Raw genomic sequence first — 115343 nt, forward strand, 5'->3', positions numbered from 1 at the left:
TATCCGCCGGCCTCCGTCCCCGGCAGACACCTTGAATCAGACCGAGACCCCGAGGCGAATCCCCTGCGATTCAATCAGGTCGGGTTCCGCTCTAGCCCGCGTCGGTCCGCTTAGGAATGCCATACATATAAATTTCATACGCTTAAGATTTTTACAGAACGCCTCGGAACCCCATATATCGATGTTCGAGTCTTCTCAACCGCACCATCAGGCAGGACTTTCCCGAGACGAGACGCCGGGATGGCGGAGCGCCGCCGCGCCGCCCCCCCCCGCCTCTCGCTCCCCCCCTCACCGACAATCCGGCGACAATCCGGCCCGGCGCAGGGCCTGAGCCCGCAGCCCGGCTGCGGCGCGCCTCTCCTGTGGCGAAGCCTCGGAGGGCGCGACGGCGGTCTCCATGTCCCGCAGCGCCGCCCGGACCCGCGCGGGCTCCGCATCGCGGCCAAGCCGGGGGAGGCGGGCGGATCCGCGCCTCAGAACCTGGTGCGGAGGAAAATCGCCTCGGGCAGGTTGCGGATCACGCTCATCAGCAGCGCCCATTTCCAGTGCATGACCTTCGCCCGGCGCTTGCGCAGGGCCCGGACGATCAGTTCGGCCTGGGCCTCGGCGGTCAGCGTCAGGGGGGCGGGGAGGTCCATGCCCTCGGTCATCGCCGTGGCCACGAAGCCGGGCTTCACCGTCATCACCAGCAGGTCGGTCCCCGCGAACCGCTGGCGCAGGCCCGAAAGCATCGTGGCGAAGCCGCCCTTGGCCGCGCCGTACCAGTAATTGCGCGCCCGCCCCCGGTCGCCGGCGACCGAGGCGATGCCGATCACCGCCGTCGGCCCCGGCAACGCCGCGAGCCGGACCGCTGCCGCCTCCAGCGCCACGGCGGGGCCGGTGAAATTGGCCGTCACGATCTCCGCGATCCGGGCCGGGTCCTCCTGCGTCGCCTCCTGATCGCCCAGCAGACCCACCGCCGAAAGCACCACGCCCGGCGTCTCGGGCAGCGCGTCCAGCCAGGCGGCATGGCCCGCCAGATCCGCCGCGTCCCATGCCAGCGCCCGCGCCTCGACCCGGTGGCGGGCGGCGATGTCGGCCGCGTCCCGCTCCAGCGCCGCCACGTCGCGGCCGGCGAGCAGGATCGGGCGCCCCTCCGCCGCCAGCAGATGCGCCACGGCGCGGCCCATGTCGGACCGGGCGCCGAGAATCAGCGCGGGCCGGGTCTCGGCGGGGGTTCGGGGGGACGCGGGGGAAGCGGAGGCGCGCGAAGCGGACGCGGGGGAAGTCAAAGACCTAGTCTCCTGGCAAGCTCGGTGAGAAAGGCGGGGTCGCGGGCCTCCGCCCCCCGGAAGGCGGCGGCGCGGGGATCGAGCGCATCATGCTCCGCCCGCGTCAGCGTCGCGTCCTTGGCGAGGTAGAGGCGCCCGCCATGGGCCGCGGTCAGCGCGCGCAGCCGGGCGACCAGCCGCAGGGCGCGGTCGGTGGCGGGGAAGTCCAGCGCCAGCGTCCAGCCGCGGCGGGGAAAGGCCAGCGAGGTCGGCGCCCCCTGCCCGTCTCCCAACAGCTTCAGGACCGCGAGGAACGAGCCCTGCCCGGAGGCCGAGACCGTCTCCAGCATCGCGCGCAGCCCCGCCTCGGCGGTCTCGGGCGGCAGCACGCACTGGAACTGCACGAAACCGCGCCGCCCGTAGATGCGGTTCCAGCCCAGCACCGCGTCGAGCGGGTGGAAACAGGCGCTCCACGGGGTCAGCGCCCCCCCCCGCGCTCCCCCCCGAGCCCCCCCGCGCGCCGCAGCCCGCAGCCCGGCCCGCCAGTAAAGCGCGTTGAACGCCCGCACCGTCAGCGCGTTCAGCGCGAAGCCGGGGATCAGATCCGGCGGCGGGCCGATGCGCTTGGCGGCCCGGCCCAGCGCCCAGCGGTCGGCGGCCTCGCGCGCGCCCAGTTCCGCCAGGGCCGCGTCCTCGGCCCGGTAGACCAGCGCCCGACCGAGCTTCGCCCCCCGCGCCAGGCAATCGATCCAGGCGGAGGTATGGGTCCAGCCCGACGCGGCCTCGATCGCGGCCATGGCCGCGGCCAGATCGGGCGCCGGGATCGCCTCCTGCCGCAGCCAGCCGGTCTCGACCCGGCGCAGGCGCAGGGCGGCGCGCAGGATCAGGCCGGTGAGCCCCATGCCGCCGCAGGTCTCCGCAAAGCCCGGATCGCCGGGGGCGAGCCTCCGGACCCCGCCGTCGCGCCCCATCACCTCCACCCAGTCGAGATGCGCGGACAACGAGCCGCCGCCGGGCGCGTGATGGTTCTTGCCGTGGACATCGGCGGCGATCATCCCGCCCAGCGTCACGAAGCGCGTGCCCGGGACCACCGGCGGGAACAGCCCGCGGGGGAGCAGCGCGGTCTCCATGTCCGCGAGGCTCACGCCCGCCTCGGCGACGATGCGGGGCGCGGTCTCGTCGATCTCCACGAAACGGTTCAGCCCCGCGGTGGACAGCGCCAGCGCCGGGCCCTCGGCGGGCGGCAGCCCCGCGTCGCCATAGGCCCGCCCGAGCCCCCGCGGCGCCAGCCCCGCGCCCTGCCCCCGCACCAGCGCCGCCGCCTCCGCGGCGTCGCGGGGGGCGCGCAGGTGGCCGCGGACGCTCGGGAACCGCCCCCAGCCGGTCAGCGGCGCGGGCGCGGGCAGGTCGCCGCGCAGAGGCGGCGCGGGGCCGAGCTCGGGCGCGGACCGGGCCGCCCCATCCCCGACCGTCTCGCCGCCTCCCGCGCGGCTCATCGGCTCGTGCCCGTCGCGTCGGAGGGGGTGAAGACGAAGCGGCGGTCCAGCCGGTATTTCACCACATAGCCCACCACCAGGCCCAGCGCCGCGCCGGTTTCGCGCGCCAGGCTGGTGCCCCAGATCGACCAGGCCAGCGCCTCGGCCCCCCAGAACAGCGTCGTGGTCAGCAACCCGATCAGCGTGTAGAGCCCGAACCGCCGCGCATGGGCGGCGGCGCCGGTGCTGCGGTCATGGAAGATCCAGCGCTTGTCGAGCAGGTATTTCAGCACCAGCCCCGCCCCGGTCCCGCAGGCGATGGCGATGCTCAGCGCCAGCGGGCCGCTCAGCTCCGCCCGCCAGCCGCCGCCGGCGCGCACAACCGCCAGCACGTCGTGAAGGAACCAGTCCAGCATGTCCGGGGCCCAGCCGAAGGCCACCGGCTCCCCCCGGCCCAGCGCCGCCAGCGCCAGGCGCTGAACGCCGAGGTTGCACAGCATGGCCAGCAACGCGAAGCCCGCGTAGCGCACCGCGATCTCGCGCCCCGTCAGCCGGCGCGGCGCCCGCAATCCGCCGGGCGCGTAATCCGGCATCGGGCGCGCGGCGCCGGGGCGCTCGTCGACTTCCCGCGCTCTCATCAGCGCCCCCCCGGGCTTCGTCATCCGCTCAGTACCACTTGGCGACCATGGCGCAGGCCAGCATCCCCGCGCCGCATATCCAGGACAGCGGATCCCGGATGGCGAACAGCACCGGGTCGTCGTTCATCTGCCCGCGATGCGCGATCATCACCATGCGCGAGGACCAGTAGAGCAGGATCGGCGGCGCCCCCCACAGCAGCAGCGGCGACATGTAGAGCCGCTGCACCGTGGGCGAATAGATGTAGAGCGCCAGCACCAGCACCGCCGTATAGCCCGCCGCGATCGCCATCATGGTGACCACCGGCAGATCGTCGGCGCGGTAGGCGCGGCCCGAGGTCTCGGACTTGCCCTCGGCGGCCAGGTCCACCAGCTCGGTCTGCCGCTTCATCGCGGCCAGCGACAGGAACAGGAAGACCGACAGCGCCAGCATCCAGGGCGACACCTCGAGCTGCAGCGCCATCGACCCCGCGATGACCCGCAGGGTGTAGAGCCCCGCGAGCATGCAGATGTCGATCACCAGCTCCCGCTTCAGCGCCATGGAATAGAGCAGCGTCGCCCCGAAATAGACCGAGAGCACGCCGAACAGCAGGTCCGACACCGCCCAGGCCAGACCGAAGCCCCCGCAGAACAGAACCGCGCCCATCAACAGCCCGTGCAACGCCGGCACCGCGCCGGAGGCGAAGGGCCGGAAGCGCTTGCGCGGATGGGCCCGGTCGGCGTCGAGGTCGAGCAGGTCGTTCACGCAATAGACCGAGGACGACACCAGCGAGAACGCCGCGAAGGCCAGCATCGCGGTCAGCCAGGCCCCGGCGCCGGACTGATGGCTGGCCAGCAGCGGCAGGAACACCAGCGTGTTCTTCATCCACTGATGCGGGCGCATGGCGCGGATATAGGGCCGGATCCGGCCCAGCCCCTGCGAGGCGGGGTCGAGATGCAGCGCCTCGGGCGCGGTTTCGGGCCGGGTCAGCGCCTCGGCCTGGCGGATCAGCCCGGGCGAGGCGCCGGCGGTGATCACCCGGCGGGCGGAGGCCCAGACCGGCAGATCGCGCGGGGCGTCGCCCACATAGTCGAATCCATGCCGTCCGAACCGCGCGATCAGCATGTCTGCCTTGGCGTGGCCGCCCAGGTTGACCGTGCCGTCGGAGCCCTCGACCGCGTCGAACAGGCCCAGATGCGCGGCCACCGCGTCCGCGACCCGCTGGTCGGAGGCGGTGGCGAGCATCACGAAGCGGCCGGCGGCGCGGGCCTCCCGGATCAGGTCGAGCACCGACTCGCGATAGGGCAGGCCGGCGGCGTCGATGGTCACCCGGTCGGTGATGCGGGCCTTGAGCGGCGACTTGCCCAGCCGCGCGGCCCGCGCCAGTTCGGGCGCGGCGGCGGCGAGCGGGCCGAAGCCCAGCGCGATCAGCCCCAGGGCGCTTTCATGCAGCGTGTCGACGGGCACCAGCGTGCCGTCGAGGTCGATGACCAGCGCGACGCCCCTGTGCGACCCGGCGTCCGGCTCGGGGGCGTGGTTGGAGTCGGGGTCCGGGTTGGGTTCGGGGCGAGGCGCATCGGCGGCCCTCGGCGCGCCGCCCATCGCGCCGGACGGCGCTCCATCGCCGACGTTGTCCTCGGCGGTGGAGGACCGCGCCTCGCCGCCGACCGGGACGGCGGGCTCCGCGTCATCGGCGCGCAAACGATCTGAAACGGACATCGCGGACCCTTCGAAAACGCGACGCTTCCGTCCGCGGTTCGCAGGGCCGCGAGGTTCGAGGCCGCGACCTCCGGGCGGGCGCTTCAGGGACGATTAACATTTCTAGCTGGAGCTTTACAGCCCTTGGATGCCTCTGCCCGCCGCCCCCGAACCCCGAACCCCGAACCCCGAACCGCGCGCGCGGGACGCATGGAGGTTCGCCTCGAGATCAATCCGCCGCCCGGCGTTGCGCGCCGGTCCGATCCGGCGTCCGGCGTAGCGTGCCGGCCCGATCCAGCGCCCGGCATTGCGCGCCAGCCCGATCCGGCGCCTGACGTCGCGTGCCAGCTCGATCCAGCGCCCGGCATTGCGCGACAGCCCGATCCGGCGCCTGGCGTCGCGTGCCGGCTCGATCCAGCGCCCGGCATTGCGCGCCGCGCCGATCCGACGCCCGGCCTTGTCGTCCCCGCACGGGCACCGCCCCCGCCGCCCCCGCGCCGCCGGTGCCAGACCGGGCGCCGCTTCCGCCGCCCGCTCAGTCGGCGTCGTCAGCCTCCCGCTCCGACCGGGAGAGGCGCGCGCGGTACAGGCGCGAATGGCTCGGCGTGACCGTCGCGATCAGCTTCGCCAGATGCTCGAACGCCCCGCGCATCGCGGCCAGCGCCGCCGCTTCCGCCGCCCCGCCGACGGAGGACGGGTCGAGCGCGAGCGCCCCGAGACGCTCGGCCTCCGTCTCCAGCGCCCGCGCGGCCTCGCTGATTTCGCTGAAGCCGAAGGCGCCCGCGCTGCCCGTGAGGGTGTGCGCGATGGAGGCCACGTCGCCCGCCAGCGCCCCGCTTTCGGTCCCCGCCGCCGCCGCGCCGCCTTCGTTCGTCGCCGCCGCCGCGCCGCCTTCGTCCGTCGTCGCATCCGCGGCGGGTCCGAGCACCCCGCGGTCGAGCAGGTCACGCAGATGCTCCGACTGGCGGATGAGCGAGCGGCAATGCTGCTCGACCAGCGCCAGCACCCGTTCCGCCGCGTCCTCCCCGGCCGGAGGCGCGGCGCAGGTCCGGTCCCAGATGGCGCGCAGCTTGTCGGGAAGCGTGAGCGGATCGAAGGGCTTGGGGATCACGTCCACCGCCCCCATGGAGATGTAGCGCGACACCTCCCGCCCCTGCACCTTGGCGGTCACGAAGATCACCGGGGTGCGCGCCAGCCGGGCGTCCTTGCGCAGCCCGGCCAGGGTCTGCGGCCCGTCGAGCCCGGGCATCATCACGTCCAGCAGGATCAGGTCCGGGTTGAAATCCCCCGTCCGGTCCAGCGCCTCCTGTCCGGAGGCGCACATGTCCGTCTCGAACCCGCCGACCTGGGTCAGCAGCAGGTTGGCGATCGCGCGAATATCCGGCTCGTCCTCGACATAGGTGATCCTCTGAAGGGCTCGGGCCATTGGGTGCTCCGTCCGAAAGCAAACGCGCGCATACGCATCGGGCCGCCCCCCTATGCGAGACATCCGGCCGTCCGAAGCCGCCTGACGCGAAGGCGGCCTTTCCCGCGCCTTCCGTTCATAGCGGAACAATGATTGCCTAATCCTTTACGGCCCGCAGGCGTCCGGCGCGTCGGACCCTCCGGCTCAGATCAGCCCGTCATAGGCGCCCGGCGGGATCTCGATGGCGATGACGGTGGGGACCGGCGCTTCCAGCGCCTCGGCATAGGCGGCGGAAAGCGCCTCCGGCCCCGTCGCCACGGCCCCGCGCAGCCCCATCGCGCGCGCGACCGCGGCGTAGTCCGTGCGCCCGAAAGCCACCCCCGCCGGAGCCAGCCCGTCGCGCCGCTGCTTGAGCGCGATCAGCTCCAGCGAGCCGTCGACCAGCACCGCCACCACCGCCGGCCGGCCGAGATCGCGCAGCGTCGCCAGCTCTCCCAGGGTCATGTCCAGACAGCCGTCGCCGATCACGCAGAGCGGCGGCGGCCCGCCCTCCGCCGCCAGCGCCGTCCCCGCCGCCAGCGGCAGCGCGCAGCCCATGGTGCACAGGCCCGAGGATTGCAGCAGCGCGCCGGGTGCGTCGCAGGTCCACACCTGGCTGAGCAGGATCCGATGGGCGCCCGAATCCACCGTCGTCACCGTGCCTGCGGGCTTCATCCGGTCGAGCAGCCGCAGCGCCGCGCCCGGCCCCCAGCCCTCGCCGGGACGGGCCCCGAAGGCCTCGGCCAGGGCGGCGCGGGCGGCGGCGGGCTCGCCCCCCGGCCAGCTCTCGGCGGGCGCCTGCCCCTCGGTCAGCGCGGCCAGCCCCGGGCCCACCCCGCAGGTCCAGGACAGGGCGGCCGCGTGCAGGAACTGGCGGTCGGGGGCGGCGGCGAATTCCAGCGCGACGGAAGCGTCCCAGGGCGCCCGCCAGCCGGCCCGCATCTCGATCGGGTCGTAGCCCGCGCAGATCACCAGGTCCGCCTGCGCCAGCAGCGGCAGCACGATGGCGTCCGAACGCGGCGACAACCCGTGTCCGCCGAGGCTCAGCGGATCGTCCTCGGGCAGCGCGCCCTTGGCCTTGTAGGTGGTCAGCACCGGGATCGCATGGGCGCGGGCGACGGCGCGCAGGGTCTCTACCGCGTCCGGTTCGGTCAGCAGGTCGAGCCCGGCGAGGATCACCGGGCGGCGCGCCGCGGCGAACATGGCGCGGGCGCGGTCCAGATCCGGCCCCGGCGCGGGGGCGGCCGGACGCTGCGCGGGGCGCAGGGGGGCGGCGGGCGGCGTCTCCGGCGCCGTCGCCACGGGGATCGGCAGGTCGATATGCACCGGCCCCGGACGGGGGTCGAGCGCCAGCCGGATGGCCTTGTCGATCATCGGTCCGCAGGCGCCGGCGCGGGCCTCGAAACTGGCCTTCGCCAGGGGGCGGAGCACGGCCTGGTGGTCCATCACCTGGTGGGAATAGGTCAGGGCCTCGGCCTCCGGGATGCGGCCGGAGATGACGATAAGCGGAACCCGGTCCTGCTGGGCGTTGGCGGTGACGTTGACCGCGTTGGCGAGCCCCGGCCCCACCGTCGCCACCAGCACGCCCGGCGCGCCGGTGGCGTGCCAGGCGGCCTCGGCCATGAAGCCGGCGGCGTTCTCGTGGCGGGCGAGGTGAAAGCGGATGCCGTTGCGCTCCAGCGCCGCGATCAGGCCCAGCACCTCGCCGCCCGGCACCCCGAAGGCGTGGCGCACGCCGGCCTCGCGCAGCCGCCGGGCGATGATGTCGGCGGAGGTCGCGGGCGCCGTGTCGGCCCGGGCCGCGGGGGCGGGGGCGGGGAGGGAGGAGGTTGCGGCGGAGGGCGCGTCGGACATGAAGGGCGTCTCGTCTCTGTCGGCGCGGAAGGCCCGCGCGGGCCGCATGGTGCACGTCCGGGCGGGGCGCGTGAATGGGGCTCGCGCAGAGGTGAGCGCGACGGGGCGCGGCGGGACTGGCGCAGCGCGGAGCGCCCCGGGCCGCGGGGGCCGGCGGCGGCGGCGGCGGCGGCGTTCGAACGCTCAAGGCGACGGATCGAAAGCCTCGGCGGTGACGAATAGAGCGGTCGCCTTCGGTCAACCGGCCTGAACACCCTCCCGGATCCGTTCATCCGATCATCCCGTTTCCATAGACGACGCCCGGCGCCCTCTTGGGGTGTCAGGTCAGCATGTCCGGCGCGCGCATTCGCAAAACGTTTCATCTATTAATTGTTAACAAGCGCCCACAAACAATCCCCGCGCACTTGAATTCAGCAAGTTCCGCAGGTCGCCCAGCCGACAGTCTCGTCAGCGCCGTCTTGGCGCTTGCGCGGACTCTCCAACCTTCACAAAGCGCATCAGCCGGAAAACAGCCGGATGCAAGCGGATATAGACAGGACAACACACCCTAATACTCCACAATTACACAAATTCACGATGGTTTAACGACGGCCATAATCGGCCCAATACAGAGAACAATTGCGCGACTCGCTTGATCGACTCACAGACCGAGTGATAATTTTTTAGTGATTACTGATTCTTTTCTGCCGACCGGCCGCGCCGGCTGGAGGGAGATCGTGTGACTCCCGTCTTCCGGCGGGCGGACGCGGACGCCCGACATCAGCCGGAATGCGCCGCGGTCGCAGCGACCGCCAAGGACCATGAGCATGACCATCGACTCCGGAACCATCGACTCCGGCCTCCCCGGCGAATGGCTGCCGCTCGACGACTGGCCGCTGATCTCCATTCATGTGATCCTGACCGCCGAGCAGGAACTGCTCACCTTCGGCACCGACGAGCTCGGCATGCAGGGCGGCGAGCAGCACTACGCGGTCTGGAGCTTCGAGACCGGATCCGGCCAGCTGCTCGAACACACCACGGCCACCGACATCTTCTGCTCCATCGTCACCACGCTGGGCAGCACCGGAGAGCTTCTGATCGTCGGCGGCGACGCCCGCCCGCTGGGCCGTCCCAACAAGGGCATCACCGATGTCACCGCCTTCGACCCCGAGACCCACGAGCTCTACACCCACCCCGCCGGCGAGATGCATTACGCCCGCTTCTACGCCTCGGCGCTGACGCTCCCGACCGGCGACGTCTACATCCTCGGCGGCGCCGACGCGCATTACCTGCGCGCGCCCCATGCCGAGGTCTACAGCGCCGAGGAAGGCGCGACCCTGTTCGAAAATTCCGGGCTGTTCGAAGGTGAGCAGGCCAATAACCGCTGGTGGTATCCCAAGCTTTACATGAACGAGGCCGGCAAGCTGATCGGCTGGTACAACTATCGGCCGGAAGTTTACGACTTCGCCTGGGAGGAGGACCTGCCTGCGAAGGAAATCGGCCTGCTGCCGTTCATCTCCGACAACTCATCGCCCGCCATCCTTTTCGACGTCGACAAGGTCCTGACCATCGACCTCAAGGGCAAGCTCTGGGTCGTCGACATCTCCGGCGACAGCGTCAGCTTCGAGAAGATCGGCGCCCTGTTCGAGCCCATCGAGGGCATGCGCGCCTGGTCGAACTTCGCGGTGCTGCCCAACGGCTCGGTCCTGATCACCGGCGGCAACGACCGACCGAACGAGGATGAGAGCTTCGAGAAGTTCACCTACGACGCCGTGACCTTCGATCCGGACACCGGCGAGCTCACCCGCTCGGACCCCGAGGATCTGCCGCGGCTCTACCATTCCTCGTCGATCCTGCTGCCCGACGGCTCGGTCTACTCGCTCGGCGGCGGCGCGCCGGGGCCCTACACCAACCTCAACGCCCAGCGCTTCAACCCCGAATACCTGTTCGACGACGGCGGCGCCCTGATCGAGGACAAGATCGAGATCCTCGAGGCCCCGACCCATATCAGCGCCGGCGACGTCTTCACCTTTTCCGTGGACCGCCCCCTGGACGTCAGCCGCGTCACCTTCATCAAGCACGGCTCCGCCACCCATTCCATCGACGTGGAGACCCGCTTCGTCGATCTCGACTTCTTCGTGCGCGAGGACGGCTCGATCGTCGCCAAGCTGCCGGACTCGACCAGCCTGCTGACGCCCGGGCCCTACATGCTGTTCGCGCTCGACGCCAACGAGACTCCGTCGGTCGCGGTCTCCATGCGGCTCGACATGGCCGAGGCGTCGGAAGGGGACCTGTTCTCCCACCTGATCCTCGACGATCCGGCGCTCGACGCCCTCTTCGACGCGCCGGAGCTGATCGTGGACGGCCGCGCGGCCGGGGTCATGCCCGCCGAACCCGCGGACCCCGCCGACGACCCCGGGGCGGCCGAAGTCTCCGAGGACGGAACCGCGATCACGCTGACCGGCAACGCCTGGAAATCGGTGGGCATCCGCCAGCACATCACCGCCGACACCCGCCTTCGGCTCGACGTGAAGGCCCCCGATGTGGGCGAATTCTTCGGCCTGGCGCTGGAGAACGACGGCGTCATCGACCGCGGGAACATGCTGGTGCTGGGCGGCGCGCAGAACGTCAACCGCATCGCCGACCGCTTCTCCTACACCGCCGGCGGCGGGGTGCAGAGCTACGACATCGCGCTCGGCGACTATTTCGCGGGCGAGACCTTCTCCAGGCTGGTTCTGATCGCCGACGATGACGACGACGCCTCGTCCGACGTGACCTTCTCCAACATCCGTTTCCTCGACGGCGAGGAGATGCTGCTCAACGGCGCCCCGGTGGAGCTGCGGTCCTTCGACGAAGAACAGGATGCCGGGTCGGCCGTCATCTCCGGGGACGGGACCTCGGTCACCATCACCGGCAACGGCTGGAAGCGGCTGGCGCTGGACGCCCCCATCGGGGAGGACGACTGGCTCAGCTTCGACTTCTCCTCCACCGATGTGGGCGAGATCATCGGCGTCGCCATCGACGGCGACAACGAGATGACGATGGAATCGATCATCTCGCTGGGCGGCTCCTCGGCCAATTCCAGTTTCGTCAACACGCACCGGAACTACAATCCGGGCCGAGGCACGGTGCATTACGACATCCATGTCGGCGCCCTGTCGCCCACCTGGGAGGACGACCTGGTCTTCGTGGTCGATGACGACCGCGACGGCTCGGGCAACGCCACCTTCTCCAACATCACGCTGGAAAGCCGGCAGCTTTTCGATCTGCAGGGCCAGATGACGCCCGTCCTCAGCTACGCGCCGCGCCAGGACGAAGGCGTGGCGGAGCTTGCGGCCGGCGCCACCCGGCTCACGCTGTCGGGCAACGCCTGGAAGTCGATGGCGCTGCCCGGCGCGATCGGCCCCGACACCTGGCTCAGCTTCGACGTGACGTCCGACGATGTGGGCGAGATGCTGGCGGTGGGCTTCGACGACGACGGCGTGCTGAACAACCTGCAGAAGGTCTTCCAGTTGGCCGGCGAGCCGACCATCGACGTCAGCACCGACTTCAACACCTATGTCGAAGGCTCGGGCGCGCGCCATTACGCCATCCGTCTGGGCGACTACGCGCTGGGCGCTCCGGACCGGATCGTGTTCGCGGCGGATGACGACGCCGACGGCTCGGCATCGGCCACCTTCTCCAACATCCGCCTGCTGGAGGGGCCGCCGGTCGAGGTCGACGGCGTGGTCTGCGGCGTCTTCACCCATGCGGGGACCGGAGACCAGGGCGCGGCGACGCCCGGCGACGAAGGCCGCGAGGTCACGCTGACCGGCAACGCCTGGAAACGGATCGAGGTCGACGCCACGATCGGCGCCGACACCGTGCTGGCCTTCGAGATGTCGAGCGACGACCTCGGCGAGCTCACCGCCGTCGGCTTCGACACCGACACGTCGCTGAGCACCGGCAAGCTGTTCCGTCTGGGCGGCTCGGACGGGTCCCTCGTCGGGCTGGCCGGGGAGACGCTCTACACCGGCGACGGCGACATGCAGCGGATCGAGATCGCGGTCGGCGAAGCCTATGCCGGAACCTTCGCCAACCTTGTGCTTGGGGCGGATGACGACGAAGACGGCTCGGGCGCCGCGACGTTCCGCGATATCGAGATCCTCAACCCCGACGACACTCTCACGAGCCATGGCGGGACGCAGGACAGCGCCGGCGCCCGCGCCTTCGCCACCGCCAGCGGCGTCCGGCTCGATGGCAACACCTGGAAGAGCGTGCGCTTCGACGCCTTCGAGGTCGACGCCGACAGCGTGCTGCGGTTCGAGTTCCGCTCGGATGTCGAGGGCGAGATCATGGGCGTCGGGCTCGACAATGACGATGCGCTCAGCCAGTGGCGCTTCTGGCAGATCGCGGGGACCCAGGACTGGGGCCGCGGAACCCATGACGACCAGTATGCGATCGGCGAGGGCTGGGAGTATTTCGAGATCGCCCTGTCCGAGATCTCGGGAACCTTCGACCGCCTGGTGCTGGCCGCCGACGATGATGCGGGGACGGGGGTCGAGGCCTATTTCCGCAATGTGGCGATCGAGGGCGTCGGCGCGGCCAACGACGTGATCGAACTGATCTGACCCGATCCGGGGCGGGGGGGAGCTTTCCCACCCGCCTCAGCCCGGCAGGCCCGGCGCCCGGCGCGGCGCCGACCTGATCGGCTGTTTCGCGCCGCAAGAGGGTTCGGCCTCCGCCGTTTGCGGGTTATGCTCGTCCCCGGCCTCGCGGCCCATGAGCGGCGCCGCGGTCGGCCGAAGACCCATGGGATCGGGCGCGAGGCCTTCGGTCTCGCCCGGTCCGGGACATTCATCCGCGCCGAGGGCCGCGTCGTCCCGCGCCCCGCCTCCGCGCCCCACGGCCCGAAAACGGAGCGCACATGATCGCCGTCATCTTCGAAGTCATCCCCCGCGAGGACCGCCGCGAGGCCTATCTGGACGTCGCCGCCGGCCTGCGCCCGTTGCTGGAGGCCCAGGACGGCTTCGTCTCGGTCGAGCGGTTCGAGAGCCTGACCCATCCCGGCAAGCTGCTGTCCCTGTCCTTCTGGCGCGACGAGGAAGCGGTCGCCGCCTGGCGGGCGGTGGAGAAGCATCGCGGCGCCCAGGACATGGGCCGGCGGGCGATGTTCGCCGACTACCGCCTGCGGGTCGCCGGGGTGATCCGCGACTATGGGATGGAGGCGCGCGACCAGGCTCCCGCCGACAGCCGCGCCGCGCATGACGGCGAACCGGGCTGAACATCGCCGGCCCGCGTCGCCCGGAGCGCCGCACGAAGCGCCGCCCGGGGCCCCGCCCCAAGTGAACGACTGGGCCATTCCCGGAAACAGTCGCCGGTTGACCCTGGGGCAAATTTCGCCTTAGGCTTCCCCTCCATATGCGGAGCTTCGACCCCACCCCGTCGCCTTCTCCGCCCCCGAGGATGGAGTGCAGGACCATGCGCAGGACTTTCGCCGCTCTCGTCGCCGCCGCTCTTCTGGCGATCCCCGCGGCGCGCCCCGCGCAGGCCACGGCGGTCGCGCTCGACACCTGGTACACGTTCAGCTTCGACGGGCCGGCCACGCCCTTCGCCAGCGGCGCCAGCGTCACCCTGGGAACGAATCCCGACGCCCTCGCGGCGCCCGATCCGGCCTGGACCTTCCTGCTCTCGGCGCCCGGCGAACTGTTCGTGCTGGACCTGTTCCAATCGACCGACCAGTTCGAAATCTTCGACATGGCCGCGTCGCAGGGCGTGACCAGCGCGCCCACCTCCGGCGCGGCCTGCGACTCCGACATCACCTGCGCCATCAACGATACGCGCTATTCCCGCGGGACCTTCTCGCTGGCCGCGGGCGCGCACTCGATCACCGGGACGCAGCTGCTCGGCTCCGGCGGCGCGGGCGCGTTCATCGTGCGTGAGCTCACGTCGGAGGTCCCGCTTCCCGGCGCGCTCGGCCTGCAGGGGGCGGTCGTGGCGCTCGGCCTCGGCGTCGCCTGGCGGCGGCGGCGGCGCAACGTCGCCTGAACCGCCCCCAACCGAACCGGACCGGCGACGGCCCCGCGATCCGCACCGCGCCCCGGGGCCGGGCCCGGGGCTGGGCTCGGGGCCGGGCTCGGTTCCGCCCCGCGCCCGCCGTCGCCGACCGACAGCCCCGGTTGACAGTCCGAAGGCGGAGGGAAACTCTCCCGCCCCGAACCGCGCCCCGATCCAGAGGGCGCCGCGAGGCTGGAGGATCGCATGAGCTTCAACGCCCTGATCGTGAACAAGGACGACGCCGGGAAGGTCTCCGCCGCCGTGGAGGCCATCGAGGTCGACCGGCTGCCCGAGGCCGAGGTGCTCGTCGCCGTCGAATATTCCACCGTCAACTACAAGGACGGCATGGTCATCACCTCCGGCGGCGGGCTGGTGAAGACCTGGCCCCATGTCTCGGGGATCGACTTCGCGGGGACGGTGGAAGAGTCCTCCGACCCGCGCTGGAAACCCGGCGACAAGGTCGTGCTGACCGGCTGGCGCGTGGGCGAGATCTGGTGGGGCGGTCATGCCCAGAAAGCCCGCGTGAAGGGCGACTGGCTGGTCCCCCTGCCCGAGGGCCTGACCACCCGGCAGGCGATGATCGTCGGCACGGCGGGCTTCACCTCGATGCTGGCGGTGCAGGCGCTTGAGGATCACGGGCTGAGCCCCGACAAGGGTCCGGTGCTGGTGACCGGGGCCGCGGGGGGCGTGGGCTCGGTCGCGGTGTCGATCCTCGCCGGGCTGGGCTACGAGGTCGCCGGCGTCACCGGACGGCCGGAGACGGAGTCCTACCTGCGCGAGCTCGGCGCCACGACCATCGTGCCCCGCGCCGAGGTGGCCGAAACGGTGAAGCGCCCGCTGGAATCGGAGACCTGGGCCGGGTGCGTGGACGCCGTGGGCGGCGCGATGCTGGGCCGCGTGCTGGGCCAGATCAAGTATGGCGGCTCGGTCGCGGCGGTGGGGCTTGCGGGCGGCGCGGCGCTTCCGGCGACGGTGATCCCGTTCCTGCTGCGCGGCGTGAACCTGCTGGGCATCGACAGCGTCATGCAGCCCTATGACAACCGTCTGCGCGCGTGGAAGCGGGTCGCCTCGGACCTGCCGATGGACCGGCTGGAGGCGATGGCCGTCCCCGCCACCCTCTCGGACCTGCCCCGTCTGGGCGCCGAGATCATGGAGGGCCGGATCCGCGGCCGCGTTGTGGTCGACGTCAACGCCTGACCCCCGTGCGGGGGAGCCGCGCGCCCGCCCGGGCGCCCGGCTTCCCCCGCCCGCCCGCGCGGCGGGGAGAAGGCGGCGCGAGGGTCGCCGTCTCCCACCGCCGCCGTCAGGCACGAACGCCCTGCCCCGGACCCGCACCCGGACACGGACCCGCACCCGGACACGGCCCCGAATTCGGACCTTGGCGCCCTTTGCGCCGACCGTTCCGGAGACCTGCGCCATATGCGGCGCCCAAAGCCCCGGGCGGCCGCGCCGCCATTCCCCGCCCCCGGATCAGCCGCGCTACGCCTCATCCACCAGTCCCGGCGCCTCGCCCTGATCCTTGATCGAGCCGCGCCCATCCCCGCGCGCCGCCCAAACATCGCGCGGCCGAGGCCTCGCCCCCCGCGCAACGCCGCCCCTGCATGACGACGCCCGCGACGCGCCGCGCCCCGCGCGCCACCCGCGCCGGCATCGCCAGGCCGGGCGCCAGCCGCCTCCCCCCGCGCGCAGCGCGCCGCGGGCCCCCGCCCGCGCACGCGGCCGAAGGGCGCGCGGGGAGGCGGCGGCCCCTCCGCCGGCCTACTCGGCCAGTTGCCTGCGGAACGCCTCCAGCGGATCGACCGGGCCCCGCGCCGCCAGCCCGGCGAGCCGCCCGTCCTTCTCCCGGCTCGACCGGCTCGAACCGAACTCGAAGTCGAACGCCGTCCCGATATTGCGCGCGAACATGCCCCCGATCCCCGTCAGGAACCCGACCAGCGTGTTGACCAGCGCGCTGTTCTCCGCCCCCTTGCTCAGCGACAGCAGGAACATCACCAGCGCAATCCCCACCACCGCCGCGAAGGCCGCGGCCAGCATCATGTCCGCCCGCCGCCCCCGCGCCCCCTGCGCGGCCAACGCCACGTCGCGGGCGCGGGCGTCGGCGCGATCGGCCAGCTCCGCCGCGCTGCGCTCCAGCGCCACCTCCGCCAGCCGCGCCTTCAGCGTCGCCATCACCTGCGCATCCGCCCGCGCCGCCGCCAGCGCCGCCTCGGCCCCGCCGGGCGCCCCGGGCTCCACCCCCGTCGCCTCGCGCACCGCCGCGCCCACCGCGGCCCCCAGCGGCCCGCCCGCGTCTTCGCCCGCCAGCCGCGAGACCAGCGCCGGCGCCACCGCCGCCACCAGCGGCAAAAGAGGAAACGCCATGTCGGCCTCCCTTGGGTTCGAGGTTGAGAAATCGGGGCCCGGCCCCGCCTTGCGAGGGCCTAGCCGCCGCCCGCTCCCGGCCGCGCCGGCCCGCCCAGCGCGTAATAGACCGCCTGCGCCGCGCCCATCAGCGCCGGGCCGGCGGCGCCGGTTTCAGGCAGGCGGCATTGCCGTTCGAAGCGCAGTATGGCGGCCCGGGTCCGGGGCCCCATACGCCCGTCGATCGCCCCCGGGCCGGCGCCCAGATGCGTCAGCGCCCGCTGCAAGGCGGCGACCGAGGTCACCCGGAACGCCCCGTCCCCCGCCTCCCCCGCGGCTTCCTCCGCCCAGGCCGCCGCAAGCTTCTCGGCGTAGCGGTTGCGCGCATATCCCGGCCCGTTGTAGCCCCGCGCGAAGGCCGCCCAGTCCCGCGCCCTCAGGCGCCCGTCCAGCCGCGCCCCGCGCACGAACCCCGCGAACGCGTCCAGCTGCGCCGCCTCGTCGTCGCACTGATCGGCGACGAAGCTCTCCACATCCGGCCAGCCGCACAGGCCCGCATTCATTCCCATGATCTGGAACCGCCCCCAGGAGGCCGCGCCCAGCGCCGCCGCCCGGTCCAGCCGCGCCGCCGCCTCCAGCCGGGCGTATTGCGCCTCGCCCCCCGCCCCGTATCCGCCGGGCGAGGCGTCCGAGACCTCCGGCGCCGCCGCATCGAAACGCCCCCCGGTCAGCCGATGGAAGATATGCCGCTCGAACAGGATCGGCGGCCGGCCCGAGGGCAGGAACGGGGCCCCCCGGCTCTCCACCCGCGCCACCGCCTTGATCGCCGCCAGCTCGCAGCCCAGCTCCGCGGCGGCGGCGAGCCACGGGGCCTCGGACCCGATCACCCGGGCCGCGCCGCGAAACCCCTCGGGGGCGCGGCGCGGCCAGGCCTCGGCCGCTCCGCCCGGGGCGGAGGGCGCTCCGTCCGCGCCGCCATCGCCGGGCGCCGCGGCGGCCCCCGCGCGCGACAGGGTCGCGGCGTCGGGGGCGGGCGCAGGCGCGGCGGGGCGCGGAGGAGGCGGTGTCGCGCGCAAGGGCGCGGCGAATTCGGGCATGACGGGCTCTGTCGCTGGAACCGCCGCCGGGGTCCGACGCGCCGCCCATGGCGGATCGCGCCCGCCCCGGTGGGCGAGAGGACGGAGATTGCCCTAACAAGGTTGATTTTTCGTCAATTCGGCCGGAGCGAGGCGAGACATGCCACCAACCGCCGCCGCCCGACCTCGAGGCCCCCCACGAGCCCCGGCCCGCTCGCCCAAGCCGCTCCCGCCGCGCCGCTCCGGGCGCCCGCCGCGCATGCGCGGCGCGGGCGCGACGGGGCTCGACGCCCCGGAGCGGCCGCCCCCCGGAGTGGAGACGCCCGCTCGCCCGCCCCCTACCAGTCGTGCTTCCAGCCCACGCCCACCGCCGAGGCGTCGGCGCCCGTCTCCGCCTCCACGGTGAAGTTCTCGAAGACCTCGACCTCCACCTCGACCGAGGTCGAGCCGCCGTCCACCGGCTGGTTCACGCCCACGAACACGCCGTCCGCCACGTTGCGCCCGGCCTTCACCGCCGTGCTCTCACCGCTCGTGTCCACCGACAGCACGTCCAGCCCCACAGCGGAACGCACCTGGCCCAGCACGCCCTCGCCCCCGCTCAGCAGGGTTGCCACGCCGCCCGCAAGCTGCAGGGCCTCGGCCGCCGTCATGCTCTGGCGCGGGCGCCCGAAGATCACCCGCGGCAGCACCTCGTCCTCGGGCAGCGCCGGGACCGACTCGAAGGCCAGCGACGGGTCCGAGGCGTAGCCCCGCACCGCGATCCGCCCGGTGATGTCGTCGCGCTCATGCTCCAGCGACACGTCGATCAGCGGGTCGATGGTGGTCGACCCGTCGAACCGCACGGCGCCGCGCACCAGGTCGAACTCCCGGCCCAGGAAATCCAGCGTCCCGCGCCGCCGCTCCACCGCCCCCGCGATCGCCGGGGCGAAGGCGCTGCCGGTGATGTCCAGCGACATCTCCCACTCGCTCTGCAACCCGCGCCCGCGCACGAAGATGTTCCCCGGCGCCCGCACCTTGACGTCGAGCTGCGGGCCCCCGGTCGGGGTCTCCTCCACCTCTTCGGGAGGCGCGCCCTTGATCTCCACCTCGCCGAGGCTCGCCAGCGAGGGCGGCGTGGCCGAGACCAGCCGCACCTCGGCCCGGTCCACGGTCACCGTCCCCGCCACCAGCGGCTCGGTCAGCGGGCCCTCGACGCGGATGTCGGTGGTGATCGCGGCCGTCACGTCGTCGCGGCGCACCAGCACCGCCTCGCGCGTGGTCAGCACCGCCTCGATCTCCTTGCCCTTGAGATGGATCTCCGCCTGAACCGGCCCCTTGGCGCCGTCCAGCGCGTCCACCTTCACCACCAGGCCGCCGCCGTTCTCGCGCAGGCTGGAGCTGACCCGCAGGTCGGTCAGGATCGTTCCGACCTCCAGGTTCTGATAGGCGCCGCCGGTCAGTTCCACGCGGCCCGCCGGGCGAGGATTGTCGAAGGTTCCGCCGACCCGCAGGTCAAGGTCCAGCTCCCCGGTCAGCACGTGGTCCGACAGCGGCAGCAGCGGCCAGATCGTCTCGACCTCGCCCTTCCAGGTCACGCCGGCGTCGATCTGCGCGCCCCGCGGCGGGGCGGGAACCAGCCCGGCCGGGCGCAGCGGGATCGCCGCGGTGACGCGCAGCGCGTCGCCGAACCCGCCCGTCACCTGCCCGTCCGCGTTCAGGACGCGGCCGTTCCAGTCAGTGCGCAGCGCGACGTTCAGCGCCTGGTCGGCCTCCTCGGTCACGTCCCGGATCATCAGCCCGGTGGCGTCCACCGTCACATCGGCCCGCGGAGATCCCGCCCGCGTGTCGAAATCCGCCCGCAGCCGCACCGCGCCGGCCGTAACCGGCGCCTCGAACAGCGCCGCGGGGACCGAGACGTCCGGCACGGCCAGCGCCAGCTCCCCCACCAGCCCGCCGCCGCGCAGCGCCACCTTGCCGGTCAGCGCCCCGCCCGGCAGCTCCAGGTTGATGCCGTCGAAGCTCTGCGCCCCGCCGGCCTGGCGCAGGGTCAGGGCGCCGCGCTGCGCGATCCCCTTGTCCCCGGCCTTCGCCTCCAGCCGGCCGAAGCGGAACGTCGCCCCTTCGCCCACCAGCGCGCCGTCGCCGCTGACGCCCACGGTCACGACCTCGCCGGCCTCGGTCTCGCCCCTCGCGTCCAGCGCCAGCTTCAGCGCGTCCAGCCCGCCCTCCGCCGTCAGATCGATGCGCGAGAAGGTGGCGGCGCCCGCGGCGTCCACCCCCTCGATGCGCAGCTTCGCCGTGCCGTTGGGCGCCGCGACCAGGTCCCGGCCCGAAGCCTCCAGCACCGCCGAGCGCACCGTGGCCCCGCCCGCGTCGATCCCCGAAACCTTCGCCGTGGCCGTCGCCGCCGGCGCGCCGGTCAGGTCCGAGGCCTCCACATGCGCCGTCACCTCGCGCACCGTGGCGCCCCCGGCGTCGAGCCCGCTCGCGGCGATATCCGCCACCAGCGTCCCGGCCGCGTCCAGAAGGTCGTCCCCGGTCGCGTCCAGGCGCAGTTCGGCCAGGGTCGTCCCCTCGGCCTCCAGCCCGGTGGCGACGGCCTTGAACACCCCGCCCGGCGCCGCGATCAGGTCATGCAGGTCGGCCTCGAAGGTCACGCCCTCCACCGCCGCCTCGGCCGGTCCGGACACCGCCAGCCCGGTCAGCTCGCCCGAGGCGATCACCCCCGGCGCGCCGGTCAGGTCCGTCGCCGTGCCCGTCACCTCGGCCCGCACCATCGAGGCCCGCGTCTCCGGCGCCGCCGCGGCGTCGCCATCGGCCGCCTCGGCCTCCCCCGCCGGGATCACGTACAGCACCCCGTCCGCCGAGATCGCGAAATCCGCCCCCGGCGCCCCCAGCGCATCGCGCAGGGAGATATTGGCGTCCGCCCGCTCCGCCTGCGCGCCGAACCCGCGGAAGCCGACCAGTTCCGCCACCAGCGCGCCGTTCTGCATCCCCTCCTGCGGGGCCAGCGTCAGCGTGCCCTTCATCGACCCGGCCATCGCCTGCCCGGCCAGCTCCGAGAACCGGCCGAGATCCTCCGCCGTCACCTGAAGATCGCCCTGCGCCAGCGTTGTCGCGAGATCGAGCCGAAGCCCCCCCTGCGCCGTGGCGCCCATCGCCTCCGCGCCCAGATCGCTCAGCACCAGCCGGTCGCCGTCCAGCTCGAAGCCGGTGACGATGGCCGCGGGTCCGTAGGGCGTGCCCTCGGCCCGCAGGCTCAGGTCGCCGCCGATCACCGGGCCGACCGTCACGTCATGGTCGAACTGCACCCGGCCCCAGGCGTCGCCCTGATATTCCAGCCCTTCGGCGGCCAGCTTGCCGGTGATCTTCAGGTCGTCGAACGGCCCCTCGGCACGCCCCTCCGCCTCGATCCGCCCACCGGCGTCCTGCCCGTAGGCGCCAGCCACCGGCTTCAGGTCAGGGGTCGCCAGCCGGTAATCCACCGCGGCGCTTTCCCCCTCCAGGTCCGCGTCGCCGGTCACCGAGACCTCCAGCAGCGGCGAGGCCACGCTCAGCACCTCCAGCGCCGCCTGCTGGTCGGTCAGACCATAGGTCGCCTTCACGTCGATCCGGGTCTCGCCCAGCAGATCGGGCCCCAGCTTGTCGAGCCGCACCTGCTCCGCGAAGCCGGCCGCGTCCAGCGACACCCGCTCCTCCGCCATGGTCACGGTGACGTCGAGATCCGCGCCCCCCAGATCCGCCGGCGCCGTCGCCAGCCCGGCCAGCGTCAGGGCGCCCTTCGCGGTGAAATTCGCCGCGTCGCCCTTCAGCGTGCCGTCGAAGCCGAAACGCTCGAAGTCCACGCCCTCGGCCAGCGCCGCCAGCGGGGCCAGCGCCTCCAGCTTCAGCGCGAAATCCATCGCCGCGGTGTCGCGCACGTAGTCGCCCGACACGTCCATCCCCAGCGAGGGCGAACGGAAATGCCCGGACTCGATGCGGATCACGCCGCCCTCGGTCTCCTGCACCACGAGGTCGAGCTCCGCCCGCTCCCCCAGCGCCACATGCGCGGCCGGGTCCAGCGCCTCGCCCGGAACCAGCGCCAGCTTCAGCGACGCCCCGATCGGCGCCTGCGCGTTGACGGTGGCCGAGCCGGTGACCTCGATCATCCGCTCCGCCTCCGCCGACAGCGTCAGCGCCCAGTCGGTCAGCGGCCCCGAAGCGTCGATCACGAAGCTCGACGCGCTGCCCTCCGGCAAGCCCGCCATCGCCGCGACCAGCCCGCCCGGCGCCTCGCCGGCGTCCAGCTTCAGCGTCAGGCTCTCGTCCGAGAAGTCGCGCACATAGTTCAGGTCGATCTCGCCCACCACGTCGTCGGTGCGCGTCACGTCCAGCGTCAGGCTCTGCTCGTCGCCCTCGTCCACGAAGGAGCCGGTCGCCTCGAAGCTCAGCGACTGCGGCGCCAGCACGCCCGCGGCCACGAAAGCCCGCTCCAGCCGCATCTCCCGGACCCGCGTGGCGATGGGGGATCGCGGCCAGGCGAAGGGATCGAACGTGGCCTGCCCGACCTCGCTGTCCTCGTTCACCGTCACTTCCGGCGGGTTGGGCTTGCGCAGCACCTCCATCCCGACCACGGCCAGCTTCCGGATCTCCAGCTCCCCCCGCAGAATGCGCGAGGCGTTCCAGTTAAGGTCCACCCCCTCGGCCTTGAACCACACGCCGTCGCCATCGGCGATCTGCACGCCGGCCAGCCGGGTCACGCCGTCCTCGGGCTCCTCGATGCCGGTGGCGGTGAGCTCGAACTCCCCCTCCACCGAGATCTGCTTGAGCAGGAACTGCACCAGGCTGTTCTTCAGCCCGAAGATCGAGAACTGCGCATGTCCCGGCCCGGCCCAGAGCGCCACGGCCGCGACCAGGAGCACCGCCGCGACGGAGAACGCCGCGCGGGCGAAAGCGCCGCCCCGGGCGCGGGTGGAAAGCGTCCGCATCAGTAAGCCTGCCCGATGGAGAAGTAGAAGCCGAACGCATCGTCCACGTCCCGCGGGTTCAGCGGGAAGGCGATGTCGGCGCGGATCGGCCCGACCGGCGAATAATAGCGCACGCCGAAGCCGGCCGCGAATTGCGGGTCATCCTCGAAATCCGGATACACCTCGCGCGAGACCGAGCCGCCCTCGGCGAAGATCGCGGTCCCGACCGGCCCCCAGACCATGGCCCGCATCTCCACCCCCGCCTCGATGACCGAACGGCCGCCGACCGGGTCGTTGTCGCTGTCGAGCGGCCCGATGATGTCGCTCTGATAGCCGCGGATGGAACCGCCGCCGCCCGAATAGAACCGCTTGTTGATCGGCACGTCGGAATAGGCCTCCGAGAAGATCGAGCCGACGCGCCCGCGCACGGCCAGCACGTATTTCTTCTCGTCATCGAAGGAGATGTAGCCCGAGGCGAGGGTCTCCGCCTTGAAGAACTGGGAATCGCCGCGATCGCGCATCGCGTAATAGGGCGTGCCGTAGACCGTCGCCCGCACGCCCTCGGTGGGGTTGAGCAGGTCGTCGGTGCCGTCGTATTTCACGAAGGCCGGAACGCCGTAGAGGAACAGGTCGTCGTCGCTGCCGTTCTGGGTCAGCAGCGAATATTCCACCACGCCGCTGGCGCCGACCGTCCAGTAGCGTCCGATCTCGCGCTCAAGGCCCACGCCCAGCAGGGCCGACGTCTCGTCATAGGCGTCGTTCTCTTCGTGCTTGGCCTCGGCGTTGAAGGTCAGGTCCTGGCGCCGGCGCAGGAACTGCGGCTTGCGCAGCTCGGCGGTCACCGACTGGTCCACCAGGCCCAGATTGGCGTCCAGCGTCAGCCGCTCGCCCTCGCCCCACAGGTTGCGATGCTTGAAGCCGCCGCGCACGCTGACGCCGTCGTCGGTGTCGTAGCGCAGGCCCGCGGTGACCGTGCGCCGCTTGGCCTCGGCGGCCTGGATCGTCACCGGAACGGCGGCGGAGCCGCTGGCCGCGGGCGCCTCGCGCGGGACGTCGACCACCACCGAGTCGAACAGTTCGGTCGCCATCAGCTCGCTCTGATATTCGCGCAGCTGCCGACGGTCGACCGCCTCGCCCTTCTTCCAGACCCGGTATTTCTGGACATGCCCGGGCTCCACATGCTCCAGGCCCTCGACCTGGATGGACCCGTATTCGGCGTAGGGGCCGGGGGCGATGCGGGTCTCGACCTCGATGGTCGCGGCCTCCATGTCGGCCACCGCGCGGCGGCCCTCCAGCTTGGCCCAGGGGCGCCCCTGGTTGAGCAGCGCGGTCAGCACGCGGGCCTCGGATTCCAGGATCGTCGCCGCCGCCGCCGGCTGGCCGACGGGGGAGCCGACCTCCCGCGCCGCGGGCAACGTCACCGGCGGGCCGTCGGGCACGTCGACCAGCTGGAAGTCGTGGCGGATCAGCGTGAAGGCCGGGCCGGGATCAATGATCATCCGCGCCAGCGCCCGCTCCCGCGGGGCGTCGTCCACCGGGTCGCCGTCCGCGTTCTCCGCCCCGGCCGCGCCCTCCGCCGTCGCGGTTCCGCCGAATCCGACATCGACGCCGCGGGTCCGGCGCACGCCCTCGCCCTCGGCGCCGATACCCTCGTCGGCCTCGGCGTGTTCGTCCGCAAGCTCGGGCGGCAGTTCGCCCACCTCGACGTCGATCACCGGCTTGTAATAGCCGAAGCTGCGCAACACCTTCTCGGCCGAGCCGATATCCTCCTCCGCCCGCCGCTTGAGAATCGCGCGGCTCGGCGCGCCATTATCCTGGCGACGGTAAAGCAGCAGCGTCTCTTCCAGCAGGCCCTCGGCGGCGTCGTTCGGGGCGCCGACGATTTCGATCTCGTAGGCGATGCCGGTGGCCGGTTCGAGGAACTCGGCCGGCGGAATGTCGCCCGCCCGCTCCTCGCCCGCCCCGCAGGCGGCCAGCGCCATCAGGCCCAGCAGGCTCATCGCTTTCGCCGCGCGGCGCGGAAATCGGAGGCCCGTTTGGCGGGACGCGGGTTCGCTGATCATGGAGACAGACACCATTCGAATTGCGGCGGGGACATGGCGGCGCATGCCGCCGCCGCCCCCGCCCGGGCCGGATCGTTGACGCAAGCTGCGGAGTTGGAGGCCGCTTGGCAAGCCTCCGGACGGGGAGAGGCGCTCAGCGCCCGCGCTGCGGGATGCGGCCGCGCGGGCCGGGCCTGGAACCGTCTCCGCCGCCGGCGCCGGTCCGCGCGCGCGGACCCGATCCGGGCTTGGGCTTCGGCTTGGGCTTGCGCGCGGCGAGCACCTTGTAGACCCGGTCGCCCGCGATCTCCTCGACCTCGCCGAACAGCTCCCCAAGCGTGCGGTCATAGGGCAGCGTGCGGTTGGCGACGACGATCAGCTGACCCGACAGCTTCAGGATTCGCGCGGCGGTGGCCAGGAACGCCTCGCCCAGGCTCACCGCCAGCTCGCGCCCGTCATGGAAGGGCGGGTTGGCGATCACCCAGTCCAGCTTGCCGACCGCCAGCCCCGGCGCCCGCGCATCCGCCCAGCGGAAGCCGGCCCTCGGGTCGGTCAGGTTCAGCCGCGCGCAGGCGAGCGCGGCGTGATCCGCCTCGATCAGCTCCACCGCGGTCACCGTCGGCTGGGCCAGCGCGGCGGCCGAAAGGAACCCCCAGCCCGCGCCCAGATCCGCGCCCGCGCCCTTCAGCTCGGGCAGCGCCGCGGCCAGCATGGCCGAGCCCGGATCCACCCCGTCGCGGGAAAACACCCCGGCGCAGGTATGGAACACCGTCCCGTCCGGGCCTTTCGCGGTCGGGGTCGGAACCGCGGCGACGGCCCAGTCGGCGAAACGGTCCGGCGTGCGGTCCTCGCGCGTCACGGTCAGGATGCGGCCATGCTTCATCGGCCGCGCCTCGACCGCGAGCCCCTCGCGGCGCAACGCCTTCTGCAGGCTCTCGATCCCGTCGGTCTTGGGCCCGGCGGCCAGCACGGTCCCGCCGGGGCGGGTCAGCGCCCAGGCGCGGGCGAAATTGGCCTGGGTTTCGTCCCGGGCGCGGGTCAGGGCGACCGCGGCCATGGGGAAGGGCCCGGCGTCGTCGGGCAGCGCGGGATGCACGACCCGCCCCTCGGCCGCCAGCGCGTCATGCAGGGGCCGCAGCCCCTGCTCGCAGACCAGGGCGTCACGGGCGAAGCGGGAGCCCGGGCGGGCGCGCAGCACCAGCAGCCCCCCGGGCTCGGGGGGGGCGAGCTCGCCGGTCTCGAAGGGGACGGCGAGCAGGTCCATGGGATCGGGTTCAGCCATATGCGTCCCCTAGCGCCCGCCCGCGCGAAATGAAAGCCCGGCGTGAGAGCGGCGGACGAAGCCGGCCCCCGCCCCGCGCGCGAACGGCCTCCGGGCGCCGGGCCGGCGCGGAACCCGGGGCGCCCGGCGGAACCGCCGCACAACGGCGCCGATCAGCCCCTCCGCCGGAAAGCCCCGCGGGCCCGTCCCCGCAAGCCGGGGGGGGAGGGCCGGGCGGGCGGGCGACGCGGCCCGGATCGGGACGCGAGGCCCCCCCGGCCGCGCCCCCCGGTCAAGCGCCGATCAGGCCCCGATCAGACCTCGTACTCGACCAGCAGATCCTTGGCGTCGACCTGAGACCCCGCCCCCGCATGCACCGCCTTGATCACCCCGTCGCGCTCGGCATGCAGGGCGGTCTCCATCTTCATCGCCTCGATGGTCAGCAGCATGTCGCCGGCCTTCACCGCCTTGCCCGCCTCCACCGCGACCGAGGCCACGACCCCCGGCATCGGCGCCGCCACATGCGCCGCATTGGTCACGTCCGCTTTCGGCCGCGCCTGCACATTCGCCGCCGCCTTGCGGTCCCGCGTCACCACCACCCGCGGCTGGCCGTTCAGCTCGAAGAACATCTTCGCCGTGCCGTCCTCCGCGGTCTCGCCCCGGGCCGAGAGCCGGATCTGCAGGGTCTTGCCCGGCTCGATCTCCGCCTCGACCTCGTCGCCCGGCTCCATCCCGTAGAAGAACACCGGCGTCGGCAGCACCCGCACCGGCCCGAACTCCGCATGGCGCTTGGTGTAGTCCACGAACACCTTGGGATACATCAGGTAGCCGCACAGGTCCTCGTCATCCAGCGGAACGCCCCCGACCGCCTCCTGCGCCTCGGCCCGCACCTTGTCGAAATCCGCCGGCGCCACCCGCGCGCCGGGGCGCGTGGTGTCCGGCTCCGCGCCCTTCAGCGCCTTCTTCACGATCCCTTCCGGGAACCCGCCCGGCGGCTGGCCCAGGTCGCCGCGCAGCATCCCGATCACCGACTCGGGAAAGCTCACATCCACCTCCGGATCCTCCACCTGCGCCCGCGTCAGCCCGGCCGAGACCATGGTCAGCGCCATGTCCCCCACCACCTTGGAACTGGGCGTCACCTTCACGATGTCGCCGAACATGCGGTTGACCTCGGCATACATCGCCGCGACCTCGTGCCAGCGCTCCTCCAGCCCCATGGAGCGCGCCTGCGCCTTGAGATTGGTGAACTGCCCGCCCGGCATCTCGTGCAGATAGACCTCCGAGGCGCCGGCCTTCATCTCGCTCTCGAAGCCGGCGTATTGCAGGCGCACCAGCTCCCAGTAATCCGACATCTCGCGGACCCTGGCCGGGTCCAGCCCGGTGTCGCGGTCGGTATGGCGCAGCGCCTCGACGATGGAGCCCAGGCAAGGCTGCGAGGTCAGGCCCGAGAAGCTGTCCATCGCCGCGTCCACCGCATCCACCCCCGCCGCCGCGGCGGCCAGCACCGTGGCGGCCGAGATCCCCGACGTGTCATGCGTGTGGAAGTGGATCGGCAGCCCCGTCTCCTCCTTCAGCGCCTTGATCAGAGGCCCGGCCGCGGCGGGCTTCATCAGCCCCGCCATGTCCTTGAGCCCCAGCACATGCGCGCCCGCGGCCCGAAGCTCCTGCGCCATGCCGACATAGTATTTCAGGTCGTATTTGGCGCGATCCGGGTCGTTGATGTCGCCGGTGTAGCAGATCGTGCCTTCCAGGATCTTCCCCGTCTCCAGCACCGCGTCCATCGAGACGCGCATGTTCTCCACCCAGTTCAGGCTGTCGAACACCCGGAACACGTCCACGCCCGAGGCCGCCGCCTGCCCCACGAACCGCTGCACCACGTTGTCGGGATAGTTGGTGTAGCCGACCCCGTTGGCCCCGCGCAGCAGCATCTGGGTCAGCAGGTTGGGCATCCGCGTCCGCAGGTCCCGCAGCCGCTGCCAGGGGCATTCGTCGAGGAAGCGGTAGGCCACGTCGAAGGTCGCGCCCCCCCAGCACTCGACCGAGAACAGGCCCGCCAGGTTCGCCGCATAGGCCGGCGCCGCCTGCGTCATGTCATGGGTGCGCATCCGCGTGGCCAGCAGGCTCTGATGCCCGTCGCGCATGGTGGTGTCGGTGATCAGCAGGCGCTGCACCGACAGCATCCACTCGGCCACCGCTTCCGGCCCCTTGGCCTCCAGCAGATCGCGCGTGCCCGGGGTGACCGGGGCCGAGGGCTTCGGCGCCACCGGCGGCCGCGCATGGGCCGGCGGGCGTGGCCGCGCGCCCGCCTCCGGATGGCCGTTGATGGTCACGTCGGCGATCCAGTGCAGCAGCTTGGTCGCCCGGTCCTGGCGCGGAGCGAAGTCGAACAGCTCCGGCGTCTCGTCGATGAACTTGGTATGGTAGGTGCTGTCGAGGAAGCTGGGATGCTTCAGCAGGTTCTCCACGAAGGCGATGTTGGTCGCCACGCCGCGGATGCGGAATTCCCGCAACGCCCGGTCCATGCGCGCGATCGCCTCCTCCGGCGTCGGCGCCCAGGCGGTCACCTTCTCCAGCAGGCTGTCATAGTAGCGGGTGATGACCGCGCCCGAATAGGCCGTGCCCCCGTCCAGCCGGATGCCGAAGCCGGTGGCCCCCCGATAGGCGGTGATCCGGCCGTAATCGGGAATGAAATTGTTGGTCGGGTCCTCGGTCGTCACCCGGCATTGCAGGGCGTGGCCGCGAAGCTGGATCGCATGCTGCCCCGGCGCGCCGGTCGCCTCGGCGATGGTCGCGCCCTCGGCGATCCGGATCTGCGCCTTCACGATGTCGATGCCGGTGACTTCCTCCGTGACCGTGTGCTCGACCTGCACCCGCGGATTGACCTCGATGAAGTAGAATTTGCCGTCCGCCATGTCCTGCAGGAACTCGACGGTGCCGGCGCATTCGTAATTGGCGTGGCGGCAGATGCGCAGGCCCAGCTCGCAGACCTCGGCGCGCTGCTCTTCGGACAGATAGGGCGCCGGCGCCCGCTCCACGACCTTCTGGTTGCGGCGCTGGACCGAGCAGTCCCGCTCGAACAGATGCACCACCGACCCGTGCTTGTCCCCGAGGATCTGCACCTCCACATGCCGCGCCTTGAGGATCAGCTTCTCAAGGTAGCCCTCGCCGTTCCCGAAGGCCGCCTCCGCCTCGCGCCGCCCGGCGCGCACCTTCTCGGCCAGCTCGTCGGGGGACATGATCGGCCGCATCCCGCGCCCGCCGCCGCCCCAGCTGGCCTTGAGCATCAGCGGATAGCCGACCTTCTCCGCCATGCGCTCGGTCTCGGCCATGTCCTCGCCCAGCACTTCCGTCGCGGGCACCACCGGCACCCCGGCCTCCACCGCCGCGCGCCGGGCGCTGGCCTTGTCGCCCAGCATCCGCATCGTGGCCGAGGTCGGCCCGATGAAGGCGATCCCGGCCGCGTCGCAGGCGTCCACGAATTCCGGGTTCTCCGACAACAGCCCGTAGCCCGGATGGATCGCGTCGGCGCCCGACAGTTTCGCGACCCGGATCATCTCCTCGATCGACAGATACGCCCCGACCGGCCCCAGCCCCTCGCCGATCCGGTAGGCCTCGTCCGCCTTGAACCGATGCAGGCCGAGCTTGTCCTCCTCCGCGTAGACCGCGACGGTCCGCTTGCCCAGTTCGTTGGCCGCGCGCATCACGCGAATGGCGATTTCCGAGCGGTTGGCGACGAGGATCTTCTCGAATTTCTTCATCTCTGGCGGGCTCCGCGTGGCCGATAGGGGGCGGGACGTCATCGGAACGGGGCGCATGGCCCCGGCCCCGAGCCGACACCGAAACCGCGTCGGGGGCAAGAGCCTTCGCTGCGTCGCAGCGAAGCCCCCGAACGCCGCCATCTCCGGCCCGCGCGGGCCTTTCCCCCAACCCACGCTCGATTTCCGCCGCGCTTCCGCCCTGTTCACCGCTATGGTCCTCCCCACGCGCGGGGCCCGGTCCCGCTGCGACGCACGCAGGCGCCGAAGGGGGACACCGGCATGAAATGGCGAGGCCGCAGGGGCAGCGACAATATCGAGGACCGGCGCGGCCAGTCCTCCCGACCCGTGTTCCGCTCCCGGCTTCCGGGCGGCTTCGGCTCCGGCTCCGGCCGTTCGCGGCGGCCGGGCGGGTTCGGCGGCGCGGGCCGTCGCATCGCCCTGCCCCGCTCGCGCCTCGGCATGATCGTGCTGTTCGCGGTGATGGTCATCGGCGCGCTCTCGCAGGGCGGTCTGCTCGACGACATGGGCGGGGGCATGGGCGGGGGCGGCACGGGCGGCGGCGGGAGCGGCCTCGCCCCCTCCGGCGGGACCGCGACCCTCTCCCAGACCCAGCGCGAGGCCGGCGAATTCGTCTCCGTGGTCCTCGCCGACACCGAGGAGGTCTGGGCCGAGCGTTTCCGCGCCGAGCTCGGCCGCCCCTACGACCCGCCCAGGCTGGTGCTGTTCACCGGCGCCGTCCGCTCGGCCTGCGGCGGGGCGACCTCGGCGGCGGGGCCGTTCTACTGCCCCGCCGACCGCCGCGCCTATCTCGACACCGCGTTTTTCGACGAACTCTCCCAGCGGCTGGGCGCCGAGGGCGATTTCGCCGCCGCCTACGTCATCGCGCATGAGATCGGCCACCATGTGGAGCACGAGCTCGGCGTGCTCGACCGCGCTCGCGCCGCGCAGGCCGAGGCCGCCAGCCCCGACGCCGCCAACGCCGTGCAGGTGCGGGTCGAGCTTCAGGCCGACTGCCTCGCCGGCGTCTGGGCGATGCGCGCGCAGGAACGGTTCGGCAGCCTGGAGCCCGGCGACGTGGACGAGGCCCTGAACGCCGCCGCCCGCATCGGCGACGACGCGCTGCAACGCGAGGCCGGCCAGGTGGTGCGCCCCGAGACGTTCCAGCACGGCACGTCCGCGCAGCGCCGCGCCTGGTTCCAGCGCGGGTTCGAGGGCGGAACCATCGCCTCCTGCGACAGCTTCGCGGACGGGGCGCTCTGAGGCGCGCGGCCGCCCGCCCCCCCGACCGAAGCCGCGCGTCGACCCGCGCGCCCGTCGCCCGGTCGCGCCCGCGCGGCCCGGAACCGACGGCGCCGGGTTGCGCGGGGCGCGCGCCTCACCCAACTCGCCCGATCCCGGCCATGGCCTGGGCGAACGGGTCTGGCCCCCCGAGCCGCCCGGGGGGACGGCGGGCGGGGCGACGATCCGCAAGGATCGAGCGCCCGACCCCGTCCCGCCGGATCCGGGCCCGCCCAACCCGTCCCGCCCGTTCCTTCAGTCCTCGACGATGAAGACGTGCACCGCCACCGGCCCATGCGCCCCAAGCTGGAGCACCTGCCCGATATCGGCCGAGCGCGACGGCCCCGTCACCAGGTTCACCGTGCGCGACATCGGCCCCGCCCGGCGCACCCGCGCCCACATCTCCTCCAGCCCCGGCACAACGTCCGAGGCCTTCAGCACCATGAAATGCGTCTCGCCCAGGAAGGTCAGCGTCACCGGGTTGTCGGGGCCCGAGCGCAACGCCACCGTCCCCGTCTCCGCCACCCCGCACAGGCCGCGGCTCAGCGTCGCCGGCTCCTCCAGCCGCCCGACCCCGCGCGTGGCGTCCAGCTCGGCCCAGTCGAGCCCGGCGAAATCCGGCTCCTCGCCCATGCGGATGGCGCGGGGCAGGTTGCGGGCGCGCAGCTCCTCCACCATCGCGCCGGGCAGATCCGCCATCGCGCCCAGCCGCGTCACCGTCGCGTCCACGCCGCGCAGCTTGGCCTCGAAACGCTCCAGCATCGCCGCGCCCTCGGTGCGCGCGATCTCGGGCACCGGCGCGGTCTGGGCGCCGGCCAGCCGCAGCCTTGCGGCCACCGCCTCGCGCCTTTCCTCGTCGGTCACCCCCGCCTCTTCGCTCAACGACCGGCGCAGCCGCGACAGGATCCGGACCCGACCGCTCATCGCTTCGCCCCCCGCTTGCCATCCGCATCGGGCCTGTAGCGATCCATGAAGGTCCCCCCCTCCGGCGCCGGGAAATCCCGCACATCCGTCCAGGCGCCGGCCAGCGGCAACCGCTTGACCCGCCCGCCGGAGGACAACAGCCGCAGCCCCCAGGCCGCCAGCCGCGCCCCCGCCCGGTACACCCCCGGACGCGCCGCCGCCGAGGCCCAGAACCGCAGCCCCCGCCGCGTCCCCGCCGGCGTCAGCTGCCGCTCGAACTCCCGCTCCCGCCAGTGCCGCATCATCTTGGGCAGCGGGATGCGCATCGGGCACACCTCCTCGCAGCGCCCGCAGAAGGTGGAGGCGTTGGGCAGCTGCCCCCCCTGCTTCAGCCCGATCAGCGAGGGCGTCAGCACCGCCCCCATCGGCCCCGGATAGACCCAGCCGTAAGCGTGCCCGCCCACCGAGCGATAGACCGGGCAATGGTTCATGCAGGCCCCGCAGCGGATGCAGCGCAGCATCTCCTGGAACTCGGTCCCCACCATCGCGGAGCGGCCGTTGTCCAGCAGCACGACATGGTATTCCTCCGGCCCGTCCGGGTCCTCCTCGCGCCGCGGCCCGGCGGAAAAGGTCGTGTAGACCGACATCTCCTGCCCCGTGGCCGAGCGTCCCAGCACCCGCAGCACCGTGGAGGCATCCTCCAGAGTCGGCACCACCTTCTCGATGGAGGCGATGACGATATGCACCTTCGGCAGGCTCTGGCTCAGGTCGCCGTTGCCCTCGTTGGTCACGATCACCGATTGCCCGGTCTCCGCGATCAGCATGTTGGCGCCGGTGATCCCGACCTCCGCCTCGAAATACTTGGCGCGCAGCTCGGCGCGGGCCTCCAGCAGCAGCTTGTCCAGCCCCTCCAGGTCCCGGTCGATGGGCAGATGCGGGTGATGCGTGCGGAACGCCTCGCGCACCTGCGGAACGGTGACATGGATCGCCGGGCCGATGATGTGGCTCGGCGTCTCCTTGCGCAGCTGGATGATGTATTCGCCCAGGTCGGTCTCGACCGGCGCGATCCCCTTCTCCTCCAGGAAATCGTTCAGCCCGATCTCCTCCGAGATCATCGACTTGCCCTTGTTGACGGACGTCGCGTCCACGCTCCGGCAGATGTTCAGGATGATCTCGCGCGCGTCCTCCGCGGTCTCGGCCCAGTGGACCTGCCCGCCATCGGCCTGCACCTTCGACTCGTATGCCTCCAGGTACAGGTCCAGATGCGCCAGCGTGTGGTTCTTCAGGTCCCGCGCCGCGTCGCGCAGCTGGTCGAACTCCGGCAGCGCGCCCGAGGCGTAGGCCCGCTTGGCCATGGAATTGCCCAGCGCCTTGGTCATCTGCTCCTGCAAGCCGCCATCGGCGATGGCGGCGCGGGAATTGGCCTTGAACTGCGGGGTCGTCGGCTGATGGGTCATTTCGAGCCCTCCCCGATCGCGGGTCCGTCGGTCATGCCGGCCAGCACCTCGACCACGTGGCGGGCCTTCACCGGCCTTCCCTCGCGGGTCAGGCGCCCGGCCATGTTCATCAGGCAGCCCAGGTCGCCGGCCAGCAGCAGCTCCGCGCCGCTCTCCTCGGCGTTGCGGGCCTTGTCGGCGACCATGCGCTCCGAGATCTCGGGGTATTTCACGCAGAAGGTGCCGCCGAAGCCGCAGCAGACCTCGGATTCGACCATCTCCGAGACCTCGACCCCCTTCACCCGCCCCAGCAGGGCGCGCGGCTGGTCCTTGATCCCGAGGCTGCGCAGCCCCGAGCAGCTGTCGTGATAGGTCACCTTGCCCACCCCCGCCGGGGCCTCGGCCGCGACCTTCGCGTCGGGCAGCACATCGGCGAGGAAGGCGGTGATCTCGAAGGTCTTGGCGGCCAGCTTCTCGGCCCGCGCCCGCCAGCGGTCGCCGGCCGAGAACATCTCGGGATAATCCTTGATGATCGTCGCGGCGCAGGAGCCCGAGGGCAGCACCACCGCGTCGTAATCCTCGAACGCCTCGATGGTCCGGCGCGCCAGGCGCTTGGCGTTGGCCCGGTCGCCCGAGTTCCACGCCGGCTGCCCGCAGCAGGTCTGTCCCTGCGGAACCCGCACGTCGCAGCCCGCGTCCTCCAGCAGCTTGACCGCGGCGAAGCCGACCGAGGGCCGCATGAGGTCGACCAGGCAGGTCGCCATGAACGCGATTTTCGGCGGTCGCGCCTGTTCGGCCGCCTGGGTTTCGGGCGCCTGGGTCTCTGGGGTCATGTAACCGCCTCCTTGGTTCGCCCCTCCCTGTTACGCGCGCCGGGGTCGCGGCGGCAAGCCGTTCGGGGTTCGGCAGGCCCGGCGGCGGGCCGGGGAGCGGGAGAGGTCGGGGGCATCGTCTCCGATCCGAAGACGATGCGCAAATGTTCCGCCATGCCCGGAAACAAGCGTCGGAAACATGCCCCGGAACCACGTGAAGACATCGGCGGACGCGGCGGGGCCGTCGCCCCCGACCGCTCCCTCCGGCCCCCGCTTCGCGCCGCCCGCCCGTCCGCCGGGCGCCTTCCGCCGCGGCTTGCCGCTGGACGCGGCGGGGGAATTCGGGTAATGGCCCGCCTCTGCGGCAGGGACACCCCTGGAGGCCCGCCGCCTGTGAAACACTTTTAAGGAGATCGACGATGGCCGAGCTTCCGATTCTCGAAGCCACCGCCCGCTCCGGCACGGGCAAAGGGGCTGCCCGCGCCGCGCGTCGCGAGGGGCTTGTTCCCGGCGTTATCTATGGCGGCGGGTCCGACCCGATCGCGATCAACGTCAAGCACAACGAGCTGCTCAAGCGCCTGAAGGCCGGCAAGTTCCGCTCGACCCTCTACAACGTCAAGGTCGACGGCAAGGACTCCCGCGTGATCTGCCGCGCCGTGCAGCGCGACGTGGTCCGGGATCTGCCGACCCATGTCGACTTCCTGCGCCTGACCGAGAAGTCGCGCATCGCGCTCCACATCCCCGTGGAGTTCGAGAACCACGAAGCCGCGCCGGGCCTCAAGAAGGGCGGCGTGCTGACCGTGGTGCGCCCGGAGGTGGAGCTGTCGGTGATCGCCGGCGCGATCCCCGATCACGTGACCGTGGACCTGACCGACCGCACGTTCGGCGACGTCATCCACATCTCGGACGTGACCCTGCCCAAGGGCGTGAAGCCGGTCATCACCGACCGTGACTTCGTGATCGCCAACATCACCGCCCCCTCCGGCCTGATCGCCGAGGAGGCCGCCGAGGCCGAGGAAGCCGAAGCCGCCGAGGAGTGATCCTCGCGCCGGCCGCCCGGCTCCGGGCGCCCGACCGACTGCATCGACGCCCGCCGCGATCCCTCGCGGCGGGCGTTTTCGCGTCTCGTCCGCCTCATCCCGCCGCCCGCGCCCCCCGCGCTTGCTCCCGCCGCGCCCCCCGCGCTTGCTCCCGCCGCGCCCCCGCGTTACCTCCCTTGCACCGACCCGCAACCCGGAGGCTCCGCCCATGCTGCTCTTCGTCGGCCTCGGCAATCCGGGGCGCGAACACGCCAGGCAACGCCACAACATCGGCTTCATGGCGCTCGACCGCATCGCCGACGACCACGGCTTCGGCCCGTGGCGCGACAAGTTCCAGGGCCAGGTCTCCGAGGGCCGGCTGGGCGACGAGAAGGTCATCCTGCTCAAGCCCTCGACCTACATGAACCTCTCGGGCCAGTCGGTCGGCGCCGCCATGCGCTTCCACAAGATCCCGGTGGAGGACCTGACCGTCCTGCATGACGAGCTCGACCTCGCCCCCGGCAAGTGCCGCGCCAAGCGGGGCGGCGGCCATGCCGGCCATAACGGCCTGCGCTCGATCCATCAGCATTGCGGGCCGGACTACGGGCGCGTCCGGCTCGGCATCGGCCATCCCGGACGCAAGGAGCTGGTGTCGGGCTACGTGCTCCACGATTTCTCCAAGTATGACGAGCAATGGCTCGACGACCTGCTGCGCGGCGTGTCGGACGGGGCCCGGGCGCTGGCCGCCAGGGACGATGCGGGCTTCATGAACGCCGTCGCCCTGCGCACCACGCCCCAGCGCCCCAAGCCGCCGCGCAAGCCGGCGCCCGGGAAGCCCCCGGGGCCGCGTCCCGAGGGCCCGAGGGAGACGCGCCTTTCCGCCGACCCGGCTCGCCCGTCTTCCGCCGCGCCGGCGTCGTCGCCCGAACCCGAAGCCGAAGCCGAAACCCTCTCGCCGCTTGAGAAGCTGAAACGCCGCTTCTCCTGACCGTTTCGCAGGCGGGACGCCCCCTCCGTCCCGACGCGAAACCGCTCCGGCATGGCCATTGTTCACATCCCGCGCACAGTGCCCCTGTTTGCCGTTGCGATAGCTTGACGCAGCCCCCCGCGCGTGTCATCGGGGCGCCCCGGATCGAAACTGAGGGGCGCTCCATGGGCTTCAAATGCGGCATCGTCGGCCTGCCGAACGTGGGCAAGTCCACGCTGTTCAACGCCCTGACGCGCACCGCCGCGGCCCAGGCGGCCAACTTCCCGTTCTGCACGATCGAGCCCAATGTGGGCGAGGTCGCGGTCCCCGACGACCGGCTCAACGCCCTGGCGGACATCGCGAAATCGCGGGAGATCATTCCCACCCGGCTGACCTTCGTGGACATCGCCGGCCTGGTGAAGGGCGCCTCCAAGGGCGAGGGTCTCGGCAACCAGTTCCTCGCCAATATCCGTGAGACCGACGCGGTGGCTCATGTGCTGCGTTGTTTCGAGGACGACGACGTCACCCATGTCGAGGGCCGCGTCGACCCGCTCTCCGACGCCGAGATCATCGAGACCGAGCTGATGCTCGCCGACCTCGAGTCGATCGAGCGCCGGCTGGCCAACCTCTCCCGCAAGCTGCGCGGCGGCGACCGCGAGGCCGTGGCCCAGGACCGCCTCCTGCGCCTCGCCAAGGTGGCGCTGGACGACGGCCGCCCCGCCCGCACCGTGGAGATCGACGCCGAGGATGCGAAGACCTGGGAGGGCCTTCAGCTCCTGACCTCCAAACCCGTGCTATATGTCTGCAATGTCGAGGAATCCTCGGCCGCGACCGGCAATTCCCAGTCCGCGAAAGTGGCCGAGATGGCCAAGGCGCAGGGCGCGGTTTCGGTGGTGATCTCCGCCGCGATCGAAGAGGAGATCGCCCAGCTTTCCGACGAGGAGCGCACCGAGTTCCTCGACGATCTGGGGCTGGAGGAGCCGGGCCTCGATCGCCTGATTCGCGCCGGCTACGAGCTGCTAGGCCTGCGCACCTACTTCACCGTCGGCCCCAAGGAGGCTCGCGCCTGGACGATCCCCGCCGGCGCCCTCGCGCCCCAGGCGGCCGGGGTCATTCATGGTGATTTCGAGCGCGGCTTCATCCGCGCCGAGACCATCGCCTACGACGATTACGTGACCTTCAAGGGCGAGAGCGGCGCCAAGGAGTCCGGGAAAATGCGTGTTGAGGGAAAGACTTACAAGGTAGCCGACGGCGACGTCCTGCACTTCCTCTTCAACGCCTGACGATGAGCGGCGCGTGTCCGTCCCGAAGAAGGGCGGGCGCGTCTTAACAGGTCTTACACCTGTCGAGGCGATCCTGACTGCGGGTGAGAAGCAGGGGATCGAAGCATGAGGACATCGAGCGTGGGACCTATGGCATTTGGTCTGGCGACCGGACTGGGCGGAGCCGCGGCCGTGATGACTTTCGGGTGGTCGTTGCTGGCGGCGTTCCTGGCCTACAGCCTGTGCGGGGCTCTGGGCGTGCTGATCTCGGGCATCGCGCAGGCCCGGTCGGCGTCGGCCAGGGACGCCGAGACATCCGCGCCCAGCCAGGCGACGCCGCCCCGTGACATGGCCCGCGACATGGCCCGCGTGGGCTGACCGGTTTGAACGGCTCGGGCTGAACGTCCGGGCGGAGGTCAGCCGGCGGCGGCGCTGCCGGCGTCTTCCGGCGCATCGAGCGTCAGCAGGGCGCCGGCGCGGCGGACATGCCAGCTGCGCGGCGGGGCGAGCCGGGCGCGCAACCGCTCCGCCCGCCAGGCCGGGGGCGCTCCCCGGGTCCAGCAGCCGGTCTCCGCCCCCGTCCCCATCCCCGCCCCGCCTCCGGATCCGGGCCGCGCGGGCGACAGCCGCCAGCGGGTCTCCACCCCTTCAGCGCCGCCCTCGCCGCCGGTCAGCAGCAGGATCAGCGGCGCCGGCGCATCCCGGTCGCCGCCCTGGTCGCGATCGCGCGCGGCCTCCGCCCCCGCCTCCGCCGCCAGGTGCAGCCGCCGCACCGGGGTCAGGCGCGGCGGCGTCGGGGTCTCGGCCACCACCAGCGGCGCGGCGCCCGAGCGCAACGCCTCCTCCGCGCACCACAGCACATCCTCGGGCCGGCGCGGCGCGGCCAGCACCAGTCGCCCCGGGTCGAAGAAATCCGCCAGCCCGTCGGCGTTCAGCCGCCCCGCATCGCCCCGGGGCGTCCGGATCCACAGCACCGGCCCGCCCTCCGCCGCGGCCGCCGCCAGCGCCGCGAAAACCGCCCGCGCCGGACCGCAGACCTCGTGCGTCCGCCCCCGGACCAACGAGATCCCGCCCCCGAGATCCAGCGCGCCGCGCCCTCGATCGCGCGGTCCGCGGCAGGCGTCGCCTTCGCGCGGCCCGCGCAGGTCGGCGCCGATCAGACGGCGAAGATGCGGATCAGACAGGCCCATCGGCGACTCCCCCTTGTTCCCTTTATGTTCTCACCCACCTCCGTCAGGAAATCAACCGCGACCGCCCGACATGAATCGATTCGGGGCACTCATGGCGGGCAGCGGCGCCTCCAACATGAACACGACGCAACGTTATCAATTACTTGCGGAAAATGACCTCACCAAAACGGAGGATTTGCGGCCGCATTCGTTAACCTTATCTTAACAAATGTGAGTAGCGTTCCCACCATCGCTCCGAGGGTGATGGTCGTGCCGGACCCCCAGTCCGGCGAACTGATTTGCGTAGTGTCGGCCTGACCCTCGGAGGCCCAGCGGAAGCACCCCAGCCGCCGGGCGAAGACATCACCCCAGTGAGACCCCGGGACGGGCTCTGCGACAGCAGGGCCCGTCTTGGATTCGGCCGCCGACTTCGACGCCGGGGCCGAGCCTCGCGCCCGGAATCAAGACGCCGGCCGCCCCGAAAATCCAGGCGACGGACGAGCTGGAAGGAAGGGAGGGCGCCGTGGTAGCCGCTGCCGGACTCGAACCGGCATGAGCAAAGCCCGAGGCATTTTGAGTGCCTTGTGTCTACCAATTCCACCAAGCGGCCACGGCCCGCACGCTTTACCCGATCCGTCGCGCGGTGGGAAGCCGGCGCGCCGCCGAACCCGCCCCCTGCGGCGCATACGCCCCGCCCCCCCCGCGCGCGTGGACAGCGCCCCGCCGCCCGGCTAACCCTTCGACCATGGTGCGCAAGCTATACGACTGGGTCCTGCGACAGGCGGAGGCCCCCTACGCTCTCTGGATGCTGGCGGCCGTCAGCTTCGTGGAGAGCTCGGTATTCCCGATCCCCCCCGACGTGCTGATGATCCCGATGATCCTCGCCGCCCCTCACCGGGCCTGGCGGATCGCGGGCGTGTGCACCGCGGCCTCGGTCGCGGGGGGGGCGCTGGGCTACTATATCGGCTACGAGCTGTTCGCCTCCATCGGCCGTCCGGTGCTGGAATTCTACGGCAAGGACCACGCCTTCGAGGAGATCCGCGACGCCTATAACGGCCAGGGCGTGTGGGCGGTGCTGATCGCCGGCGTGACGCCGTTCCCCTACAAGGTCATCACGATCTTCTCAGGCGTCACCCAGTTGAACTTCGCGCTGTTCATGGCGATGTCGGTCATCGCCCGGGGCCTGCGATTCTTCGTCATCGCGGCGCTGCTGAACCGCTACGGGGACGCGGCGCGCGACTTCATCGACCGCCGCCTGGGCCTGGTCGCGACCGTCTCGGTCGCCCTGCTCATCGGAGGCTTCGTCGTCGTGAAATACGCCCTGTGACCGGTCCCGACGCCCGCGGCGAGGCCGAGAGCCCGCCGGTTCCCACCCTTCTGGCCGGGCTCGCCGCCGCCGGATCCGCGGGGATGCTGGCCGGGGCCTTCGCCTTCCAGCATCTCGGCGGGCTCGCGCCCTGCGAGATGTGCCTCTGGCAGCGCTGGCCGCATGCGCTCGGCATCGCGCTGGGCGTGCTGCTGCTGGTCCCGTTCCTGCGCGAGTCGCGGATCCTGCGCCTTCTCGGCCTGGTCTCCATGCTGGTCGGGGCGGGGATCGCGCTGATGCATACCGGGGTCGAGCGCGGCTGGTGGGAAGGCCCCACCGAATGCAGCGGCGGCCCCGGCGGGGATCTCAGCGCCGATCAGCTGCTCGACGCGATCCGCGCGGCCCCCATGGTCCGCTGCGATGAGGTCGCGTGGTCGATGATGGGCCTATCGATGGCGAGCTGGAACGGCATCGCCTCGGTCGCGCTGGCCCTGTTCTGGGCTGCCTCACTGCGTCGGAGCTGAGTCGGAACGCGCGTAGGGCGGGTGCGAACCCGCCTCCCACGCCCTCCGCCAGGGGCCTCTCAGGGTTCCAGCTCGGCGTCCCAGTAGAGATAGTCCATCCAGCTGTCATGCAGGTGATTGGGCGGGAATTTCCGCCCCACATTCTGCAACGCCCCGGCCGTGGGCCGCCCCGGCGCCTTGGCCAGCCGCATCCCCGCCTGGCGCAGCGACCGCGAGCCCTTGCGCAGGTTGCACGGCCCGCAGGCCGCCACGACGTTCTCCCATGTCGTGCGCCCGCCCGCGGCCCGGGGCACCACGTGGTCGAAGGTCAGATCCCCCTTGGCCCCGCAATACTGACAGCGGAACTCGTCGCGCAGGAACAGGTTGAAGCGGGTGAAGGCGGCCAGCCGCGCCGGCTTCACGTATTCGCGCAGCACCACCACCGAGGGCAGCCTGATCTCCAGGCTGGGAGAGCGCGCGACCTCCTCATATTCCGCCACGATGGCGACGCGGTCGAGGAACGCGGCCTTCACCGCCTCCTGCCACGGCCACAGCGACAGCGGAAAGTAGCTGAGCGGCCGGAAATCGGCGTTGAGCACCAACGCCGGATGATCTTTCAGCCGTGCCGGACTTCGCACGAACTGGGTGGTGTAGGGATCGTTCAACAAGCGACAGCTCCCCCGTCCCGGCCTGCATCCGCAGCGAGACGGGACGAACCCGTCCCAGTTGGATGCGTCGACTATATCTGGCGAATACCAGCGCGCAACATTCAAGATGAAGGGGCGCGACTTCGCCTCCCGCGCTGTCTAGCAGCGCGGGGTGACGATTTGACGACGAGATGGGGGAGGATGCGCGCCCGGCCGCGGGGTCGGCCGGGCGGGCGGGCGCTCAGTCCAGCCAGGTCTTGAGCAGCCGCAGCGCCGCCACCAGACCGTCGGGAGAGATCGAGTGCGGCACGCCGGGGCAGCCCAGCGTGGCGGCCTCGATCCCCGCCGCCTCCAGCCCCTGGCGCGCCTCCTCCATGGAGGAGAAGGGCACCACCGGGTCCGCCGTCCCGTGGGCCAGCAGCACCGGGGGACGGGTCCGGATCTCGGCCGGCAGGCGCTCGGGCGCCAGCAGGCGGCCGGAATAGCCGACCACGCAGGCGAGCTGCTTCTCGCGCCGGGGCGCAACGTGCAGCGACATCATCGTGCCCTGCGAAAAGCCCACCAGCGCGATCTTCGAGGCCGGCACGCCCTCCGCCTCGATCCCGTCGATATAGGCGTTGATCAGGTCGATGGAGGCCGCCATGCCCGCGTCGCGCTGGGTCTCGGTCGATCCGTCCATGTGCGGGATCGGGAACCACTGGTAGCCCATCGGGTTCATGGCGCTGCGCTCGGGCGCGTTGGGCGCGCGGAATTCCACGTCGGGCAGGTGATCCTCCAGCGGATCGGACAGCCCGATCAGGTCGTTGCCATCGGCCCCATAGCCGTGCAGCAGCACCACCACCGCCTTGCGATTTCCCGATTTGGCCGGCTTCACCGGTCCCGTCAGCGCCTGCGTCACGTCACGCCCTCCCTGTCCTTGGCCACCCGGTAATAGGCCCAGAGCAACCGCGCCGCCACCCCGCGCCAGGGGGACCAGGCCCGCGCCATCTCGGCGAAGGGCCTGGGCGTGGGGCGGGCGGGAAGCTCGAACAGCAGGCGGGCGGATTCCTGCAGGGCGAGATCGGCGGGCGCGAAGACATCGGCCCGGCCGAGCGAGAACAACAGGTAGACCTCCGCCGTCCAGCGCCCGATGCCGGGGACGGCGACGAGCGCGTCGATGGCCTCCTCGTCCGGCAGGGTCCGCAGGGCGGGATAGTCGAGCGCGGCCTCGGCCAGCGCGCGGGCGTAGCGCATCTTGGGACGCGACAGGCCGCAGGCGCGCAGGGCCTCGTCATCCATGGCGCGCAGGACGGCGGGGTCCGTGGCGCCGGCGGCCTCGACCCGTTTCCAGATGCCCGCGGCGGCGGCGACCGAGATCTGCTGCGAAACGATGGCGTTCAGCAGCGCCCGAAACCCGTCCTCGCGCCGGCGCAGGGGCGGCGGGCCGGAAAGCTCCAGCGCATGGGCGAAACGCGGCTCGCGGGCGGCGAGCCAGGCGCTGCCTTCCGCGATGCAGGCTTCGGTTTCGATGATGCGTCCAACCATGGCGGGCACCTGACCGCGGGCGCCCCCCCGGGTCAAGCGCCGCCTGCGCGCCCCGGTCCGGCGGGCGGCGGGGTGGGCGGGCGGGAGCCGACCGGCGGAGCGGGGCGGGCAGGCGGCGCGCCCCGCTCCGGGGAGCGGGAGCCGCGCGACACCCCTACCGCCACTTGCCCGCGGGCGCCCGCGCGGCGAGGCGCCGGGGTCGCGTGCGGCCACGTCTCCCCGCACCCGTCGCCCGCGCCCGCCTCCTCCGGCCCCTTCCGGCGCCGCATCCTCACCGCCTCCGCCGGCGCCCCGCCCCGCCCGCCCCCGTGACCCGGCGCCGCTTGACCCCGCCCCGCCGTCGCGCTTCGCTCCGCGCCCATGAGCCCGCATGTCGAACGCTTCGCCCCCTCGCCCAACGGCCACCTGCATCTGGGCCACGCCTTCTCGGCGCTGCTCGCCCATGACGCCGCGCGCGCCGCCGGCGGCCGCTTTCTGCTGCGCATCGAGGACATCGACCGCACCCGCGCCCGCCCGGAATACGAAGCCGCCATCCTCGAGGACCTCGCCTGGCTGGGCCTGACATGGGAGCGCCCGGTCCTGCGCCAGTCCGAGCGCGGCGCAGCCTACGCCGCCGCCCTCGCCACGCTCGACGCGCGCGGCCTGCTCTATCCCTGCGCCTGCACCCGCAAGGACATCGCCGCGGCCCTCGACGCCCCGCAGGAGACCGCGCCCGGCCTCGCCCCCGGCCCCGAAGGCCCGGACGGAACGCCCTATCCCGGAACCTGCCGTCTGACGCCCCCCGGCCCCGACACGCCCCACGCCCTGCGCCTCGACATGGCCGCCGCCATCGAGACGCTGGGCGGCGCCGAGGCCGTGCGCGCCCTGACGGTGATGGAACTGGGCGTGGGACCGGGGGGCGAGACCGGGCCCCTCGCCCTCGACCCCGACTGGCTGACGACCCGCTGCGGCGACGTGGTGCTGGCGCGCAAGGATATCGGGACCAGCTATCACCTCTCGGTGGTGGTGGACGACGCGGCGCAGGGCGTGACCCATGTCACCCGCGGGCAGGACCTGTTCGCCGCCGCGCCCCTGCAACGGCTGATCCAGGCGCTGCTCGGACTTCCCGCCCCCGTCTATCGCCATCACCGGCTGATCCGCGACGCCTCCGGCCGCCGGCTCGCCAAGCGGGACCGGGACGCGGGCCTGCGCGAGCTGCGCGCCGCCGGCGTCGCTCCGGCCGAGATCAGGGCCCGTCTCGGCCTTCCGCCAGCAGCCGCCGGATGAACCCGGCCGCCAGCGGCAGGGTCAGCAGCACCGCGAAGATCCGCGCCAGGTGGTGGGTGGCGACGAAGGCCGGATCGGCGTCGATGGCGATGGCGATCAGGCTCATCTCCGCCACCCCGCCCGGCGCATAGGCCAGCAGCGCCGCGAACAGGTCCACGCCCAGAGCCGCATGCGCCGCCAGCGCGAAGCCGAAGCTCAGCGCCATCAGCACCACCGTCCCCAGCAGGGTCCACCCCGCGGTCTGCGCGAAGAACCGCAGCGGCACGCCATGGAACCGCGTCCCGATCGACGCCCCGGCGACCATCAGCGCCAGCTCCACCGTCCAGGCCGGCATGCCGCCCTCGATCACGCCCGGAAACCGCAGCGCCGCCGAGGCGACCAGCGGCCCCAGCAGATAGGGCACCGGCCAGCCCATCCGCCGCAGCAACAGCACCAGCGGGATCGAGACCCCGGCCAGCAGCGCGAAATCCCACGCTCCGATCAGCCCGCCCTCATGTCCCGGCGTGCCCTCCGGCGGCGGCAGCCCCAGCCAGCCGAAGGCGATCAGCGGCGCCGCCATCACCACAAGCGCCACCCGCAGCGCGTGATAAAGCGCCACCCGGCGCTCATCCGTCCCCATCTCCTCGGCGAAGAGCGCGATGGCGGTCAGCCCTCCGGGCAACGAGATCAGCAGCGACGTGCCCCCGTCCATCCGCGACAGGAACCGGAACATCCGAAAGCAGATATAGCCCCCCACCGGCACATAGAGCACCGCGCCGACCAGGGTCAGCGGCCAGCGGGCCAGGTCCTCGGCCGAGGCGAAGGAAAAGCTCTCCCCCAGAAACAGCCCGATCACCGCCAGGAAGGCCATGCGGAACCAGACCGGCACGTCGATCGGCGCGCCGGCGAAACTGGCGATCATGCACAGGAAGATCGCGCCCAGCATCCACGCCAGCGGCACGCCGGCGAGATCCGCCGCGAAGCCCCCCGCGGCCCCCACGCAGAGCCCGGCCGCCAGCCGCGCCAGGTTGCGCCGGGTCAGCCGCCGGGCCCAGAGCGCCCGCAGGGTCGCCGGCTCGCCGCCCCTGGCCGGGGTCGCGGCGGTGTCCGCGCGTTCCTCCGCCCCGCTCACTCCGCGATGGGGTCGAGGATCACGACCTCCGCCCCATCGCGCACGGCGGTGTAGTAGCAGGAGCGGCGGTTGGTATGGCAGGCGGGGCCCTTCTGGGTGACCTGCAGCAACAGGCAGTCGCGGTCGCAATCCACCCGCAGCTCCACCAGCCGCTGACGATGGCCCGAGGTCTCGCCCTTGCGCCAGAGCTGCGCGCGCGAGCGGGACCAGTAGGTCACCTGCCCGGTCTCCAGCGTCTCGCGCAGGCTGGCCTCGTTCATCCAGGCCATCATCAGGACGGTCCCGTCCTCGGCGTCCTGGGCGATGGCGGGGATCAGCCCGCGGTCGTCGAAGCGCAGCGAGGCGGGGTCGAACGGCCGCGGGCCGGGCGTCTCGGGACTGGATGTTTCGGTCACGGGGGAGGCGTCTCCGCAAAAGGTATGACGGTCCCCGCCTTTTACACGCGGGCGCGCAGGGCTATCTAGGGGATGCGGGGGCGCAGGCGCCGCCGGCCGCCCCGCCAAGGCAATGGAGACCGCAGATGACCGACGCCGCCGAACAGGACCTGATCGGGCTCTATTCCAAGCGCATCCTCGCGCTGGCCGCCGACATTCCCCATGCCGGGCGGCTGGACGGGGACTGCGCGACGGCCCGCGTCCGCTCGCCGGTCTGCGGCTCGACGGTGACGGTGGACCTGCGGGTGACGGATGGGCGCGTGACCGACTACGCGCAGGACGTGAAGGCCTGCGCGCTGGGCCAGGCCTCGGCCGCGGTGCTGGGCGCCCAGGTCGTGGGGCTGGACCGCGCAACCATCGCCCGCGGGCGGGACGAGCTGCGCGCCATGCTCAAATCCGGCGGCCCGGTCCCCGCCGCGCCGTTCGATGGCTACGAGGCCCTGACGCCCGCGCGCGACTACAAGCACCGCCACGCCTCGATCCTGCTGGCCTTCGACGCGACGCTGCAGGCCTTCGACGCGGCCTGAGTCCGGGGCGCCCCCCTCCCCCCCCCAAAAAAAGACCGCCGCAACCCGTTTCCGGGCGCGGCGGCAGTCGTGCGGTTTGGCGGATCATCCTCCGGCCGACAGGCAGGGCGGCGGGAGGAACCGGACGAGGGGACCGGCAGGGACAAGGCGATCCGCGCGCGACCGCAGGCGAACTCGATAAGTATGCGTGACAGGCGGCCCGGGCGGCGGCCTCAGGCCAACCCGCTCAGGCCAGCCCGCTCACGCCAGACCGGTGGCCGCGAAACCCAGCCCGATCAGCAGGCAGATGGCGGCGAGCCCCAGCGCATCCTCCAGCGCCTGCTCGGGGGCCTGGTCCATGGCGGAGGCGGCGATGCGGGCGATGGCTTTCATGGCGAGGCTCCTGAAATTCGGTGGCCGGGGCAAAATGTTCCGGAGACGTTCCCCGAGGCATTCCGCAGCGTTCCGTTGGGTGTTCCGCGTTTCGTTGCCATTATGTTCTCCCGATTCCCGAGTCGGGTCAAGAACGATAACGGAACATTAAGAGATCAAATCAGAACATTAGCGCTTGACGCCGCGGAGCCGCCCCGCTCCGGGACTCAGCCATGCCGAAACCCGTCCATGAAATGCAGAAGGATCGCGCCCCCGCCCGAACGGCAACCGCCGCGCGCGCCCCGTCCGAGCGGGAACCGCCGCGTGCGCCCCGTCCGAGCGGGAACCGCCGCGCGCGCCCCGTCCGAGCGGGGCGAGGGCGGGCGGGTGGGGAGCCCCGGTCGGGCGGGGCGCGCGCGGCGCGCGACCCGACGGGTCAGCCGACCTTGAGCAGCCGCAGCGCCTCGTCCGCCTCCATCAGCCACAGCAGCACCCGCGCGGCCTCGCCCCGCGCATCGTCCAGCTTCGGGGCCTTCACCAGCAGCATCCGCGCGTCGTCCTGCGCCACCTTCATCAGGTCGCCATGCAGCTCCAGGTCCGCCACGCGGAAATCCGGCAACCCCGATTGCCGCGTGCCCAGCACGTCGCCGGCCCCGCGCAGGCGCAGATCCTCCTCGGCGATGCGGAACCCGTCCTCGGTCTCGCGCAGGATCGACAGGCGCGCCTGCGCGGTCTCGCCCAGGGGCGGATCGTACATCAGCAGGCAGGTCGAGGCGCCCTCGCCCCGCCCGACCCGGCCGCGCAACTGGTGCAGCTGCGCCAGCCCGAAGCGGTCGGCGTGCTCCACCACCATGATCGTCGCGTTGGGGACGTTCACCCCCACCTCGATCACCGTCGTCGCCACCAGCAACCGGGCGCGGCCCTCGGCGAAATCCGCCATGGCGGCGTCCTTCTCGGCCGCGCCCATGCGGCCGTGGACCAGCGCCACGCCCTCGCCCAGCGCGGCGCGCAGCTCCCGCGCCCGTTCCTCGGCGGCGGTGAGGTCGAGCGTCTCGCTCTCCTCCACCAGCGGGCAGACCCAATAGGCCTGCGCCCCCTCTTCCAGCGCCCTGGCCAGCCGCGCCACCACTTCCTCGTAGCGCCCCGAGGACACCAGCGCCGTCGACACCGGCTTGCGGCCCGGCGGCTTCTCGTCGATCACGCTCACGTCCATGTCGCCATAGGCGGCGAGCGACAGGCTGCGGGGTATGGGCGTCGCGGTCATCACCAGCACGTCCGGCCGCAGCCCCTTGGCCGAGAGGTCCAGCCGCTGGCGCACGCCGAAGCGGTGCTGCTCGTCGATCACCGCCAGCCGCAGGTCGCGAAACGCCACATCCGTCGAGATCAGCGCATGCGTGCCCAGCGCCACCTGCGCCCGCCCGCTCGCCAACGCCTCAAGCTTCTCGGCGCGCGCCGCGCCCCGGTCCCGGCCGGTCAGCAGGACCGCCTCCACCCCCGCCATGTCCAGCAAGGGCGTCAGGCTTTCGAGATGCTGGCGGGCGAGGATCTCCGTCGGGGCCATCAGCGCCCCCTGCCCGCCGGCCTCGGCCGCGGCCAGCAGCGCGCCCAGCGCCACCAACGTCTTGCCCGATCCCACGTCCCCCTGCAAAAGCCGGTTCATCCGCTGGTCCGAGCCCATGTCCGCCGCGATCTCCCCCAGCGCGCGGGTCTGCGCGCCGGTGGGCGCATAGGGCAAGCCGGCCAGCACCTTCCCCCACAGCCGCCCGTCGCCCACGGTCGGGCGCCCCCGGTCGCGGCGCTGACGCTCGCGGGCGATGGCCAGCGTCACCTGGTGGGCGAACAGCTCGTCATAGGCGATGCGCTCGCGCGCCGGGGCGCGGGGGGAGACGGCGGCCTGCGTCGTCGGCCGATGCAGCAGGTCCAGCGCCCCGCGCCAGCCCGGCCAGTTGCGCGCGGCCATCAGACCCGGATCGATCCATTCCGCCAGGTCCGGCGCCCGGTCCAGCGCGGCGGCGGCGGCGCGGGCGATGGCGCGCTGGTTCAGACCCTCGGTGGTCGGGTAGACGGGTTCGAAATCGGGAAGCTCGGCGGCCTCCTCCTCCGACAGCACATGCTCCGGATGCGGCATCTGGCGAATGCCCTCCCAGGTCTCGACCTTGCCCGAGACCACGCGCACCTCGCCCACCGGCAGCAACCGCTCCAGCCAGTCGGAGCGGGCGCGGAAGAACACCAGGTAGAAACCCGCGCCCCCGTCCTCCACCACCACCCGGTAGGGCCCGCCCCGGCGGCGGGACGGGCGATGCTCCCCGATGGTCACGCGGACCGTGGCGATCTCCCCGTCCGGCACGCCGGTGAGGTCGGCGCGCAGCCGCCGGTCGGTCAGCCGCGAGGGCGGGTGCAGAAGCAGGTCGCGCACCCTGGACAGCCCCAGCTTTTCCATCGACGCGGCGGTCTTCGGGCCGACGCCGTCCAGCGACGTGACCTCGGCGAAAAGGGGGAACAGAATCTCGGGGCGTCCGCTGGTGCTCATGGCGCGCAACATGCGACGGGCGCGCGCGCAGCGAAAGCCGGGATCGCCCTCGCCCGCCGCCCGCGTTAGTCATGGGGCCCCAAAGGAGCGGCCCCCGAGGACCCCGATGCGCATCGCACAGATCACCGACAGCCACATCACCGCCCCCGGCGTTCTCTGGAAGGACCGGGTGGACATGGCCGCAGCCCTCGCCCGCGCGGTGGAGCGCCTGAACGAAATCGGCCCCGACCTGGTGGTGCATACCGGCGACATCGTGGACGGCGGGGGCGAGGCGCAATACGGGCTGGCGGCCGAGATCCTGTCGGACCTGCGCGCGCCCCTGCGCCTGCTGCCCGGCAATCACGACATCCGCGACCGGATGCGGGCGGTGTTCAAGGGCCTGCCCGAAGGCGATTTCCTGAACTTCGCGGAGAACGCCGAGGGCCTGCGTCTGCTCGGCCTCGACACCATCGAGGAAGGCCGCACCGCGGGGATCATGGACGCCCCCCGCGCCGCCTGGCTGGCGGAGCAACTGGGCAGGGGCGGCCCGGCGCTGCTTTTCGCCCATCACCCGCCCTGCGCGATGGGGCTGCCCTTCATGGACATCTTCGAATTCGCCGGCGCGGACCTGTTCGCCGAGGCCGTGTCCGCCGCGCCCCCGCTGCGGGTGGCCACCGGCCATGTCCATTGCGCGGCGGAGCGGCATTTCGCCGGAACCCTGGTCGCCGCCTGCCCGGCGGTCGGCGTGCAGATCCCGCCCACCCGGCCCGAAGGCGCGCCCCCCGGCTTCGCGCTGGAGCCGCCGATGATCCGCCTGCATGACTGGAGCGCAGAGCTGGGCCTGACCGTCAAGACCGTGCCGGTCGACGCCTTCTCCGGCCCGTTCCCGTTCGAGACCGACCCCAACGCGGATTTCTCCGCCACCCCGCACGACTGAGCGGGCGCCGGGTCGCGAAGGAAAGGGCGCGCGGACCGGCCGCGCGCCCTTTCCCCTTCGTCCGTCTCGTTGGTCCGCGCGCCCGGCTCAGGCGCCCGCGGTTCGGCCCCGGCGGCGACGCGCGGCCAGTCCGAGCCCGGCCAGGCCCGCACCCAGCAGCGGCAGCGCCGCCGGCAGGGGCACGTCGGCGCCGCCGCCGAAATCGTCGGCGGCCTGGGTGAACGAATAGCCGATCTGCCCCTGCGACACGCCGGTGATCTCGTAGGTCAGCGCGCGCAGGTCGGAGAAGTGGACCTTCATCACCGAGTTCGGCACGGAAGCGCCGCCATTGTCGAAGAACACCGTCCGGAAGTTCGTCGCGTTGTTGGCGTTCGCGGCCGGCGGCGCGTCCTGGTCGATCTCCGCCGTCCAGGTCGCCTTTTCCGTCGGGTCGAAGTCGGTGAAGGACAGGCTGAACTGATCGGCCCGGATCCCGCCGTCGATGCCGTCGATCGAGCCGCCCGCGATGCTCATCGCGCCGCCCGCCGGACCGCCCCGGACCACGCCGCCGCCGGTCGTGCCGGTCAGGACCACCCGGTCGAAATTATAGGCGGTGTTGCCGATCGAGAAGTCGATCTGCGTGATCCGCAGACCGCCTTCGCTCTGGTTCTCCAGGATGAACACCGGGTTGTCGCCGTTGGCGGCGCTGTAGGACGTCCCCGGGTTCTGCAGAAGGGTCAGCTTGAAGCCGACGGACAACGCCTGCGCGGCGGAAACGCTCGCGCACAGCGCCAAGGTCGCCGCGAACGCGCCGACCAGATTAGCCATTTTCGTCATGACGTGGTTCCTGGGTGATCCGGAACGCCCCTCCGGCGCGCCGGGTCGCCACCCGTTCATATTCAAACGCTAATCAAGCGATCAAGGCCGAAACAAGGCGAAGACAGGCCCGGTCGAACGATTTCAGAACCGCGGCTCCGGACCTGCGAAAATGGAACCGGGAGGCCGGGCACCGGCGCGGCTCAGTCGTCGTATTCGGGCGCGCCGGGCGCGGGCGCTGCGCCCCACGGAGCCACGGCCACGGCCGAAATGGCGTTCTTGGGCGAGCCGTCGATCACCTTGTCCGAATAGGTCATGTAGACCAGCGTCGACCGCTTCGGATCCCAGAAGCGCACCACCTGCAGGGTCTTGAACATGATCGAGGTGCGTTGGCGAAACACTTCCTCGCCGGCCTCCAGCTCCCCCTTCCAGGCGATCGGGCCGACCTGCCGGCAGGCGATGGAGGCGTCGGACGTGTCCTCCGCCAGGCCCAGGCTGCCTGAAATCCCGCCCTTCACGGCGCGGGAGACGAAGCAGGACACGCCTTCGACCTTGGGATCGTCGAAGGCCTCCACCACGATCTTGTGGTTGGCCCCGAGCAGCTTGAAGGCGGTGTCGACCTCGCCGATCTCGTCGGCCCTTGCGGGCGCCATGGCGGAGGCCGCGACGACGCTCAGCGACGCGGCGAGGGCGAGGACGGCGGAAAGGCGGCGCATGGGGTCTCCGGCGTTTTGTGCGTGGACCCTGAAAGTCGGGCGGATCGGCGGGAATTCAAGGCGCCCCGGCGTCAGACGCGCGCCGCCCGCGCCTCAGCCCGCCGCGGCGACCGCGCGCAAACCGATCTCGGAGATGATGGCGCTGTAGAACACGAAGGTCGCGACCAGCACGAAGCCGTGCCAGATGGCGTTGTGGAAGCGCAGGCGCTTGGCCAGGAAGAACCCGACGCCGGCCGTGTAGATCAGGCCCCCGGTCACGATCAGGCCGGTGCTGACCGGGCTCAGCGCATGCGCGCCCTCGCCGGGCCACATCAGCATCAGTCCCGCCCAGCCGAGCCCGAGGTAAAGCGGCAGCGACAGCCGCCGCATCCGCGCCGGCCAGAACAGCTTGCCCAGCACCGCGCCCAGAGCCGTCGCCCAGACCGAGCCGATGACCCAGCCCATGCCCGCCCCCCCGATCAGCATCGCGAAGGGGGTCTGGGTGGCGGCGATCTTCACGTAGATCGCGGCATGGTCGAGCCGGCGCAGAAGCTCCTTCCAGCGCACCGTGGGGATCAGGTTGTAGGCGGCCGAGCAGCCCAGCATGGCGAACATGCCCACCGTGTAGACCGCGACCCCCGCCACCACCGGCGCGCCGCCGTCGAACACCGCCGCCAGAAGGATCAGCACCGGCGCCGCCATCAGCGCCAGCGCGATGCCGGTGAAATGCACCGCCGCGTCGGCGATCCGCTCGCCGCGCGTGTAGTCGTGGGAAACGGCGGTGGCCCGCAGGCCCCGCGATGCAGGCGCGTCGCTCATGCAATCAGAATGGCTCCGACGCCCGCCGAATCCAAGCGCGAAGCGTCGATGCGCCTCGCCCCCCCCTCAGGGCGTCCCGTCGCGTCCCGTCGCTTGCCCGCCGCGCCGCCCCGGCGCATACAGGAGCCCCGTCCAGACTGTCCGGAGCCGTCCCCGTGGAACCATTCGACGCCCTCTCGCTCTTCTCCCGCGGCGACGTGGTGCTGGGCATCGTGATCGTCTTCATCGCGATCACCGTCATCCTCGGCGTCCGCATCGTGCCCCAGTCCGAGCAATACGTGGTCACCCGGCTGGGCAAGTATCACCGCACGCTCGCCGCCGGCGTGAACCTCGTGGTCCCCTATCTGGACCAGGTGCATTCCAAGGTCTCCATCGCCGACCAGGTGGTCTCGGACGTGCGGCTGGACGTGGTCAGCCGGGACAACGTGGTGTTCACCATCGAACTGCTCTGCGTGTTCCGCATCGTGAAGGCGGAATTCGCGGTGTTCCGCGTCTCCAACGTCAATGAGCTGGTGATCGGCCTGATCAAGTCGCTGGTCCGCGCCGAACTCGGCAAGGTCGAACTGGACGCCGTGCAGCAGGAGCGCGAGAGCCTCAACATCGCCATCCGCGAGGCGCTGGAGGAAGCGGCCGACGATTACGGCATCAACATCTCCCGCGCCGAAATCACCGACGTCGAGCTGAAGCAGGAGACCGAGCGCGCCATGGGCGAGGTGCTGGAGGCCGAGCGTCAGCGCCGCGCCGCCATCATGCGCGCCGAGGGCGAGAAGCGCGCCGTCGAACTCCGCGCCGACGCCGCCCTCTATGAGCGGCAGAAGGAGGCCGAGGCCCTGCTGGTCACGGCCCGCGCCACCGCCGATTCCAACCGGGTGATCCGCGAGGGCATGGCCGATGGCGGCGCCGAGGCCGCCAAGTTCCAGATCGCCGAGCGCCAGATCGAGGCCTTCGCCAAGCTCGCCGCCTCGCCCAATTCCAAGATCATCGTGCTTCCCGGCGACGCCACCGACGGGCTGACCCGCGCCGCCACCATCCTCGCGAAGGACTGAACCGATGCTGGCGACGGGACTGCTGGACTGGCTTCGCGACCCGTGGATCTGGGTGGGCCTCGGCCTGGTGCTGCTGCTCGCCGAAATCGCGGTCCCCGGCTACGTCATGCTCAGCTTCGGGCTCGGGGCGTTCCTGATGGCGCTGGGCCTGCCGGCGGCGGGCTGGCTGGGGCTCGCGCCCGATGCCGCGCCGCTGCTCCCCCTGCTGCTGGGCTGGGCACTGGCCTCGGCGGTCGCGGCGGGGCTGATCTGGAAGTTCTGGCGCGGCCGGTCCCGCGGCACGTCCGGCCCCGACGACGACGTCAACGACTTCAAGAACCGGCTCTGAAACCCCGCCTGGCGGCGCCGGGCGGGGTGGATTTTCGACGTCGGCCCGAGGTCAGGCGCCCCGGCGACGGCGCGCGACGAAGCCCAGCCCGGCCAGGCCCGCGCCCAGCAGCGGCAGAGCCGCGGGCAGCGGCACGTCCGAGACCGACTCCGAGAACGTGTAGGACGACTTTTCCACGTCATCCGGCAGGGTCAGCGCGAAGGTCGTCCCGTCCGAGAACCCGACGGAAAAGACGGCGTTCGGCGCGGTTCCGTTATTGAAGAACACATCCCGGAAATCGACGGTGGTGTTCGTGTTGTCGGGGTCGATATCGGTTTCGAACCCGAAGACCTCGCCCGGATCGAAGCCGGTGAGCGTGAACTGCAGCAGGTCGGTCCGGGCGCCGCCATTGGCGGTATCGCCGGTGACGAGCGTGAAGCCGATGGTCCCGACATCCGCGCCGATGGAGCCGGCGTAGTCGAAGTTATAGGCGGTGTCGCCGATGGTGAGACCGAAGCTGTTCAGCAGGGCCGAGGTGGAGGTGTTGGTGACCTGGACCACCGGGACATTGGTGTTCCCGTCGATCTCAAGCGTGTAGCCGGTGCTCAGCGCGGCGGCAGGCGCCGCTGTGGCCAGAACCAGGCCGAGCGCCCCAAACATATGTCGCATAACGCGTTTCCCCCTTTTTATGTGATCGCCGCCCCACACGCCGCGACGTGGAACCGCTAACAATGCGTTTCCATTCCTCGTATTAGGGCGGAAATCGGGCGCAAATTTGACATTGCGGCAGGCCCCCCTCGATCCGGCGGGCTCACTCGGCGGAGGCCGTTCGCGCCTCGTCCTCGCCGGCGCGCGCCTTGCGCGGGTGCTGCTCGATCAGCCTCAGCATGGCGCGCAGCTTCACGTCCCAGGGGATGTCGGCCTCGGCCGAGCAGGTGGCGCCGTCCAGCGCCAGGGCGGCGGGCGACTTCTCCAGCCCGCATTCTTCAAAGCGCGCGTCGGTCACGAAATTGGCGTAGGTCGCGAAGCGGATCGCCAGCGCCCGCCCGTCCCTGGCCTCGGACAGCGCGGCGATGGTGGTGCAGACTTTCTCGCGCCGGTTCATGCGGCGGGCCATCTCGCATTCGCAGTCCCGCGTCATCGCCGGCGCCACGGCGGAGGCCGAGGACAGCTCCGAATACTTGCCCGCGAAGCTGATCTCGTCCGGCCGTCCGTCGCCCTCGCTCGGGGTCAGGAAGTTGATGGCGTTCATCAGCTTCGGGAAGGTCGGCAGCTGCCGGCCCAGATCGTTGACGTAGATCGAATCCAGCCCCGCCTCGCGCCGCACCTCGGCGTCGAGATCGAACAGGCAGATCGCCTCCATCCGCGTGCCGTCCGGCGAGATCGCCACCACGTCCCCGGCCGAGGCGAAGGAGGCCCCGACCGCCTCCCGCTCCAGCCGGTGATAGGCGAAGATGTCGGCGCGGGTGATGTTGGTGAAGGTGTGATAGGCGAAGGCGCCCAACAGCACCAATGCCAGCGACAGCAGGACCCTGGGCTTGAACATGCCGGTCACTTCGAACAGCACGACCCGCCGCAGACCACGTGGGTCGACGGGCAGGTCGGCAGGGTTTCCGGGGTGGTCTGGGCAGGCGCGGCGGCGGCGGCGGCCAGGACCAGGATCGGGGCCAGGACAGGGGCCAGGATCGCGGCGGGCAGCGCGGCGCGGGGCCGGGGGAAGATCCGGGATGGGGTCGGAGTCGCGAGGCGCATGACGAAAGCCTCCATTGGCTGAGTTAACCCAACGGCAACCCTACACCCTTTCTCAGGGGCCCCCGTGAACAACCGCACAATCGCGGTGATTTCCGCCCCTGCCGCCCGATTTCACCCGGACCACGCGCCGTGGCGCCCCTCCGGCCCGCGCGGTTTCCGCGAATCGCCCCCCGAAACGAAACCGCCCGCCGACGCGGGCGCGTCGGCGGGCGGGAAGGTCGGGTCGGGCGGCGCCGCCCGGCCGATCAGCTGTCGAGGAAACTGCGCAGGCGGCGCGAGCGGCTCGGATGCTTGAGCTTGCGCAACGCCTTCGCCTCGATCTGGCGAATGCGCTCGCGCGTCACCGAGAACTGCTGCCCGACCTCTTCCAGCGTGTGGTCGGTGTTCATGCCGATGCCGAAGCGCATGCGCAGCACGCGCTCCTCTCGCGGCGTGAGGGACGCCAGAACCCGCGTGGTGGTGTCCTTCAGGTTCGACTGAATGGCGCTGTCCAGCGGCAGGATGGCGTTCTTGTCCTCGATGAAATCGCCGAGCTGGCTGTCCTCCTCGTCGCCGATCGGCGTTTCGAGGGAGATCGGCTCCTTGGCGATCTTCATCACCTTGCGCACCTTCTCCAGCGGCATCTGGAGCTTGGCGGCCAGTTCCTCCGGCGTCGGCTCGCGGCCGATCTCGTGGAGCATCTGGCGCCCGGTGCGGACCAGCTTGTTGATCGTCTCTATCATGTGGACAGGAATGCGGATGGTCCGCGCCTGGTCCGCGATGGACCGGGTGATCGCCTGCCGGATCCACCAGGTCGCGTAGGTGGAGAACTTGTAGCCGCGCCGATACTCGAACTTGTCCACGGCCTTCATCAGGCCGATGTTGCCCTCCTGGATCAGGTCCAGGAACTGCAGGCCGCGGTTCGTGTATTTCTTGGCGATGGAGATCACCAGGCGGAGATTGGCCTCGACCATCTCCTTCTTGGCCTGGCGGGCCTCCTTCTCGCCCTTCTGCACGGTCTGGACGATGCGGCGGAACTCGGGGATGTCGACGCCGACATGCTGGCCGAGCTGGCCGATCTCGTCGCGGGTGGCCTCGATCTTGTCGCGGTAGCGCTCGACGAAATTCGCCCAGCCCTTGCCCTTCAGCGCGCCGACGCGGTCGGTCCACATCGGGTCGAGCTCGCTGTCCCGATATTCCTCGATGAACTGGCGACGGTCGACGCGCGCGGCGTCGGCCATCTTCACCAGCTGGCCTTCCAGCGTCATCAGGCGGCGGTTGATGCCGTAAAGCTGGTCGACCAGCGCCTCGATGCGGTTGTTGTGGAAGTGCAGCTCGTTGACGAGGATCACGATCTCGGTGCGCAGGCGCTGGTATTCCAGCTCTTCGTGGGCCGAGAAGTGCTGCGTCTCCGACAGGGCCGCGCCGATGCGGCTGACCTGCATTTCGCGCAGCTTGATATAGTCGTCGGCGATGCGGTCGAGCTTGGCCAGAACGTCCGGCTTCAGCGCGGCTTCCATGGCGGCGAGCGAGAGGTTGGCGTGCTCCTCCTCGTCGTCATCGCCGTCGCCGTCGCCCTCGGTCCGGGGCTCGCCCTCGGCGCGCGGCGCGGGCTCGCCCTCGGCCTCGCCGGTCACGACGGGGTCGGCGCGCTGGGCTACGGCTTCGGGGCCGGCCTGCACGGCGGCGGCGACGCCTTCGCCTTCCGCGGCCGCGACGACCTCCTCCTCCTCCTCGTCCATGGTGGCGCCGAAGGTGGTCTCGAGGTCGATGACGTCGCGAAGCATGATCCGCTCTTCGACCAGCTCGTCACGCCAGATGGTGATCGCCTGGAAGGTCAGCGGGCTTTCGCACAGGCCCGAGATCATGGTCCCGCGGCCGGCCTCGATGCGCTTGGCGATGGCGATCTCGCCCTCGCGGCTGAGCAGCTCGACCGAGCCCATCTCACGCAGATACATCCGCACCGGGTCATCGGTGCGGTCGAGGCTTTCCGAGGTGGTCGTCGCGGCGACGACCTCCTTGGAATCGCTCTCCTTGGAGTCGTCGGCCTCGGCCTCCTCCTCCTCGACGACGTTGACGCCCATCTCCGACAGGAGGGACATCACGTCTTCGATCTGTTCGGAACCGACCTGCTCGGAAGGAAGGACGCGGTTCAGCTCCTCATAGGTGATGAAGCCCTTCGCCTTGGCCGCCGCGATCATCTTCTTGACCGCGGTCTGGCTCATGTCGAGCATCGGGCCCGCGCCCTCGGTCTGCTCTTCTTCCTTGGAGTCGTCGATGTCCTTGGCCGCCATGCTGCTCCTCCGGATACGCCGCCCGTCAGGCGCTGCGAATCGCTTCGCGCGCTAAGGGCGCGGTCCTGACCTGCAATGATATAGGCGATTCGGCTACCGAATCGCCATGCCCCCACCGTCAATTTCGTCTGCGCGGGCTCTTCTTCCACGGTTCGGATGCATGAAAGTCGCTCAGCCACGCCGAACGCTCCGCATCTCCTTCGTCAGGCGCCGCGTCCCGGCCCTGCCTCGCGGCTTCCTCGCGCTGGCGAGAGATATAGGCGAGACGGTGCGCGATTTCACCCGCCGTGTCCGCGGAAATGTCTTCGAGCGCCGCGCGGCCTTCGCCCGCAAGCGCCAGAAATCCCGCGTGACGGTCCAGCGTTTCGGCCAGCGCGGCCTCCGCCGCCTCCGGGGCCGCGCCGGGGCCCAGCGCCCGGGTCAGCGCGACGCCGCCGCAGATCAGGCCGGGGCGCGGGTCGTGGCCCAGCGCGGCGATCACGGCGGCGAGCATGGTTTCGGCGGGGTCCTCGGCCTCCAGCGCCTCGGGCAGCGCGTCGAGCACCGCCGAGCGCAGGGCGTCGAGGTCGCGATGCGCGAGCCCGATCTCCTGCAGCGCGGCTTCGTGCCGCTCCGCCGCCGCGGGGTGGTGAAGGGCGCCCCAGAGGATCGCGCATTCCCGCACCCGGGCCTCGCTCTGCGCGGCGCCGGCGCCCAGCGGGCTGGCGCGGGTCTCGGCCGCGGGCCCCTCGGCGAAGCCAGCCATGAGGTTCCAGCGCCCGCCGCCGCCCTGACCGAACGCCCGGCCGCCGGGACCGCGCCGGCCCGGCTTGCCGCCCTTGCCGGCGAAGCCGCCGGGCCGGAAGCCTCCGCCCCGGCCGTTCCCGCCGCCATTGTTCCCGTCGTTGCTTCCGCCGCCATAGCCGCCGGGGGCGGGCGGTTCCGGCGCGTAGTCGCGGTCGGGCGCATAGTCCCAGTCCGGGGCCGGACCGTGATCGCCCCGGTCATAGCCCGCGTCGTAACCGGCGTCATAGCCGCCGTAAGCGCGTTCATCGCCGTCATGGGGGCGCCCGGTCGGCGCCGCCTGCGCCATGTCCCGCTCCAGTTCCGCGGCAAGATCCTGCTCGAACCCGCCCGCCGCGCCCCCCGGGCCCGCCGCGCGGCCGGGATGGAACAGCGCCGCGCGCCGCTCCGCGAAGGCCTCGCCGTAATGCCGGCGCAGGCCCGCGTCGGGGATCCGGCGCAGCATCTCGCGCAGGTCGGCGTCGAGCCCGGCCCGGCGTTCGGGACTGTCCAGCGCCTTGCCCTCGATCGCCGAGCGCCACAGCATCTCCACCAGCGGCAGCGCCTCGCAGAGCACCGCCTCCATCGCCTCCGGCCCGCCTTCGCGCAGCAGGTCGTCGGGGTCCCGCCCCTCCGGCAGCAGGGCGAAGCGCAGCGAGCGGCCCGGCCCGATCTTCGGCAGCGCCAGGTCGGCCAGCCGCCGCGCCGCCCGCAGGCCAGCGGCGTCGCCGTCCAGCGCCACGATCGGCTCGTCGGCCATGCGCCACAGCAGGTCGAGCTGCGCCTCGGTCACCGCGGTGCCCAGCGGCGCCACCGATTCGGCGAACCCGGCGCGGGCCAGCGCGATCACGTCCATGTAGCCCTCGGCCACGATCAGCCGCCCGGCCTTGCCCGCCGCCTCCCGCGCCGGCCCGTGATGATAGAGGCTGCGGCCCTTGTCGAAGAGCTCCGTTTCCGGCCCGTTGAGGTATTTGGCCCGCGCCTCGGGGCTCAGCGCCCGACCGCCGAAGGAGATGCAGCGCCCCTGCGCGTCGCGGATCGGGAACATGATGCGGCCGCGGAACCGGTCATAGGGCTTGCCGCCGTCATCGGGGCGGATCAGCATGCCGGCGCGGACCAGATCGTCCTCCGGGACGCCCCTGGTCGCCATCGCCTCGGCCAGCCCGCGCCGCGCGTCGGGCGCGTATCCCAACTCGAACCGCTGCGCCGCGCCGCCGCCAAGCCCGCGCCCCCGCAGGTAATCGCGCGCGCCCTCCGCCTGGCCGCCGCGCAGCATCAGACGGTAATGGGCGACGCAGGCCTCCAGCACTTCGGTCAGACCCTTGCGGGCCTCGGCGCGGGCGGCGGCGGCGGGGTCGCGGGCGGGCATGGTCATGCCGGCCTGCCCGGCCAGCACCTCCACCGCCTCCATGAAGCCCATGCCCTCGGCCTCGCGCAGGAAGGTGATGGCGTCGCCCTTCGCCTGGCAGCCGAAGCAGTAGTAATAGCCCTCGCGGTCCTTCACGTGGAAGGAGGCGGTCTTCTCCTGGTGGAAGGGGCACGGCGCCCAGTAGTCGCCCTTGCCGGCATTGGTCTTTCCACGCTCCCACGTCACCTTCCGGCCGACGATGGCGGCCAGGCTCACGCGCGTGCGCAGCTCTTCAAGAAAACCCGGGGGAAGCGACATGGTCCATGTATCCCGCGGCCGGCGTGAGTCTTCAAGCGCCCCTCGCCGCCGCTGACCCTGCGCGCTCCCCCTGCCCCAGCCCTGGCGCAACGCGGTTCGGGAGGGCGAAGGGGGGGCGGGCGGCTGGGGCGGGCGATCCGGCCGCGTCAGCGGACGGGAGTCCCGTCCCCGCCGCCCCTCAGGTCCAGTTGGGGATCTCCCCGCCCGGCAGCGCGGCCCGCGCCCGCATCGGCGCGTCATAGGGCAGCCCCGCCGCGTCGCAGAACGCGATCAGCAGCGGCTCGTCGGCCAGCACGAAATCCAGCACGAAGCCCAGGAACTCCGGCTCCGCCGCCCGCGCCCGCAACTCGCCCGCTTCCGTCCCCGCCGCGGCGAGGAACGCGCCCAGCCGGTCCTCGTCTCCCGCCAGGTGGCCCAAGGCGCCGATCCCGATCCGCTCCGCCGCATCCTGCGTCATGCCTGCGCCCGTCATTCCCGTCATTCCCTTGTCGCTGCGCGGGCCTCGCCGCGCGGGGCCCGCATCCGCACCGAATCCTCGCCCCCGCGCCAGGTCTGCGCCGGGTCCGCCGAAAGCCGCGCGAGGCCCCCTGAAGACCCCCGCACGCCCCCTCGCAGGCCGTCCGCAGCCGCCTGCCGTGACGTCGCGCTCGCATGACGTCACGGCCTCGTTGACGAAGCTGAGCGATGACATGGCCGGGGGTAACAACTCGTTAACGGTTCTTGCCGACATACTTGGGCCAGCGGAGGACGGGCGCAAGACGCGCCGCCCGGTCCGGCCGCGCAGGACCTTGAACGGGGCGGAGCGGCGCAAAAGCCATGAGCGGACGGATTCTGATCGCCGGAGGCGCGACGACGCGGTTTCACCAATTGGCGGAGCGGTTGCGCGACGCCTATCTCGACGTCTCCGACGCCCCGGATGGCCGCGCCGCGCTGGAAATGGCCCGGACCGAGGATCCGGACCTGATCATCGCCGATGCGCGCTGCCCGGCCCTGCCAGGCCTGCATCTGTGCCGCGCCATCAAGACCGACCCGAGCCTCGCCCATCTGCCCGTGGTGATCCTCGCCGACCGCGAGGCGCGGGCCGAACGGCTGGCGGGGCTGGAGGCCGGGGCCGACGATTTCCTTTCCCTGCCGCTGGGCGACCCGCCGCTGCTGGCGCGCCTGCGCAACCTGATGCGCATGAAAGCCATGGTCGACGAACTGCGCCTGCGCGAGGAGACCGCCCGCGCCCTCGGCCTGCCCGCCGCCCCCGAACCGCAGCCGGAGACGCCGGGCTTCCCCACCCCCGGCCTGATGCTGGCGATCCTGCCCGACCCGGTCTCGGCCCGTCGCCGCGCGGCGCAGCTGGGCGCGGCGCTCGGCATCGAATGCCGCCCCCTGACCTGCGACCGCGACGCCCTCGCCGCCGCCGAGCGCATCCCGCCGGACCTGGTGATGATCGAACCCGGAGAGGGCGCCGCCCCGCTGGAGGCCGCGCTGCGCCTGGTCGCGGCCCTGCGCTCGCGGCCCGGCACGCGGGGCGCCGGCATGGTGCTGGTGCTGCCGCCCTCGGCCGGGGAGGCGGCCCCGATGGCGCTCGATCTCGGCGTCGACGACTGCGTGACCTCGCCCCCCGACCTGGCCGAGCTCGCCGCCCGCCTGCGCACGCTGCTGCGCCGCAAGCGCTATTCCGACCGGCTGCGCGACGCGGTGCGCGACGGACTGCTGCTGGCGGCGACGGATCCGCTGACCGGCCTGTTCAACCGCCGATACGCCGAAACCCACCTCGCCCGGATGCTGGAGCAATGCGCCCGGGCCGGCGCGCCGCTGGCGGTGATGATGCTCGACCTCGATCGCTTCAAGCGGATCAATGACGACCACGGCCACGCCGCCGGGGACGCGGTGCTGCGCGGCTTCGCCGGGAGGCTTAAGGCCGAGGTGAGAGGCGCCGACCTGGTGGCGCGGCTGGGGGGCGAGGAATTCTGCGTGGCCATGCCCGGCGCCGACGAGGGCGAGGCCCGCCGCGCCGCCGAGCGGGTGCGCGCCGCAGTGGCCGACGCCCCCTTCCCCGTGCCCGAGGGCGCGCCGATACCGGTGACGGTTTCGATCGGGGTGGCGGTCATGCCGCCCTCCGCCACCCCGCCGCCGGAGATGGCGCCGGCCGCCGCGGCGCTGGCCGCCTCGATGCGCCCCGCCGACGGCGCCGTCGCGCCTGGCCTGGCCGAGCCCGCCGCCGCCTTCCTGCGCCCGCCCCGCGCCTCGGCGAACCGGGGCGCGGCCGGCGCGGCGCGCCCCGCCCCCGCGATCGCCCGCGCCGCGCCGGACGGCGCCGCTCTGCTGGCCCGGGCCGATCACGCGCTTTACGCCAGCAAGGCGGGCGGACGGGACCGGGTGTCGCTGATCCGGCTCGGCTGAGCCCTCCGCCCAGCGGCTTCCCGGGGCCTTCCCGGCGCCTCCCTCCGCGCCATCTCCGGCGGCGGGGCGGCACGATGCGGTCGAAGACAGCCGCGACGAGGCCATGCCGGCGGGCGGGCGAAGCGGCGCCGGGCCTTCGTCCCCGCGCCCATCGCGCGGCGGCGGTTCAGTCCCGCTCGCCCTTCCGGTCCCCGTCCCGGCCATGATCCCCGTCCCGGCGCCAGCGGGGCTTGCCGCGATCCTCGCGCAGGGCTTCGGCCAGTTCCTCGCGACTGTGATCGGTCAGCCGGCGGGCCACATCCACGAAGATCCGGTCGGCGAGATCGCCGCTGCGCCGCTCGGCCTCGCGCGCGGCGACCAGGGCGGCGGCCAGGGCGTCGGGATCGAACGGGCGCGCCTCCAGCGCCGAGGCGATGCCGGCGCGGGCCCGGGTCAGCGCGCCGGCCATGCTGCGCATCTCCCCATGCCGTTCGCGGATCGCGTCGCGGGTCTCGTCGCGGTCCTCGTCGGAGAGGTCCCGGAAGGCCCGCCAAAGGGTCACCCGGTCGAACCCCGCCGGCATCGTCGCCCGCGGCGGGCCGCCATGGCGCATGAACGCGCCCGCGGCGGCGCCGATCAGCAGCAGGTTCACGCAGATCGACGCCGCCAGCGCCCAGCGCACCCAGCGCCGGCGACGGCGCGGCGGCGCGACGGCGGCCGCGGCCCCCTCGTCCCCCGCCCGCGGTCCGCCGGTCGGCTCGAAATCATCGGTCATCGCGTCTCCTCCAGCGTCGGCAGATCCGCGTCAGGCAGGAATTCGGCCTGCAGGAAAGCGCTTTCATAGCTGTAGCCGGTGGTCAGCAGCGCGAAGCCGCGGGCCAGCGGGTTGTCGCCCGAATAGCCCAGCGCCACGCCCATCGCCATCGAGGCGGCGAAGGCCGCCGGCGCGCCGATGCGGGTCAGGCGCCCGGCGCGGCGGCGCGCGCCGCCCGCCAGCCGCGGGTCCCGATACGCCGCAGCAGGGCGAGCGGGGCGCGCAGGCGAAGCCGCGGACGTCGGGCCGGGCGCATCGCGGAACGCGGCCAGCGCCTCGGCCGCATCGCGCTCCATTCGGGCCAGCAGGGCGGGCGGGAGCGGGGGCGGCGACGCGGCGGCGAGTTCGGCCAGCGCTTGGTCGAGCGCCGCGGCGGCGGCTTCGGCGCGCGCCGCGTTCTCCAGGCCGCCGGCGCCCGGTTCCGCATCCGGAGCCGCGGCCAGCGCGTCGGCCAGCGCGGCCAGCTCCGCCTCCGTCATCCGCGCTTTCGCCGTCCGGGTCATCGCATTCTCCTCACGCGCGGGGCGTCCCGCCTGCTCGTCTCGGGCGCCGTCGCGGCCGCGCCTCGCCTCGTAATCGCGCCGGGTCATGTCCCCGGCTCCCGCCCGGCGCCCGCCGGGTCCAGGCCGTGCTCCAGCCCCAGGTCGGCGCGCCGCGCTTCCAGTTTCCGGGCCAGGCCGCGTCGGGCGCGGGCCAGCAGACTCTCCACCGCCTCGACGCTCAGGTCCATGCGCGCGGCGATCTCCGGGTTCGGAAGCTCGGAGAAGTGGCGCAGGGTCAGCGCCACCCGCTGCCGCTCGGGCAGCGCCGCGATCTCCGCCCGCAGGGCCGCGGCGCGGTCTTCGCCGGCCAGCCGCGCCTCCGCTCCCGGCGCGCCGTCGGGACGCTCGGGCGGGTCCTCCGCCGACCAGCGCCGGCGCCGGCGCAGCCGGTCGATGGCGAGGTTCGCCACCACCCGATGCAGCCAGGTGCCCACCTGCGCCTCGCCCGGCCGCCAGCGCCCGGCATGGCGCCACAGCCGCAGCATCGCCTCCTGCGCCACGTCCTCGGCCTCCGCCGCATCCGAGAGCATGCCGCGCGCCACCGCCGTCGCCCGCGGCGCGTGCCGGGCGATCAGTTCCGAGGCCGCGGCGGCGTCGCCGGCGGCGCATCGGGCCATCAGGTGGTCGTCATCGTTCATGCGCGTCCCGACGCAGGGCGCCTCACGCAAGGCGGGGCGGGCGGTGTCGAAGGCCATGGCGGATCCTTCCGGGTGCGGACCGGCCCGGCCGGGCGATCCCGCAGGACCGCCCGGCCGCACCACGCCATGCTCAGCGCGTTTCGTCCAGCGACTCCGACTCCGCCGGCGGCGGGCCGTCATGGCCGGGACGGCCGTGATGGCGGCGCATGGCCTTGGCCTCGTCAAGGGACACGGCGCCGTCGCCGTCGGCATCGAGCCGCGCGACCACCTTCTCCATCCGCTCCAGCATCGGCGACGCGGCGAATTCGGCGCGACTCACGGCGCCGTCCTCGTCCGCGTCGAGCCGGTCGAAGAAGCGATCGGCCCGGTCGCCCGGCCGCGCCTCGCCCTTGCGCATCGGCCGATCGCCGTCATGGCGCGGGCCGCCGCGCCGGTCGGCCATATGGCGGGCGATCTCCTGGCCCAGCTCCTGCTCGTCGATCACGCCGTCGCCATTGCCGTCCAGCATCCCGAACTCCGGGGCCGGCCTGTCGGGATCACGCTCCTGCATCCGCTCGCCCAGGGCCGCGAATTCGTCGGGATCGAGCCCGCCGCTCTGGTTGGCGTCGACGCGCCCCATGATGCGGGCGGCCATCAGGGCCGAACGATCCGCCCCGCCGTCGCGGCCGGCGCGCGGCCCCTTGCCGTGCCCGTCCCGGTCGCCCTTGCGGCCGGCATGTTCGCCGCCATGGTCGCCCCGTTCGGCCCGCGCCTCGCGCATCTTCTCGCGCGCGGCGTCGAATTCCTCGCGGCTGACGCTGCCGTCCTTGTCGGCGTCGGCCTCGTCGAAGCGGGCCATGAAGTTCTGGCGCACCTCTTCGAGCGTGACGCCGCCCGAGCCGTCGGCGTCCATCCGCTCGAACATCGCGGCATGGTCCGGCCCGCCCTGGCGCGCCGCGGCGGGCGCGACGGCGGTGGCGACGAGACCGACCCCGAGCGCCAGCCCGCAAGCGGTGCGAGCCAGCAGCCGGGCGAGAGCGCGTTCACTGGTTTTCATGCGTCGGATCCTTTCCTGCATGCGGCGCGGGCCGCCCCCCCCGGGAGGCTGACGAACCGGCTCGGACCCCAGGCCCGCTCCGGCGCCGTCCCGGCCCGCGCGTCTTCCCCCTTTCCACGCCCGGGGGCCGCCTATCCGTCGCGCCTGTCGAAGTTTTCTCGGCCCCGGCGATTGACGCAGCGCGTCATTGATGTGCAGGTGCGAATAAGAGGCGACACGCTGACGCAAGACGACGCGCGCACTGGTATGCGTCAGGGCGGTGAATACTTTCGCGTCCATGACACGCGCGCATCGCATCCTGCCCGACACCGCCGGCCCCGCCCCGACCCGCTCGGCCGCCGCTCCCTCCATGGGGACCGGCGCGCTCGGCCGCGCGGCGAGCCAGGAGGCCCCGGAGCTCTCCGCCGAGATCGCGGACCCCGACCTGCCCGGCGAGCCCCGGCGGGACGACGAGCCGCGCGATCTCAACCTGTCGCTGCGGCGGGGCTGGCGGCGGACCTGCCCGGCCTGCGGGGGCGGGCCGCTCTATGACGGCTATCTCACCGTGCGCGAGACCTGCCCCGCCTGCGCCGAGCGGCTGGACCTGCATCGCGCCGACGACCTGCCCACCTGGATGACCATTCTCGTGGTCGGCCATGTGGTGACGGTGGTCATGCTGTCGGTGTGGGAGACGTGGGACCCGCCGATCTGGGTGCACTGGACCCTGTGGCCGCCGATGGCCCTGCTGATGTCGCTGTGGCTGCTGCCGCGCTTCAAGGGCATGGTCGTGGGCCTGCAATGGGCCAAGCGCATGGCCGGCTTCGCCCCGCGCCGAAAGGACTGAGCCGCGAGGCTCCCGCCTTCGGCGCCTGAGTCCCGCGACCCGGCCCTGGAGCGTCGTGCCTGGAGCGGCATGCCGATCCGGCCTCGGCCGGGCGGCGACCCAGGCGGCGACCTTCCCCGGAGTATGTCCGTCTGGACAGGCTCCGCGCCGGCGGGCAAGGTGGGCTGTAATAAGGAGCCCAGAATGTCCCCGATCCAGGAAACGCCCGAGGCGCCGATCGCCTCCGACAAGCCCGCCCGCCCCGCTTCCGCCACGCCCCGCGACGCCGCCACCGTGGTGATCGCCCGTCGCGACGGGGACCATCCCCGCGTGCTGATGGGCCAGCGCGGCAAGGGCGCGAGCTTCATGCCCGACAAGTTCGTCTTTCCCGGCGGCGCCCTCGATCCCGAGGACCACACCGCTCCGGAAGGCGCCTCCCTGCGCGCCGAATGCCTCGCGCGGCTGGAGAAAAAGAGCCCTCCGGGGCTCGGCCCCGCGCTCGCCCGCGCCGCGGTGCGCGAGACCTTCGAGGAGACCGGGCTGATCCTCGGCGCGCCCGATCCCCGCGCCGCGGACCTGGCCGGAACCATGACCGACCCGTCCTGGCGCGACTTTCTCGCCTCCGGCCACATGCCGGCCTGCGACGGGCTGACCTTCATCTTCCGCGCCATCACCCCGCCCTACCGCCCCAAGCGGTTCGACGCGCGCTTCTTCCTCGCCGACGCCACCACGCTGGCCGGCGATGTCGAGGACCTGAGCCGCGCGTCCGGGGAGCTCAGCCACCTCACCTGGCTGACCCTGAAGGAGGCGCGGGATCTCGACCTGCCGCTGATCACCGAGGTGGTGCTGGCCGAGGTCGAGGAGATCCTCAAGCTGACCCCGGCCGGCGCCCAGCCCATCGACCGGCCCGCGCCCTTCTTCCACCATGAGAAGGACCGGTCCTTCTACGACGCGCTCTGAGGCGCGTCGCCTGCTCGAACCTTGTCCCGCGGGCTCGGTTTTTCGGGACGCGGGGCGCGGGAGATCCGGGCGCGGTTCGATCCGCGCTTGACTCCCCGCCCCACGCTTGAGAAAAGCCCGCTCCGAATGAATATGTCGCGGGCGCCCAAGCGCCTACGGGAGCGTTGAGATGGCCAAGCCGACCACCGTTAAGATCCGCCTGAACTCGACCGCGGGCACCGGGCACTTCTATGTGACCAAGAAGAACAGCCGTACCATGACCGACAAGATGTCGGTTCGGAAGTACGATCCGGTCGTGCGCAAGCATGTCGAGTACAAGGAAGGCAAGATCAAGTGATCGCCGTCCCTTCGGGGGCGTGATCTTCTGATCGCCTGACAGGTTCGAAAGCCCGCCGGTCGCCTGACCGGCGGGCTTTCGCGTGTCGTCGGGCGAGGGGGGGGGGAGCGTGCGGCCTCAGGCCCGGCGCCGGACACGCGCCGTCATCGCGCCCACGGGACCACGGGAATCGCCGCGCAGCCGCCCCCGTCCCTTCCGGAGCGCAGACGGCGAAATAATCCGCGGTTCGGTCGAGCCGCCGCAACGGCGCCGCCTCCCCGCCCCCCCGTCGCCGCCCCCCGTCACCCCCTGCGTCAACAACCCGGTGAACCAGGCGGGCGTGGGCGCCATCGCCGCCAGCGCCGCGGCGCGGGCCCGATCCGCTCCCGGCCTCCGCGCCCGGCGCAGCAGGCGAAACAGCCCGATGGTCAGCGCCGCGGGGACGAGCCCCGCCGCCAGCACCCGCCGCCAGCACCCGCCGCTCCCCCACCGGGAAGGCCGACGCGCCGTAGCGCTGCGCCTGCAGGGGTCGCCGGCGCTCCCATAGCCATTCGCGCCGCGGCGCCCGAGATCACGCCCAGCAGGGTCCTCGCCGCCTCCTGCGCCGGCCTGGCGGCAGACATCGGCTCGTCCTCCCTGCTCCGGGAAGCCCCGCCGCGTCTCCGCCGCCCGAAAACGCGAAAGGGCCGGAGCTTGCGCTCCGGCCCTTCCGGCATCCTCACGCGTGGCGCGGGACGGATCAGTTCCGGTTGCCCATGAACTGCAGCAGGAACATGAACATGTTCAGGAAGTCCATGTAGAGGCGCAGCGCGCCCATGATGGCGCCCTTCTGCATGTAGGCCTGCCCCTCGGCGCCCATCTGGGCCATGCCGAGATACTCGTTCTTGATCGACTGGGTGTCGTAGGCGGTGAGGCCCGCGAAGATCAGAACGCCCAGCGCCGAGATCGCGAACTGCAGCGCCGAGGAGGCGATGAAGATGTTCGCGATGGAGGCCACGATCAGGCCGATCACGCCCATCACCAGGAACGAGCCCATGGCCGACAGGTTGCGCTTGGTGGTGTAGCCGTAAAGGCTGAGGCCGCCGAAGGCGATGGCGGTCGCGAAGAAGGTCTGCGCGATCGAGACGCCGGTGAACACCGCGAAGATGTAGCTGATCGAGGCGCCCATCAGCGCCGCGAACACCCAGAACACGATCTGGGCGGTGGCGTTGCTCATCTTGTGGATCATCGCCGAAAAGCCGAACACCACGGCCAGCGGCGCGAACATCACGACCCATTTCAGCGGGGAGCCGAAAATCGCCTGAAGAAGGGCGGGCGAGTTGCCGATGAAGAAGGCGACCGCGCCCGTGATGACCATGGCGACCGCCATCAGGCCGTAGACGCGGTTCATGTACCCGCGCAGGCCCTCGTCGATCGCGGCCGATCCGGCGCCAGACCGGCGAATGGCGTCATACTGCTGCATGTGTCAAACCCTGTTCGTTGCGTGTTCCATCCGTTCGCCGCGCGCCCCCCCTCGGTCGCCCTACGGGAATCCCGCAGCGATTTGTTCCATCATATCGGAAAGCGGAGGCCTTTGTTCAAGGTTTTCGCCGCCGCGGGGGCGGTATCGCCCCCCTCCATCGATCACGCCCGCGTGAACAGCCGCTATTCCCGGGCCCGCAGCACCTGGGCCGGGCGCGCGCCCAGCGGTCGGGCCGCGAATCCGAGCCCCGCGAGAAGGCTCAGCGCCGCCCCGCCGATGACGATGACCAGGGCGGAGACCGGCTCGAACACGTAGCTCGCGTCCATCACCAGCACCATCACCGCCCAGCCGGCGATCCCGCCCGCGACGATGGCCACCGCGCCCGCCGCGGCGCCCAGCAATCCGGCGCGCAGCGCGAAGCTGGCGAGGATCGTGCGGCGCGAGGCGCCCAGCGTCTTGAGCACCGCCGCCTCGTAGACCCGCCGCCGCTCGCCCGCCGCCGCGGCGCCGATCAGCACCACGATCCCGGTCAGCAGCGTCGCCGAGGCCCCCCAGCGCGTCGCCGCCGCCAGTTCCCGCAGCCCGTCGGCCACCTGGTCGATGGCGTCGCGCACGCCGATGGCGGTGATGTTGGGATAGGCCCCGGCCACGTCGCGCAGCAGCCCGCCTTCCGAGCCCTCCTCGGCGTAGACGGTGGCGATATGGGTGTGCGGCGCGCCGGTCAGGGCGCCGGGGCTCATGACCATCAGGAAGTTGATGCCCATGTCGCGGAAGTTCACCACCCGGAAATTGGCGATCCGCGCCGTGATCTCCCGCCCCAGCACCGACACCGTGATCGCGTCGCCGATCTCCAGCCCCAGCCCGCGGCCATGCTCCTCCGAGAAGGAGACGAGGGTCTCGCCGGCATAGTCCTCGGGCCACCATTCGCCCTCGGTGATCTCGGTCCCCGGCGGCGGGGCGGCGGAATAGGTCACGCCGCGGTCGCCGCGCAGGATCCAGCGATAGTCCTCGGGGACCTGCGCCTCCGCCTCCGCCGCGGGCACGCCGTCGAGCCGGGTGATGATCCCGCGCAGCATCGGCGCGGTCTCGATCGCGGTGACGCCCTCATGGCCCTCGGCGGCCTCCAGGAAGCCGGGCAGCTGGTCGGTCTGCACGTCGACGAAGAAGAAGGCGGGCGCGTTCTCGGGCAGGTCGTTGGTGATGACGTTGCGCAGGTTCCAGTCGATCTGCCCGACCGAGGCCAGCACCGCCAGCCCCAGCCCCAGCGACAGCACCACGCCCGAGGTCTCGCCCCCCGGCCCGCCGATGGCGCCCAGCGCGAGCCGCAGCGCCGGGCGGCCGCGGACCGCGCGGGACCGGGCGGCGGGCCGGGCCAGCCGGGCCACGCCCATCGCCGCCAGCCACAGCACCGCCAGCGCGCCGGCGACGCCGCCCGCGAAGCCCAAAGCCACCTGCCAGATGCCGGAGAACGCGGTCGCCGCCCCCACCAGCACCGCCGTCAGCCCGCCGATCAGCGCCAGATAGGACGGCCGCGGCCAGCCCCCCGCGCCCTCGGCGGATTCGCGGTAGAGCGCGGCGGCCCGCACCTCCCGCGCCCGGGCCAGCGGCCAAAGCGCGAAGATCAGGGCGGCGAGCATCCCGTAGACCCCCGCCTCCCACAACGGCGCGGCGTAGACGTCGAACAGCGCCGGCACCGGCAGCATGTCGCCCATCAACGGCCCCGCCACCGCCGGCACGGCCGCGCCCAGCGCCAGCCCGATGGCCACGCCCAGCGCCGCCAGCGCGCCCACCTGGATCAGGTAGACCGCGAAGATCACCCGCCCCGAGGCGCCCAGCGTCTTCAGGGTGGCGATGGAGGCGGTCTTGCGCTCCATGTAGCTGCGCACGGCGGCCGAGACGCCGACGCCCCCCATGGCCAGCGCCGCGAGCCCCACCAGCACCAGGAACGCCCCGATCCGGTTCACGAAATTGGCCACGCCCGGCGCCCCGTTGCGCCGGTCCTTCCAGCGCAGGCCGGATTCGGGGAAACGGGCGGCCGCCTCGGAAGCCAGCGCGTCCAGGTCCGCGTCCGGGGCCAGGCGCAGGCGGTATTCGCTCTCGAACAGGGTGCCGGGGGCGAGCAGGCCGGACTGCTCCAGCGCCTCCAGCCTCAGCAGGGTGCGCGGGCCCAGCCCGAAGCCGCCGGCGGCCGCGTCGGGCTCCACCTCCAGCGCCGCGCGCAGCTCGTATTCGCCGCGCCCCAGACGCACGCGGTCCCCGACCGCCAGCCCCAGCCGGTCGATCAGCGCCGGCGCCATGACCAGCCCCCAGACCCCGTCGCGCAGGCCCAGCGCGTCGCCCTGCGAAATCCCGCCGGAGAACTCCGCCGCCCCGTAAAGCGGCCAGGCCCCGTCGACGCCCTTCACCTGGGTCAGCGCGCGTTCCGCGCCCTCCGCCTTCGGGGCCACGGCCATGGAGCGGAAATCCACGGTCTCGGACACCCGCTCGGACACGCGCTCCATCCACGCGCGTTCCTGCGCCTCGGCGAAACGGTAGGTGAATTCCAGCTCGGCGTCGCCGCCGAGAATGACCTGGCCCTCCTGCGCCAGCCCCTCCGAGATCGCCATGCGCACCGAGCCCACCGCCGCGATCGCCGCGACGCCGAGCGCGAGGCAGGCGAGGAACACGCCGAACCCCTTGAGCCCCCCGCGCAATTCGCGCCGGGCCAGCCGGAAGGCGAGAGGGAGGACGGCGGGGTCGGCGGCGCGCGCGCGGCTCACTCCGCGGCCTCGCGCGCCGAATCCTCGGCCAGCAGACCGTCCGCCACGCGGATCGTGCGGTCGCAGCGCGCGGCCAGTTCGGGGGCGTGGGTGACCATGATCAGCGTCGCGCCGTGGCGCTCCCGCAGCCCGAAGAGCATGTCCATGATCGCCTCGCCGTTGACCCCGTCGAGATTGCCGGTGGGCTCGTCCGCCAGCAGGATCTCGGGGCGCGGGGCGGCGGCGCGGGCCAGCGCGACGCGCTGCTGCTCCCCGCCCGAAAGCTGGCCGGGATAGTGGTCGAGCCGGGCGCCCAGCCCGACGGCCTTCAGCTCCTCCGCCGCCCGGTCGAAGGCGTCGGCGCGCCCGGCGAGTTCCAGCGGGGTCGCCACGTTCTCCAGCGCCGTCATCGTCGGAATCAGGTGGAAGGATTGGAAGACCACCCCCATATGATCCCGACGGAAGCGCGCCAGCGCGTCCTCGTCCATCGCGGTCAGATCCTCGCCCAGCGCCCTGACCGCGCCGCCGGTGGCCTGCTCCAGCCCGCCCATGAGCATGAGGAGAGACGACTTGCCCGAGCCCGAAGGCCCGACCACTCCGACGGTCTCGCCGCGCGCGACCTCCAGCGTCACGCCGCGCAGGATCTCCACCCGTCCGGCGCGGGAGCCGAGCGTCAGCGCCGCCTCGACCAGTTCGAAAGCGGGAGCGGCGGTCTGGGATCGCGTCATGCGGCGGGGTCTCCGGTCTGCGGCGGGGGGCGCGGCGCGCGCGAGGGGCAGTTGCGCATATGGGGCCATCTGCGGCGGGCTCAAGGCGCTGACCGTCGCCGGCGCCCTCGCTTTCACGCTGCACCCGACGCATTCCGTCGCGGCGGAGGGCGACGCGGTGACCCTGCTGGCGCTGGGCGACAGTCTCACTCATGGCTACGGCCTGCCGGAGGCCGAGGGCTTCGTCCCCCGCCTGCAGGCCTGGCTGCGCGACCGCGGCCATGACGTGACCGTGATCAACGCCGGCGTCTCCGGCGACACCACTCAGGGCGGGCGGGCGCGGCTCGACTGGTCGCTGAGCCCGGAGGTCGACGCGGTGATCGTGGAGCTGGGCGGCAACGACCTGCTGCGCGGCATCGATCCGGCCAACAGCCGCGAGAACCTGGACGCGATCCTGACCGAGCTGAACGCCCGCGGCCTGCCCGCGCTGCTGGCCGGCCTGCCGGCGCCGCTGAACTACGGGGAGGACTGGAAGGCCGAGTTCGACGCCATGTTCCCCGAACTGGCCGAGGCCCACGGCGCGATCCTCTACGAGAATTTCCTCGCCGGCATCGGCGGGCTGGAGGACCGGGAGGCCGCCCGCGCCCTGATGCAGGCCGACGGCGTGCATCCCAACGCCGCAGGGGTGGAGAAGGTGGTGGCGGGCATCGGCCCGGCGGTGGAGGCGCTGATCGCCCGCGCCGAGGCGGCGCAGGCGCCCGCCGACTGATCCCCCGCCGCCCCAGCCCGACGGTTTCCGGGAGGCCCCATGATCCGCGCTTTCGTCGCCCTGCCCCTGCCCGAGCCGCTCGCCGACCGGCTCGACGATCTGGCCTGGGACATGGGCGAGGGCCGGCCCTCCGACCCCGAGACCTTCCACCTGACCCTCGCCTTTCTGGGCGAGCAACGGCCGGAGGTGCTGGAGGACGTGGCGGTGGAGCTGGAGCGGCTGCGCGCGCCCTCGCCGCCGGTGGCCTTGCGGGGGATGGGCGTGTTCGGCGGGGGGCGTCCGCGCTCCGCCCATGCGGAGGTGGTTCCGGACCCGGCGCTGTCGGGTCTGCGCGACGCGGTGCGGCGGGCCTGCCGGCGGGGCGGGCTCGACCTGCCCCATGCCCGCTTCACGCCGCATGTGACGCTGGTGCGATTCTCGGCGCGCGCGCCGGCGGGGGAGGGGCTGGCGCGCTGGCTCTCCCGTCACGCGGGGTTCGCGGCGGAGACGTTTCACCCGTCGGAGGCGCGGCTGATGCGCTCGGATCTCGGGCCGGAGGGGCCGACGCATACGGAGCTGATGGCGATTCCGCTGGACCCTTTTTCGCAGACGACCCCGGGCAGGTCCGCGCAGGGGGGCTGACGACCGATGATGGCGGGGGGATGATGGCGGGGGGCGCTCGGCCCGCATGTTCAGGGTCGCGCGCAAGGCTTCGGGCGCGGCGGTCATGCGGGCCTGGCGCCACGCCTCATCGCCGCCCGGAAGGCGGGTCGGGGCGATCAGGCGCGGGCTTCGCCCACAGGTTCGGGAAAGGGAGTTTTCAGAGGGCGCGACGCGGGAATCGACACGGGCCGCGCGGACCGCTGCGGGCGGCAGGCCCAGGGCCGGGCATCAGGCTCACGGACCCGCTTGCGGGGGGGCCGGGCATAGCGCCGGCGTCGCCCCGCGACCGCTCTTCAGCCAAGCGGCTCAGGCAAGCGACCGCAGCGCCCGAGCCGCGAAGCCGAGCGTCACGCGGGGGCTCAGGCGCGGTAGCGCCAGGCCAGTTCCTGCCGCAGCCGCGCCTCGGCGAGCGTCAGCCGAACGCTCCAGCGTCCGATACGCTCCGCGCGCAGCGCCCTGCGCCAGACATCCATACGACCATTCATCATCTGCGCTCCTGTTCGGCACGCCATCCCCACGCGCAGTAAAGGGGCCGCCGGTTACCAAAATGCCAAGGGCGCGTGAATTTTTCACGCGCCCCGGCACTTATTCCTGCAACGTCGCAGGGTCAAGCCGTTGCGGAGGAGCAACAGCGAGAAAGCTCAACGTCCGGTGGAAGTCGGCTCCCAGAACGGCCGCTCCGCCTCGAAGGAGGCCACGCCCCGCTCAAGGCCGATGTCGCGCAGCTGATCCGGCGACAGGCGGGCCAGGGCACGACGCTGTTTGGCGGTTTCGGTCCAGCACGCCACGCGGGCGAGAAGGGCGCCGAAGGACACGCCGCGGAGGGCGGCCGCCGATCCGGTCACGGCAACAGTGTGGGTCATATTCGCCTCCATTTAGCAATCGTGATCCCGGAGAAGTCCGCATCACTCTTGTTGATGCATATGGAGGCTCATGCTAAGGTTCGCAAACGAATGGTTTTGACGCCCGCCATCACGGAGCTTGATATGACGCGGAATCTCGATCTGACCGCCCTGCGCAGCTTCGCGATGGTCGCCGAGGCCGGCGGCGTCACCCGCGCCGCCGCCCGTCTCCACCTGACGCAATCCGCCGTCTCCATGCAGCTCAAGCGGCTGGAGGAGAATATAGGCCAGCCGCTGCTCGACCGCTCCGGGCGCGCGCCGCAGCTGACCTCGCAGGGGGAGCTGCTGCTCAGCTACGCCAAGCGGATGCTGGCGCTCAACGACGAGGCCTGGGGGCGGCTGACCTCCCAGGCCTTCGAGGGTCAGCTGACGCTCGGCGTGCCCGCCGACATCGTGTTCCCGCATATCCCCGAGGTGCTCAAGCGCTTCGCCATGGCCTATCCGCGAGTGAAGGTGACGCTGGTCTCCTCCTACACCCGCCGCCTGCACGCGCTGCGCGACCGGGGCGAGGCCGACCTGATCCTGACCACCGAGGCCACCCCCCGCGCCGGCGGCGAGACGCTGGAATGCGCGCGTCTGGTCTGGGTCGGCGCCCAGGGCGGACATGCGTGGAAGGCCAAGCCCCTGCGCCTGGCCTTCGAGAACAACTGCATCTTCCGCGCCTCGGTGCAGGAGGCGCTGGACCAGGCCGGGATGGACTGGGAGATGGCGGTGGAATCCGAGACGACGCGGACCATCGAGGCCTCGGTCTCCGCCGATCTCGCGGTGCATGCGGCCATTGAATCGGCGGTGGTCGACCGGCTGGAGGTGCTCCGCCATGGCGGCGCCCTGCCCGAGCTGCCGGTCTACCATATCAACATGTACCACGCCGACGGGCCCGAGAACCGGCTGACGCGGGAGCTCGCCCAGTTCGTGCGCGACGCCTATGCGGTGGAGCAGGAGGCGCTGGTCGCCGCCCAGTAGGCGACCCGCCGCCCTGCCCGCCCCCCCCCGACAGGACGCTCAGGCCCAGGGGGTGACCACCACCTTGCCCGTCGCCTCCCGCGATTTCAGCAGGCGCAGCGCCTCGTTGGCCTCCGCCAGCGGCAGCACGTTGGAGATATGCGGCTTCAGCCGCCCCTCCGCGAACCAGCCCATCAGGGTGGAGAGGCTGTCGCGCAGCACCTCGGGCCGGAACTTCCGGTAGGTCCCGATATAAAGCCCCAGCACGTCGATGTTCTTGACCATCAGGATGTTGGCCGGGATCTGCGGAATATCGCCCGAGGCGAAGCCGATCGGGATCATCCGCGCCTCCGGCCGGCAGGCGCGCATCGCGGCCTTCCACTGGTCGCCCCCCACGGGGTCGTAGACCACGTCCAGCCCGCCGAGCACGAGGCAGCGCTCGCGGATATCCTCGGCCTCCGAATCCAGCAGGTGATCGGCGCCGAAGCGCCGGGCGATCTCCAGCCGCTCGGGCCCGCGGGCGCAGGCGATGACCTCGGCCCCCATGATCTTGCCGATCTCCACCGCCGTCAGCCCCACGCCCCCTGCGGCGCCCAGCACCAGCAGACGCTCTCCGGGCCGCATCCGGGCCTTGTGCTCCAGCGCCATATGCGAGGTGACATAGGCGATCTGGAAGGCGGCCGCGGCCTCCGGCGACATGCCCTCCGGGACGGGGGAGCACAGCGCGGCCGGGACCACGCAATATTCCGCGAACCCGCCGCCGCCCATCGCCGCCACGCGGGTTCCGGGGGCGAGCGCCGCGCCCTCGCCGACCGCATCCACGATCCCGCAGACCTCTCCGCCCGGCGAGAAGGGCAGCGGGGCCTTCTCCTGATACTTGCCGGCCACCCGCAGCGTGTCGGCGAAGTTCACCCCGCAGGCCTCGACCTTCAGGCGAACCTCGCCGGGGCCGGGCTCGGGCGCGGGGATCTCGTCCAGGACCAGCGCGGCGTTGAGTTCGTGCAGGCGCATGGCGCGCATCGGCGGTCTCCTCCTCCGTTTCCGCCGCCCGTTCGGCTGCGACGCAGGCCGGGCGGTTCAGAGGCGCAGAGTGCACCGCCGCGCCCGCCCCGAAAAGGGGGGCGGGCGGAGGACGCGCCCGGGCGGTGACGTCGATGGAGGGAGCGTCCCATGACATCTTCGCGCCCCGGAACTCCGTGGCGCCGACGGCCCCCCCGGTCATGCCGAAACGGGGCTGCGCAGCGGCGAAGCCGCCGGCGGACGGGCCGACGCGAAACGGGCGGCGGGATCGCTCCCGCCGCCCGCGCCTGAGATCGGGGCGGGCCGCCCCGGCCCGGATTTCGTCAGACCAGCGGCGCCTGCACGGTGATGAAGATCTCCGCGATGTCGAAGCCGCCTTCGCCGTCGGAGATCCGGTAGCTCAGCCCGGTTTCGGCGGTCTCGCCCGGATCGAGGTCGTCGAACTCGCCGTTGGGGTTGAACAGCAGCGCCCCGTTGGCCCGGAGCTGCGCGCGCCCGCCATCGGCCAGCGCGAAGCCCACGCCGACCAGCGCCGCCTGCCCGTCGACTTCCACGACCTGCAGCAGGTCGCCGTCGACATCGCCATCCGCGCCGAAGCCGTTGTCCCGGAACACGTTGGTTCCGGTGTTCCCGGTCGGAGCGGCGACCATCTGGTCGTCACGGGCCTCGGGCGCGTCGTTCACCCCTTCCACCGTCAGCGTCACCGTCGCCGGCGCGGCCCCCGGCGCCCCGTTCTGGTCGCGCACCGAGTAGGTGAAGGAGGTCTCCGCGCTCTCGCCGAAGCGCAGGGCGTCGAAGTCGCCGTCGGGGTCGAAGACGAAGCCTCCGTCCGAGGCCACCGTCACCCGGCCGCCATCGGCGAGGTCCACCGGCTGACCCACCAGGCCCACCTGCCCCTCGACCCGCGACACCTCGATGACGTCGCCGTCGAAGTCGCTGTCGGCGCCCGACCCGTTGTCGGCCAGCACGTCGCCCGACAGCGGCGCGTCGGCCTGCGCTGTCGCCACGTCGTTCCGCGCCACCGGGGCGGAGTTGGCGCCCTGGACCACGAAGGTCGCCGTGGCGGTGTCGGTGAGCCCGCCGGCATCGGCGATCTCGTAGACCAGGCTGGTGGACCGGGTCTCCCCGTAAGCGAGGTCGAGGAAGTCGGTCCCCGCCGCGAAGGAGAAGCTCCCGTCCGCATTGACCCTGACCCGGCCGCCATCGGCGAGATCCGCGTAGACCCCGACCGAGGCCGCGTCCCCGTCCACCGAGACCACGGAGAACGCGTCCCCTTCCGGATCCGAGTCGGCGCCGCCGCCCCCGGTCCCGAACAGGCTGGAGACGAAGGCCGTGGCCCGCTCGCTCGGCGAGAACTGGTCGTCGGAGGCGATCGGCGCGCTGTCGGCCCCGGTCACCGTCACCGTCACCGTCGCGTCCGACCCGCCCGCGAGGCTGTAGCCGAAGCCGACCTCCGCGCTGTCGCCCGCGGCCAGGTGGTCGAAGTCGCCCGCCGGATCGAAGGCGAGCACCCCGTCCGCGCCCAGCGTGACGACGCCGCCGCCCGCCAGCGCCACCGGCTGGCCGACATTGGCGGCGAGCCCGTCCACCGCGGCCACGGCCAGCGGATCGCCGTCCACGTCCGCATCCGCGCCCGCGCCGTTGTCCGCGAAGACCGAGACCGAAAGCGTCCCGTCCTCCGCCACCGTCAGCGCGTCGTCCTGCGCCACGGCCGGGTCATCCTCGCCCTGCACCGTCAGGGTCACGGTGGTCGGCGCCGCGGCGGGCAGGTCATGCTCGTCGAAGACGGTGTAGGAGAAGCTGACCACCCGGCTCTCGCCCGCGCCCAGATCCTCGAAGTCGCCATCGTCGGCGAACCAGAACTTGCCGTCGGGATTGACCCGCAGACGCCCGCCGCCGGCCAGATCGATGGACTGGCCGACATTGCCCGCCTGGCCCTCGACCCTGCCCACATGCAGGACCGCGCCGTCGTCGGGATCATGGTCGGCCCCCGCCCCGTTGTCGTCCAGCACGTTGCGGGAGAACAGCGCCCCTTCGCTGGTCGCGAAGGCGTCGTCGACCCCCACCGGCCGGTCGTTGAGGCCCTCGACGGTGATCTCCACCCGGCCCTCGTCGATCCCGCCATGGGGATCGCCGAGCGTGTAGTCGAAGACGACCGTTTCGCTCTGCCCCAGGGCCAGGTGATCGAACTCCCCGGTCTGGGCGTAGAAGCGGAAGAACCCGTCCGACATCACCCGCAGGAAACCGCCCTCCGGCATCCGGATGGAGGTATCGAGCAGCGCCGCCTGACCGTTCACCGCGATCACGCTCAGCGCGTCGCCGTCGGGGTCCGCGTCGGGCCCGGCGCCGTTGTCGGCCAGCAGGTCGCCCTCGGTGGTCGCGTCCTGATCCGACAGGATCGCGTCGTCGGCCGCGACCGGCGCGTCGTTGCGGCCTTCGACCTCGACGAAGACCGTGGCGGTCGACGTCGCGCCGTGGATGTCCGCCACGGTGTAGTCGAAGCTCACCGTCCGGCTCTCGCCCACGCCCAGGTCCTCGAAGTCGCCGTCGGCGTTGAACCAGAAGGTCCCGTCCGCCAGCACCCGCGCCCGGCCGCCGCCGGCCACGTCGAAGCCGGTGTCCACATCCGCGCCCCCGGCTTCGACCACGCTCAGGGCCTCGTCCTCGGGATCCGTGTCGTTGGCCAGCACGTTGCCGGACGCCACGCCCGTCTCGGCGCCCCCGACCTGATCGTCTTCGGGCGTGGGCGCGTCGTTGGACCCGATCACCGACAGCGTGACCCGCGAGGTCGAGACCGCCCCGTGCTGGTCGGCCACCTGGATCTCGAAGCTGTCGGAGCCGAGCTCGCCTTCCGCCAGGAAGTCGAAGGCGCCGAAGGTGTTCCAGCCGAAGAGCCCTCCGCCCAGATAGGACGCCCGCGCCCCGGAGGCGAGCAGCACGCCCGCGCCGGAGATATCGGTCTCGCCCTCGATCCCGACCACCTCCAGCACGTCGCCGCCGTCAGGGTCGGCGTCGTTGTCGAGCACGGAGCCGGTGACCCCGCCATCCTCGTCGATCGCGAAGCCCGCGCCGGAGTCGTCGGCCGGGGTCGGGGCGTCGTTGCGGCCCTCCACCGTCACCGTCGCGGTGGCGGTCGAGGTCTCTCCGTGCGGGTCCTCGATGGTGTAGTCGAAGCTCACCTCGCGGGATTGGCCGACGGCCAGATCCTCGAAGTCGCCGTCGGCCACGAAGTAGAAGCCGCCGTCGGCCAGCACCCGGAGGCGGCCGCCCCCGGCGAGATCGATGCCCTGGTCCACCAGCCCGGCGTCGCCGTTCACCGCGACCACCGAGAAGGCGTCGCCGTCCACGTCGAAATCGGCGCCGGACCCGTTGTCGTCGAAGACCGAGAAGAAGCTGACCGCGTCCTCGTGGCTGGTCAGGGCGTCGTCGAAGGCCTCGGGGGCGTCGTTGACCCCGTCGACCCGGACGGTGACGATCTCGTCCGCCTTGCCGCCGCGGTTGTCGCCCAGCGTGTAGCCGAAGGTGATCGTGCGGCTCTCACCCACGGCCAGGTCTTCGAAATCCCCGGCGGGCGCGAACCAGAACTGGCCGTCGGAATTGACCCGCACCCGGCCGCCCGCGGCCAGGTCGATGGACTGGCCCACATTGGCCGACTGGCCCTCGACCCCGCGCACGCGCAGCGTGTCGGCCTGGTCGATGTCCCAGTCCTCGCCCGAGCCGTTATCCGCCAGCACGTTGCCGGACTTCACGCCGTCCTCATGGATCGAGGCGAAGTCGGGCTCCGGGCGCGGCTTGTCGTTGCGGCCTTCGATGGTGATCGTGACATGGCCTTCGTCGGTGGCGCCGTGGATGTCGGCGACGGTGTAGTCGAAGCTCACCTGCGCCGTCTGCCCGACCGAAAGATGGTCGAAGTCCGACGAGGCCGCGTAGAAGCGCAGCGTCCCGTCGGGCAGCACCCGCACCAGACCGCCGCCCGCCAGCGGGATCGACGCGTCCACATTCGCCGCCAAACCGTTCACCGCGACCACGCTGAGCGCGTCGCCCTCCCAGTCCCAGTCGGCGCCGGCGCCGTTGTCGGCGAAGACCGAACCCACGGTCACCACGTCCTCGGCCGCCCGCACCGCGTCGTCGCGGGCGAAGGGGGCGTCGTTATGGCCGGCGATCTCGACCGTGGCCTCGGCCTCGTCGGTCGCGCCGTGCTCGTCCGAGATCGTGTAGACGAAGGCGTCGATCCCGGTCTCGCCCTCCGCCAGCGCCTGGAACTCGCCGTTGACGTCGTAGAGGAAATTCCCCCCCGCCAGCAGCGTCACCCGCGCCCCGGAGGCGAGCTCCACGCTGTCGCCGACCTCGACCTCCTGACCCTCGATCTCCACCACCGAGAGGCTGGCCCCGGTGTCGGGATCGATGTCGTTGGCAAGCCCGCCGGTGACGGTGTTGGCCACGTCCTCGTCGCCCTGGAAGACGTCGTCGACCGCGGTCGGCGCGTCGTTCTCGCCGCGCACCGTGAAGCGCGCGGTCGCCGTGTCGGTCAGCCCCTCGGGATCGGCGATCCCGTAGACGACCGAGACCGTGCGGGACTGGCCGACATTGAGGTCCTCGAAATCCCCGTCCGGGTTGAACCAGACCTGGCCGTCGGCGTTGATCCGCACCCGGCCGCCGGCGGCGAGGTCGATGGACTGGCCGACCTGCGCCTGCACCCCGGCCACGGAGACCACCTGGATGGCGTCGCCTTCCGGGTCCGCGTCGTCGGCCCCGGTCGAGGGCGCCAGCACGTTGTCGGACGCAAGCCCGTTCTCGTCGACCTGGAAGCTGTCGTCGCGCGCCTCGGGCGCGTCGTTGCGGCCCTCCACGGTGACGGTGACCGTGGCCTGATCGGCGCGGCCCCGCCCGTCGTCGATCGTGTAGGTGAAGGCGACGTCGCGGCTCTCGCCGACCTGGAGGTCGTCGAAATCCCCGTCGGGGTCGAAGTAGAACTCCCCGTCCGCATACATCCGCACCCGGCCGCCGCCCGCGAGGTTGATCGCGGCGCCCACCGCCGAGGCGCTGCCGTTCACGCGGCTCACCACGAAGGGATCGCCGTCCGGATCGCTGTCCACGCCCGACCCGTTATCCGCGAAGGCGTCGAACAGGACCACCGCGTCCTCATGCAGCGACACCGCATCGTCCTGCGCCACCGGCGGCAGGCTCGGCAGGTCGTCGTTGGTCACCGTGTGGGTGGCCGAGGACGCCGAGGGATCGGCCGTGTAGCCGGCGCGCGAGATGGTCCCGAGGCCCAGCGTCAGGGTTTCGTCGGCCTCCTCCACCTTGTCGCCGACCACGTCGAGCCGGAGGATCTTGCGGGTCTCGCCGGCCGCGAAGCTCACCGAGCCCGGCGGCGGCGACGCCAGGTCGCCATTGGTCAGCGAGCCCGAGCGGGTCAGCGCCACGGTCAGCGGCGCGTCCGGATCGCCGGCCCGGTCGATGACGAACCAGACCGGGTTCACGCCCGTGTTCCCCTCGTCCTCCGAGGTCGCGGCCGACAGCGCCGCGCCCGCCAGCGACGGATCGGTGAGGCTCGCGCGGATCGAGAGCGTGCCGCCCAGATCGTCGTTGAGCGCGGTGTAGGTCGCCGCGTCGTCGGTCGCGGACACGGTGACGTTGGCCCGGTCGGTTCCGGAGAGGGTCAGGGTCAGCGTCTCGTCCGGCTCCATCCCGTAATCGCCGCGGACCTGGATCCGGAACGACTGGCTGGCCTGACCCGAGAGCATGACGATCTGCGCCGGCGGCAGGCTGACCACGTCGGCCGCGTCGATCAGGCCGCTGCGGTCGAGGGTGACCGTGGTGTCGCCGGTCAGGTCGCCGGTGCGGGTGACGGTGAACCAGACGTCCTTGGTCCCCGCGTCGCCTTCGGCGTCGGACGCCGCGCCCGCGGGCGCGAAGCCCGCCCCGTTGGGCGCCACCAGCCCGACCCCGATCGAGACCTCGGACGCGCCCAGCGCCACCGGGGTCACGGTCACTTCGACGGTCGCCGTGTCGGTCCCGCCATTCCCGTCGGAGATGGCGTAGGTGAAGCTGTCCGGCCCGGAATAGCCCGGCGTCGGGGTGTAGGTGACGATGCCGCCCGCGCCCAGAACAGCCGTGCCGTTGGACGGCTGGCCGAGGGAGGCGATGCTCAGCGCATCCCCATCCGCGTCCACGTCGTTGGTCAGCACCGCGATGTCGACCGCGCCTTCCTGCGCCACCGACACCATGTCGTCGCCCGCCACCGGGACCCGGTTGATGGCCTCGTAATGGACCGTGTAGGTCTGCGCGCCGGCCGTGTCGTTATGGTCGAGGATGTGCAGCACGAACTCGTAGGTCGGCCGCCCCGCATCGGGGAAGGTGCGGTCGGTGACCCACCAGTTGGCCGCGTCGAGCACCTTGCCGTCGCTGTCGCGCACGATCTCGACGACCCGGTAATTCCCGTCCGAAGGCTCCAGCAGCGCCGCGTAGCTCCAGCCCGACGCCATGGTCGCGGAGACCTCGACCTCGGCGTCGCCGCCCGAGGGGGCGCCGTCGGCGGTCTCGCCGATGGCCTGGGACACGGCATGCACGTCCCCGGTCGAGGAATAGAGCGCGTCGGGCGTGCCGAAGGCGTCGCCGTCGTCGTTGACCAGGAAGTCCGGCAGGCCGTCATGGCCGGGCACGTCGATCTTCACCTGCCGGATCAGCTCGTGGACCCGGGCCTCGGTGATCAGCGACAGCTCCTCGATGCCGAGGCTGTTGAGATGGGTGAATTCGACCGTGTAGTTGTCGAAACGCCCCTGCAGGCTGGATTGCAGCAGCCAGCTGGCGACCTCGACATCGCCCGCGGCCACGTCGCCGAAATCGACCCTCAGGCTCCGGGTCGCGGTCTCGCCGTTGACCGAAGAGCCGATGATCTCGAACTCGACCAGCAGGCCCTTCTCGTTGTCGATGATCTCCGGCTGACCGGAGGTGATCGACAGGTCCTGCGCGTCGCCGGCGCCGGAATTGGTGACCATGAGCGCGAGCTGGAACGGGTGGCTCGGCTCGACCACGCCTTCGGTGAACGGGTCGTCGGAGAACACGTTGCGCTGCCAGAAGTAATCCAGCTCCAGCTCCGCCTGCGGCTGCACGGTCACGCGCTCGCGGGCCAGCGGCACCTCGATGCCGACGCCGTTCTCGTTGTAGCCCAGCGTGCCGGTGACGAAGTAGTCGGTCGGCGCGTCCGGCGCGGCCAGCCGCGACGGGATCAGGGTGAACTCGGCCGAGCCGGTTTCGCCGGCCGCGATCACGCCGGCGCCGTCGATGCCGGTCAGGTTGCGCAGGATCGGGTCGTCGATGCCGAAGACGTTGGTCTCGACGATGTTGCCGGCGGCGTCGCGCACCTCCAGCGTCAGCGAGATGTCGGTGATGTCCTCGACCGTCAGGTTGACGATCTCCAGCTCCGCCAGGAAGGCCTGACGGGTCAGCACCACGTCCTGGGTGATGCGGATGCGCACCTCGGCGCAGACGCCGGCGTCCTGGGCGATCTGGCCGGCGTAGTCGTAGACGGACTCCGCCACCACGGTCCCCAGACCGCGCTCGTCCAGCGCCTCGGCCTCGGCGACCAGCGGGGTCAGCAGGTCGAGGATCTCGTCCACCCGCGCCCCGTCCACGATGTCCGTGCCGGCGGCGTCAGGGTCGGTGACGCCGGACTGAAGCGCCGCCAGCGTGTCGTTCCAGCGGTCGGCCAGGTCGTTGACCGCGTCCTGGCTGACCGGCTCGGGCAGGCCCATGGCCAGCAGGTCGGCGCGCTCGGCCCCGTCGATCATCTGCTGGGCGCCGGTCCCGCCGATGGCGGCGGCGAAAGCGTCGAAGAACGCGTCCGCATTCGCCCCGCGCCCGGAGATCTCATGCCAGAGCGGGTCGCCCAGCAGCTCGTCGACCAGGGCGAGGGTCTGCTGGATGATCTCGCTCGACAGCGCCCATTCCTCTTCCAGCGCGGTGCCGGGCTCGAAGAAGGGCGAAGTGCGGGCGTAGGCGTAATCCCACCAGTCGATCACGTGCAGCAGGTCGTCGATATCGCTGGCGAAGGCCGGCAGCAGCTCGGTCAGCTTGGCCATGGCGCCGGCGGTGTTCCCCGCCTGGAACCGCGCCAGCACGCTGTCGGACCCGCCGAAGCTGAGCATCGCCACCAGGCTGTCGATGGCGTTGCCCTCGGGGATCGAGGTCAGCGAGGCGTATTCCGCCGCGTCGCCGTCGCAGAGATCGGTGATCTGCAGCACCGGCACCGCGGGGTTGACCGCGTAGGCGCCGCCGGCGCCGCCGCCGCCGCCTCCCCCGCCACCGCCGCCGCCAAGGCCGCCGCCGCCGCCGAAACCGCCGCCGCCGAAGCCGAAATTGGCCGAGCCGCCCTGGCCGCAATTGCCCTCGACATTGGAGAAGCCGATCGGGATCGCCTTGTTGACGTCATAGGGCCCCGCGTCGAAGGCGTAGGTGAGCGAGCCCGAAAGCTGACAGGGGACCGAGCCCGGCGCGTCGCCGGCGTCGATGTCGTCCACCCGGCGCACGGTGACGGGAATGGTGATCGAGCTGTTGGCCTCCAGCAGCGCCAGCATCTCGATCGGCACGTCGAAGGTGTAGAGCGGATGCGAAGGCAGGTTGAGCTGCAGGTTCTCGACCTGGATCAGGCCGTGATTGGTCACGGTCATCTCGACGACCATGGACTCGCCCAGATCGTCGACCCGGCTCAGGTCGATGACATTGGGCGACAGCACCACCACCGGCAGCGGCACGTTGGTCTGGAAATCGGCCTCGACCACGACCTCGTAGCGGTCCTCGATCTCGATCTCGGTCACCGACCAGTAATACTGGACCGTGGTGCGCGACAGGAACGCCTCCATCACCCGCGGCTCGCCGGCCTCGAGGTAGATGGTGCCCTGCCAGCTGGAATGCTGGGCCGCCTGCACGCGGATGTCGTAATAGCCCTCCGGCAGGTCCGGAACGGTCACGTTCCCGTCCACGTCCAGCGAGGAGAACACCACCGCCCCCGTCACCGAATTGGTGATGGTGACCGAGGCGTCCTCGACCTGCGGCGCCTCCTCGGAGAAGAAGGTCAGCTCGTCCACGATGTTGAGCGTGAGCGAGCCGGTGTCGTCCTCCACCGCGGTGAAGTCGAAGGGCAGGTTCACCACGTCGCCGCCATTGGCCTCCACCACGGAGATGGCGCCCTCGTAGCTCAGCAGATCGAGATCCGCGCCGGGCAGCAGCGACAGGATCACCGTCGCCGTCTCGCCCGCGTCCAGCGGGTCGATGAACTGGCCGGAGGCGACCGAGAGCCAGGGCAGGTCCGGGATCAGCACCGTGATCGGGGCCGAGGTCGTGGCCCCGTGATTGGTGATGTCGAAGCTGATCAGCTCCTGCTCCTCGCGCACCATGAAGGCGTCGAGCCGGGCGACATCGGCCTCCAGGTCCGCGCCGGAGGGCACGACGTCGATGCGCACCGCGGCCTGGACCGTTCCGGCCTCGACCGAGGTGACCTGGATCACCGCGTCCACGAAGTCCTGCGGCGCGTCGGCGGGGACCGTCACCTCGAACCCGACGGAGACCGAGCCGTCGCCCAGCAGCTCCATGGTTCCGGCGTCGGTCATCAGCCAGTCGGCGGGCAGGCCGGTGACGATGATGTCGAGCAGCTCGATATCCAGGTCGCCGAGATTGTTCAGCGTGAAGGTGATGGTCTCGGTGGTCCCGAGGATCACTTCCTCGACCGCGGCGCGCTGGGCGAAGGCCATGCCGTAGAAGTCGGCCGAGGCCTCGGGGCTCGGCTGTTCGGCCGGGTTCTCCGGATGGCGGGCGGTGAAGTTCACCGTGCCCGCCTGGCCGGCCAGCACCGAGAAGTCGAGCGACCAGTTGCCGTTGACGTCGGTCAGCGCCGCGGCGGAGCGGACCACGCCGTCGAGCTCGGCTTCGATGGTCACGAACTCGAAGGCCATGCCGGCCCCGGAATCGGCGTCGAGCGCCTGCCCGGAAAGCTGGATCACCTGGCCCGTGACCGCCTCGGAGACGGAGGCCGAGAGCGTGGCGCGGAACCGGGCCGCGACATTGGCCTGGGCCGAGACGCCGATATTGTCGCTCTCGCTGGATTCCACCAGCACGTCGCCGCCGTCGGTCTTGACCAGCAGGTAGTAGTCGCCCGGCACGTCGGGCAGGTGCACGTTGACCAGCCGGTCATAGCTGACGCCCGAGGGCAGGACGCCGGCGAATTCCACCACCCGCAGCAGATCGTCGCCCGCGTCCAGCACCTGGTCGGTGGACAGGTAGATGCGGTCCTCGAAATGGGTGGAGGCGTCGACCGTGCCGTCATTGGTCACGGTGTAGCCGATCTGGACCCACTCATCCGTGCGCCCGCCGGCGAAGGAGACGTCAGAGGTCACCAGGTTCACGTCGCCATCCGAACCGCGGATGGTGACGGTCGCCGTGGCGGTGTCCGCGCCGCCGTTTCCGTCGGAGACGGCGTAGCTGAAGCTGTCGGTCGCCTCCTCTCCCTGGGCGAGCCCGTCGAAGGCGCCGTTGGGGTTGTAGAGCACCTGCCCGTCCGCCCCCATGGTCACGATGGCGCCGGAGGCGAGGGTGATCGGCGCGCCGATGGCCTGACCCTCGACATGGGTGACGCTGAGCGTGTCGGAGGCGTCGGGGTCGGTGTCCTGACCCGGTCCCGCATCCGGGGTGACGTCGAAGGTCACCGTGGCGCCTTCGTCCGTGGCGGCCGCGTCGTCGGCGGCGATCGGCGCGTCGTTGCGGCCCTCCACCACGAAGGTGGCGGCGGCGCTGTCGAAGCCGCCCCGCCCGTCGGAGACGGTGTAGGTCAGCGTGGTCTGCGCCGTTTCCCCGGCCGCGAGATGATCGAAGTCGCCATCGGCGTTGAAGATCACCCGTCCGTCCGCATCGACCCGCGCCCGGCCGCCGCCGAGCAGGTTGATCCCCTGCCCCACGAAGCCCGGCTGACCGTTCACCGACAGCACCGTCAGCGGATCGCCGTCCGCGTCGGAATCCGCGCCCGAACCGTTGTCCGCGAAGGCGTCGCGCACCCCGCCGCCCATGTCCTCATGCACCGCGAAGACGTCGTCGCGGGCGTCGGGGGCGTTGTTGGTCCCGGTGATGCGCAGGGTGACGGTGGCGGTGTCGGACCCGCCCTCGCCGTCCTCGATCGTGTAGGTGAAGCTGTCGGTGGCGGTCTGCCCCTGGGTGAGCCCGGAGAAGGCGCCGTTCTGCACGTAGTCGAAGGTCCCGTCGGCGTTCAGCGTGACCAGCGCGCCGGAGGCCAGCGCGATCTGCGTCCCGATGCTGGCGAGCCCGTTGACCGCCGTCACCGTGATCGGGTCGCCCTCGGGGTCGTCATCCGCGCCGACGCCGTTGTCGGCCAGCACGTCGCCCGAGATGTTCACCCCGACCGAGGCCGTGAACTGGTCGGCGATGGCGTCCGGATCGTCGTTGCGCCCCTCCACCGTGATCGTGGCGGTGGCGGTGTCGCGACCGCCCTGCGGGTCCTCGACGGTGTAGGCGAAGGTCACGTCGCGGCTCTCGCCCGGGGCGAGGTCGTCGAAATCGCCGTTCGCGTCGAAATGGAAGGTCCCGTCGGCGGCCAGGTTCAGCCGGCCGCCGCCCGCGAGGTCGATGGCCGTCCCGACCGAGGCCGGCTGGCCGTCGATCTCCACCACGCTCAGCGCCTGGCCCTCGGGGTCGCTGTCCGCCCCCGACCCGTTGTCCGCCAGCACGTCGCCGGCGAAGACCGCGTCCTCATGGGTGACGAAGGCGTCGTCCCGCGCGATCGGATCGGCGCCGGCGCCGGTGACGGTCACCGTGGCGGTGGCGGTGTCGGTTCCGCCCTGCCCGTCGGAGATCGTGTAGTCGAAGCTGTCGGTCGCGTCGGCGCCCGAAGCGAGCCCGTCGAAGGCCCCGTTGGGGTCGTAGTCGAAGGTCCCGTCGGCGTTCAGCGTGACAAGGGCGCCGGAGGCCAGCGTCACCTCCGCGCCCACGCCCGCCGCGGCGCCGTTGATCGCGGTCACGCTCAGCGGATCGCCGTCCACGTCGCTGTCGGCGCCGCCGCCGGCCGCGCCGATCACCGTACTCGACAGCGTGTCGTCGGCCCCCGTCGTGTAGGCGTCGTCGACCGCGTCCGGGGCGTCGTTGCGCCCGGCGACCACCAGCTCGACCGTCGCGGTGTCGGTCCCGCCCCGGTCATCGGTGATGGTGTAGTCGACGAAGGTCGAGCGGCTGTCGCCCACGGCCAGGTCGTCGAAATCGCCGTCGGCGTTGAACACCAGCCGGCCGTCGTCGTCGATCAGCACGCGCCCGCCGCCTGCAAGGTCGATCCCCTGCCCGACCAGGGCCGCCTGGCCGTTCACCGCGCTGACCCGGATCGGATCGCCGTCGGGGTCGGCATCCGCGCCCGCGCCGTTGTCGGCGAAGACGTCGCGGATGGCGCCGCCCATGTCCTCATGCACCGCCAGCGTATCGGCCTGCGCCGCCGGCGCGACGTTGTTGCGGGAGATCTGGATGGTCACCGTGGCGGTGTCGGTCCCGCCACGCCCGTCGGAGATCGTGTAGTCGAAGCTGTCGACGCCGGTCTGCGACCCGGTCAGCCCGTCGAAGGCGCCGTTGTCGTCATAGTCGAAGGTCCCGTCCGCATTCAGCGTGACCAGCGCGCCCGAGGCGAGAGCCGTCGGCGTGCCCAGCGCCCCGGCCGAGCCGTTCAACGCCACCACGGAGAGCGTGTCGCTCGTGTCCGGGTCGCTGTCGGCGCCGGAGCCGTTGTCGGATTTCACCTGGCCCGACACGCCGGACCCCACGGTGGCGAAGAAGGCGTCGTCCTCGGCCTCGGGGGCGTCGTTGACCCCGGTCAGCGCCACGCTGACGGTGGCGACGTCGGTCAGCCCGTGCGGGTCGACGATGGTGTAGGTGAAGCTGTCGGTCGCGGTCTGCCCCGCGCCCAGCGCCACCGCGCCGGCGGCGCCGGTCGGGTCGTAGAACAGCGCGCCGTTCGCCTGCAGCGTGACCGTGGCGCCCGAGGCCAGCGTCACCGCCGCCCCGACCAGCCCCGCGTCGCCGTTGATCGCCGACACGGCGAAGGTGTCGGACCCGTCGGGATCGGAATCCGCCCCCGATCCGTTGTTGTCGAAGACGTTGTCCGAAAGCGTCGCGTCGGCCGAGGAGGCGTGCGCGTCGTGGCGCGCGTCCGGCGCGTCGTTGCGCCCGGTGATGGTCATGGTGACCGTCGCCGTGTCGGACTGCCCGGTCCCGTCGATCAGCGTGTATTCGAAGCTGTCGGTCGTCGTCTCCCCGACCGCCAGGTCGTTGAAGGCGCCCTGGGTCGTGTAGTTGAACGTCCCGTCCGAATACATCCGCACCGCGGCGCCCGAGGGCAGCGTGACGAGGGCCCCGATGGCGGCGGCGGAGCCGTTCATCTCGGACACCGTCAGCGCATCGCCGTCGGCGTCGGAATCCGCGCCCGAGCCGTTGTCGGCCAGCGCGTCCAGCCCGACCGCGGTCTGGTCCTCATGCACCGTGAAGGCGTCGTCATTGGCCACGGGCGCCGCGCCGGCGCCGTTGATGGTGACGGTCACCGTGGCGGTGTCGGACAGGCCGTGCGGGTCCGTCCAGGTGTAGTCGAAACCGTCGGTGTCGCTTTCGCCCGAATTCAGGGCGTCGAAGGCGCCGTTCGGGTCGTAGCTGAACGTCCCCGAGGCGTTGAGCGTCACCAGCGCGCCCGAGGCCAGCGTCACCTGCTGGCCGATATTCGCCGCGACCCCGTTGATATGGGTCACCGTCGGCGCATCGTTGGCATCGGGATCGTCGTCCGCGCCGGCGCCGTTGTCGGCGGTCACGTCGCCGTTGAGGATCGAATCCTCCAGCACGTTCACCGCGTCGTCCTGCGCGACGGGGGCGTCGTTCAGCCCGGTCACGGTGATCCGCAGCCGGCCGGTATCGGTCCCGCCATTGCCGTCGGAGACGGTGTAGTCGACGTGATCGACCACGCTCTGCCCCTGGGCCAGCGCCTCGAACGCCCCGGCGGGGTCGTAGCTGAAGCCCCCGTCGCCGTCGATCGTCACCTGCCCGCCCAGCGCGGTGGCCGTCGCGACCCCCACGGCGAGGCTGGAGCCCCCGACCTCGGTCACTTGCAGACTGTCGGTCGTGTCGGGATCGGCGTCGTTGGCCAGCACGTCGCCGGAGGCGCCCGCGGCCTCGGTGGCGGCGGCGGCGTCGTCGACCGCGTTCGGCCCGTCATTGCGCCCGGTGATGGTCAGCGTGACCGTCGCGGTGTCGGAGCCGCCCTGCCCGTCCTCGACGGTGTACTGGAAGCTGTCGGTCGCGTTCTCTCCGACCGCCAGCGCGTTGAAGGCGCCCTGGGTCGTGTAGTTGAACGTCCCGTCCGAGAACATCCGCACCGCCGCGCCGGAGGCGAGCGTCACCAGGTTCCCGATGGCGGCGATGGCGCCGTTCATCTCGGTCACCGTCAGCGGGTCGCCGTCGCCGTCGGAATCCGCGCCCGAGCCGTTGTCGTCGAAGGCGTCGAGCCCGACCGCCGTTTCGTCCTCATGCAGGGTGAAGGCGTCGTCGCGCGCGATCGGGGCGGCGTTGGTCACGCCGATATTGATGGTCACCGTGGCGGTGTCCGTCACCCCGTGCTGGTCCGACAGGGTGTAGTCGAAGCTGTCCGCCCCGCCCGAGGGGAAGGCCCCGTTCGGGTCATAGCTGAACGACCCGTCGGCATTGAGCGTCAGCAGCGCCCCGGAGCCGAGCGTGACCTCGACGCCCACCGAGGCCCCGACGCCGTCGAGCTCGGTGATCGTCAGCACGGCGTTCTGGTCGGGATCCGTGTCCGCGCCGCCGCCGGCGGCGGCGATCACGTTGCCGCTGAAGGAGGACCCGGAGACGCCCGCGAAGGTGTCGTCGGCCGCGTCCGGCGCATCGTTGGCGCCGGTCACGCGGAAGGTCACGGTGGCGGTGTCGGTCAGCCCGCCATCGTCGGTGATCTCGTAGGTCAGCGTCTCCGTCGCCACCTGGCCCTGGCCGAGATAGTCGAAGACCGAGCCGTTGTCGTAGCTGAACGACCCGTCGGAATTCAGCGTCACCGTCGCGCCCGAGGGCAGCGTGACCTGGGAGCCGACGAGCCCGGCCGAGCCGTTGACCGCGGTGATCGAGAACGGATCCCCGCCCGGATCGTAGTCCACGCCCGGCCCGTTATCGGCGAAGACGTCGCCGAAGAAGCTGGATTCGTGCTCCGACAGATGGATCGTGTCGTTGCGCGCGTCCGGGGCGCCGTTGGCGACGGTGACCTGGAACGTGTCGACCTCGACCGCGTTGGCCGCGCCCGACTGGTCGTCCACCGTCACGGTGACCGTGAACACGCCCTCCGCCCCGTAGGCATGGCTGATCGACGGGCTGGCGGAGGCCGAGGCGAAGACCGCCGGCGCCGAGCCGTCGCCGTAATCCACGGTGATCTGACGGGTGTCGGCGTCCGGATCGCCGATCGAGAGGTTGCGGTTGAGCGTCTGCCCCTCGGTGACGGTGGCGTTCGGCCCCGCCTCGAGGTCCGGGGCGTCGTTGACCGGGTTCACGGTGATGTTCGCCGCCACCACGTCGTCGGAGAACGAATTGCCGTCCGACCCGGTCCACAGGAAGCTGTCGACCCCGTTGTAATCCTGGCCGCCGGTATAGGTGAGGTTCCCCGCCAGCAGATCGGCGCGCGAGATCTCCTGACCCGGCGTCACCGGAGAGCCGGAGAGCGTCAGCGTGCCGTCGGTGGGCAGCGTGCCGATGCGGATCGCCTGCAGGCTCTGGCCCTCGGCGTCCACGAAGCCCGCGTCGAACAGGGCCGCGTCGAGCACGATGGCCGTGTCCTCGTCGCCCGAGGCCGAGACCGGGGACACGCTGGGCGCGTCGTTGCCGTAGACCTGCAGCGCGATGGACCCCTGCCAGATCACCGCGAAGCCGCCGCCGGGAATGGCCGCGATGTCGGGGCTCTGCTGGTTGCCGGTGGTCGTGGAGTTGACCACGAACTGGCTGTCCTGACGGGCCCCGCCGGCGTCGTATTGCTGGGCGAAGACGCCGTAGCCGTGGCCGTCGGCGCCGCCATGGTCGGACCAGGCGATGACGAAGCCGCCATTGTCCAACGCCTCCACCGCCGGATCGGTCTGCGTGGAGGAGCGGACGTCGTTGACCCGGAACTGGTCGGTGACCCCGGTCCCGTCCGGCGCCACGATGCGGGCGAAGACGCCTCCGCTGCTCTGGTCCGCGACGTCGTCGACCCAGGTGAAGACCAGGTTGCCGTTCTCGAGCTGGGTGACGGTCACATGGCTCTGATCGTCGGCGGTCAGCTCGTTGACCTGGAACTCTCCGCCGACCGCGATGCCGGCCGCGTCGAAGCGCTGGGCGAAGACCCCGTAGCGCGACCCGTCGGCGGAGCCCGAGGACGAATAGCTGTCCCAGGTCGCGACGAAGCCGCCGTCGTCCAGCGCGATGACCCGCGGCCGGAACTGGTCGCTCAGCGTTTCGGTGTTGACCACGAATTCGGAGCCGCCGATCCCGGCGGTGGAGAAGATCCGCCCGGTGATCCCGTAGGCCGACCCGTCGCCCGAACCGGCCGAGGTGTGGGCCGTCCAGACCGTGACGAGCGCGCCGCCCGCAAGCTGGGTGATGTCGGGCAGCTGCTGGGTGGAGGAGCCGTTCTGCTCCACCACCGTCTCGCCGGTCTGGCCGCCGGTCAGCGCCGCGCCGGCCATGTCGACCGCCGCGCCCTGGTCGTCGAAGCGCCGCGCCCTGATGCCGGTGGCGTTGTCATCGTACCAGATGACCGCGAAGCCGCCGTCGTCCAGCGCCGTGATCTTCGGCTGATACTGGTTGTTGTTGGTCTGGACGTTGATCTGGAATTCGTCCGTGGTCTCCGCCGGCAGGGCCGAGCCGTCGCGCGCCACCGGGTTGCCCAGCGCGTCCATGCGCTGGCCGTAGACGCCGTAGCCCGAACCGTCCTGCCCGCTCGACACCCACACCGCCATCAGGTCGCCGCCCGCCAGCGTCACGATCTGCGGGGTGATCACGGTCCCGGCGAAGGTCGCCACGTCGCGCTCGTCCCCCACCGGGGAGGCCGCGTCGGAGGTCGGCGTGATGTTGACCTCGACCACCACCGGGTCCGAGGCCCCGCCGTCGCCATCCGTCACCTGGATGCGCAGCAGCCGCTGCTCGAACGGGTCGTCGGAAGTGTTGCGGTAGGTCAGGTTCTCGACCAGCAGCTCCACCACCGCCGCGTCGGCGTTGGCGTTGAGCGTGATCTCGAACGGCGCGCCGGCCTGGCCGTTCTGGGCGATGGTCCCGACCACGGTCCCGTCCACCGAAACCGCGCTGCCCGCGATGGAGATCCGCGGCCCCTGGCGCAGACCGAGCTGGTCCTGGGTGAGGTCGTCGGGCGCGTTGATCTGGTCGATCAGCGGGGCCGAGGAGATGAGGTTGGACACCAGGATGGCGCCGCCGTCGAAATCGGCGGAATCCGGGTCCGACACCGCCGCCGCGCCGTTGGCGTCGATCAGCTGCGGGATGCCGTTGAGCAGATCCTCGTCATAGGTGACGGAGGCGTTGACGCCGTCCAGCACCGGGTCCCCGCCTTCGGCGAAATCGGCCGGGTCGCCGAGGATCCGGGTCAGGATGGCCCCATCCGGGTCGCCGAACGCGCCGCTGGTGTCATAGAAGGCCGTGACCACCGCGCCGCCCGTCAGCCGCGCCGCGGCGGCGTCGTACTGGTGTCCCGCCGTATGCTCATGCAGCTGGACCGGATCGTCGATCCGCGCGCCCTGGGCGTCGAACTGCTGCAGCCGCACCGGGTATTCGCCGGCCGCGTCATAGCCTTCGTAGAGCACCGCGAATCCGCCGCCCTCGGTGGCGACGAGGCTCTTCGCATACTGGTTGTTGGTCACGTGGTCGTTGACCAGGAACTCCTCGCCGCGGCGCGAGCCATCGGCGTTGAAGACCTGCGCGAACACGCCGTGATCGCCGTTGTCGATGGTGTCGTCGGCGCGGCCGGTCCAGGCGACGGCGAAGCCGCCGTCGTCCAGCGCCGCGATCTTCGGCGCGTACTGGTTGCCGCGCTCGTAGCTGTTGACCTGGACCTGCCCGCCGATCAGCGAGCCGTCCGCCGCCACCCGCTGCAGGAACACGCCGCGGTCCGAGCTTCCCCCGGTCTCGTCCCCGTATTCGTCATAGACGATGACGTAGGACCCGTCGGAAAGCGTCGCGACATCGACATCGCCGCTGGAATAATCGGCGGCCGTGACCTCGATCGGGCCGCCGACGCGGGCGCCGGTGACGTCATAGCGATCGGCCACCAGATCGTAGTGGCCTTCGGATATGTCATAGACCCGCCGCAGCACGATGACGCCGCCGGAGGGCATCTGCGCGCTCGGCTCGACCCGGTCGATGGCGACCGCGCCCTCGTTGCGGTCCAGGCCGTCGCCGATCACGAATTCCGACGTCACCGGCTGCCCGCTATCGTCGAAGACCCGCATCATCGGCGACGGGTTGGGGCCGGAGACCTGGCCCGACCCGTCGGACCACACCACCGCGAAGCCGCCGCCCGGCAGGCCCTCGACCGCGGGGGAGGTCTGCTCCCCGGCCGTGGTCTGGTTGACCTGGAACTCGCCGCCCACCGGGGCGCCGGAGGCGTCGTAGCGCTGCGCGAAGATGCCGTAGGTGCTGTCGCCGGTGGCGTCCTGGTTGTGGGACTGCCAGACGATCACGTAACCGCCGTTGTCCAGCGCCCCGACTTCCGGGGCCGACTGGGTGTCGGGGGTGTAGCTGTTCGCCCGCTCCACGTCGCCCACCGCCTGCATCCCGTCGATCTCGGGCGCGATGGTCAGGTCGATCCGCTGCAACGTCTCGCCGCCGTCGCCATCGGTCAGGCGGATGGCGAGCTCGCGGCTCGCCTCGGGGGCGTCGGAGGCGTTGTCATAGCCGATGGCGCGCAGCAGCTCGCGCAGCCGCGCCAGCGTCGCGCCGGCGCCCAGCGCCAGTTGCAGGGGCGCGCCGTCCTGGCCGTCGGACAGGATCTCCGCCACCGCGGTTCCGTCGACCGAGACCGTGGTCCCCGCCACCGTCACCAGCCCGCCCGAGATCACCCCGAGCTGGTCCTGCGCCTTGCCGTCCACCGGGCGGAACAGGTCCTGCACGGTATCGTTGTCGAGAACCTGGACCAGCAGCTCGCCGCCCGCGAAATCGGCGGAATCCGAGTCCCCCACCGTCGCGTCGGGCGCGATCCGCACCAGTCCGGCCCCGAAATCGGCCTCGTCCAGCGCGATCCCTTCGGGGATGCCCGCCAGCTCCGGCGCGGCGCTGTCCATGGGCGCCGCGACCGGGTCGAAGATCCGCTGGAACACGCCGTGGTCGTCGCCGTCGCCGGCGCTGCCGGAGTCGTCCGACGTCCAGGTCACGATCACCGTGCCGTCGGCGCGGGCGATCACGTCCGGCTCGCTCTGCGACCCGGAGCCTTCGACATTGACGACGGTCTCGCCGTCGATCCGCCCGCCATCGGCCGCGTAGCGCTGCATCAGCACGCCGTAGCCGGAGCCGTCGACCCCGCCGGAGTCGGTGAAGATCACCGTCCAGCCGCCGTCGGGCATCGCCGCGATCCGGGGCTGGTACTGGTAGCCCGCGACCGAGTGGTTGATCTGGACCTCGTCGCCCTCGGCGGCGCCGGCGGCGTCGAACTTGCGCATGATCGCCGCCGAGAGGTTGGCGTCCTGCCCGGTGCTGCGCCAGGCGGCGACGAAGCCGCCGTCGCCGGTGGCCTCCACCACAGGCTCGAACTGGCTGCTGGCGCTGGTCTGGGAAAGCTGGAACTCGCCCCCCTGCGCCACGCCGGCGCCGTCGAAGACCCGCGCGAACACGCCGTCGCCGGACCCGTCGCCCGCCGGGGCGGAATCGGCCGACACCCAGCCGACCACGAACCCGCCGCCCGCAAGCCAGGCGATCGTCGGATTGTCCTGCGCGCCGCTGGTCTGCTCGTTGACCTGCACGCCGGCGCCCTGCGCCACACCGGCGCCGGAGAACTGGCGCGCGAAGACCCCGTTGCCGCTGCCGTCGCGGGCGTTGCCGTCGACCCAGGCCGCGACGAAGCCGCCCGCATCGTCCGCGGCCAGCGCCGGCTGCGACTGGGCGCCCGGCGTCAGGTCGTTGATCACGAAGGCGTCGCCCGCGGGCTGGCCGTCATTGCCGAAGACCCGGCCCAGCAGGCCGGCCCCGGCCTCGCCGCCCGCCGCGCTCTCGGGCGCGTGGCCGGACTGGTCGTACCAGGCCACCACGAAGCCGCCGTCCGACAGCCCGACCACCGCGGGCTGATACTGATGGCCGTCGGTGAAGTCGTTGACCCGGAACTCGCCCCCCACCGGCTGACCGGCGAGGTCGTAGATCTGCCCGTAGACGCCGTAGCCGCCGCCCTCGGGGCGGTCCTGCTCGCTGCTGCGCCAGATCACGACATGGCCGATATCGTCTCCGGCCGCGTCATGCAGCACCGCGATATGGCTGTTCTGCTGGTCGTCGGTGGCCTGGGAATTGACCTGCTGCTCGCCGGCCCGCGCGACGATGTCGCTGTCGACCTCCGGGGTCACCTTCACCGTCAGGTAATGGTTGTCCGTGGACCCGCCGTCCCCGTCCGTCACCTGCGCCATGTAGAGCCGCGAGGGCTCGGGGTCATCGGAGCTGTTGGCGTAGGCCAGCCGCTCCAGCAGCGCCTCGACCCGCGCCGCGGTGGCCTGGGCGTTGAGCTCGATGCGCAGGTCCGCGCCGTTCGCCCCGTCCGAGACCACGTCGCCGATCGCCACGCCCCCGACCGAAACCTGCGTCCCCCCCGAGATCAGCGCCACCCCGGCGCCGTCGAGGAGGGTCACCTGGTCCTGCGCGTCGCCGTCGCTCGGCCCGAAGGCGTTCTCGAACCCGGCGGCGGAGCCGATGACCCGGCTGACCAGCACGTGCCCGCCGTCGAAATTCGCGGAATCCACGTCGGACAGCGACAGCGCGCCGTCGGCGATCATCAGCTGCGGGCCGGCGTTGACGACGCTCTCGTCGAAGGTCGTCTCGCCCGTGAACCCGGTCAGAACCGGCGCCGCCTCGCCCGCCGTCAGGGCGGCGCGGTCGAAGAGCCGGTTCATGACGCCGTGACCCGAGCCGTCGCCGATGGTCTCCTGGTAGGTGTCGGAGGTCCAGACCGCGGTCAGCGCGCCGCTGGACAGCACCGCGATATGCGGATCGTCCTGGTCATAGGTGCTCTGGCTGTTGAGGATCAGGTTGGGCCCGTCGAAGGTCCCGTCCGCCAGCACCTTCTGGGAGACCACCGCCTCGCCATAGCCGTCGGCGCCGGAATGGTCGGTCCAGGCCGCGAAGAAACCGCCGTCGGGATCGGCCGCCAGCGCCACCTGGTTCTGGTTGCTGGAATTGACGTTGAGCACCAGGTCGCCGGTCTGCGCGGCGCCGTCCAGCGCGTAGATGCGCGCATAGGCGCCGTCGCCGCTGGAATCCGGCCCGGTCCAGCCCACCACGAACCCGCCCGAGGGCAGCGTGGCGCTCGGCGCCAGCGCGATGATGGCCGGGTCGAACTGAGTGCCGGATTCGGAGTCGTTGATCCGGACCTGCTCGGCCCCCGCCGTGGCCCCGTCGAAGCTGACCAGCGCGCCGGTGGAATCCACCCGCTGCGCGGCGATGGCGTAGCTGGAGGAGTCGCCGTTGCGGTCCTCCCACACCACCATCACGTCGCCGTCGGCCAGCCGCGCGGCGCCCGGATACATCTGGTTGGTGTTGGTGACCGAGTTGATCTGGAACTCGGCGCCTTCCGCGGCGCCGGCCGCGTCGAAGGTCCGCCCGAAGATCCCGTAGCCCGAGCCGTCGCCGGCCGAGCCTTCGGTCTCCGACATCCACACGGCCATGAACCGGCCGTTGTCCAGCGCCACCACATCCGGCCAGGACTGGGAGCCCTGCGTCTCATGGTTGAGCAGGATCGCCGGGCCCTGCGGGACCCCGTCGGCGGACAGAATCCGGGCGTAGACGCCCCATTCGTCGCCGTCGCGATCGCTGTTGTCGTGCCAAACGACCACGATCCGCCCATCCGACAGCAGCGTCGCGCGCGAGGCGTACTGGTCGTTCTGGGAGATGTCGTTGATCTGGAACTCGGCCCCGACCCGCGCGCCCTGGGCGTTGTAGAACTGGCCGAAGACGCCTTCGCCATTGGCGTCGCTGGGCACGTCCTGGCGCTGCGAGGTCCAGGTGACCAGGTAGCCGCCGTCGCCGGTTTCGAGCACGAAGGGCTCGTCCTGCTCGTCGAGGGTGAAGGAGTTCACCGCCGTCTCCGCCGGCGTCGCGGCGTCGGCCTGCACCGGCGCGGCGGGGGCGGAGTCGTTGGTGATGTAGATGTACTGGTTGAGGTTGGTGCTGTCTCCGCCCCCGTTGGCGACGGTGATGGAGTAGTAGCGGCGCGAACTGTAGTCGCCGGTCAGCTCCAGAGTCACATGCTCCAGCAGCGCCTCGACCGCGTCGGCGGTGGCGGCGGCATTGAAGGTGATCAGCAGGTCTTCGCCGCCCACGCCGTTCTCGGTCGCGTCGAGCGTGCCGATGGCGACGCCGCCGAAGGTGACGGTGGTTCCGTCGAAACCGATCTGCCGGGGCCCCGCGCCCGCATCGAGCACCGACAGGATCATCGGCGCGGCGCCGCCGCCCGGATTGACCCGCAGGTAGCCGCCGTCGAAGGAGTCCCCGTCGAACCCATCCAGATCGACGGCCGCATCCAGGCGCACCGGGCCGGCCTGCAGCTCGGTCTCGCTGAAATAGGCGGCGTCGCCGGGGGTCCAGTCGTGGATCGACCGGCTCTCGGCGCCGGCGGTTCCGGGACGAAGATAGATGCGCACGCCGTCCGGCTCGGTCTGGCCGCCGGCGCCGTCCTGCACCAGGTAGCCGATGCCGCGATAGGTGTAGGTGATCGTGCCGTCGACGGTGTCGGAGCCGAAGGCCACCCGCTCCAGCACCTGCCTGACCGCCTCGGCGTCCGCATTGGCGTTCAGCGCGATCACAAGCGCCGCGCCGTCGACCCCGTCCTCGGTCCCGTCGATGGTCCCGATGGCGGTCCCGCCGACCCGGACCTCGGCTCCGACCACCGTCACCGGCCCGGAGGCGAGGATCGAGAGCTGGTCGTCCGCATGCATGCCGGCGGTGTAGAAGATCCGGATCAGGCCGCCGTCGAACCCGGCGCCGTCGATATCCTCGAAGGCGATGCCGTCGTCGAGCCGCACCGGCCCGGCCTGGACGTCGCTGACGTAGAGATCGATGTATTCATCGAGGTCCGACATCGCCGGCGACAGCGCGCCGGGCGCCGGATCGGACAGCACCCGGGCGCGGATCTCGCCGCTCAGGACCGCGTCGCGCCACAGGGCCAGCACGCCGCCGCCCGCAAGGCCGAGCACGGCGCCCAGGTCCTGCTCGCCGCTGGTCGTGACATTGGCCTGCCTCGCGTCGTCGATGCGCCCGCCCGCGGCGTCGAAGCGCTGGAGGTAAACCCCGTTGGAGCTGCCGTCGGGGCTGGCCCAGCCGACCACGAAGCCGCCGTCGGCGGTGGCGGACATGTCGAGATCGTAGGACGCCTGGCCGAACACGGGGTTCACCAGGAAGGCGTCGCCCTGCGCCGCGCCGGACGCGTCGTAGAGCCGGGCGTAGACCCCGGTCACGGTGTCGAGATTGTCGTCGGACAGCCAGGCGATCGCGAAGCCCCCGCCCGAGAGCCCCACCACCTTGGCGCCGAACTGGTCCAGCAGGGTCGAGGTGTTGACCTGCGTCGCCCCGCCCGCCACGGCGCCGGCGGCGTCGTAGCGCTGGAAGAACACCCCCTGCCCGTCGCCGTCAGGCCCGTCCGCGGTCCAGACCGTGACATGACCGGCATCGGTCCCGCCGGCGCCGAACAGCCCCGCGACCGAGGCCCCGGGATGCAGGGTGTGCTCCACATCCGTGGCGCTGACCAGCTGCTCGGCCCCCACCATCGCGCCGGCCGCGTCGTAGATCACCTGCCGGACCGCATAGGACGAGGCGCCGGTCGCCGCCAGGAAGCCGACCACGAAGCCGCCATCCGCCAGCGCCGAGACCTCGGGCAGCAGACGCGCGTCGGACGGGTCGCTGGAGACGATGAACTCCGCCCCGTCCGGGGAGCCGTCGGGGTTGAACCGCTGGCCGCGGATCGCGTGGACCCCGCCGCCATGATCGCTGCGCCAGACCACCACGAAATCGCCATCCGCCAGCGCCGCGACGTCGGGATCGCTCTGGTCGCCGGAGATCACGGAGTGGACCTTGAACTCGGGCCCGACGGGCGTGCCGTCCGCGGTCATCCGCTGCGCGTAGATCCCGTAATCGGCGGAGCTGTTGAGCTGGTCCTGATAATAGCTCGCCCAGACCGCGACGATGGTTCCGTCGCCAAGCTGCGCCGCCGCCGGCGAGACCTGGTTGTAATAGGAGTGGTGGTTGACCGTGGTCTCATCGCCCCAGGCCAGCGCGTCCTCGGCCGCGACGGTCACCGTGACGTCGATGAACCGCGTGACCACGTGGCCGCCGTCCCCGTCCGACAGGTCGAGCGTCAGGCGCCGGCTCGTCGACGGATCGTCCGAGACATTGGCGTAGCCCAGCGCGTTGATCACCGCCTCCACGGCCTCGACCGTCGCCGAGCCGTTGAACTGGATGGAAAGCGGCTGACCATCGCTCCCGTCGGAGATGATCGTGCCGATCACCGTGCCGTCGACGCTGACCGAAGTCCCCGCGACGCCCACAAGGCCGGTCCCGCCGACCTCTCCCGGAACCAGTCCGAGCTGATGCTGGGCGAGGGAATCCGCGCCGGTGCGCGCCCGCTCGAGGTCGCCCGCGGCCTCCATGGCCAGCGCGAGGGTCAGGACGCCGCCGTCGAAATCGGCGGAATCCACGTCGCCCACCGCCGCCCCGCCCAGCGGGTCGAGCCGCATCAGGCCGGCGTTCACGTCGGTTTCGTCGAAGGTCACGGCCTCGACCAGACCGTCCAGCTCCGGGGCCGCCTGGGGCGCGTAATCGCCGGCGTCGCCGAAGACCCGCATCTCCACCGACTCAAGCGCGCCGTCGCCCGCCGAGGCGTTCTGCGGATGGGTCCAGGCCGCCACGAAATCGCCGCCCGGCAGCGCCGCCACCGAGGGCCAGGCCTGGGCGCCCTCGGTCGCCTCGTTGATCCGGAACATCCCGTCGATCCGCGACCCGTCCGCGGCGTAGAGCTGCCCGAAGATGCCGTAGCTGGAGCCGTCGGCGCTGGTGTTCTCCTCGAAGATCACCAGCATGCGGCCGTCGCTCAGCGCCACGATCTCGGGGGATTCCTGGGTGCTGTTGCGGTAGGAATTGACCACGAACTGGTCGGAGAGCGCGGTCCCGGTCCCGTCGAAGCGACGGCCGATGACGCCGAGGCCGGAGCCGTCGATGCCGCTGTCATCCTGCCAGACCGCCCAGAAGCCGCCCGCGCCATCGGCCGCGAGGCTCGGCTCGTACTGCGTGCCCGCGGTGGTCTGGCTCAGAACCTGCTGGTCGACGATCAGGACGCCGGCCGGGTTCCAGACGCTGTAGACCACGTCGCCGCCATACCTCCAGGCCACGGCCAGCGTGCCGTCGGCGAGCACGGTCGCGCTGGGCTCGCCGGAGGCGCCGGCGGTGGCCGGGTCGATCCGGATCTCCTCGGCGCCGGGGGTCGCGCCGTCCCAGCTGACCTTCTGGCCGGCCGCGTCGTAGCGCTGGCCGTAATGCCGGTAATAGCCGCCGTCCTGGTAGTAGCTCTGCCAGAACACGTAGAAGCCGCCGGCCGGAATCGCGGCGATCTGAGCGTTGTTCTGGTCGTTGGCGATGGTGGTGTTGACCAGATCCTCGTCGCCCAGGGGCGTGCCGTCGGCCGCGAAGCGCCGCACGCGGATGCCGTCATCGGCGTCGCCCTGGCCCTCGCCCTGCCAGACCGCGGCGAAGCCGCCGCCGGCCAGCCCGACCACCTCCGGCACGTGCTGGTCGCCCACGGATTGCTCGGCCAGGCGGAACTCTCCGCCGATCCGCGCGCCGTCGGCGCCGTAGATCTGCCCGTAGACGCCCCAGCCCGAGCCGTCCTGCAAGTTCGAGGCCCAGACCGTCACCCAGCCGCCGCCGCTCAGCGCCGCGATCTCGGGCAGGCGCTGGTCGCCCTCGGCGAAGCTGTTGACCGTCTCCTGGGCCAGCCCGGTCAGCCCGCCGTCATCGACGGGCGCGATCTGGATGCGCAGATCATGGTCCACGGACACGCCGCCGTCGCCATCGGTCAGGCTCAGCGTGTAGCGGCGCAGGGCCTCGGGGTCCGAGGACGGGTTCTGGTAGCTGATCGCCTCCAGCAGCGCCTCCAGCCGCGCCCGGGTGGCGCCGGCGAGCAGCGTCAGTTCGAGATCCGCGCCCGCCTGCCCGTCCGACACCACGGTCGCCACGTCCACGCCGTCCACCCGCACGGTGGACCCGATGACGGTCACCGCGCCGCCCGCCGTCACCGTCAGGTTGTCCTGGCCGTGATCGTCGGGGGAAAGGTAGCCGTCGGCCAGGTCGCCGGTCTCATAGCGCGAGATCAGCAGCCGCCCGCCGTCGAAATCCGCGCTGTCGGGATCGGCGACCGAAGGCAGCATGTCCCCGAAGATGGAATGACCGGCCCTGGCCTCGGTCTCGTCGATCTCCAGCAGCCCGCCGAGCCCGATCAGCTCCGGCGGGGTCGAGCCGCCGACGCCCGGCGCCGCGCCGATCACCCGCGTGAAGATGCCGTAGCTCGAACCGTCGCCGGCCTCGCCGGAGGTCTGCGAGGTCCAGACCGCGACCATGGACTCGTCGCTCAGCGGCAGGATCCGGCCCTGGAACTGGGTGCTGGAGGTCTGTTCGTTGACCAGGAACTGGCCGTCGACGCGGGTTCCGTCGGCGTCGAAGACCTGCGCCGAAACGCCGTCGCCGCTGGAATCGCCCAGCGACGACAGGCCCGAGGCGCGCCAGGACACCACGAAGCCGCCGCCCGGAAGGGTCGCGATGTCGACCGCAAGCTGGTCGCCCGAGGTCAGGTCGTTGACCCGGATCTCGTCGCCCAGCGGCGCGCCCGCGGCGTCGAAGCGGCGCACGGAGACGCCGGCGCCCGACCCGTCGATGTCGTAGCTGGTCCAGGCCACGACATAGCTGCCGTCGGGATGGCTCGCCACCACCGGATAGTTCTGCGTGCTCAGCGTGTTGACGTTGAGCAGCATGTCGCCCGCGCCTTCCGGCACGCCGTTGGCCGCCACCATCCGTCCCTTGACCGACGTGCCGGAGCCGTCGCCGGCCGCGTCGTTGTCGGCCCACACCACGATGAAGCGGCCGTTGTCGAGCGCGGCGATGTCGGGCTGGCTCTGGTTGCCGACGGTCTGGGTGTTGATCACCGTCTCGCCGCCCACGGGGGCGCCGGCGGCGTTGAACACCTGCGTGGCCACCGCGTAGGAATCGCCGTCCCCGCCGCCGGCGTCGGTGGCGTTGGTCGCCCAGCCGACCACCCAGCCGCCATTGCTCAGCGCCGTCACCGTGGGCTGCGTCTGGGTGTTGTTGGTGCTCGTCTCCACCTGGAAGTCGGCGACCGTGCGCGTCCCCGTCGCGTCGTAGCGCGCCATGCGGATGACCGTGCCGTTGCCTTCCCGCCAGACGATCACGAAGCCGCCGTCGCTCAGGCCCGCGACACCGGGCATGTCCTGGTAGCCGACGGTCGCGTCGTTGACCCGGAACTCGGCGCCCCGCGGCGCGCCGTCCGGACCGTAGGCCCGCGCGTAGACGCCGTCCTGGGCGCCGTCCTGATCGTGGGAGGTCCAGGTGATGACCCAGCCGCCATCGGCCAGGCGGGCGATCGCCGGCTCATCCTGGGTGTTCGTGGTGTAATTGTTGACCTGCCGCTCGCCGAAGGCGCCGTCCGGCCCGTCGACCGAGGCCGAGATCTCGACGCGGACCGTCACCGGGTCCGAGGCCGCGCCGTCGCCGTCCTCCACCTGGATCTGGAACAGCGCCTCTTCGCGCGGATCGTCGGAGAGGTTGCGATAGGTCAGGTTCTCGACCAGCACCTCGACCCGCGCCGCGGTGGCGGAGGCGTTGAGCTCGATGATCAGCGGCGCGCCGTCCGCGCCGTCGGACGCGACCGTCCCCACCGCCACGCCGTCCACCGACACCACGCCGCCCGCCACCGTGACCGGACCGGTCTGGTCGAGCCCGAGCAGGTCCTGGCCATCGGCGTCCTGGGCTTCGAAATCGTCCTCCAGCACCGAGGCGGAGATGCGCTGCACGATCAGCCGGCCGCCGTCGAAATCGGCGGAATCCGAGTCCGACAAGGCCGCCGCCCCGTCGGCGTCGAGCCGGATGGCGCCGCTGTCGAAATCGGATTCGTCGACCGAGCGCACCGCGGACACCGCTTCCAGCTCCGGCCGGGCCGAGGCCGCGACGAAGGTCATCGGGTCGCCGATCAGGATCATCGAGATGGCGCGGTCGTCGCCATCGCCCGAGCTCCCGCTGGTCACCGAGCTCCAGACCAGCGCCAGCGTGCCGTCCGCCAGTTCCGCGACCCGGGGCACGTCCTGCTGGCCGGAGGTGTTCTGGTTGATGGCGATCTCGCCGGTGGTCGCCGCGCCGGACGCGTCGAAGCGGCGCCCGAAGATGCCGTAGGACGACCCGTCGCCCGATCCGCCGGAGGTTTCGGCGATCCAGGTGATGAAAAAGCCGCCGTCCTGGGTGGCGATGATATCGGGCTGCTGCTGGTGGGACGAGGTCTCGACATTGACCTGCACGTCGCCGGTCACCGCCGTGCCGTCGCCCTCGAACACCCTTGCGTAGACGCCATAGCCGCTGCCGTCGTCGCCCGTGATGTCGGTCCAGACCACCGCCCAGCGGCCGTCGGAGAGCCCGACCACGCGGGGCGTGTACTGGCCTGCGTCGCCGGCGTTGATCAGCGTCTCGGCCCCGATCGCGACCCCGGCCGGGTCATGGCGCTGGGCGTAGATGTTCCAGTTGCCGCCGCTCTGGTTGTAGGAGGCCCAGACCACCACGAAACCGCCGCCCGCCAGGCTGTTGGGCCCGGCGTCGGGCTCGATCACCGCCATCGAGACGTAGCGCTTGTCCTGGTACTGGTTGCCGTCATGGGTGTTGACCACGACGCTGGCGCCCTGCGCCGCGCCGGCGTCGTCGAACCGGCGGAGGTGGATGTCCTCCGCATAGGTATGCGTCCAGGCCACCGCGAAGCCGCCACCGGGCAGCGCCAGCACGTCCGGGTCGACCTCGTCCCAGGTTCCGGTGTCGTTGATCTTGAACTCGCCGCCGACGGGCGCGCCGGCGGCGTCGTAGACCTGGCCCGAGATCTGGCGGAGCCCGTCGACGAAGCTGCGCCAGATCACCACGAACCCGCCGGAAGCCAGCCCCACGACCTCCGCCTGGTCCTGGTCGCCTTCGCGGGTTTCGTTCACGATGAACTCGGCCCCGATCCGCTCCCCCTGGGCGGTGAACCGCTGTCCGACGATGCCCAGCCCGCTGCCGTCCTGCCCGGCGCTGCGCCAGACGACCACATACGTGCCGTCGCTTAAAATCGAAATGGAGGGCTGGTACTGCGCTCCAGAAGTGAAGACATTGACCAGCGTCTCGGGAATAATCGGAGCGTTCACCACAGTTCTCCCCCAAGGCGATTTTCGTCGACTGCAGCCCTGCGACGAACGCCTGCTTGAAAATCTCAGGTTGCGGGCCACACCACCCGCCTCCCGCGCAACTTAGTTGCGGACCCCCCATAGGTCGGTGAATTTTCTAACACTCGGGACCTGACCGCTCAACAATCCGTTAAGTTAGGTGAGTGAACGGATTCACCGCAAAATCGCCGCTGCTGCGCCGCAAATCCGGCATGGCCATGAATTTTTCGACGTAGCGGCAAAGTTTTGGACGGGGGGTCAAGTTCAGGCGCTGCGGCGCAGCATCGACTCCGCGCCCCCCCAAAAAATTTTGATGACGCGCGGTCCGGGCCGGCCGTCGAACGTCGCGGCGTCAGGTTTCGAGGGGCGAAGCATGAACGAGATTCGCGAGGCCCTGCGGCGACAGGCCCGGCGCCGCCCCCGGCCCGGCGCGCCGTTCACGGCCGAATTGCTTGCGGGTCTGACCGAACAACTTCCCGAAGCGACGCCGCCGCACCGCCCGGAGGAACCGGCGGGCGCCCCTCCGCGGATCTGGCCCGGCGCCCCGAACGGCGATGCGCCGGCGCGGCGCTGGACCTGACGTCACGGCCTTCGCCGAGCCTGTGGCCGCACCGGGGAGCCGACGCCCGGAGCCGAGGCCGAAACCCTCGCCCGCGCCGATGTCCACGGCCGGCGGAGCCGGTGGACGCCCCCCGTCCCCCTAACGCCCTGAGAACGCCCCGAACCTGACCCGCCCCGCGCCTTGCCATCCTCGCCCGCGTCGTCGATACCCTTTGCGTGACCGGGACGGGGGGTCCCGTCCGGGGAGGAAAGGGATCTCATGTTCCGTCTGCTGTTCTGGCTGATCGTGCTCGTCGTCGTCATCGGCCCGATCGCCTTCGTGATCGCGGCGTTCGAACCGGCGCCGGAACTGCCGCCCTCGGCCGCGCTCCGACAGGACCAGGCCCGCCAGTCCAAGGCCCTGATCAAGCGCGCCCGCGAGGTCGCGGGGGGCGAGGGCGCGCGCAGCCTGTCGGCCACCTCCGCCGAGCTCGACGGCCTGATCGCCTCCGCCGCCCGGGTCGCGCCCAGCCTGCGCGGCGTCACGCAGATCTCCTCCGACGGCATGACCGTCGCGCTCTCCGCCCAGCCGCCGCTTCTGGACGCGCTGGGCTGGATCAACTTCCGCGCCGAGATCGCGCCCTCCGAGACCGGTCTCGACGTGCAGGCGCTGCGGCTCGGGCGCATGGCGCTGCCGCCGTCGGTCACGCTCAAGGTCCTGCAATGGGTCGGGGACCTGGTCTCCGACGTGCCGATGGGCACGCTGCTGTTCTCCTCCATCGAAGGGGTGCGCACCACGCCGGGCACGGTCACGGTGGCCGTGGATGCGGGCGCAGGCGGCGAGGACTCGCTGTTGTCCCGGGTGATGGACGGCGTGCGCGACGCGGCCGGAATCTCCGACAGCGCCGACATCGCCCGGCATTACGACGCCATCGCCGCGGCCGCGGCCTCCGGCGCGCTGCCCGCCCGGGGCGAGCTGGACGCCTGGCTGGCCTTCGCGGTGAACAGCGCCCGCCAGGCCGCCGGCGACGATCCCGGCGCGGCCGAGCGCGAGCTGCGCGCCGCGGTCTCGGCGCTGGCCGCGATCTGCGCCACGCGCGGCGCCATCGAGACGGTGACCGGCGGCTTCGACTCCGCCGAGGCGGGCGCGCGCTGCAAGGACGTGAGCCTTCTGGGCCGCTCGGACCTTCGCAAGCACTTCCTGCTGTCGGCCGCATTCCAGATGGCCGGCGGCTCGGCGGTGTCCTTCGGGGCCGGCGAGGTCAAGGAGCTGGTCGACGGCTCCGGCGGCGGCTCCGGCTACAGCTTCGACGACGTGGCCGCGGATCGGGCGGGCATCCGCTGGGCGGAGGCGGCGGCGGAGGCCGCGCCGGACGGGCTGGCGGCGCTGGCCGAGGCCTCGGCCTCCGTGCGCAACTGGATGCCGTCGATCGAGGGCCTGCCCTCCTTCATGCAGATGTCGGAATTCAAGGCGAAGTTCGGCGAGGTCGACAGCCCCGCCTACAAGGCGCAGATCGAGGCGATCGACCGCCGCATCGACGCCCTGCCCCTGCACGCCGACTGAGCCGCGTCGCGGGAACGGGCGCCCCCGACGCCGGGGGGGGCGCCCCTCGCCCTGCCCTGCGCCGCGCCCGGCGAGGGCGCTGTCGGTGATCGACGACGGGCGGTTGCAATCGGTCCTCGTCTGGTATCTCTAATTGTCCGAAACGATCCGCGGCGGCGCCTGATCCTGCGCCGCGTCCCGGAGATCGGGTTCGAGGCCGGCCGGACACGCCGGGACGCCTGCGGCGCCCCGCGGCCGTTCGCGCCCTTGCCGCGCCGCGTCATATGCGCCAAGAGCCGCGCAACCGACGGCGCCAAGGGCGCCCGCGCCCCCTATACACGTCCGGAAACCCGTCTCATGGATCTTCGCAACATCGCGATCATCGCGCATGTCGACCACGGCAAAACCACGCTCGTCGACGCGCTTCTCCGCCAGTCCGGCTCGTTCCGGGAAAACCAGGCCGTCGCCGAACGCGCCATGGATTCCAACGACCTGGAGCGTGAGCGCGGCATCACCATCCTCGCCAAGGCCACCTCGGTCGAGTTCGAGGGCACGCGCATCAACATCGTCGACACCCCCGGCCACGCCGACTTCGGCGGCGAGGTGGAGCGAATCCTCTCCATGGTCGATGGCGCCATCCTGCTGGTCGACGCGGCCGAGGGCCCGATGCCCCAGACCAAGTTCGTCACCGCCAAGGCGCTGGCCCTGGGCCTGCGGCCCATCGTCGTGCTCAACAAGGTCGACAAGCCCGACGCCGACCCCGATCGCGCGCTGGACGAGGTGTTCGACATGTTCGCCGCGCTCGACGCCGACGAGCACCAGCTCGACTTCCCCGTGCTCTACGCCTCCGGCCGCTCCGGCTGGGCCGACGATGAGCTCGACGGCCCGCGCGAGGATCTCTCGGCCCTGTTCCGCAAGGTCATGGCCCATGTCGAGACGCCCAAGCAGGTCGCCAACGCCGACAAGCCGTTCTCCATGCTGGCCACCACGCTGGAAGCCGACCCGTTCCTAGGCCGCCTGCTGACCGGCCGGATCGAGACCGGGCGCATCGCCGCCGGCACCACCATCAAGGCCCTGCGCGGCGAGACCGGTGAGATCGAGCGCTTCCGCGTCTCCAAGGTCATGGCCTTCCGCGGCCTGGCCCGCCAGCCCGTCGATTCGGCCGAGGCGGGGGACATCGTGTCCATCGCCGGCCTGTCCAAGGCCACCGTGGCCGACACCCTGTGCGAGCCCGCGGTGACCGCGCCGATCAAGGCCCAGCCGATCGACCCGCCGACCATCGCGGTGACCTTCTCGATCAACGACTCGCCGCTGGCGGGCCGTGACGGCGACAAGGTCCAGTCCCGCGTGATCCGCGACCGGCTGATGCGGGAGGCCGAGGGCAACGTCGCCATCCGCATCTCCGACACCGCCGACCGCGACGCCTTCGAGGTCGCCGGCCGCGGCGAGCTTCAGCTCGGCGTGCTGATCGAGAACATGCGCCGCGAGGGCTTCGAGCTCTCCGTCTCCCGTCCCCGGGTGATGATGCGCGAAGAGGACGGCCGCAAGCTGGAGCCGATCGAGGAAGTCACCGTCGACGTGGACGACGAGTTCACCGGCCCGGTGGTCGACAAGATGTCCCAGCGCAAGGCCGAGATGACCGAGATGCGTCCCTCGGGCGGCGGCAAGACCCGCATCGTGTTCCACGCCCCCGCGCGCGGCCTGATCGGCTATCACGGCGAATTCCTCACCGACACCCGCGGCACCGGCATCATGAACCGGGTGTTCCATAGCTGGGCCGAGTGGAAGGGTCCGATCCCGGGCCGTCGCCACGGCGTGCTGATTTCCATGGAGAACGGCGATTCGGTGCCCTTCGCCCTGTTCAACCTGGAGGATCGCGGTCGCCTGATCATCGGGTCCGGCGAGCCGGTCTACCAGGGCATGATCATCGGCGAGAACGCCCGTCCCGGCGATCTCGACGTGAACCCGCTCAAGGGCAAGAAGCTCACCAACATGCGGGCTTCGGGCAAGGACGAGGCGGTGATCCTGACCACTCCGCGCCGCTTCACGCTGGAGGAGGCCATCGCCTTCATCGAGCCCGACGAGCTGGTGGAGGTCACGCCCGGAGCGATTCGCCTCCGCAAGCGCTTCCTCGACCCGCATGAGCGCAAACGCGACGCGCGAGCGGCGAATTCCGCACTCGCCTGAGGCGAATTTTCGCAAAATGAAACCTAACCGTGGGTTTTTTCGCGCTGCAGCGCAAAACAACCCACGGTGTTGCATTGTGCGCAGCTGCACATTGTTGCTAGACTTCCAAATGGCGTAACAACGTCCGGGCGGCCGCCTCGCGTATCCAGGCCTCCGCAAGCGCGTCGTCAGAACGTGTGCATGCGGACCATCCCGGAGCGGCGGAAGAGTCCGTGTGCAGTCAGGAGCAACAAGCAGATGAAGCATCCCGTAGACGCTCACGTCGGGAAACGTGTGCGGCACCGGCGCTGGATGATGGGCATGACCCAGCAGCAGCTCGGGGATCTGGTGGGCATCAAGTTTCAGCAGATCCAGAAATATGAGACCGGCATGAACCGGATCAGCGCCTCGCGGTTGTGGGATATCGCGAAGTCGCTGGAGGTTCCGATCAGCTACTTCTTCGAGGGGCTCGACGCCGAGTCGATCGAGGAAGCGGGCATGGACGCAGACTCCAGCGCCCGTGGGGATCTGCTCGCCGACAAGGAAGCGCTCGAACTGGTGCGCTCCTATTACGCGATCCCCGAGAACCAGCGCCGTCGCCTGTTCGACCTCGCCCGGGTTCTGAGCGAAGCCGCCTGATCAGCGGTTGCGATGCGTCCTGTGTGGCCGGGCCTTTGCGCCCGGCCACCGGACCCGCTAGGTTTCCGGCCTTCCCCGGCTGACGCGGCTGCGCCGCGCGCCGCATCGCGCCCGGATCCGACATGACCTCCGAACACCGTTCCGACGCCGGCCCCCTTCCCGGGGAGACCGCAGACCCCGCGCTGACCTCGGCGCTGGCCGCGGCCCATCGCGCCGCCGACGCGGCGCGTCCCGCCATCCTCTCCCTCTTCCGGGCCGAGGGGCTCGCCGCCGACAACAAGGCCGGTCCCGGCGCCTTCGATCCGGTGACCGAGGCCGACCGCGCCGCCGAGGCCGCGATCCGCGAGGTGCTGGCCTCCGAACGCCCCGCCGACGGCGTGCTGGGGGAGGAGGCCGCGGCCACCGCCTCGTCCTCCGGGCTGACCTGGGTGGTGGACCCGATCGACGGCACCCGCGCCTTCCTGGTCGGCGCGCCCACCTGGGGCGTGCTGATCGGGCTCAATGACGGAACCCGGCCGGTGCTGGGGGTGATGGATCAGCCCTGGACGCGGGAACGCTTCTGGGGCGACGGCGCCGCCGCCTGGCACGCCCGCGACGGGGAGGCCCCGCGCCGCCTGCGCGCCCGGGCGCCCGTCCCGCTCTGCGAAGCGCGGCTCTGCTCCACCTTCCCAGAAGTGGGGACGGAGGCCGAGCGCGCGGCGTTCGAACAGGTGCGCGACCGCGTGCGCCTGACCCGCTACGGGCTCGACTGCACCGGCTACGCGCTGGTGGCGGCGGGGGGGGTGGACCTGGTGGTGGAGGCGGGCCTGCAGGCCTATGACATCCAGGCCCTGATCCCGATCATCGAAGGGGCCGGCGGCGTGGTCACCACCTGGGACGGCGGCGACCCGCAGCAGGGCGGCCGCATCCTCGCCGCCGCCAACCCGCAGATCCACGCCGAAGCGCTCGCGATTCTCAACGCCTGAGCCGCAGGGCGCGCCCCCGTCCGCAACGCGGCGCGGCGCGGCGCGCGCCCCGGCCTACAGGCTCATCAGGTCGTTGAAGGTCACCAGCACCATCAGCCCCAATACCAGGGCGAGGCCGACGCCGGTCGCGGCCTCCGTCGCGCGGTCGCCCAGCGGCCGGCCGCGCACCGCCTCGAAGGCGTAGAACATCAGGTGCCCGCCATCGAGCACCGGGATCGGGAACAGGTTGATCATCCCGATCGAGGTCGAGATCATCGCGATCATGCCGAGGAACGCCACGATCCCCGCCCCCGCCGCGTCGCCCGACAGGGAGGCGATGCGGATCGGGCCGCCCAGGCCGGAACTGTCCGCCTCCCCCCCGATGATCGCGCCCACATAGGCCAGCGAGGAATGGATCACCTGCCAGGTGCGGGTCACGCCATTGCCCAGCGCCTGCCCGACGCCGGGCGTCACCACTTCGGGCGCGATCAGCGGCACGGCGGAGACGCCGATCAGCGGCCGCATCTCGATCCCGCCATCGGCCGAGGGCACCGGGTTGAGCTTGGGGGTCAGCGTGACCTCGCGCCGGGCGCCGTCCGCGCCCTCGACCACCAACGCCACCGAGGCGCCGTCGGAGCCGAAGACCACCCGCTGCAGATCGCTGAAGGCCCCGACCGGCCGCCCGTCGGCCTGCACGATGCGGTCGCCGGCCATCAGCCCGGCCTCCTCCGCCGGGCTCGCCGGCGCCACGGAGCCGACCAGCGGCGGGATCGCCGGGCCGGTCTCCAGCGTCATCTCGCGCCCGTCGCGGCGCAGGTCCACGGGGAACAGCGACCGCCCCGGCTCGGCCGTGCTGGCCGCGTCATAGGCCTTGGAAATGTCGACGAACGTGGTGACCTCGGTCCCGGCCACGGCCAGGATCTCGTCGCCCGGACGCAGGGGGAAGGTCTCCGCCCCCTGGGCCTGCGAGGCGCCGAGCACCGGGCGTTCCGACCCCACGCCGAGCGCCATGGTCAGGCCGGCATAGATCAGGATCGACAGGATGAAGTTGAAGCCCGGCCCCGCCGCCACCGCCAGCGCGCGCTTCCACAGGGCCGCGCCGGGGAAGGAACGGGCGCGCGTCGCGTCGTCCATCGCCTCCATCCCCGCGGTGTCGGCGCGCGCGGAGGCCGCGTCGCCGTCGCCCACGAATTTCACGTAGCCGCCCAGCGGCAGCACCGCCAGCCGCCAGCGGGTGCCGCGGCGGTCGTTCCAGCCCCAGATCTCCTTGCCGAAGCCGATCGAGAACACCTCGGCGTCGATCCCGCACCAGCGCGCCACGATGTAATGGCCGAACTCGTGCACCGACACGACCACGCCCAGAACCACGAGGAACGAGGCGATCGAGCCGGCCACGCCCCCGACCTGGGTCATCAATGCGAACGCGTCCATATGGGACCTCCGGATCGCCGGCCGCGCCCGTTCTGGACCGCGCGCCGGAATGAACAGTTGTTGATCTAGGCGAGAACGCCGCCATTTCCCAGCCGCGCGTGATCCCGCGCGATCACGGCCTCCGCTTCGGCCCGCGCGGCCTCGTCCATCGCGAAGACGGCGCCGAGATCCCGCGCCGGCGCGAAGGGGGCGAGCCGCGCCAGCGTCGCCTCCACCACGCGCGCCATGTCGAGGAAGCCTATGCGCGCCTCCATGAACGCTTCCAACGCGGCCTCCTTGGCGGCGTTGAGCGCGCAGCCCGCGAGCCCTCCGGCCTCCATCGCCTCGCGCGCCAGGCGCAGGGCGGGAAAGCGGGTCTCGTCGGGCGCGAGAAAATCGAGCCGGGAGAGCGCGGCGAAGTCCAGCCGCTCCACCGGCAGCGCACGGCGCTCGGGCCAGTTCCAGGCGTATCCGATGGCGTGGCGCATGTCCGGCGCGCCCAGCTGCGCCAGCACGGAGCCGTCGGCATAGCCCACCATCGAATGCACCACCGACTGCGGATGCACCAGCACCTCCACCTGCGAGGGCGCCAGACCGAAGAGGTGCCTGGCCTCGATCATCTCCAGCGCCTTGTTGAACATCGAGGCGCTGTCGACCGAGATCCGGGCGCCCATGTCCCAATTGGGGTGCGCGACCGCCTCGCGCAACGTGGCGCGGGACATGCGGTCGGCCGACCAGTCGCGGAACGGCCCGCCCGAGGCGGTCAGGATGATCCGGTCCAGCGCCGGGCGCTGCGCGGGATCGAGCACCTGGAAGATGGCGTTATGCTCGCTGTCCACCGGCAGAAGGGTGGCGCCGGCGCGGGCGATCTCGGCCAGGAACAGGTCGCCGGCGGAGACGAGGCATTCCTTGTTGGCCAGCGCCACGGTCCCGCCCTGCGCCGCGGCGGCGAGCGTGGGGGCGAGGCCGGCGGCGCCCACGATGGCGGCCATGCACCAGTCGGCGGGGCGGGCGGCGGCCTCGACGATGGCGTCGGGACCGGCGGCGGCCTCGACGCCCGAGCCGGCCAGCGCGTCCTTCAGCTCGGCGTAGCGGGCGGGGTCGGCGGTCACCGCCAGCTCGGCGCGGAATTCGCGGGCGGCGGCGGCGAGCCCGGCGATGTTGCCGTTGCCGGTGAGCGCGACGACCTGCGGGACCGGCCCGCCATCCCCCGCCGCGTGGCGCAGGATGTCGAGCGTGGACGCGCCGATGGAGCCGGTGGCCCCCAGCACCGTCACCCGGCGGGGGGCGGGTCCCGCAGGGCTCACCATATGAACACCGACTGGCCGAGCAGGAAGGACACCAGCGCCGCCACCATGCCCGCGGCCAGCAGCCCGTCCATCCGGTCCAGAAGCCCGCCATGGCCGGGGATCAGGTTGGAGCTGTCCTTGACCCCGCAGCGCCGTTTCAGCGCGCTTTCGGCCAGGTCTCCGCCCTGCGCCACCACCGCCATGACGGCGGAGACCAGCGCGACTTCGTGGAACAGGGTGCCGGAAGTGGCGGACGAGAACACCGCCCCCACCACGATGGCGAAGGCCATGCCGCCGCCGAGCCCGGCCCAGGTCTTGCCCGGCGACACCGCGGGCCAGAGCTTCGGCCCCCCGATCGCGCGCCCGGCGAAATAGCCGCCGATATCCGTGGCCACGACCGTCAGCGCCACCCAGAGCACCGCCTCCCAGCCATAGAGATCATCGTCCCGCAGCCCGACCAGCGCCGCGCAGGCGATCGCGACATAGACGGTCCCGATCAGCGCCGTGAAGCGGGCCAGGCGCGCCTCGCTCCGGGTCATCACCGCGAGCGGGATCAGGCACAGCGCCAGCCAGCCCAGCCCGTAGCGATAGCTCAGCGCCTGGGTCAGC

General features: G+C 71.9%; 74 protein-coding genes and 1 tRNA gene (1 of these 75 running past the window's edge). 28 read left to right on the top strand and 47 right to left on the bottom strand.

Going from position 1 to position 115343, the window contains the following annotated elements; genetic code table 11:
- Positions 1-473 precede the first annotated feature (473 nt).
- The 6 genes from BLV24_RS16290 to BLV24_RS16315 form a co-directional block, all read right to left on the bottom strand.
- Positions 474-1271: an SDR family NAD(P)-dependent oxidoreductase gene (locus tag BLV24_RS16290; protein ID WP_245710613.1), complete on the bottom strand. Its 798-nt coding sequence runs from the start codon at positions 1269-1271 to the stop codon at positions 474-476.
- Positions 1268-2746, bottom strand: coding sequence for an FAD-binding oxidoreductase (locus tag BLV24_RS16295; protein ID WP_092683742.1), 1479 nt, complete (start codon positions 2744-2746; stop codon positions 1268-1270). The genes BLV24_RS16290 and BLV24_RS16295 overlap by 4 nt, the downstream gene beginning before the upstream one ends.
- Complete coding sequence (locus BLV24_RS16300; RefSeq protein WP_245710615.1) at positions 2743-3387, bottom strand: GtrA family protein; 645 nt, start codon at positions 3385-3387, stop codon at positions 2743-2745. Before BLV24_RS16300 ends, BLV24_RS16295 begins: the two co-directional genes overlap by 4 nt.
- A 4-nt stretch (positions 3388-3391) precedes the next feature.
- Positions 3392-5059 (bottom strand): UbiA family prenyltransferase, encoded by a 1668-nt coding sequence (locus BLV24_RS16305; RefSeq protein WP_245710617.1) that lies wholly within the window; start codon positions 5057-5059, stop codon positions 3392-3394.
- 514 nt (positions 5060-5573) lie between these two features.
- A complete protein-coding gene (locus BLV24_RS16310) occupies positions 5574-6464 on the bottom strand; it encodes a response regulator (RefSeq protein WP_092683744.1) in 891 nt (296 codons plus the stop codon).
- A 183-nt stretch (positions 6465-6647) separates the two neighbouring features.
- On the bottom strand, positions 6648-8336 hold the full coding sequence (locus BLV24_RS16315) for a thiamine pyrophosphate-binding protein (protein ID WP_092684013.1): 1689 nt from the start codon (positions 8334-8336) through the stop codon (positions 6648-6650).
- An 806-nt stretch (positions 8337-9142) separates the two neighbouring features.
- Here BLV24_RS16315 and BLV24_RS16320 point away from each other — a divergent pair.
- The 4 genes from BLV24_RS16320 to BLV24_RS16335 all read left to right on the top strand — a co-directional run bounded on the left by BLV24_RS16320 (position 9143) and on the right by BLV24_RS16335 (position 15548).
- Complete coding sequence (locus BLV24_RS16320) at positions 9143-12925, top strand: galactose oxidase early set domain-containing protein (protein WP_092683746.1); 3783 nt, start codon at positions 9143-9145, stop codon at positions 12923-12925.
- Between the two features lie 296 nt (positions 12926-13221).
- Entirely contained in the window at positions 13222-13578 is a 357-nt protein-coding gene (locus BLV24_RS16325; protein ID WP_092683748.1) for an antibiotic biosynthesis monooxygenase family protein, read from the top strand.
- A gap of 197 nt (positions 13579-13775) precedes the next feature.
- On the top strand, positions 13776-14342 hold the full coding sequence (locus BLV24_RS16330) for a hypothetical protein (protein ID WP_092683750.1): 567 nt from the start codon (positions 13776-13778) through the stop codon (positions 14340-14342).
- Between the two features lie 213 nt (positions 14343-14555).
- Positions 14556-15548: an MDR family oxidoreductase gene (locus tag BLV24_RS16335; RefSeq protein WP_092683752.1), complete on the top strand. Its 993-nt coding sequence runs from the start codon at positions 14556-14558 to the stop codon at positions 15546-15548.
- A gap of 561 nt (positions 15549-16109) precedes the next feature.
- Here BLV24_RS16335 and BLV24_RS22075 read toward each other — a convergent pair.
- The 6 genes from BLV24_RS22075 to pyc form a co-directional block, all read right to left on the bottom strand.
- Positions 16110-16712: a hypothetical protein gene (locus tag BLV24_RS22075; RefSeq protein ID WP_092683754.1), complete on the bottom strand. Its 603-nt coding sequence runs from the start codon at positions 16710-16712 to the stop codon at positions 16110-16112.
- Positions 16713-16771: 59 nt separating this feature from the next.
- Complete coding sequence (locus tag BLV24_RS16345; protein ID WP_092683756.1) at positions 16772-17788, bottom strand: N-acetylmuramidase domain-containing protein; 1017 nt, start codon at positions 17786-17788, stop codon at positions 16772-16774.
- Between the two features lie 317 nt (positions 17789-18105).
- Entirely contained in the window at positions 18106-22713 is a 4608-nt protein-coding gene (locus BLV24_RS16350; RefSeq protein WP_092683758.1) for a translocation/assembly module TamB domain-containing protein, read from the bottom strand.
- Positions 22713-24692, bottom strand: coding sequence for an autotransporter assembly complex protein TamA (locus BLV24_RS16355; RefSeq protein ID WP_092683760.1), 1980 nt, complete (start codon positions 24690-24692; stop codon positions 22713-22715). Before BLV24_RS16355 ends, BLV24_RS16350 begins: the two co-directional genes overlap by 1 nt.
- A 196-nt stretch (positions 24693-24888) precedes the next feature.
- Complete coding sequence (locus tag BLV24_RS16360) at positions 24889-26016, bottom strand: class I SAM-dependent methyltransferase (RefSeq protein WP_092683762.1); 1128 nt, start codon at positions 26014-26016, stop codon at positions 24889-24891.
- A 293-nt stretch (positions 26017-26309) separates the two neighbouring features.
- A complete protein-coding gene (gene pyc, locus BLV24_RS16365) occupies positions 26310-29753 on the bottom strand; it encodes a pyruvate carboxylase (RefSeq protein ID WP_092683764.1) in 3444 nt (1147 codons plus the stop codon).
- A 279-nt stretch (positions 29754-30032) separates the two neighbouring features.
- Between pyc and ypfJ the strand changes: the two genes are divergently transcribed.
- Positions 30033-31013, top strand: a complete 981-nt coding sequence (ypfJ, locus tag BLV24_RS16370; RefSeq protein ID WP_092683766.1) for a KPN_02809 family neutral zinc metallopeptidase — start codon at positions 30033-30035, stop codon at positions 31011-31013.
- A 273-nt stretch (positions 31014-31286) separates the two neighbouring features.
- Here the strand turns inward: ypfJ and BLV24_RS16375 are convergent, their stop codons facing one another.
- Genes BLV24_RS16375 through BLV24_RS16385 form a run of 3 tightly spaced genes read right to left on the bottom strand, consistent with a single transcriptional unit; the run spans position 31287 to position 34203 of the window.
- A complete protein-coding gene (locus tag BLV24_RS16375) occupies positions 31287-31955 on the bottom strand; it encodes a LutC/YkgG family protein (RefSeq protein ID WP_092683768.1) in 669 nt (222 codons plus the stop codon).
- On the bottom strand, positions 31952-33391 hold the full coding sequence (locus BLV24_RS16380; protein ID WP_092683770.1) for a LutB/LldF family L-lactate oxidation iron-sulfur protein: 1440 nt from the start codon (positions 33389-33391) through the stop codon (positions 31952-31954). Before BLV24_RS16380 ends, BLV24_RS16375 begins: the two co-directional genes overlap by 4 nt.
- Complete coding sequence (locus BLV24_RS16385) at positions 33388-34203, bottom strand: (Fe-S)-binding protein (RefSeq protein WP_092683772.1); 816 nt, start codon at positions 34201-34203, stop codon at positions 33388-33390. Before BLV24_RS16385 ends, BLV24_RS16380 begins: the two co-directional genes overlap by 4 nt.
- A gap of 398 nt (positions 34204-34601) precedes the next feature.
- On the opposite strand from BLV24_RS16385, the gene BLV24_RS16390 reads away from it, so the two are divergent.
- The 4 genes from BLV24_RS16390 (at position 34602) to BLV24_RS16405 (ending at position 37808) form a co-directional block, all read left to right on the top strand.
- Complete coding sequence (locus tag BLV24_RS16390) at positions 34602-35222, top strand: 50S ribosomal protein L25/general stress protein Ctc (protein WP_092683774.1); 621 nt, start codon at positions 34602-34604, stop codon at positions 35220-35222.
- Between the two features lie 208 nt (positions 35223-35430).
- Positions 35431-36189 carry an aminoacyl-tRNA hydrolase gene (gene pth, locus BLV24_RS16395; RefSeq protein WP_092683776.1) on the top strand — a complete coding sequence of 253 codons (759 nt, stop codon included), beginning with the start codon at positions 35431-35433 and terminating at the stop codon, positions 36187-36189.
- A 164-nt stretch (positions 36190-36353) separates the two neighbouring features.
- A complete protein-coding gene (gene ychF / locus BLV24_RS16400) occupies positions 36354-37451 on the top strand; it encodes a redox-regulated ATPase YchF (protein WP_092683778.1) in 1098 nt (365 codons plus the stop codon).
- A 171-nt stretch (positions 37452-37622) separates the two neighbouring features.
- Positions 37623-37808, top strand: coding sequence for a hypothetical protein (locus tag BLV24_RS16405; protein ID WP_143040338.1), 186 nt, complete (start codon positions 37623-37625; stop codon positions 37806-37808).
- Between the two features lie 38 nt (positions 37809-37846).
- Here the strand turns inward: BLV24_RS16405 and BLV24_RS16410 are convergent, their stop codons facing one another.
- Positions 37847-38620, bottom strand: a complete 774-nt coding sequence (locus tag BLV24_RS16410) for a hypothetical protein (RefSeq protein ID WP_245710619.1) — start codon at positions 38618-38620, stop codon at positions 37847-37849.
- A gap of 503 nt (positions 38621-39123) precedes the next feature.
- Positions 39124-39209, bottom strand: a tRNA-Leu gene (locus tag BLV24_RS16415).
- Between the two features lie 135 nt (positions 39210-39344).
- On the opposite strand from BLV24_RS16415, the gene BLV24_RS16420 reads away from it, so the two are divergent.
- Positions 39345-39926 carry a YqaA family protein gene (locus tag BLV24_RS16420; protein ID WP_092683782.1) on the top strand — a complete coding sequence of 194 codons (582 nt, stop codon included), beginning with the start codon at positions 39345-39347 and terminating at the stop codon, positions 39924-39926.
- The gene (locus BLV24_RS16425) at positions 39923-40429 is read left to right on the top strand and encodes a disulfide bond formation protein B (RefSeq protein ID WP_245710621.1); all 507 of its coding nucleotides are present in this window, start codon (positions 39923-39925) and stop codon (positions 40427-40429) included. Before BLV24_RS16420 ends, BLV24_RS16425 begins: the two co-directional genes overlap by 4 nt.
- 59 nt (positions 40430-40488) lie before the next feature.
- Here BLV24_RS16425 and BLV24_RS16430 read toward each other — a convergent pair whose 3' ends face one another.
- From BLV24_RS16430 to BLV24_RS16440, 3 genes are all read right to left on the bottom strand, one after another.
- Complete coding sequence (locus BLV24_RS16430) at positions 40489-41073, bottom strand: HNH endonuclease (RefSeq protein WP_092683784.1); 585 nt, start codon at positions 41071-41073, stop codon at positions 40489-40491.
- Positions 41074-41296: 223 nt separating this feature from the next.
- Positions 41297-41953, bottom strand: coding sequence for an alpha/beta hydrolase (locus BLV24_RS16435; RefSeq protein ID WP_245710622.1), 657 nt, complete (start codon positions 41951-41953; stop codon positions 41297-41299).
- Positions 41950-42579 carry a DNA-3-methyladenine glycosylase family protein gene (locus BLV24_RS16440; RefSeq protein ID WP_092684021.1) on the bottom strand — a complete coding sequence of 210 codons (630 nt, stop codon included), beginning with the start codon at positions 42577-42579 and terminating at the stop codon, positions 41950-41952. The genes BLV24_RS16435 and BLV24_RS16440 overlap by 4 nt, the downstream gene beginning before the upstream one ends.
- Before the next feature lie 360 nt (positions 42580-42939).
- Here BLV24_RS16440 and gluQRS point away from each other — a divergent pair, with 360 nt between their 5' ends.
- On the top strand, positions 42940-43845 hold the full coding sequence (gene gluQRS, locus BLV24_RS16445; RefSeq protein WP_092683786.1) for a tRNA glutamyl-Q(34) synthetase GluQRS: 906 nt from the start codon (positions 42940-42942) through the stop codon (positions 43843-43845).
- Here gluQRS and BLV24_RS16450 read toward each other — a convergent pair.
- Both BLV24_RS16450 and hisI read right to left on the bottom strand, forming a co-directional pair.
- The gene (locus tag BLV24_RS16450; RefSeq protein ID WP_092683788.1) at positions 43805-44956 is read right to left on the bottom strand and encodes an AbrB family protein; all 1152 of its coding nucleotides are present in this window, start codon (positions 44954-44956) and stop codon (positions 43805-43807) included. The genes gluQRS and BLV24_RS16450 overlap by 41 nt on opposite strands.
- Positions 44953-45351: a phosphoribosyl-AMP cyclohydrolase gene (hisI, locus tag BLV24_RS16455; protein WP_092683790.1), complete on the bottom strand. Its 399-nt coding sequence runs from the start codon at positions 45349-45351 to the stop codon at positions 44953-44955. Before hisI ends, BLV24_RS16450 begins: the two co-directional genes overlap by 4 nt.
- Before the next feature lie 125 nt (positions 45352-45476).
- On the opposite strand from hisI, the gene BLV24_RS16460 reads away from it, so the two are divergent.
- Positions 45477-45917: an iron-sulfur cluster assembly scaffold protein gene (locus tag BLV24_RS16460; protein WP_092683792.1), complete on the top strand. Its 441-nt coding sequence runs from the start codon at positions 45477-45479 to the stop codon at positions 45915-45917.
- Between the two features lie 240 nt (positions 45918-46157).
- Here the strand turns inward: BLV24_RS16460 and BLV24_RS22900 are convergent, their stop codons facing one another.
- Both BLV24_RS22900 and recG read right to left on the bottom strand, forming a co-directional pair.
- Positions 46158-46289 carry a hypothetical protein gene (locus BLV24_RS22900; protein ID WP_281242934.1) on the bottom strand — a complete coding sequence of 44 codons (132 nt, stop codon included), beginning with the start codon at positions 46287-46289 and terminating at the stop codon, positions 46158-46160.
- A 415-nt stretch (positions 46290-46704) separates the two neighbouring features.
- A complete protein-coding gene (gene recG / locus BLV24_RS16465; RefSeq protein ID WP_092683794.1) occupies positions 46705-48798 on the bottom strand; it encodes an ATP-dependent DNA helicase RecG in 2094 nt (697 codons plus the stop codon).
- 106 nt (positions 48799-48904) lie between these two features.
- Between recG and BLV24_RS16470 the strand changes: the two genes are divergently transcribed.
- Positions 48905-49714: a metallophosphoesterase gene (locus BLV24_RS16470; RefSeq protein WP_176954785.1), complete on the top strand. Its 810-nt coding sequence runs from the start codon at positions 48905-48907 to the stop codon at positions 49712-49714.
- A gap of 87 nt (positions 49715-49801) precedes the next feature.
- Here BLV24_RS16470 and BLV24_RS16475 read toward each other — a convergent pair whose 3' ends face one another.
- The 3 genes from BLV24_RS16475 to trhA all read right to left on the bottom strand — a co-directional run bounded on the left by BLV24_RS16475 (position 49802) and on the right by trhA (position 52023).
- Positions 49802-50530 (bottom strand): VPLPA-CTERM sorting domain-containing protein, encoded by a 729-nt coding sequence (locus BLV24_RS16475; RefSeq protein WP_176954786.1) that lies wholly within the window; start codon positions 50528-50530, stop codon positions 49802-49804.
- 182 nt (positions 50531-50712) lie between these two features.
- The gene (locus BLV24_RS16480) at positions 50713-51225 is read right to left on the bottom strand and encodes a CreA family protein (RefSeq protein WP_092683800.1); all 513 of its coding nucleotides are present in this window, start codon (positions 51223-51225) and stop codon (positions 50713-50715) included.
- A 93-nt stretch (positions 51226-51318) separates the two neighbouring features.
- Positions 51319-52023, bottom strand: a complete 705-nt coding sequence (gene trhA / locus BLV24_RS16485) for a PAQR family membrane homeostasis protein TrhA (RefSeq protein WP_092684023.1) — start codon at positions 52021-52023, stop codon at positions 51319-51321.
- A gap of 155 nt (positions 52024-52178) precedes the next feature.
- Between trhA and BLV24_RS16490 the strand changes: the two genes are divergently transcribed.
- Both BLV24_RS16490 and BLV24_RS16495 read left to right on the top strand, forming a co-directional pair.
- Positions 52179-53069, top strand: a complete 891-nt coding sequence (locus BLV24_RS16490; protein ID WP_176954787.1) for an SPFH domain-containing protein — start codon at positions 52179-52181, stop codon at positions 53067-53069.
- Between the two features lie 4 nt (positions 53070-53073).
- Positions 53074-53397: a hypothetical protein gene (locus tag BLV24_RS16495; protein ID WP_092683804.1), complete on the top strand. Its 324-nt coding sequence runs from the start codon at positions 53074-53076 to the stop codon at positions 53395-53397.
- A gap of 51 nt (positions 53398-53448) precedes the next feature.
- On the opposite strand, the gene BLV24_RS16500 is transcribed toward BLV24_RS16495, so the two are convergent.
- The 6 genes from BLV24_RS16500 to BLV24_RS16525 all read right to left on the bottom strand — a co-directional run bounded on the left by BLV24_RS16500 (position 53449) and on the right by BLV24_RS16525 (position 60301).
- Complete coding sequence (locus tag BLV24_RS16500) at positions 53449-54045, bottom strand: VPLPA-CTERM sorting domain-containing protein (RefSeq protein ID WP_092683806.1); 597 nt, start codon at positions 54043-54045, stop codon at positions 53449-53451.
- Positions 54046-54187: 142 nt separating this feature from the next.
- Complete coding sequence (locus BLV24_RS16505) at positions 54188-54943, bottom strand: hypothetical protein (protein WP_143040340.1); 756 nt, start codon at positions 54941-54943, stop codon at positions 54188-54190.
- A complete protein-coding gene (locus BLV24_RS22080; RefSeq protein ID WP_176954788.1) occupies positions 54928-55128 on the bottom strand; it encodes a hypothetical protein in 201 nt (66 codons plus the stop codon). Before BLV24_RS22080 ends, BLV24_RS16505 begins: the two co-directional genes overlap by 16 nt.
- Positions 55129-55373: 245 nt before the next feature.
- Complete coding sequence (gene rpoD / locus BLV24_RS16515) at positions 55374-57401, bottom strand: RNA polymerase sigma factor RpoD (protein WP_092683812.1); 2028 nt, start codon at positions 57399-57401, stop codon at positions 55374-55376.
- 118 nt (positions 57402-57519) lie between these two features.
- The gene (dnaG, locus tag BLV24_RS22275) at positions 57520-59829 is read right to left on the bottom strand and encodes a DNA primase (RefSeq protein WP_218133452.1); all 2310 of its coding nucleotides are present in this window, start codon (positions 59827-59829) and stop codon (positions 57520-57522) included.
- 178 nt (positions 59830-60007) lie between these two features.
- On the bottom strand, positions 60008-60301 hold the full coding sequence (locus BLV24_RS16525) for a DUF3572 domain-containing protein (RefSeq protein WP_245710623.1): 294 nt from the start codon (positions 60299-60301) through the stop codon (positions 60008-60010).
- A gap of 344 nt (positions 60302-60645) precedes the next feature.
- Here BLV24_RS16525 and BLV24_RS16530 point away from each other — a divergent pair, with 344 nt between their 5' ends.
- Positions 60646-62223 (top strand): diguanylate cyclase, encoded by a 1578-nt coding sequence (locus BLV24_RS16530; protein WP_092683814.1) that lies wholly within the window; start codon positions 60646-60648, stop codon positions 62221-62223.
- Positions 62224-62389: 166 nt separating this feature from the next.
- On the opposite strand, the gene BLV24_RS16535 is transcribed toward BLV24_RS16530, so the two are convergent.
- From BLV24_RS16535 to BLV24_RS16550, 4 genes are all read right to left on the bottom strand, one after another.
- Positions 62390-62977 (bottom strand): periplasmic heavy metal sensor, encoded by a 588-nt coding sequence (locus BLV24_RS16535; RefSeq protein ID WP_092683816.1) that lies wholly within the window; start codon positions 62975-62977, stop codon positions 62390-62392.
- Entirely contained in the window at positions 62974-63519 is a 546-nt protein-coding gene (locus BLV24_RS16540; protein WP_143040341.1) for a hypothetical protein, read from the bottom strand. The genes BLV24_RS16535 and BLV24_RS16540 overlap by 4 nt, the downstream gene beginning before the upstream one ends.
- Positions 63520-63602: 83 nt before the next feature.
- Positions 63603-64253: an RNA polymerase sigma factor gene (locus BLV24_RS16545; RefSeq protein ID WP_245710624.1), complete on the bottom strand. Its 651-nt coding sequence runs from the start codon at positions 64251-64253 to the stop codon at positions 63603-63605.
- Positions 64254-64326: 73 nt separating this feature from the next.
- Positions 64327-65232 (bottom strand): EF-hand domain-containing protein, encoded by a 906-nt coding sequence (locus BLV24_RS16550; RefSeq protein ID WP_176954789.1) that lies wholly within the window; start codon positions 65230-65232, stop codon positions 64327-64329.
- A 277-nt stretch (positions 65233-65509) separates the two neighbouring features.
- Between BLV24_RS16550 and BLV24_RS16555 the strand changes: the two genes are divergently transcribed.
- The 3 genes from BLV24_RS16555 to rpmG all read left to right on the top strand — a co-directional run bounded on the left by BLV24_RS16555 (position 65510) and on the right by rpmG (position 67331).
- The gene (locus tag BLV24_RS16555) at positions 65510-66055 is read left to right on the top strand and encodes a DUF983 domain-containing protein (protein WP_245710625.1); all 546 of its coding nucleotides are present in this window, start codon (positions 65510-65512) and stop codon (positions 66053-66055) included.
- Positions 66056-66238: 183 nt separating this feature from the next.
- The gene (locus BLV24_RS16560; RefSeq protein WP_092683824.1) at positions 66239-66994 is read left to right on the top strand and encodes an NUDIX hydrolase; all 756 of its coding nucleotides are present in this window, start codon (positions 66239-66241) and stop codon (positions 66992-66994) included.
- A gap of 169 nt (positions 66995-67163) precedes the next feature.
- Complete coding sequence (gene rpmG / locus BLV24_RS16565) at positions 67164-67331, top strand: 50S ribosomal protein L33 (RefSeq protein ID WP_092683826.1); 168 nt, start codon at positions 67164-67166, stop codon at positions 67329-67331.
- Between the two features lie 718 nt (positions 67332-68049).
- Here rpmG and BLV24_RS16575 read toward each other — a convergent pair.
- The 3 genes from BLV24_RS16575 to BLV24_RS16585 form a co-directional block, all read right to left on the bottom strand.
- Complete coding sequence (locus BLV24_RS16575) at positions 68050-68772, bottom strand: Bax inhibitor-1/YccA family protein (RefSeq protein ID WP_092683830.1); 723 nt, start codon at positions 68770-68772, stop codon at positions 68050-68052.
- 182 nt (positions 68773-68954) lie between these two features.
- Entirely contained in the window at positions 68955-71531 is a 2577-nt protein-coding gene (locus tag BLV24_RS16580) for an ABC transporter permease (protein ID WP_092683832.1), read from the bottom strand.
- A complete protein-coding gene (locus BLV24_RS16585; RefSeq protein ID WP_092683834.1) occupies positions 71528-72238 on the bottom strand; it encodes an ABC transporter ATP-binding protein in 711 nt (236 codons plus the stop codon). Before BLV24_RS16585 ends, BLV24_RS16580 begins: the two co-directional genes overlap by 4 nt.
- On the opposite strand from BLV24_RS16585, the gene BLV24_RS16590 reads away from it, so the two are divergent.
- Positions 72237-72986 (top strand): arylesterase, encoded by a 750-nt coding sequence (locus BLV24_RS16590; protein WP_092683836.1) that lies wholly within the window; start codon positions 72237-72239, stop codon positions 72984-72986. The two genes, BLV24_RS16585 and BLV24_RS16590, sit on opposite strands and share 2 nt — an antisense overlap.
- A gap of 39 nt (positions 72987-73025) precedes the next feature.
- Positions 73026-73607 (top strand): RNA 2',3'-cyclic phosphodiesterase, encoded by a 582-nt coding sequence (gene thpR / locus BLV24_RS16595; RefSeq protein WP_092683838.1) that lies wholly within the window; start codon positions 73026-73028, stop codon positions 73605-73607.
- Positions 73608-73987: 380 nt separating this feature from the next.
- On the opposite strand, the gene BLV24_RS22905 is transcribed toward thpR, so the two are convergent.
- On the bottom strand, positions 73988-74116 hold the full coding sequence (locus BLV24_RS22905) for a hypothetical protein (RefSeq protein ID WP_281242935.1): 129 nt from the start codon (positions 74114-74116) through the stop codon (positions 73988-73990).
- A 153-nt stretch (positions 74117-74269) separates the two neighbouring features.
- On the bottom strand, positions 74270-74491 hold the full coding sequence (locus tag BLV24_RS16600) for a DUF1127 domain-containing protein (protein ID WP_176954790.1): 222 nt from the start codon (positions 74489-74491) through the stop codon (positions 74270-74272).
- A gap of 123 nt (positions 74492-74614) precedes the next feature.
- Between BLV24_RS16600 and BLV24_RS16605 the strand changes: the two genes are divergently transcribed.
- A complete protein-coding gene (locus tag BLV24_RS16605; protein ID WP_092683842.1) occupies positions 74615-75493 on the top strand; it encodes a LysR family transcriptional regulator in 879 nt (292 codons plus the stop codon).
- Positions 75494-75532: 39 nt separating this feature from the next.
- Here BLV24_RS16605 and BLV24_RS16610 read toward each other — a convergent pair whose 3' ends face one another.
- Together BLV24_RS16610 and BLV24_RS16615 are read right to left on the bottom strand one after the other, a co-directional pair.
- Positions 75533-76492, bottom strand: coding sequence for an NADPH:quinone oxidoreductase family protein (locus BLV24_RS16610; RefSeq protein WP_092683844.1), 960 nt, complete (start codon positions 76490-76492; stop codon positions 75533-75535).
- Positions 76493-76815: 323 nt separating this feature from the next.
- The gene (locus tag BLV24_RS16615) at positions 76816-106185 is read right to left on the bottom strand and encodes a cadherin-like domain-containing protein (protein WP_143040342.1); all 29370 of its coding nucleotides are present in this window, start codon (positions 106183-106185) and stop codon (positions 76816-76818) included.
- 178 nt (positions 106186-106363) lie between these two features.
- Here BLV24_RS16615 and BLV24_RS21710 point away from each other — a divergent pair, with 178 nt between their 5' ends.
- The 5 genes from BLV24_RS21710 to hisN all read left to right on the top strand — a co-directional run bounded on the left by BLV24_RS21710 (position 106364) and on the right by hisN (position 112056).
- Positions 106364-106783: a hypothetical protein gene (locus BLV24_RS21710; RefSeq protein WP_143040343.1), complete on the top strand. Its 420-nt coding sequence runs from the start codon at positions 106364-106366 to the stop codon at positions 106781-106783.
- Between the two features lie 240 nt (positions 106784-107023).
- Positions 107024-108307 (top strand): hypothetical protein, encoded by a 1284-nt coding sequence (locus BLV24_RS16620; protein WP_092683847.1) that lies wholly within the window; start codon positions 107024-107026, stop codon positions 108305-108307.
- A gap of 336 nt (positions 108308-108643) precedes the next feature.
- Positions 108644-110473, top strand: coding sequence for a translational GTPase TypA (typA, locus tag BLV24_RS16625; RefSeq protein ID WP_092683849.1), 1830 nt, complete (start codon positions 108644-108646; stop codon positions 110471-110473).
- 237 nt (positions 110474-110710) lie between these two features.
- Positions 110711-111091, top strand: coding sequence for a helix-turn-helix domain-containing protein (locus BLV24_RS16630; RefSeq protein ID WP_092683851.1), 381 nt, complete (start codon positions 110711-110713; stop codon positions 111089-111091).
- A gap of 122 nt (positions 111092-111213) precedes the next feature.
- Complete coding sequence (gene hisN, locus BLV24_RS16635; protein WP_092683853.1) at positions 111214-112056, top strand: histidinol-phosphatase; 843 nt, start codon at positions 111214-111216, stop codon at positions 112054-112056.
- A gap of 54 nt (positions 112057-112110) precedes the next feature.
- Here the strand turns inward: hisN and rseP are convergent, their stop codons facing one another.
- The 3 genes from rseP to BLV24_RS16650 all read right to left on the bottom strand — a co-directional run.
- The gene (gene rseP, locus BLV24_RS16640) at positions 112111-113466 is read right to left on the bottom strand and encodes an RIP metalloprotease RseP (protein ID WP_092683855.1); all 1356 of its coding nucleotides are present in this window, start codon (positions 113464-113466) and stop codon (positions 112111-112113) included.
- Positions 113467-113531: 65 nt separating this feature from the next.
- Complete coding sequence (gene dxr / locus BLV24_RS16645; protein ID WP_245710626.1) at positions 113532-114752, bottom strand: 1-deoxy-D-xylulose-5-phosphate reductoisomerase; 1221 nt, start codon at positions 114750-114752, stop codon at positions 113532-113534.
- On the bottom strand, positions 114749-115343 hold the 3' portion of the coding sequence (locus tag BLV24_RS16650) for a phosphatidate cytidylyltransferase (protein WP_092683859.1). The gene runs 254 nt beyond the window's last position; the window shows 595 of its 849 coding nt (coding positions 255-849); its start codon lies off the right edge, out of view; its stop codon occupies positions 114749-114751. The genes dxr and BLV24_RS16650 overlap by 4 nt, the downstream gene beginning before the upstream one ends.

The sequence above is a fragment of the Albimonas donghaensis genome, from assembly GCF_900106695.1.
Taxonomy (GTDB): Bacteria; Pseudomonadota; Alphaproteobacteria; order Rhodobacterales; family Rhodobacteraceae; genus Albimonas; species Albimonas donghaensis.

Coding starts and splice junctions, on each gene's coding strand:
- recG (WP_092683794.1), bottom strand. CDS start 48,798: ATGAGCACCAGCGGACGCCCCGAGATTCTGTTCCCCCTTTTCGCCGAG.
- BLV24_RS16460 (WP_092683792.1), top strand. CDS start 45,477: ATGACCGACGCCGCCGAACAGGACCTGATCGGGCTCTATTCCAAGCGC.
- BLV24_RS16495 (WP_092683804.1), top strand. CDS start 53,074: ATGCTGGCGACGGGACTGCTGGACTGGCTTCGCGACCCGTGGATCTGG.
- BLV24_RS16325 (WP_092683748.1), top strand. CDS start 13,222: ATGATCGCCGTCATCTTCGAAGTCATCCCCCGCGAGGACCGCCGCGAG.
- trhA (WP_092684023.1), bottom strand. CDS start 52,023: ATGAGCGACGCGCCTGCATCGCGGGGCCTGCGGGCCACCGCCGTTTCC.
- BLV24_RS16585 (WP_092683834.1), bottom strand. CDS start 72,238: ATGACGCGATCCCAGACCGCCGCTCCCGCTTTCGAACTGGTCGAGGCG.
- BLV24_RS16355 (WP_092683760.1), bottom strand. CDS start 24,692: ATGAGCCTGCTGGGCCTGATGGCGCTGGCCGCCTGCGGGGCGGGCGAG.
- BLV24_RS16630 (WP_092683851.1), top strand. CDS start 110,711: ATGAAGCATCCCGTAGACGCTCACGTCGGGAAACGTGTGCGGCACCGG.
- BLV24_RS16560 (WP_092683824.1), top strand. CDS start 66,239: ATGTCCCCGATCCAGGAAACGCCCGAGGCGCCGATCGCCTCCGACAAG.
- rpmG (WP_092683826.1), top strand. CDS start 67,164: ATGGCCAAGCCGACCACCGTTAAGATCCGCCTGAACTCGACCGCGGGC.
- gluQRS (WP_092683786.1), top strand. CDS start 42,940: ATGAGCCCGCATGTCGAACGCTTCGCCCCCTCGCCCAACGGCCACCTG.
- ychF (WP_092683778.1), top strand. CDS start 36,354: ATGGGCTTCAAATGCGGCATCGTCGGCCTGCCGAACGTGGGCAAGTCC.
- BLV24_RS16310 (WP_092683744.1), bottom strand. CDS start 6,464: ATGGCCCGAGCCCTTCAGAGGATCACCTATGTCGAGGACGAGCCGGAT.
- BLV24_RS16320 (WP_092683746.1), top strand. CDS start 9,143: ATGACCATCGACTCCGGAACCATCGACTCCGGCCTCCCCGGCGAATGG.
- BLV24_RS22900 (WP_281242934.1), bottom strand. CDS start 46,289: ATGAAAGCCATCGCCCGCATCGCCGCCTCCGCCATGGACCAGGCCCCC.
- BLV24_RS16300 (WP_245710615.1), bottom strand. CDS start 3,387: ATGACGAAGCCCGGGGGGGCGCTGATGAGAGCGCGGGAAGTCGACGAG.
- BLV24_RS16480 (WP_092683800.1), bottom strand. CDS start 51,225: ATGCGCCGCCTTTCCGCCGTCCTCGCCCTCGCCGCGTCGCTGAGCGTC.
- BLV24_RS16555 (WP_245710625.1), top strand. CDS start 65,510: ATGACACGCGCGCATCGCATCCTGCCCGACACCGCCGGCCCCGCCCCG.
- BLV24_RS16330 (WP_092683750.1), top strand. CDS start 13,776: ATGCGCAGGACTTTCGCCGCTCTCGTCGCCGCCGCTCTTCTGGCGATC.
- BLV24_RS16530 (WP_092683814.1), top strand. CDS start 60,646: ATGAGCGGACGGATTCTGATCGCCGGAGGCGCGACGACGCGGTTTCAC.
- BLV24_RS16605 (WP_092683842.1), top strand. CDS start 74,615: ATGACGCGGAATCTCGATCTGACCGCCCTGCGCAGCTTCGCGATGGTC.
- BLV24_RS16620 (WP_092683847.1), top strand. CDS start 107,024: ATGTTCCGTCTGCTGTTCTGGCTGATCGTGCTCGTCGTCGTCATCGGC.
- BLV24_RS16350 (WP_092683758.1), bottom strand. CDS start 22,713: ATGCGGACGCTTTCCACCCGCGCCCGGGGCGGCGCTTTCGCCCGCGCG.
- BLV24_RS16610 (WP_092683844.1), bottom strand. CDS start 76,492: ATGCGCGCCATGCGCCTGCACGAACTCAACGCCGCGCTGGTCCTGGAC.
- dnaG (WP_218133452.1), bottom strand. CDS start 59,829: ATGTCGCTTCCCCCGGGTTTTCTTGAAGAGCTGCGCACGCGCGTGAGC.
- BLV24_RS16385 (WP_092683772.1), bottom strand. CDS start 34,203: ATGACCCCAGAGACCCAGGCGCCCGAAACCCAGGCGGCCGAACAGGCG.
- BLV24_RS16475 (WP_176954786.1), bottom strand. CDS start 50,530: ATGACGAAAATGGCTAATCTGGTCGGCGCGTTCGCGGCGACCTTGGCG.
- ypfJ (WP_092683766.1), top strand. CDS start 30,033: ATGAAATGGCGAGGCCGCAGGGGCAGCGACAATATCGAGGACCGGCGC.
- BLV24_RS16500 (WP_092683806.1), bottom strand. CDS start 54,045: ATGCGACATATGTTTGGGGCGCTCGGCCTGGTTCTGGCCACAGCGGCG.
- pyc (WP_092683764.1), bottom strand. CDS start 29,753: ATGAAGAAATTCGAGAAGATCCTCGTCGCCAACCGCTCGGAAATCGCC.
- BLV24_RS16410 (WP_245710619.1), bottom strand. CDS start 38,620: ATGGGCCTGTCTGATCCGCATCTTCGCCGTCTGATCGGCGCCGACCTG.
- BLV24_RS16470 (WP_176954785.1), top strand. CDS start 48,905: ATGCGCATCGCACAGATCACCGACAGCCACATCACCGCCCCCGGCGTT.
- pth (WP_092683776.1), top strand. CDS start 35,431: ATGCTGCTCTTCGTCGGCCTCGGCAATCCGGGGCGCGAACACGCCAGG.
- typA (WP_092683849.1), top strand. CDS start 108,644: ATGGATCTTCGCAACATCGCGATCATCGCGCATGTCGACCACGGCAAA.
- BLV24_RS16335 (WP_092683752.1), top strand. CDS start 14,556: ATGAGCTTCAACGCCCTGATCGTGAACAAGGACGACGCCGGGAAGGTC.
- BLV24_RS22075 (WP_092683754.1), bottom strand. CDS start 16,712: ATGGCGTTTCCTCTTTTGCCGCTGGTGGCGGCGGTGGCGCCGGCGCTG.
- BLV24_RS16390 (WP_092683774.1), top strand. CDS start 34,602: ATGGCCGAGCTTCCGATTCTCGAAGCCACCGCCCGCTCCGGCACGGGC.
- BLV24_RS16420 (WP_092683782.1), top strand. CDS start 39,345: ATGGTGCGCAAGCTATACGACTGGGTCCTGCGACAGGCGGAGGCCCCC.
- BLV24_RS16535 (WP_092683816.1), bottom strand. CDS start 62,977: ATGACCGATGATTTCGAGCCGACCGGCGGACCGCGGGCGGGGGACGAG.
- BLV24_RS16590 (WP_092683836.1), top strand. CDS start 72,237: ATGCGGCGGGGTCTCCGGTCTGCGGCGGGGGGCGCGGCGCGCGCGAGG.
- BLV24_RS16540 (WP_143040341.1), bottom strand. CDS start 63,519: ATGACCCGGACGGCGAAAGCGCGGATGACGGAGGCGGAGCTGGCCGCG.
- BLV24_RS16575 (WP_092683830.1), bottom strand. CDS start 68,772: ATGCAGCAGTATGACGCCATTCGCCGGTCTGGCGCCGGATCGGCCGCG.
- BLV24_RS16600 (WP_176954790.1), bottom strand. CDS start 74,491: ATGACCCACACTGTTGCCGTGACCGGATCGGCGGCCGCCCTCCGCGGC.
- BLV24_RS16380 (WP_092683770.1), bottom strand. CDS start 33,391: ATGACCCATCAGCCGACGACCCCGCAGTTCAAGGCCAATTCCCGCGCC.
- BLV24_RS16295 (WP_092683742.1), bottom strand. CDS start 2,746: ATGAGCCGCGCGGGAGGCGGCGAGACGGTCGGGGATGGGGCGGCCCGG.
- BLV24_RS16545 (WP_245710624.1), bottom strand. CDS start 64,253: ATGGCCTTCGACACCGCCCGCCCCGCCTTGCGTGAGGCGCCCTGCGTC.
- thpR (WP_092683838.1), top strand. CDS start 73,026: ATGATCCGCGCTTTCGTCGCCCTGCCCCTGCCCGAGCCGCTCGCCGAC.
- BLV24_RS22905 (WP_281242935.1), bottom strand. CDS start 74,116: ATGATGAATGGTCGTATGGATGTCTGGCGCAGGGCGCTGCGCGCGGAG.
- BLV24_RS16345 (WP_092683756.1), bottom strand. CDS start 17,788: ATGCCCGAATTCGCCGCGCCCTTGCGCGCGACACCGCCTCCTCCGCGC.
- hisN (WP_092683853.1), top strand. CDS start 111,214: ATGACCTCCGAACACCGTTCCGACGCCGGCCCCCTTCCCGGGGAGACC.
- BLV24_RS16360 (WP_092683762.1), bottom strand. CDS start 26,016: ATGGCTGAACCCGATCCCATGGACCTGCTCGCCGTCCCCTTCGAGACC.
- rpoD (WP_092683812.1), bottom strand. CDS start 57,401: ATGGCGGCCAAGGACATCGACGACTCCAAGGAAGAAGAGCAGACCGAG.
- BLV24_RS16440 (WP_092684021.1), bottom strand. CDS start 42,579: ATGGTTGGACGCATCATCGAAACCGAAGCCTGCATCGCGGAAGGCAGC.
- BLV24_RS16315 (WP_092684013.1), bottom strand. CDS start 8,336: ATGTCCGACGCGCCCTCCGCCGCAACCTCCTCCCTCCCCGCCCCCGCC.
- BLV24_RS16550 (WP_176954789.1), bottom strand. CDS start 65,232: ATGAAAACCAGTGAACGCGCTCTCGCCCGGCTGCTGGCTCGCACCGCT.
- BLV24_RS16525 (WP_245710623.1), bottom strand. CDS start 60,301: ATGACGGGCGCAGGCATGACGCAGGATGCGGCGGAGCGGATCGGGATC.
- BLV24_RS16375 (WP_092683768.1), bottom strand. CDS start 31,955: ATGAGCGGTCGGGTCCGGATCCTGTCGCGGCTGCGCCGGTCGTTGAGC.
- BLV24_RS22080 (WP_176954788.1), bottom strand. CDS start 55,128: ATGCGCCTCGCGACTCCGACCCCATCCCGGATCTTCCCCCGGCCCCGC.
- rseP (WP_092683855.1), bottom strand. CDS start 113,466: ATGGACGCGTTCGCATTGATGACCCAGGTCGGGGGCGTGGCCGGCTCG.
- BLV24_RS16305 (WP_245710617.1), bottom strand. CDS start 5,059: ATGTCCGTTTCAGATCGTTTGCGCGCCGATGACGCGGAGCCCGCCGTC.